Raw genomic sequence first — 115,343 nt, 5'->3', positions numbered from 1 at the left:
TAGAGCTCACGGATGCGCGTACGGCCATCGAACAGCTTTGCCGCCAGATGCCCGCGCCCCTCCGCTCTTTGCGGTCTCGTGCCTGCCGCCGCAATCGTCATATCGTCCCTTTCGGTCGCGCCTTTGATTTTCATTCAAGCGCGCAGATAGCAGAAAGCAAGCAATTCCCATGCCGTCCAGGATGCCCGCAGCAGATGCGGCAGATCTGCGAATTGCTTGGTCCCCCTGCTGCAAAATGCGGCATCTGCCGGTCAGACGGTCAGATGACGGCGGGCCTCCGGCGTATCCAGCGTTTCGGCAAGCCCTTCATGCACGATCTCGCCGCGATCCATGATGTAGACGTAATCGGCGAGCTCCCGGCAGAAATCCAGATATTGTTCGACGAGCAGGATCGCCATGCCTGTGGAGTCACGCAAATAGCGGATCGCCCGGCCGATATCCTTGATGATCGAGGGCTGGATGCCTTCGGTCGGCTCGTCGAGCACGAGGATCTTCGGCCGCGTCACCATGGCGCGCCCGATCGCCAACTGCTGCTGCTGCCCGCCGGAAAGATCGCCGCCGCGACGCGACAACATCGACTTCAGCACCGGGAAGAGGCTGAAGATGTCGTCGGGGATGTTGCGGTCGCGGCGACCAAGCGGAGCGAAGCCGGTTTCGAGATTTTCCTTGACGGTAAGCAGCGGGAAGATTTCGCGGCCCTGCGGCACATAGCCGACGCCCTGCTTGGCGCGGGCAAAGGGCGGCAGACCGTTGAGTCTGGTGTCATTGAAGGTGATGGTACCCGCCGACAGCGGATGCTGGCCGGTAACGGCGCGCAGAAGAGAACTCTTCCCCACGCCGTTACGCCCCAGCACGCAGGTAATCTTTCCCATCTCCGCTTTGATCGAGATGCCGCGCAGCGCCTGTGCGGCGCCATAATGCAGATTTGCGTTTTCGACTGTCAGCATCCGTTCACCCATTCCCCATCAGTTCATTAGGCCACGCCTCAGCGTCTGCAGGGCGTGCTCCTGTTCCGTCGTTCTCTCGCCGCCGACCGCGGCCACGTCCTCGGCAATACCGATCAATTGCTGACGCTCTTGCATGTCGAGCGCCTCTATCCAGAGAGGCCGGAACCGGCGGATCGGATCTTCGGGACTGGTGACGTTCTTGGACGCCCACTCGCCGAAAACCAGCACCTCTTCCATGTCGCCCGGCCGGATGATGCCTTTCATGCGGTTGCGAACGACATCCTTCGCAGCGTCGACATACATCGGCTTTTCCTTGGCAAGGCAGAAGAAAAAGGCCACCGCCGCAATCGCCGGATCGGCGATCGAGGCCAGCGGCGCGACTTCGGCCTGCTTGCGAAACTTTTTGCGCTTATAAGCGCCCCGCATCCGCTCGACCGAATCGATGATCTCGTTTCCCGCTTCACGCGCCATTTTCAAACGCCAATACCAGACGACCGCGCCGCTGAGCGCCACAACCAGAATACCGAGAAAAGCCATGATGAAACCCCACAGTAAAACCCGCCCGTTTTAGAGCGTCTTCTTTTGTCAGGTTCAAGTCTCCAAGTTGCACTGATCACCGCCCCAGATAGTTCTCGATCACCTTCGGATCGGAACTGACAAAATCGATCGACCCTTCCGCCAGCACCGAGCCTTCGGCAAGGCACGTCACCTTGACGCCGAGGTCGCGGATGAAGCCCATGTCGTGCTCGACGACGACGACCGAGCGGGTCCTAGCGATATCCTTGAGCAGGACCGCCGTTTCCGCCGTTTCCGCATCGGTCATGCCGGCCACCGGTTCGTCGACCAGCAGGAGTTTCGGCTCCTGCGCCAGCAGCATGCCGATCTCCAGCCACTGCTTCTGCCCATGCGAGAGGTTGGCGGCGAATTCGTCACGGCGGTGCGTCAGCCGCACCGTTTCCAGGATCTCCTCGATGCGCGCCTTGTCCTCGCCCGAAAGCCGGTAGAACAACGTCGGGAACACACCACGACGCCGGTTCAGCGCAAGCTCCAGATTGTCCCACACCGTATGGCTTTCGAAGACCGTCGGCTTCTGGAATTTCCGGCCGATGCCGAGCTGGGCGATATCGGCTTCATCCTTCTTGGTCAGGTCGATCGTGCCGTTGAAGAACACCTCGCCCTCATCGGGCCTGGTCTTGCCGGTGATGATATCCATCATCGTCGTCTTGCCGGCGCCGTTCGGGCCGATGATGGCGCGAAGCTCACCGGGCTCGATAACGATCGACAGCGAATTCAGCGCCTTGAAGCCGTCGAAGGAAACCGACACGCCGTTGAGATAAAGCACGCTGGTGGGTTTGACGTCGGGAATCACTGTGCTCACTCCGCTGCCTGGATTTTCGGCTCGATGTCGTCTTCTTCAGCCGCCGGCGGGGCAGCCTTGGAGACAAGCTTCTGCTTGCCGAGATATTGCGCAATCGTGCCGACGACGCCCTTCGGCAGGAACAGCGTCACGGCGACGAAAAGGCCGCCCAGCGCAAACAGCCAGATCTCCGGGAAGAGGCCGGTGAAGATCGTCTTGCCGCCGTTGACGAGGATCGCGCCGATGATGGGCCCGATCAGCGTCGCCCGCCCGCCGACCGCCGTCCAGATGACGACTTCGATCGAATTGGCAGGAGCGAATTCGCCCGGATTGATGATGCCGACCTGCGGCACGTAGAGCGCGCCGGCAATGCCTGCCATCATCGCCGAGACGACGAAGGTGAAGAGCTTGAAATGCTCGACGCGGTAGCCGAGGAAGCGCGTGCGGCTTTCGGCATCGCGCACGCCGACCAGCACCTTGCCGAATTTCGAGCGCACGATCGCCGAGGCGATCATCAGCGACAGGGCCAGGAAGATCGCGGTCGCCGCAAAGAGGCTCGCACGCGTGCCGTCCGCCTGGATGTTGAAGCCGAGGATGTCCTTGAAATCGGTCATGCCGTTGTTGCCGCCGAAGCCCATATCGTTGCGGAAGAAGGCCAGCAGCAGCGCATAAGTCATCGCCTGGGTGATGATCGAAAGATAGACGCCGTTGACGCGCGAGCGGAAGGCGAACCACCCGAAGACGAAGGCGAGCAGGCCGGGCACGGCGAGCACCATCAGCGCCGCAAACCAGAACTGGTCGAAACCGTACCAGAACCAGGGCAGCTCCTTCCAATTCAGGAACACCATGAAATCGGGCAGGACAGGATCGCCGTAGACGCCGCGCGAGCCGATCTGGCGCATCAGATACATGCCCATCGCATAACCACCGAGCGCGAAGAAGGCGCCGTGGCCGAGCGAGAGGATGCCGCAGAAGCCCCAGACGAGATCGAGCGCCAGCGCCAGCAGCGCATAGGTCAGATATTTGCCGAACAGCGCCATGATATAGGTCGGGATGTGCAGCGGGTTGGTCGGGCCGGTCGCCAGATTGAGCACCGGTACGAGAATGGCGACCGCCAGCAACAGGGCGATGGCAATCGAGATCCTGCGATCGAGAGACCGGAGAAGGAAGGCCGTAATCACGCTTCCACCGCCCTTCCTTTGAGTGCGAAGAGCCCGCGCGGACGCTTCTGGATGAAGAGAATGATGAGGACGAGCACCAGGATCTTGCCGAGCACGGCGCCGGCGAAAGGCTCGAGGAACTTGTTGACGACGCCGAGCGAAAGCGCGCCGACCAGCGTGCCCCAGAGATTGCCGACACCGCCGAAGACGACGACCATGAAGCTGTCGATGATGTAGCTCTGGCCGAGGTTCGGCGAGACGTTATCGATCTGCGAGAGTGCGACACCCGCCATGCCGGCGATGCCGGAGCCGAGCGCGAAGGTGAAGGCGTCGACCCAGCCGGTCCGGATGCCCATTGAGGAGGCCATGCGCCGGTTCTGCGTCACCGCCCGCATCTGCAGGCCGAAGGCGGAACGCTTCAGCAGCATCAGCAGCGTCAGGAATACCACGACCGAAAAGACGATGATCCAGAGCCGGTTCCAAGTGATGGCAAGCCCGCCGAAATCGAAGGTGCCGGACATCCAGCTCGGATTGCGAACCTCGCGGTTGGTCGGGCCGAAATAGCTGCGCACCGCCTGCTGCAGGATCAGCGATACGCCCCAGGTGGCAAGCAAGGTTTCCAGCGGCCGGCCGTAGAGATAGCGGATGACGACACGCTCGATGATCAGGCCGACGAAGCCGGTGAAGATGAAGGCGGCCGGCACCGCAAAGGCCAGCGAATAATCGGCAAGCTCAGGAAAGGTCGAGGTGATGTATTCCTGCACGACATAAGTGGTGTAAGCGCCGATCATCACCATTTCGCCATGCGCCATGTTGATGACGCCCATGACCCCGAAAGTGATGGCAAGGCCGATTGCCGCTAGCAGCAGCACCGAGCCGAGCGACAGACCGTACCAGACGTTCTGGACGATATCCCAGAGCGCCAAGCTGCGGTTGATCGAGCTGATATGCGCCTGGATGACGGGCTTCAGATCTTCGGGCGCCGTTGTCAACGCCGTGGTCAGAATGGTCAGGGCGTCGCGACCGCCGCGGGCTGCGACCGTATCGATCGCCTCCTTCTTCTCGGCGGCGCTGACATCGCCCTTCAGCACCATCACGGCACGGGCCGCTTCCATGGTGCTCTTGATCTCGGCGTCCTTCTCATCCGCCAGCGCGGAATTAAGCAGATCGAGGTTGGCGGGATCGGCATCCTTCAGCAGGCCTTGAGCCGCAGCAAGGCGAGCGCCGCGATCGGGGCTCAGCAGCGTCAACTGGCTCATGATGGTGCCGATCAGGGTACGAACGGAATTGTTGATCCGGACTTTGGACATCATGTCGGGATCGAGATCGGCGACAGCCTCGCCGGTGATCGGATCGGAAAAGGTCGGCTCGTCTTCGGTGCCGCCTTGGACGAGAACTGGACCGCCCTCCTCGGAATTGACATAGAGCAGGCCGTCGCTCAACTGCTGCAATATCTGGCTGACATGCGCATCCTTCGAGGCGACGAGCGCCTTGATGGCGGCTTCGCGCTCCGGAAACCCGCCGGTGCCGAGCGCATCGACGAGGGCATGGATATCGTCCTGAGCCTTCAGGCCGGCCGTCAGCCCCGAGAGGGTCAGGCAAAGGGTCAAAAGAAAAATCTTGATGGCGCGATACATCGGCTTTCCCGCCTAACCAGAGCATAGTGTGAAATGCTCTATCTCAGTGTTCTCACGCAATTCCGGACACAGAACCGCTGTGCACCTTTGTTGGAATTGCTCCAGCGTTGCCTTCTCGGCAGCGACCGCCGGGGACGGAGCTTCCGCCCGGATTTGCAATCCGGACGGAAGTCTTCAGGCTCGTGTCAGGTCAGCTCGCTCAGGAGCCCTTGCCGCCGCACTTGCCGGTCGCGACATTGAAGTTGCCGCAGGACATAGGCTTGCGCCAATCGGAGATCAGGTCCTTGGAGTCGGGCAGGTAGTCCGACCATTCGTCGCCGACGACGGCAGGCGTCTGTTGGACGATTTCGAACTGGCCGTCGGCCTGGATTTCACCGATCAGCACCGGCTTGGTGATGTGGTGGTTCGGCATGACGGTGGCATAGCCGCCGGAGAGGTTCGGAACGGTGACGCCGATGATGTTGTCGAGAACGGCATCGGTATTGGTGGTGCCGGCAGCCTGGACAGCTTTGACCCAGGCGTTGAAGCCGATATAGGCGGCTTCCATCGGGTCATTCGTCACGCGCTTGTCGTTCTTGGTGAACGCATGCCATTCCTTGATGAACTTCTTGTTGGCCGGGCTTTCGACCGACTCGAAGTAGTTCCAGGCGGCGAGATGGCCAACGAGCGGCTTGGTGTCGAGACCGGCAAGCTCTTCTTCACCGACCGAGAAGGCGACGACGGGAATATCGGTTGCCTTGATGCCCTGGTTGCCGAGTTCCTTGTAGAAGGGAACGTTGGCGTCGCCGTTGATGGTGGAGACGACGGCAGTCTTCTTGCCGGCCGAGCCGAATTCCTTGATCTTGGCGACTTCAGTCTGCCAGTCGGAGAAACCGAACGGCGTGTAGTTGACGAGAATGTCTTCCTTCGGAATGCCCTTGGCTTCGAGATAGGCTTCGAGGATCTTGTTGGTCGTGCGGGGATAAACGTAGTCGGTGCCTTCGAGCACGAAGCGCTTCACGCCTTCGGTGTTCATCAGGTAGTCGACGGCCGGGATCGCCTGCTGGTTCGGAGCCGCACCGGTGTAGAAGATGTTGCGCGAGGATTCTTCGCCTTCATACTGCACCGGGTAGAAGAGCAGCGAGTTCAGCTCTTCGAAGACCGGCAGCACGGATTTGCGCGAAGACGAGGTCCAGCAACCGAAGACGGCAGCGACCTTGTCCTTTTCGATCAGTTCGCGTGCCTTTTCGGCAAACAGCGGCCAGTCGGAAGCCGGATCGACGACGACGGCCTCGAGCTTCTTGCCGAGAAGGCCGCCCTTCTTGTTCTGCTCGTCGATGAGCATCAGCATGGCATCTTTCAGCGTCGTTTCGGAAATCGCCATGGTGCCGGAGAGCGAATGCAATACGCCGACCTTGATCGTGTCGTCGGCGGCAATCGCCCCGCTGAAAGCGGCCGATGCCGCCATGACGGCGCCGAGCGCAGCACCGGTGATAGTGGTTTTGAGATTCATCAGGTTGAGCCCCTCTTCTTGTTCCGCAACAGGCCGGAAACGGAGATTAACTGTTGCTTAAGGGACTATCGGGTGCTGCAGCGCAAAAACACATACGCAAAATGACGTAGGTGCGGGGGTCAAACAGACAGGCCGGGGCAGGAAGGGCATCCCACAGCAGCGATGCCCTGTCCGCTCGATACCGGAAATTATCCGTCGATCGTCAAGGTAACCGTTGTCGGGCTGTAGGAGAGGCTCGCCTTGTGGCCGGAGACCGTGAGCTTGCCGAAGGTGCCGGTCACGGCATTCGCCTTCAAGATCTCGATCTTCGTTCCCGGCGTCGGGGCATAGCCATCGGCAAGCGTCACGTCGAGATCGCCGGCCAGCACCGCCTTGCCTGCGACGACCAGCGCGCCTGCGCCGTTAGCGCCGAGCGTCGGCTTTGCTGTCGCATTGGCGAGCTGCTGATAGTCGCCGCTCACGGTCAACGGCTTATCGGCCGCCAGAACGAGCGAACCGCCATTGACCGTCAGCCCGCCGGTACCGAAGGCCGAGGATGAGCCGGCCACCAGCACGCCATCTTCCAGCACGGTGCCGCCGGCATAGCTGTTGGTGCCCGAAAGCCCGAGAATGCCGCTGCCGCGCTTCACCAGCTTGCCCTTGCCGCCGATACCGTTCCGCCAGGTATCGATCGCATTGAAACCGCCCTTTGCCGCGTCCATCGTCACGGTGACATCCTGCTCGAACGCGCCATAGCCATCGGCGGCGGCAAACAGGTTGAGACGGCCGTAGCCTTCCGCGTCGTCGATGAGCGGATAGCCGAATGCAATCGCCGTTGTGCCAAGCACGTCACGGCGTTGCGCGCCGTCCAGATAGGGCAGACGCGTTTCGAGAAGCGCTTCGGCGCCCTGCGGCACGCGAGCCGGCTGATCGGTCGCATGGATCGTCGGCAGGCCGTAGGTCAGGCGCTGCAGTACGTAAGCGCGGTTGGCGTCATGATCGGCGAAACGGTCTGCCGCGAGCGGCGCTGCATGCGCGGCGACTTCGAGCGCACCCGCATCCGCAACGCCTGATTTGGCGATGAGCCATGCCTGCGCTTGGGCATACGCATCGCTCTTCAGCGCTGAGTTGTCGGCCTTGTTCAGATTGTAGACGACCGTGGCGGTGCCGAGCATGCGGCCGCCCATCACGTCGAGAGGAGAATGCATGCCGGCAAGGATGCGGTCTTCACCCAGTTCGCTGGCGCGCGTGATCATTTCCTGAAAGCGCTGCGGCACGAGATAGGCCATGGCCAGTGCATCCCGCCAGGCTTCCGCCGTATGCCCGCTCGGGAAACCGCCGTCTTCGACCGGCTTGCCGCTTTTGGCGGGCTCCAGCGTCGGGACGACCGACACGTCCTGACTCCAGCGATACGGACGGCCATATTTGAAATAGCGCTTGGCAGGCTCCGTCGAACCGTCGCCGCTTGCGGCGTTGATGAAGTCGATCGCAAGGCCCATGTCCGGGTTGGCATCGGTCTTGTTTTCCGCGTCCGGCTTGCTGCCGGCGCCGCGATTGTTGCCCTTATCGTCGTATTTGACCGTCGTCGCATCAGCCGCCACCTCGGTGATCGTGGTGGTCTGCTTCGAGCCGGCCTTCCAGGCATCCGTCAGCGGACCGAGACCATCGACGATGCTGGCATTCTTGCCGCGCCGATCGTCGAGATAGGCGGCCAACGCCTGATCGGCCGTCCGCGCCCGCGTCGCATTGACGACATAGGCGATGTTGGCGTCATGGACGGCCTGGTTGACGATATGGCCGTCGGTCTTGCTGGCGGGAATACCGTCCCAATCCGTCTTGGCAACCGCCGGACAATTGTCCTTGGCCGGGGCTTCGACACCCGCATCGACGAAAGGCGTGCGCGGGGTCCAGATTTCGAGGAAGCCGGAGAGGAGGTGAACGGCGGCATTGGTGTCCGCCGTCGAGAAGCAGGCGTCACCACGTTTGTTGGTGTTTCCAGCCTCCGCATAAGGAACTTTCGCCGCCGTGGCCTGCTCGGCGCTGGCAAGCGATGGCACGATGGAAAGAAGGCAGACAAGGGCGGTGCTCAGGCGGCAAAGGCTTAAAACAGACATGGTGATACCCGAAATGGTTGAACGAACGCCGGGAGAGTTAGAGCGCTTATGTGACAGATCAATTGCAAAAATATTGCCATTCTGTGAACCAGCCGGCACCCGCCTCTTGCCTTTCCCGCCCATCCCGCCAAAACTGCCGGAGAGACGATGAGCCCCAACCGGAATGCCGAAAGGAAGACATGGCAGCGCGCCAACGCATCATTCCGGTAAGACGCGAATATAATCGCTGGGTCGCCAACCAGACGCTGGAAGATTACGCGCTGCGCTTCACCGCCAAAAGCGCCCGCCATTTCTCCTCGCAGCGCATCTCGCAGACGGCGATCGGCGCGATTTCCTTTCTGGCGCTTGAGGCGATCGGCGGTGCGATCACCCTCTCCTACGGCACCACCAACGCCTTTTATGCCATTATCGTCGCCAGCATCGCCATGTTGGCGATCGGCTTGCCGATCAGCCGCTACGCCATCCGCCACGGCGTCGACATCGATCTGCTGACGCGCGGCGCGGGCTTCGGCTATATCGGCTCGACCATCACCTCGCTGATCTATGCGAGCTTCACCTTCATGCTGTTTGCGATCGAGGCATCGATCATGTCCGGGGCGCTGGAGCTTACCCTCGGCATCCCGCTCTGGATCGGCTACATCATCAGCGCCGTCATGGTGATCCCGCTGGTGACGCACGGCGTGCGGCTGATCAGCAAGTTCCAGCTGATGACCCAGCCCTTCTGGATCGTGCTGAATATTCTGCCCTTCATCTTCATTGCCTTTTTGGACTGGGAAAAATTCGACCTCTGGCGCGCCTTCGCCGGCATTCGTCACGCCTCAGGCCCGCCGGGCACCATCGCCGAATTCGATCTGGTCGAGTTCGGCGCGGCCTCCGCCGTCATCCTGGCGCTGATGTCGCAGATCGGTGAACAGGCCGACTTCCTGCGCTTCCTGCCGCCGGACCCGCAGCGCAAGTGGCGCCATCGCCTGGCGGTCTTTCTGGCCGGCCCCGGCTGGGTCATCATCGGCGCGCCGAAGCTGCTTGCCGGCTCCTTCCTGGTCGTGCTGACCTTCACCTCGGGCGTCCCCCTCGACCGCGCCGCCGACCCGGCGCAAATGTATCTGACCGCCTTCGGCTACATGGTCCCCTGGCACAATGCGGCGCTGCTGTTGATGGCCGCCTTCGTCGTCGTCTCGCAGCTGAAGATCAACGTGATGAACGCCTATGCCGGCTCGCTCGCCTGGTCGAATTTCTTCTCGCGGCTGACCCACAGCCACCCCGGCCGTGTCATCTGGCTGGTCTTCAACGTCGCCATCGCCCTGCTTCTGATGGAACTCGGCATCTACCGGCTGCTGGAGGAGACGCTCGGCATCTTCTCGATCATCGCCATGGCCTGGCTGTGCACGATCTCCGCCGATCTGTTCATCAACAAGCCGCTGGGGCTGGCTCCCCCCGGCATCGAGTTCAAGCGCGCCCACCTCTACGACATCAATCCCGTCGGCCTCGGCGCCATGACGCTGTCGGCGACGGTATCGCTGATTGCCCATTTCGGCGCCTTCGGCGAGATCGCCGCCTCGCTCGCTCCCTATATCACCCTGGTCATCGCGCTGATCGCGTCGCCCGTCATCGCCTGGGCGACCAAAGGCAAATTCTATCTCGCCCGCAAGCCGCGCCAGAGCTGGAAGAACCTGACGAACATCACCTGCTCGGTCTGCGAACACCCGTTCGAGCCGGAGGACATGGCCTGGTGCCCGGCCTATGCCGCACCGATCTGCTCGCTCTGCTGCTCACTCGACAGCCGCTGCCACGACATGTGCAAGCCGGCCGCCCGTTTCAACGCGCAGGTCGGCACCGTCGCTAAGGCGCTGCTGCCGGATACCATTGTCGGAAAGCTGACGACGCGCCTCGGCCGTTACGGCATCGCCGTCGTGCTGGCATTGACCGCCATCGGCGCGATCCTGGCGATGATCGCCCATCAGGTCGCCGCCGCCTCGCCCGAGACGGCCGAGGTCGTCAACCGGACGATCCTCATCGTCTTCTTCGTCTTCTCGGTGATCTCAGGCGTCGTCTGCTGGTTCTATGTGCTCGCCCATGACAGCCGCGTCGTCGCCGAGGAGGAATCCTCGCGCCAGAACACGCTGCTGCTCAAGGAAATCGCCGCCCACAAGAAGACCGACGCCGCCCTGCAGAATGCCAAGGAGACGGCCGAGGCCGCCAACCGCGCCAAGAGCCGCTATGTCGTCGGGCTCAGCCATGAATTGCGCACGCCGCTGAACGCCGTGCTCGGCTATGCCCAGATTCTCGAGCGCGACGAGACCATCCCGGCGCCGCGCCAATCCTCGATCAAGGTCATCCGCCGCAGCGCCGAACACCTTTCCGGGCTGATCGACGGCCTGCTCGATATCTCCAAGATCGAGGCCGGCCGCCTGCAGGTCTATTCCAACGAGATCAACATCCAGGATTTCCTCGACCAGATCGTTGATATGTTCCGCCCGCAAGCGCAGGCAAAAGGGCTCGCCTTCATCCACGATCGCTCAGCCGCTCTGCCGCAATTCGTCCGCACCGACGAAAAGCGCCTGCGCCAGATCCTCGTCAACCTGCTCTCCAATGCCATCAAATTCACCGACGAAGGCAGCGTCACCTTCGATGTCGGCTATCGCAGCCAGGTCGCGACCTTCACCGTCGCCGATACCGGCCGCGGCATTACCGAGAAAGACCTGCCCCGCATTTACGAACCCTTCCAGCGCGGCGAGGCCGAAAGCGTGCGGCCGATGCCGGGGCTCGGCCTGGGACTCACCATCACCCGGCTTCTGACCAACACGCTCGGCGGCGAGATTTCGGTTTCGAGCGTGAAGGACGAAGGCTCGACCTTCCGCGTGCGGCTGATGCTGTCTGCCGTCATGCGCGTTGCGGCCGCGGCACCGCAGGAAAAGCGGATCGCCGGCTACGACGGCCCGCGGCGCACGCTCGTCGTCGTCGACGACAACGAAGACCATCGCGAGATGATGCGCGAAATCCTGGCGCCTCTCGATTTCATCGTGCTGACGGCGGCAGGCGGCGGCGAATGCCTGACGCTGATCGAGGGCATCATGCCGGATCTTTTCCTCGTCGACATCCTGATGCCCGGCATGAACGGCTGGCAGCTCGTCTCGCGTCTGCGCGAGGCCGGTCAGACGGCGCCAGTGCTGATGCTTTCGGCCAATATCGGCGACGCGGCCGCTCTGATCGACAGTGACGACAGCCACAACGACGCGATCGGCAAGCCGGTCGACATCCGCCAACTGCGCGACAAGCTCGCCCTGCATCTTGGGCTGAAATGGATCTATGCCGACGCCGCTCCTGCCATTCCTGTCAAGATCGAAGCGCCGATGGTAAGCCCAGGTGCCGCCCATGTGCAGGAATTGCTGCGGCTTGGCGAAATCGGCTATATCAGAGGCATCGAAGCCAAGCTTTCGGATCTTGCCAAGGTGGAGGCAAATCAGCCATTCACCGAGCAGCTTCGCGTCTATGTCGCCGCCTTCGATCTCGCCGGCTTCATGACCTTCCTGCACGACTTCGACGAAAAGGTGGAATCCATTGGCTGAGCCGGCCCTGCCCCGCGACATAGTTCTGCTCGTCGACGACTCGGCCGAAGCGCTCGGCTTCTTGACCGACGCGCTCGAACAATCCGGCTTCTCCGTGTTGATCGCCACATCTGGCGCGGCGGCGCTCGGTATCGTCGAGCGCATCACCCCCGATCTCATCCTGCTCGACGCGGTGATGCCCAGCATGGACGGCTTCGAGACCTGCCGCCGGCTGAAGGCGAATGCCGCGGTGGCGCAGGTGCCCGTCATCTTCATGACCGGCCTGACCGAAACCGAGCATGTCGTGCACGCGCTGGAATCCGGCGGCGTCGATTATCTCAGCAAGCCGATCAACATCGACGAGCTGCGCGCCCGCATCCGCGTGCATCTGCGCAACGCTCGCTCGGCCCAAAGCGCCCGCATCGCGCTGGATGCAGCCGGCCGCCATCTGCTGGCAGTCAAGGGCGACGGCGCCATCCACTGGTCGACGCCGCAAGCGACACGGCTGGTCAATGCCGCCATGGGCAGCGATGACGGCATGGACATCGTCGTCCGCCATATCGCCGGCTGGATGCGCGACCGCGTCGCCGCAGTGCGTGACGGCATCATCTCGATCGCCCATGCCGGCCAGGCGGCGCTCCAGCTCGCCTTCCTCGGCGCGATCGGTCCCGACGAATATCTCTTCCGCCTCACCGCCGCCAATCAGCGCAGCGACGACGAGGTGCTGCGCCAGCGCTTCTCGCTCACCCAGCGCGAATCCGAAGTGCTGCTCTGGATCGCCAAAGGCAAGGCCAACCGCGACATCGGCGAAATATTGGGACTGTCGGCGCGCACGGTCAACAAGCACCTCGAACAGATCTACGTGAAGCTCGGCGTCGAGAACCGGGCATCAGCCGCCGTAAAGGCAACGCATGTGCTGCACGAGATGTGAGGAAACATCAAAAGTCCCCCTCTGGCCTACCGGCCATCTCCCCACCTGTTGTACGGCCCTGATACATAGCTGACAGGTGTTCGCAGACATGCCTGACACCTGGCCGTCGCAGTCCGCGTCTCTTCCGTGGCGATGCCCCGAGTTCTCCATCCGCCGTAACGCCTCCGGCATATCGGTTCGGCCTCGTGACGCCGAGCAAACCAGGAAAGAGAATGTAAACATTCAAAAAAAGAAGCCCGGTCGGAACCGGGCTTCGATAGTCATGTCCCATATTGGGGAAGCGAAGCTTACTGCGGGAAGTAGCTGTACTTGCCGTCCGGGCCCTTCTTCCACTCATACATGATGTAGCCGGGGATCTTCGGGTCGCCCTTTTCGTCGAACGAGATGTCGCCGAGAACGGTCGGGAACGGACCCTTTTCCTTCATGGCCGTTGCAACGGCTTCTGCGTCTGTCGAACCGGCAGCCTTGGCGGCACCGGCGATCGCCTGCATCGCAGCGTAGGAATAGAGCGTGTAGGCTTCCGGATTGAAACCGGCGGCCTTGAACTTTTCGACGAGTTCCTTGTTGGCCGGGTTCAGCGTCGGATCGGGACCGAAGGTGTTCAGCGTACCGGCGACTGCGTCGCCAGCGATCGAGGCCAGTTCGTTCGAAACGATACCGTCACCCGAAACCAGCGTCGCCTTCAGGCCCTGGTCGGCTGCCTGACGGATGATGAGACCGGCTTCCGTGTGCAGACCACCCCAATAGATGATCGAGACGCCGGCTTCCTTCATCTTGGCGATGAGCGCGGAGAAGTCCTTGTCACCGACATTGATGCCTTCATAGATGACTTCGGTGAGACCGGCGGCATTCATCGCCTTCTTGGTTTCATCGGCAAGGCCCTGACCATAGGGGGTCTTGTCGTGAACGACGGCGATCTTGGCGTCCTTGAAGTGGTCGGCAAGATACTTGCCGGCGATGGCGCCCTGCTGGTCGTCACGGCCGCAGGTGCGGAACGTGTTCCAGAGGCCCCGTTCGGTAAACTTCGGGTTCGTTGCGGCCGGGGTGATTTCGAGGATGCCGTTTTCGGCATAAACTTCCGAAGCCGGGATCGAAACGCCCGAGTTGAAGTGGCCGATGACGAACTTGACGCCGTCAGCAACGAACTTGTTGGCGACCGAAATGCCCTGCTTCGGGTCGGAGACGTCGTCGCCGAGCTCGAGCTTGATCTGCTCGCCGTTGATGCCGCCGGCGGCGTTGATATCGGCAGCCGCCTGCTCGGCACCCTTCTGAAGCTGAGCGCCGAATGCGGCGTTCGGACCAGTCAGCGGACCAGCGACAGCGATGAGGACGTCGGCCCAAGCGTTGCCGCTGAAGGCGACCATCGCCGTCAGAGCCACTGCCGACAGAAGAGACTTCTTCATATTGTTACTCCCAATTTTTGGGCGGGTTTCGGTCCAAGACCCGGCGCATTACCCACCATTGACTGCACCAGGGAAGCTGTTCCACTCGGAAGGCAATTCATGCCTAGTTTCAACGGACTGTCAATGTTTGTCCTTCCACGAGAACGCGGAAGTTTTTTCGTACAGCCAGTAATAGTTGTTGACCATCTGATTGGTGCGACGGTAGCGGAAGCCGGCCGTCGAGAAGACCAGCAGCGTCACGAAATCGATGATGTAGTAGAAAGCGTCGAGCATCGGCCCGTTGAACAGGGCGTGGTGCAGGAACTGCATCGCCCAGGCCAACAGGAAGGTGTAGACGACGGCCAGCGGATAGTTGTTCCAGCTCTCGGCGACCGCTTTGCCGGCACGCCAAGCCGTCCAGAAGCCCAAGAGCACGACGATGACGCGGATCGCCACAAGGGAGCCGGCATCGCCTTCGAAGAAAAGTCCCTGCATATCAAACTCTCCTTTCGACCTAGTGTCTTCCGCCTTCGAGATAGGCAGCGCGGACCTCGGGATTGGCGAGAAGCTCCTTGCCGGAGCCGCTCATCGTCACCTTGCCGTTCACCATCACGTAGGCGCGGTGCGACAGCCTGAGGGCGGCGAAGGCGTTCTGCTCGACGAGGAAAACGGTCAACCCCTCCGCCTCGTTGAGCTTCTTGATCGCCTCGAAAATGCCTTTGACAATCAGCGGCGCAAGACCTAGCGAGGGTTCGTCGAGAAGAAGCAGCTTCGGGCGCGCCATCAGGGCGCGGCCGATCGACAGCATCTGCTGCTCACCGCCCGAAAGCGTTCCGCCGCGCTGGGCATGGCGTTCCTTGAGGCGCGGGAAGAGCGTGAAGATCTTCTCGACGTCCTCGGCGAAGTATTTGAGATTGTCGAGGCCGGCGCCCATCTGGAGGTTTTCCAGAACCGTCATGCGCGGAAAGATACGGCGGCCTTCCGGTGACTGCGCGATGCGCAGGCGGGCGATTTCATGAGTTGGCATGCGAGTGATTTCGCGGCCCTCGAAGACGACCGAACCGGTGCGGGCCTGCGGGCTGCCGCAGATCGTCATCATCAGCGTCGATTTGCCGGCGCCATTGGCGCCGATCAGGCTGACGATCTCGCCTTTGTTGACGTGAACATCGATGCCGGCCAGTGCACGGATATTGCCATAATACGTTTCGACGCCATTCACCTGAAGGAGCGGTTGACCCGTCATTACTTCATCGCCCATCAGTTTGCGCCTCCTTCGAGCTGCTCGACGGTCGCGATCACCTCTTCCACTTCTTCATCCTCGACACCGAGATAGGCCGCGATGACCTTCGGATCGTGCTTCACGTGATCCGGCGTGCCATCGGAAATCTTCTGGCCGTATTCGAGAACGACGACGTGGTCGGAAATTTCCATGACCACCGACATGTCATGCTCGATCAGCAAGATCGACGTTCCGGTTTCAGCACGGATATTCTGCAGCAGCGCGTTGAGCGTTGCCGATTCCCGCGGGTTCAGGCCTGCAGCCGGTTCGTCCAGGCAAAGCAGCTCCGGGTCGGTGCACATGGCGCGAGCGATTTCCAGACGCCGCTGGGCGCCATAAGGCAGATCGCCGGCAGGGTCGTCAGCGCGGTCGATCAGGTCGGCCTTCTCGAGCCAGAAGCGGGCAAGCTCGATCGCTCCGGCCGCTTCCCGCTTATAGGGACCGACGCCGATAAGGCCGAGGATGGTATAACCCGATGCCTTCATCAGCTTGTTGTGCTGGGCAACGAGCAGGTTTTCTAGAACAGTCAGACCGGAGAACAACCGGATGTTCTGGAAAGTACGCGCCACCCTGGCTTCCTTGGTGATGCGAAAGTCCGGCAGACGCTCCAGCAGGTACTGCTTGCCGCTCTTCTGGTTGAGCGTGATCATGCCCATCGTCGGCTTGTAGAAGCCGGTGATGCAGTTGAAGACCGTGGTCTTGCCGGCACCGTTCGGCCCGATCAGCGCAGTAATATCGCCGCGCTTGGCTTCGAAGGAGAAGTCGTTGATGGCCATCAGGCCGCCGAACTTCATCGACAGGTGTTCAACTTTGAGAAGCGTATCGCTCGACATTGTATTGATAACGGGGCTCATCAACCGTGGCCCTCCTTGATGAAGCTTCCGGATATTGCCCTGCGCTCTTTGAGGAAGGCAGTCGGTTCACGTGAGCCGACGAAACCGCGCGGCTTGAACAGCATGACGACGACCATGGCGAGACCGAAGAGCAGCATGCGGTAAAGTTCCGGCGTGAAGTCGGGCCCGAAGACCGCTTTCAGGAAGTCCATTTCGCGCAGCGCCTCGGTGCCGCCGACCATGACGATCGCGGCGATCGCGATGCCGGTCAACGACCCCATGCCGCCAAGAACGACGATGGCGAGGATGACGGCCGATTCCAGAAAGACGAAGGATTCCGGCGAGACGAAGCCCTGGCGGGCTGCGAAGAACGAGCCGGCGAACCCGCCGAACATGGCGCCCGTCGCAAAGGCGGTGAGCTTGGTCGTCACCGTGTTGATGCCGAGCGAACGGCAGGCGATCTCGTCTTCGCGCAACGCTTCCCAGGCACGCCCGATTGGCATGCGGCGCAGCCGGATGGTGACGTAGGCCGTCAGCATGCAGAGCGCCAGGATAAGATAGAAGAGGAAGATCTTGTAATAGGCAGACGACATCGGCAGGTGGAAGAGCTTGGCAAAGCCGCCGGCCGTCGCATCGAAGGGAATACCAAAGAGTGTCGCCTTCGGAATGCTCGAGATACCGAAAGTGCCCTTGGTCACGTCAGTCCAGTTGATGAGCACGAGGCGGATGATTTCACCGAAGGCAAGCGTCACGATGGCGAGGTAGTCGCCGCGCAGGCGCAGCACCGGGAAGCCGAGGATGACGCCCCAGAGGGCTGCGAAGATGCCGGAAAGCGGCAGCAATACCCAGAAGGAAAAGCCGAAATAGCTCGACAGCAATGCATAGGAATAGGCGCCAACCGCGTAGAAGGCGACATAACCGAGATCGAGCAGGCCGGCCAGGCCAACGACGATGTTGAGTCCCCAGGCAAGCATCACGTAGATCAGGATCTGGATACCGAAATTATCGACCCATTTCAGCGAGCCCTGAGCGCCGACCAACGCCACGATCACCACGGGATAGAGCAGCAGTGCTATCAGCGAGATCTTCAGGAAATGCCGACGGAAGAAGCCCTTCTCGGTCGAGATGTCGAGCTCGCCCTCGCGCGCCTTCGAGAGCTTGCGACGGTCGATATTCGGTTTGATGAAAACGACCATGGCGAAGCGCCCGATCGCGGCAACGGCGACGAAGATTGCAAGCAATCCCCAGCGCTGGACGATGATCAGCTCGTTGTTGATATTCTGGTCGGTCTTGAGGCCGACATAGAGAACGAACATGCCGAACGACAGGACAGCGGCGAAAAGGGCTTCGGTAAGGCCTTTGCGGACAAGTCCGGCATCGGGCTTGCCTGCAGAATTCTCAATGTTTGCCATGACGTTATACCTTCTCGACTTCCGGCCGCCCCAGGATACCCGTCGGCTTGAAGATCAGTACGAAAGCGAGGATGGCGAAGGTCGCGACATCCTTGTACGCGATGGTGAAGTAGGCCGACCACAGCGATTCGATGAGGCCGATCATCAGCCCGCCGAGAACGGCGCCCGGCAGCGACCCGATGCCGCCGAGAACGGCTGCGGTAAATGCCTTCACACCCGGCGTGAAGCCGTCGGCGAACGAAGCGACGCCATAATACATCAGATACATCGTGCCGGCGACAGCAGCCAGCGCCGCCCCCATCACAAAGGTGATCGAGATCGTCTGATCGACATTGACGCCGAGCAATGCGGCCATCTTGCGATCCTGTTCGGTGGCGCGCTGGGCGCGGCCGAGTGAAGTATGATTGACGATATACCAGAAGATCGTCAGCAACACCGCCGTGATCGCGATGATGATGATCTGCTTCAGCGATATCGAGATGTTGCCGAACTGGTAGACCGAGCTCACCATCGGCGGGATCGGCTTGTTACGCGGACCCTGCGTCACCTGGATGAAGTTGGACAGCGTGATCGACATGCCGATTGCCGTGATCAGCGGCGCCAGGCGGAAAGACCCGCGCAAGGGACGGTATGCGACGCGCTCGATCGTCCAATTCCATAAACTCGTCATCAACATCGCGACGACAAGCATCGCCAGCAGCAGAATTGCCACCGGGAGACCTGCGAAGATGGATGTGAGGACGAGAAAGACGATAAGAGCGGCGAAACCACCGAGCATGAAGATGTCGCCATGGGCGAAATTGATCATGCCGATAATGCCATAAACCATCGTATAGCCGATAGCCACAAGGCCATAGATGGATCCGAGCGTCAGCCCATTGAAGAGCTGCTGGACGAAATACTCCATATGTCGTTTTCCCCTGGATGCGAGCGGAAGACACTGCATCTCTTTTTGGTTCTTTGGTTCCCCGTTTCAGGGAACCTCATAGGCCGAATGCATACCGGTTTCGTTGGAAATGTGAAGACAAAAAGGATTTATTCCGACAGATTCTTGTCAGAACAGGGCTAAATGGTTCGTTTTGAACCAAAATCCACATAAAAACGGCATGGAGCGGCGGATTTTTAGCCAGAAATCGCCGCGCGGTTAAAAGTTCGGCAATGTTGCCACCGATTTCTTGCGCCGTCTGCTGTGCAAGCTATTCCACAAAATTGGAAGATGACGCAAATTCAGACCTCAGGCCGGGCGCTTTTCCGAATGCCATTTCATGAGCGACCGCCCACCATCTCCTCTGACAGGACTGGGAACTTATGGTAGCATCACTGCCTTACGTGTAAGGGTGCGAAGCGCAACGGGAAACACCATATCAATCTTTGATAGGTATATGGTGTGACAGGGATGGTTTGCGGACGAGCGACAGTGGGGTGCTCGGCCCGCATGGCGAACGGCAAAAGGACAATGCTGAGGACATTTGAAAAGGCGGCGCTCGAAGCCGGCAAGGCCATCATGACGGTCCTGCGCGAAGGTTTCCCCGTCGCCATGAAGGCGGATGCAAGTCCGGTCACGGTCGCCGACGAGGAGGCCGAACGTATCATCCTTACTCATCTCGCCAGAGATTATCCCGAGATACCCGTGGTGGCGGAAGAATCAGTCGCTGCCGGCAAGGTGCCCGACATCAGCGGCCGAGGCTTCTTCCTGGTCGACCCTCTCGACGGCACGCGTGAATTCGTCGAAGGACGGCAGGAATTCACCGTCAACATCGCCTATATCGAGAACGGCGCCCCGGTGGCCGGCATCGTCTATGCGCCGGCGCTCGGGCTAGCCTTCTCCGGAGAGTGCGGTCACGCCGAAAGGCTCGTCGTCGCCGACGATTTCACCGTTAGCGCACGCAGTGCAATCACGGTGCGCGAACAGCCGGACGATAGGCTGGCGCTTGCAAGCCTTCGCCACAACAGCCCGGAGACCGGAAGCTTCCTCGCCGACCAAGCGATCTTTAAATGTACCAATATCGGCTCCTCGCTGAAGTTCTGCCTGCTGGCCGAAGGGAAGGCCGACGTCTATCCGCGCTTCACCCGCACGATGGAGTGGGACACCGCGGCCGGCGATGCGGTGCTGCGTGCTGCCGGCGGCTCGACGGTGACACTGGACGGAACATTGCTGACCTACGGCAAGACGGGAAAGGCCGCCGATTTCGACTTCGCCAACCCGAACTTCATCTCCTGGGGCGGCAGGAAACGCGTCCTCGAACCGGCGTGACCATCGTTAGAAATCGCTGAATACCGGCAGGCGGCGCGATTCTTCTGCATCGTAACCATGAGTTCAGACCTGTCGCGACAATCCGCGGCCGGCCTCTGGCGCGCGCCAACTGAGCAAGCCGTCCCTCCTGGAAGCGTGGCCGCGATCCCGTTTCCAGCCGTGAAGTGATTCGCGTTATCGGGCCTTCTCAAGCGATTCTGGGGACGAATTCGTTGCTTTGCATCGTTTCAAGACGCTGCCCGCCATCAATCCCGCCTTGATTTTGTCACATTTCGACACGGCTTCGGCAGTGATCGATATCCTCATCACAAAAATTTCGCCTCGTGTTCCGTTAACAAATACGCTTAAGAGACCTGGGTCACGTGTCGAAACGACGCGCCGCCGGCCCCCTGCGAACCCCTGCCAAGGGCCTAGAAACTTTGACAAAATTCCAATTATTAACGAAATATCATGAGCTTGCCTCAACTTAACGCAATTGCGAAAGATTTGCTGCGATGCGATATTTCTCTGGACACCATTACACAATTGTCGCATTTTTCCGTTTTAGTAGGGTTACCAAGACCTGAGTGCAGCCCTGGTGACAGGGTTAACCATTGATCGCCTATTGCCGCCGCGCCCCTCGAAGACAACAGAGTACGATCCTTGAGCATCACGGAACTAAACAACAGCATTTCGACAGAGTCCTTCCGGCCGAGCCGCCACCAGCAGCCGAGCCTGAAGATCCAGACCCCTGTTATCCATAGCGATGCGCCGCAAGCGCCGCTGGTGGATCTGGTCCTGAAGCGGGCGTTCGACATTGTTTCGTCGTTGAGCGCCCTCCTCGTCCTCGCGCCTTTCCTCCTGTTCGTCGCCCTGCTGATCAAGCTCGACAGCCCGGGACCGGTGCTCTTCAAGCAGACCCGCTGGGGCAAGAACTGCAAGGCCATCAAGGTCTACAAGTTCCGCTCCATGCGCACCGATCTCTGCGATGTCTCCGGCATTGCCCAGACGGTGAAGAACGATCCGCGCATCACCCGTATCGGCGCCATTCTGCGCCGCACGAATATCGATGAGTTGCCGCAGCTGCTGAACGTGCTGCTGGGCGATATGTCGGTCGTCGGTCCGCGTTGCCATGCAATCGGCATGCGCGCCGGCGGCATGCTCTACGAAGAGCTCGTACCGGAATACCATCAGCGCCACGCGATGCGTCCTGGGATGACCGGCCTTGCCCAGATGCGCGGCCTGCGCGGCCCGACCGACCGTCCGGCCAAAGCACGCGCCCGCATCGTCAGCGATCTCTATTACGTCGGAAATTTTTCGATCTGGATGGATATGCGCATCATTGCTGGAACCGTCGTGTCGGAGCTGACCGGCGGAAAGGGCTTCTAAGCTTCGCCGCTTTTAAGCTTTTCAGCCCAGACATCTGCTGCCTTACACAGATCGCCCAAAACTGCGTAGCGGTTTTGGGCGATCTGCATAGGACAAAGACCCAAAGCGCGGTGCAACGCGCTTTATGAGCACCCGGTACTGGAATGCCGTGGCAACCGCCTGTCTGCAGCTGACCGACCCGAGCTTGCGCATCGCGCTCTTCAGATAACCCCGCCACCGTATACGACGAGAGATCGAGAACGACCGCGATCTCGTCGTTGCTCGGGCGGCTGCGTATGACAGCGCCGCGGGCCTAGAAGCTCCATGCGCCCATACAGCAGCGCCATCGCCCATTCCTGTGTGAGGATTGGGACAGCCACCTGAAAAGGCGAAGATGTACCGTTTCAGGTCAGCGACGGGTGGCGGAAAGGCGACGGTGTTCTTCAGCTCTAGCATCGGAAAGAGCGTGTTGAAACGGCGGTTTTCCCGATTGGCGGCACCGCCCGCAAACGCCCCCTCCCCGCAGAAGATCGGCATGATCGTCGTTTCATCTCGTTCACCAGTTTGCTGCAATGGAAGAGATCGGCAACCTCGTAAAAGCCGATAAGGCTTTGCGGCAAGGTGCTGATCAACCGGTTTCCGGTGAAGGCGGTACGGTCTCTCCGCCGGAAAGCCGAGAACAGATGGAAGTCGAAGCCCGCAAGCTTCGCCACCCCGCCAAGCCGTTCCTTGCCGTCGTTGAGCGAAACCCGCCGCCATCGGCCTCAGAAGGCGAAAATGCCGCATCCACAGCGCAGTCGTCGGCTGCGCGCTCACGTCTTGTCATCTTCATATCCTCGTATGGCCGGCTTCGGATCGGCCCCGCTGCACTGCGGCAGGAAGCTCACGCCGGAGGATCGGCAAAGACGGCTTCTGCCCCCGCATCCAAAGGATCGAAGTTCAAAAAGCACGAACAGGACCGATACAGCGGAAAGAAGGGAGACGACGGGTCTCGCCCTCATTCCTATGTTGCCGCGCTGATAAGATCATCCAGGGAAATTGGGGTGATATTTATCCGGCATGCCTCCCATGCAGGCGCTGCAAATTGACGTAACGGCAGGCGGCCGCCGCCAATCACCGACCAGGGCGGGGCGTCTAAATTTGTTATCAAAGTCTTACGATGGGTTTAGGCAATTTTTAAATGTGGCAGGCTAGAGTGGGCTTCGTGGTCTTGCGTTGTGTAGAGAGTCCAATGACCGAAATGATACGTCCCCGAGTAAAATATGTCATCGGCCCCGATGGCAGCCCCCTGACGATCGCGGATCTCCCGCCGCCCAATACGCGGCGCTGGGTGATTCGCCGTAAGGCAGAGGTTGTCGCGGCTGTCCGCGGTGGCTTGTTGAGCTTGGAAGAGGCCTGCGAGCGTTACACGCTCACAGTCGAAGAATTCCTCTCCTGGCAATCGTCGATCAACAGTCACGGTCTCGCCGGCCTGCGCACCACGCGCATCCAGCAATATCGTCACTGATCAATCCCCAGCATCGACGACATTTATTTCGGGCCGGACGCATCTCCCATGAGGGAATGAAGAAGGCCCGAAATCATTGACGAGGCCGCGTAGCACCAGAGACCGGGCTGCGTGAAAGCATCCGCCAGCCCCGTCGTCTTCGCCGCCGCAATGACGATCGCAACCAGCAGCACGTCCATCATCGACCACTTGGACAGATGCGGTACGACTCGACGATAGAACAGACTGCCGGCCCCGCCGCCGGCGGCCGTTGCCTCTGCAGCGATCCCGATCATCTTCAGAAGCGGCAGCAGAATCGAAACCAGTGCGACGATCGCCGCCAGCAGCCCATCCCCGCCTTGCCACAACGACACGACGACTTCGATGAGCGACGGCGTCCTGTCGAAAAAATACAGCGTCTCGAAACGGACCAGCGGCAAAACCAGGCCGAGCGCCAGGAAGAACGGCGCCGCCACGAGAAGGACCGGACGGATCATCGAAAGTGCACTCATTGCCCTGAGCCTCGTATCGATCCGATATTTTGCATGAACACTCCGTCTCCTGTCCCTATTCCTTCCACGGCTTGGCACGACCGCGCCGCCGTGTCACGGTCCGCTACGACAATATTCGCTGCGAGGAAAGACAATGGACATTCGAAATGAGGAAGGCGCCTCCGGCGGCCGTTATGCGGCCGAGGTCGAAGGGCATGAGGCGGAGATGACCTATTCACGCACATCGCCGACGCTCGTCATCATCGATCACACCGCCGTTCCCGATGCGCTGCGCGGCAAGGGTGTCGGCCAGGCCTTGGCGCTCCATGCTGTGGAAGCAGCCCGTACCGGCGGCTGGAAGATCATTCCGCTTTGCCCCTTCTTCAAGGCGCAGGCGCAACGCCATCCGGAATGGAAGGATGTCGTGAATTGAAGCGTGCTCCCAAAACCGTGCAACGGTTTTGGGAGCACGACATCCATAAGGCAAATCCTCGCCGCCGGTGACCAATCTCGTCGCCGGTGGCAGTGACACCGTCAGGCAAACACCAAAAGCCATGTATGACGGACAGCGTGCCCATCATACATGGCTTCTCAGTGGCGATCCCAGGGCGCCGAAGCCGGCGCCCGCCGTTTTCTTACGCCCTTGCGCGGGCGCCGCCGTCACGCTCTTCCAGCGCCGTCGCCCTTGCATATTCCGCCTGCATCTCCTCGAGCGCCATTTCCAGCGTCTCTTCCTGCATCTTCAGTTCCTTGATCGAAACCTGCAGGTTATCGGCCCGCTGACGCGCGGCCTTGGCGAAGGTCGGATAAGCAAAGTGATTCGGGTCGGAAATACCGGACTTCTTTTCCTCGACGACGATCTGGCTCTCCAGATCCTTCGTCATCCGTTCGAATTCGGACATCATCATCTGCAACTGCTGCAATTGACGTCGTTTTTCGTTCACCTGAAATTCCTTCAGGCGAACGAGACTCTCTCGCGACTTCATACGCATTACTCCCGTGATGCGAGACCCCGGCTCAACTTGAAACCGCCCTGCGCGCCGCTTTGACACGGTTTGCTAAAAAATTTCCTGCGATATTAACAAATACCTACCGCTGGTAACCTTTCGTTTACGGGCATCGTTAATGATAGGCCCGATGATTTAAGGGTCGGTAAATGCCGAGGCATGAAGTTCGAACCTTTTCATTGGCGAGTCGGATGAATCACTTAGCGCTTTTTCCTAATGTAAAAGTTGAGGAGAGCCTTTTTGAGATTCCTATTGGAAAACAGAGAAATGGAAAAATTATTTAATAAATTCGATACTCCTTGCCAGAGTGAATTAGAATTTGTTAACCATTTCGTGGCAGCTTCCAAATCACGTAGCGTGTTCGGTATCGTGTAGGGGGCCAGACCACCTTTCGGCGGCGGTAAAGGGGATAATTATGCGGGTACTTCTCATCGAGGATGACAGCGCTACGGCGCAGAGCATCGAGTTGATGCTGAAATCAGAAAGTTTTAATGTTTATACCACCGATCTCGGTGAAGAAGGCGTCGATCTGGGCAAGCTGTATGATTATGACATCATCCTTCTCGATCTGAACCTGCCCGACATGTCCGGATATGAAGTGCTCCGCACGCTCCGGCTGTCCAAGGTCAAGACACCGATCCTCATTCTGTCGGGCATGGCCGGCATCGAAGACAAGGTTCGCGGCCTCGGCTTCGGCGCCGACGACTACATGACCAAGCCGTTCCACAAGGACGAGCTCGTCGCCCGCATCCACGCTATCGTCCGCCGCTCCAAGGGTCACGCCCAGTCGGTCATCATGACCGGCGAGTTGATCGTGAACCTCGACGCCAAAACTGTCGAAGTCGGTGGCCAGCGCGTCCACCTGACCGGCAAGGAATACCAGATGCTGGAGCTGCTTTCGCTCCGCAAGGGCACCACCCTCACCAAGGAAATGTTCCTGAACCACCTTTACGGCGGCATGGACGAACCGGAACTGAAGATCATCGACGTCTTCATCTGCAAGCTGCGCAAGAAGCTCGCCAACGCTGCCGGCGGCGCCAACTACATCGAGACCGTCTGGGGCCGTGGTTACGTTCTTCGCGAGCCGGATGGGGCCGAATACGCCGAAACCGCCTGATTTTCCGATCCCCCCTTATCGGATAAACGAAGATCCCGCCTTTCCGGCGGGATTTTTCGTTTCTGCCGGCAACAACAAGCCGCCGTGACGGAGAGGATTTCAGGCTGGATCGGCCTGAAATTCCCTGTCTTTCGGTCAAAAAAATAGAGCGTGGCGGCGGCCGAACGCGCTTGCACTTTCGGCATTATGCTCCAAGGTCGCCGATTGGGCGGGATGAGATCTGCCGTCAGGCGGCGATCGCGCGGTTTCCGAAGACGGCGGTCAGGATCTTGCGATCGAACGGTTTCAGCAGGAAGTCGGTGGCGCCGGCCCGTTTGCCAGCCATCAGCTTCTTCAGATCCGCCTCGACGACGCAGTAATAGATCTTGACCTCTTTGCCGCCGTCCATGGCGCGGATGGCAGCGATGAGGTCGAGAGCGCCTTCCATGCCGGAATCGACGATCAGATATTCCGGCAGCTCCGCCTGGCAGCGCTGCAGCGCCTCGCCGGCATTGGAGGCCTCGCTGACGAGAAAGTCGAGTTCGGAGAGAATGCGCTTGCCGACCTTGCGGACGATGTCCGAATTATCGGTGATCATGAATCTCTGCATGGCGACTCCTTTACCCCTGCATCTGTCCTTGCAAAGGCCTCTAAACAGCAGCCAAGCATAGGTCGATCAGGCTAAGGAATCGTTACCGCGCGAACACCGATACTCGTTTTACGCGCAAAAATCAGGCGGCCGCAGCCACCGCGGTGAACACCAGTTCTTCGGCGCTGGCGCTGTGATCGAGCGTCATTCCGCACTCCTGCGCCAGAAGAACGGTATAATAGGGCTGGATCGAATGGGCGTCGATCGCCTCCTCGATCGTGCCGGTCGATATCTCGACGAATTTCGGCGGCAAGCGCATCAGCTTGCCTTTGGCCGTGAGCGTGAACCTGGCATCGAATTCGGGATTTTCGAGCGTTACCTCAAGCACGCCGCCGCGCGGAATGGCCGAATAGGCAACGAGGAAGAGGTTGAGCAGCAGCTTGACGCGATTCTTGGCGACGATGGCGCGCGGTCCGTTCCAGATCACCTCGGTCTTCTTCTCGGCGATGGCGAAATCCTTGGCGGCGCGCTCGGCCTCGCCAGTGTCGATCGAGGCGCCGACAGAGCCCGACGCGCCGAAGGCGAGGCGTGCGAATTTCAGGCGGACGGAAGCGTTGAGCGCACTGGTGCGGATCAGGTCCATCGCATCGGAATCGGCGCCACCCTCATCCAGGAGTTCCAGCCCGTTATTGATCGCGCCGACGGGCGAGATGACATCGTGGCAAACGCGGCTGCAGAGAAGCGCGGCCAGATCCGGGCCGGACAGGGTGAGATTGGGGTTCTTGGACATCATCGTCTCCTGAGGGGCGGCAATTTCATCGCGCCCGGAATATGCTTCATCAAAATTGCGCGAAGTTTGCGATCGTACTCGATGCCATAATGACACCATATTTGGTAAACCGATTGTTAAGATCATCGGCGCAAAATGCACCAATCGCCGCGAGCGGTTGCCCGCTCTCAGCCAAACGACGAACGGATGACACCATGCGCCCTCAAATTCCGCACCGATTCATCGGCTTCTGCAGGTTGCTTTCGGCCCTCGTCTTCTCCTCGCTGATGGTTGCCGGGCCGGCCGCCGCCCAGGACAACGGCCAATACACGATGCAGGAAATCGTCGATGCCGGCCACTCCTTCTTCGGCTCCGCCAGCGGCGGGCTTGCCAAAGTGGTCGAGAGCGCCTTCCAGAAATACGGCCTGCCGAACGGCTATATCCTCGGACAGGAAGGCGGCGGCGCCTTCATCGCCGGTCTGACCTACGGCGAAGGCCAGCTGAATACCAAGAATGCCGGCGAACATAATCTCTACTGGCAAGGCCCCTCGCTCGGCCTCGATTACGGCGGCCAAGGCTCGCGGGTGATGATGCTGGTCTACGACCTGCCCTCCATCAACGGCATCTATGCCCGCTTCGGCGGCGTCAGCGGCTCGGCCTATGTGATCGCCGGCTTCGGCATGACGCTGCTCAAGAACAACGACGTGCTGGTCGTGCCGATCCGCACCGGTGTCGGCGCCCGCCTGGGTGTCAATGTCGGCTATCTCAAGATCACCCAGGCGCCAACCTGGAACCCCTTCTGAGGCCGCCAAGCCGCTGGAATCCGCGGCCGCCCGCACCGGCGGCCTTGCCATGCGCATCATGCGCGCTTAATCATCGCGGCTGACCCCGTATCAACCTTCTTACCGATGGCCGCGCCGTGATCGAATATGCTCTCTTGTTCGGATTGGGCTTCCTGACCGCGGCGTTCCTCGTCTTTCTGGTCTCGCCCGCCGTTCATCGCCGCATCGTCTGGTATACCGAGAACCGGCTGAAGGCGACCATGCCGCTGAGCCCGCAGGAAGTTCGCGCCCAGAAGGATATGGTCCGCGCGCTCTATGCCGCCGAGAACGCCCGCACCACCCAGGAACTTCTGCGTGAGCGCGAGAAATCCCTGTCGCTCCAGCTTCGCCATGATGCACTCGCCGTCGACGCCGGCAGGCTTGCCGCCGAGATCGGCGAATTGCAGGCCCAGATCGGCGAGATGCATGTCGAAGCGGCCGAGCAACGCTCGCATCTGCGCAAGGACGAGAACTATATCAGCCAGTTGAAGACCAATTTGCATATTGCCGAGCAGTCCGCTGCCAATAAGGAAAGCGAACTGGCGACGATGAGGACGCGACTGAGCAAGCTCGGTGAACAGGCCGATGGGCTGAGGATCGACCTGGCCGCGCGCGACACCGAGGCGGAGAGCCTGAAATTCCGCGCCAACGCGCTGCGTGACGAACGAGATACCTTACGCCAGGACGTGACTCTTTTGCAGAAGCGCGCCAGGGACGCCGAACAGAAACTGACGCAGCAGCAGCATATGGTGATCCGCCTGGAAGACAAGGCCGCGCGCGAGAGCGCTTCCGCCGCCGAAAAGGAAACCCTGGTCGCCCGCCGCTTGCAGGAGATTGCCAAGTTGAAGGAACAGTTGAAGGCCGCCAATGCCGAGATCCGCAAGGTCAACCGGGTGCTGCGCGACGCCGGCCTTGCCGGGATGGCCGCCGAGCTGCCGGCGGAAGTGACGGCCGAAGACACGACAGTATCCGCGCTCGACACCGCCGACGTCATCGCCGAGATCGGCGAGGATGTCCGCACGCGCAGCGCCGCCCTTGCCGAGCGCCTGCAGAAGGCAAAGGCGGTATCCGGGCGCGATGGCGCGATCCGCGAGGAGATCGCCTCGATCGCCGCCAACATGGTGGCGCTGACCGCCCTCAACGAAGGTCCCTCCTCGCCGATCCGCACCTTGCTGGCGGATACCGCGGAAAAGAACCCAAACGATCGCATCAGCCTTGCCGACAGGGCGGCCGCAATCATCGCCGATCCCGAGCGTGTTCGATAGGATGCGCGGCGGCGCGCCAACATGCCGATCTGGCAGATAACCCCGGTTAGATCCGCGCCATTGCGGAAGCCATGGAAAACAGCGCGATCCCCGTCGCCGTCGCGGCGTTGAGGCTGTCGAGGTCCTCCGACTGTGGAATGCGGGCGCTCTGGAAGCGCGCAAGCAGCGCCTCGGGCAAGCCCTCCCCTTCCGTGCCGACGACCAGCGCCATGCGCGCTGAAGCCGGAATGGCGCGTATATCGGTCTTGCCGTGCGGCGAAAGCGTCCAGATGGCAAAGCCCCGTTCGGCAAGCGCCAGGAGCACATCCAGCGCCTTGCCGCCGCGCCGATGCGGAACGCTCAGCACCGAACCGACCGAAACACGCAACGCCTTGCGGTAAAGCGGATCACAGGAAGTTTCGTCGAGCAGCACCGCATCCGCCCGGAAGGCGGCCGCATTGCGGAACATCGAGCCGGCATTGTCGTGATTGGAAATGCCGCAGCCGACCAGCACCAGCGCCCGTTCCGGCAGCGCCGCGAGAAGGGCACCCTCTCCGCCATCCTCCCGCCGGCCGAGCGCGAGAACGCCGCGATGCAGATGGAAGCCAACGACGCCGTTAAGCACATCGGCCTCGGCGACATAGACTGGCACATCGGCCGGAAACCGCTCCAGGATGGGCAGCACGCCCTCGACGCGATTGCGCAGCAGCAGAATCTTTTCGGCGAAAAAGCCGCGGTCTCCCGCATGCGCCTCGGCAAGCATGCGCAGCACGACGGTGCCCTCGGCGATGAAGCGGTTCTCGCGACCCGTCAGGTCGCGCTCTCTTATGTCGCGGAATTCGGCGAGGCGCGGATCGTCGGCGCTGTCGATGGCGATCGGGACGGCGGCCATGCCGACCTCAATTGCCCGCGACGGTGACGTCGGCGACGGTACGGCCGGTCCTGAGGTCGAAGACCAGGGCCTTGTTCTTGCCCTCGACGGTTTCGCCGTAAAACAGGATCTGCCCGGCAGACAACGAGGTCGACTGCACCTTGAAGCCGAGCGGCAGAGAAACGGTCGCGGCAAGCGGCGCATCCGAGGGCACGCCGGAGGCGGCAACGGTTGCTGCCGTCTCCTTCGGATCGTCGCGCATCGTCTTGTAGACAACGGCACCGAAGACCGCCATAAGGCTCACGAACATGATGGCGCCGGAAACGATCTGCAGGCGGACCATCTTGCGCCGGACACTTTCCATCGCCGGATCAAGGGGCTTCTCTTCCTGGTCGTCTGGCTCGATTGCTGTCATCTGTGCGTCCCGTTCTAAAAAAATACGTCGGAGAAGAAGCGTCTTGAGCGACCCCTTTAAACAAGCAGCCGGCAATAGAAAAGTCCTGACTGCCGATGAAACCGCCCAAGGCCGGCTCGACGCCTGGCTGACGGCGCAGGTTGGCGAGGAATTTTCACGCAGCCGCATCAAGGCGCTGATCAAGGACGGCCAGGTTTTTCTGCGCGGAGAACCCGTCACCGACCCGCAGCGCAAGGTGCGCACCGGCGATAGTTTCGAGATCACGCTGCCCGAGCCGGAAGACCCGACGCCGCAGGGCGAGGACATCCCGCTCGTTATCCTCCATGAGGACGACGACGTCATCGTCATCTCCAAGCCTTCCGGTCTCGTCGTCCATCCCGGTCCCGGCAATTGGACAGGAACGCTGGTCAACGCACTGATCCACCATTGCGGCGATACGCTCTCCGGCATCGGCGGCGTGCGCCGCCCCGGCATCGTCCACCGTCTCGACAAGGACACGACAGGGGTCATGGTCGTCGCCAAGAACGACATCGCCCATCGCCACCTCTCGCTTCAATTTGCCGACCACGGCCGCACCATGCCGCTGGAGCGGGCCTACCAGGCAGTCGTCTGGGGCCGGCCGCGCTCGCTGACGGGCACCGTCGACGCGCCGCTCGGCCGCGCCACCGGCGATCGCACGCGCCGCGCCGTCAAGCGCCCCGACAGTCATGACGCCGACGAGGCGATCACGCACTACACGGTGGTCGAACGCTTCCACGAAAAGCCGGACGCCACCGCGTTCGCCTCGCTGGTCGAGTGCCACCTCGAAACCGGGCGCACCCACCAGATCCGTGTCCACATGGCCCATATCGGCCATCCGCTGCTCGGCGACACGGTTTACGGCGCAGGCTTCAAGACCAAGGTCAATCTTCTGCCCGAAGAGATCCGTAAGGTCGTCAACGGTTTCGACCGCCAGGCGCTGCATGCCTTCATGCTGCAGTTCGAGCATCCCCGCACCGGCGAAATCATGCATTTCGAAGTGCCGCTGCCGGATGATATGGTGGAATTGGTCGAGGCACTGCGGCGATAGAGACCCCTCTTCCAACTCACACCTGCGTGAGCGGCACCCTTGAACCGCCGTTTCGCCACACTTATCTGTATATGGATTTAGTGCGGGCTCACAGTAGAGCCGCACGTCCCGGTTTGCCTTTTTTAACGCGAGAACGCGTTTCCATCGGGAGCCGGAATTCACTTTAGGAGGGTGCACTATGGCCCGAAATACCTTGCCGTCCATTACCGCCGGCGAAGCCGGTCTCAATCGTTACCTCGACGAAATCCGCAAATTCCCGATGCTCGAGCCGCAGCAGGAATACATGCTCGCCAAGCGTTATGCCGAGCATGGCGATCGCGACGCCGCCCACAAGCTGGTCACCAGCCATCTTCGCCTCGTCGCGAAGATCGCGATGGGTTATCGCGGCTACGGCCTGCCGATCGGCGAAGTCGTCTCCGAGGGCAATGTCGGCCTGATGCAGGCCGTCAAGAAGTTCGATGCCGAGCGCGGCTTCCGCCTCGCCACCTACGCCATGTGGTGGATCAAGGCCTCGATCCAGGAATATATCCTGCGCTCGTGGTCGCTGGTAAAGATGGGCACGACCGCCAACCAGAAGCGCCTGTTTTTCAACCTGCGTCGGCTGAAAGGCCGCATCCAGGCGATCGACGACGGCGACCTGAAGCCGGAGCACGTCTCGGAAATCGCCACCAAGCTGAACGTCTCGGAGGAGGAGGTCATTTCGATGAACCGCCGCCTTTCCGGCGACGCTTCGCTGAACGCGCCGATCAAGGCAGCCGAAGGTGATAGCGGCCAATGGCAGGATTGGCTGGTGGACGACCATGACAGCCAGGAAGACGTGCTGATCGAACAGGATGAGCTCGACACCCGCCGGCGCATGCTGGCGAAAGCGATGAGCGTGCTGAACGAGCGCGAACGCCGCATCTTCGAGGCTCGCCGCCTCGCTGAGGATCCCGTGACCCTGGAGGACCTTTCGACCGAATTCGACATCAGCCGCGAACGCGTCCGCCAGATCGAGGTCCGCGCCTTCGAAAAGGTGCAGGATGCGGTCCGCAAGGAAGCGCTGGAACGCGCCAAGGCCGTCCGCGTCGTCGAAGCCACGGCATAAACCTGCCGCGTGATAGAATTGAAAAAGGCGGGTCCTTGCGGCCCGCCTTTTCTGTTTCATTCGCTTTTCGCAGCCTCGTCAGCCGCCAAAGTCCGATAAAGTTGGCATTGCGGAAAAAACCATCACTGGCTCGTCGACACATCCCCGAGGGCGGTCCATTCCTTGATCGCGGTGTTGAAGGCGTTCGTTCCGGTGTCGCCCTTTTCCATCGTCAGCAGCGCGCGGCGGCCGTTGCGATAGGTGATCGGCATATCGATCCAACTACGGGTCGCCATCAGGTCGAGATTGGCCTTGCGCGCATCGGGATAGTCGTTGAGCGCGATCATGTGGAAATCGTCGGTGATTTTGGCCGGAACCGCAATCAGCGCGTCACCACGGTCCTGCTCAGTGCGCTTCATCGAGATGCGCTGGACGCTGTCGATGCTGCCGCCTTCGAAATTCGGCGGCACCGAGAAGACCACCTCGACGAGATGGCTTGCCGGCAGCGACGGATCGGAATTGCGCTTGAAGGTGATGAGAGCCGAGAGATTGCGCTCGGGCACGCTGACATTGCCCTGCACCGTCGCCTCCTGCCGTCCGCCCTGACCGGCCTCGTGCTGCACACTCCAGACGACCGATCCCTCGATTGCCGTCGGCGAGCTCTGGCCGATGCGCTCCTCATAGAGGAACATCTTTTGCGACGAACCAACGGGCGCGGTCTGCTGCGGCGATGCCGCCGGACCGTTCGGCGTCAGCGTTTCGGCGGGTGCCGCATCGCCCTGTGCGCTGGCAGCCGGCGTATCGGCTGCCGCGACGTTCTGCTCGGCGACCGATTTTCCTTCTGCCGTCGGCGTTCCCGGCACCGTGGCCGGTCCGCTGTCGACCTCTGTCCCATCGGTCAGCAGCCGCTGAGTGAATTTCGAATTGGCCGCGGCGCCGTCATTGTTCATTGACGCCACCTGCGGGTTCGGGTTCGGCTGCGCCGGTGCCACTGGCGTATTCTGCGCTCCTGGCGTGGTCGGCTGAGCAGGCGTCGCTGGCTCAGGCTGGGCAGGCGTCGCGGAGCCAGCCGGCGGTGTTGCCGCCTCGTTCCGGGTCGCCTGCGACGGTGCCGAACTGACAAGCCCGTCGACCATCGCCACCAGCGCCTCTCTGTTCATCCAGCCGGCATAGGCGCCGCCACCGATCAGGATGAGGGCGAAGAGGAGCGTGATCACGGTGCCGAGGCCGAAGCGACGGCGCTTCGGCTCCATCCGGAAATTCTTGCCCTGCAGCTTGGACGCAACAATCTGATCGATATCCATGGCCGGATTGGAGTCATCGTCGTCAGCGGCGACCGAACCGCGACGGTCGTAGCCGCGCAGCGCCTTCGCCTCGCGCCAGTCCTCGCTCGGCGCGGCGCTGGCAGGCGCCGGCTTGCCGTTGTGCACTTCTGCGAAGATATCGACATCGTCGAAATGCGAAGCGACCGGCGTCTTCTTATTGCTGCCGGCCTCGATCGGCGGCAGATCGTCGAAAGCGGCCGTCTCCCAGGAGAAACTTTCCTTGGCAGCCGGCATGACGGCGGCGGGGGCCGCATTTTCGAGGCTCGATATCACCTCCTCGAAGGCGCGCGCCGAAGCATCCGCGGTGATCGGCGCCGTCTGCGAATATTGCCTGAGTTCCTCTTCCGCCCATTCGGTCTCCGCATCCTTGGGCGCCGGAGCCGGCGTCTCGGCGGCGGGCTCGGCCCAGACGGGATCGAAATGCGCCACGGCGTCGGCCTGCAGTGGCTCCTCGCGGCTGTGCTCGACGAACTCCTGCGGGCGATCGAAATCGGCGACCGGCTCAACCAGCCGGTTCGATGCGTGATCTATGCCGCGCGTGACCGGCTGAAGCGGCTCGGCGGGCTCGTAAGCCTCCTCGACTTCCGGCTCGTCGGCTTCCACCGCCACCGGTTCCGCCGCAACCTCTTCGGCTTCCGCAGGATGCTGCTCGTCCGCATGATAGTCGCCGGCCTGTTCGTCGTGATCCCCGACGGGCGGCTCCCAGCCGTCATATTCGGCCGGCACATCCTCGGCAGCGACGTCGCGCGCCTCGCTGGCATGCCATTCCTCGGCCGGCGCTTCCTCCTCATGCGAGGGATGCCAGTATGTCTCGGCGGAAGCAGGAGCTTCCGCGGGAACAGGAGTTTCCGCGGGAACGGATGCTTCCGCGGAAAGGGGTTCCTCGGCAGCGACCTCTTCCTCAGCTTCCTCGGGCGAGGCAGCAGCTTCCACGTGACCGGGCTCGTCGGCGGCCTCGGCCGCTTGCGGCTCGGCATAGGCTTCGTCAACCGGCTCCTCGACATCAGTCTCCGGCACAGGCGCCGGTTCGCTTTCGTCGTGAAGCGCTTGTTCTTCTGCGGAGTCCAGCGCGGTGGCGGCGGCAACAGGCTCGTCGAGCGGCAGCGCCTCGGAGTGTTCGCCTTCCACTTCGCGGATGGCGGCCTCGAGCTTTTCGAGCTGGCGTTGCAGCATGGCTTCCGGCGGACGCGGCTTCATGTTCTCGAGCTGCCGCTGCACTGCGCCGCGGGCACGTTCGTAGACCTTCACCCGCATTTCGGGGGTATTTTCAGCCAAGCCGTCGACGGCCCGCCGAATAACTGCAATAAAATCCGCCATCAGTACTTTCTCAAGAAGTCCGGTACCCTACCGAACCATCCTCCACAGTGACCCGTGAGCTTAATCCTCAAACGGATCGGTCACAAGTATCGTGTCATCCCGCTCCGGGCTGGTGGAAAGGAGCGCGACAGGCGCCCCGATCAGCTCTTCGACCTGGCGAACATACTTGATCGCCTGTGCCGGCAGGTCCGCCCAACTGCGGGCGCCGACGGTCGATTCCTTCCACCCTTCCAGCGTGATGTAGATCGGTTCGACCCTAGCTTGCGCTCCCTGGCTTGCGGGAAGATGATCAATCTGTTCGCCGTCGAGCATATAGCCGACGCAGATCTTCAATTCCTCGAGGCCATCGAGCACGTCGAGCTTGGTGAGCGCGATGCCGGTGATGCCGTTGGTGGCGATCGATTGGCGCACCAGCGCGGCGTCGAACCAGCCGCAGCGCCGCTTGCGTCCGGTCACCACGCCGAACTCATGACCTTTTTCGCCCAGGAACTCGCCGATCGCGTCCTTCAGCTCGGTCGGGAACGGGCCTTCGCCGACGCGTGTCGTATAGGCCTTGGTGATGCCGAGGATATAGCCGAGCGAGCCGGGACCCATGCCGGAACCGGCCGCGGCCTGACCGGCCACGGTGTTCGACGACGTCACGAAGGGATAGGTGCCGTGGTCGATATCGAGCAGGCTGCCCTGTGCACCTTCGAAGAGGATGCGGGAGCCCTTGCGGCGCTCCTTGTCGAGGAAGAGCCAGACGGTGTCACGGAACGGCAGCACCCGATCGGCGATCGAAGTCAGCTCTTCCATGATCGCTTCATGGCTGACTTCGGCGACGCCGAGGCCGCGGCGAAGCGCATTGTGGTGCGTCAGAATACGGTCGACCTTGCCGGAAAGGCTTTCGAGATCTGCAAGATCCATGACGCGGATGGCGCGGCGGCCGACCTTGTCTTCATAGGCCGGACCGATGCCGCGGCGTGTCGTGCCGATCTTGGTGCCGCTGTTCGACGCAGCATCCTCGCGCATCGCGTCGAGCTCGCGGTGCAGGGAAAGAATGAGTGTCGCATTGTCTGCGATGCGCAGGTTGTCAGGCGTAACCGTCACGCCCTGCGCCTCCAGCCGGCCGATCTCGGCGATCAGCGCATGCGGATCGACGACGACGCCGTTGCCGATTACCGCCATCTTGCCCGGGCGCACGACGCCGGACGGCAAGAGCGAAAGCTTATAGCTCGTGCCGTCGATGACGAGCGTATGGCCGGCATTGTGTCCGCCCTGATAGCGCACAACGATATCCGCACGCTCCGAAAGCCAGTCGACAATCTTGCCCTTGCCTTCGTCACCCCATTGCGAACCGACCACGACTACGTTCGTCATCCAACTCTTCCTGTTACCGGCGCTGAACCGCGCACCTGCTCAAACCCGCGCATCTATAAAGCTTTGTTTTTTGGAAAGCGACCCTGTTGTCACAGTAGATTGGGCTTTTTACGTGACAAATCAGCAGCCGGCAGGCTATTGCCCGTCACAAAACGCCGGACGACGACCGCAGAAAGACGGGAAGAACGCTCTTGCAAGCCACGGCCTATATCTGCCTCGTTATCGCCACCCTCTGCTGGGGCGGCAATTCCGTCGCCGGCAAACTCGCGCTCGGGCATGTCAGCCCGATGATGCTGACCTTCCTGCGCTGGTTCCTCGCCGTGGCGGTGATCGTCGCCATTTCGGTGCCGCAACTGCGCAAGGACTGGCCGGTGGTCAGGAAGAACCTACCGCTGCTGCTGTTCTACGGCGTCATCGGCTACACGCTTTTCAACGCGATGCTTTATTCGGCCGTGCAATATACGACGGCGATCAACGTCGCCATCGAGCAGGCCGGCATCCCGATGCTGATCTTCCTGCTGAATTTCATGTTCTTCCGCACCGGCATCTCGCTGGCGCAATGTCTCGGCTTCGGCATGACGCTGATCGGCGTTGCTCTGACCGCCGCCCATGGCGACCTCACAACGCTGCTGCAATTGAGCCTTAACCGCGGCGACGGACTGATGCTGATCGCCATTGCCGCCTATTCGGTCTACACGATCTTTCTGCGCTGGAAGCCGCCACTCGACTGGCGAACGCTGATGGCGGTCCCGGCGCTTGGCGCCATGCTGACCTCGCTGCCGCTGCTCATCTGGGAGGCCGAACGCGGCGCCGCACAGTGGCCGGACCAGGCCGGTTGGGTCATCACGCTCTATACGGCGATCTTCCCCTCGCTGGTGGCGCAGATCCTCTATATCAAGGGTGTCGTAGCCATCGGCGCCAACCGGGCCGGGCTGTTCATCAATCTCGTGCCGGTATTCGGGACGCTGCTCTCCGTAGCTCTGATCGGCGAGACGCTGCAGTCCTTCCATGTCATCGCGCTGGTACTGACTTTGGGCGGCATCGCAATCGCCGAAAAGGGCCGGCCGAAAGCCTCGGCTCCGACCGTAACCGCCTCACCTCTGGATTAGGCCCTAACCAAGCTCCAGCGTCGTCACACCGAAGACGTGTTTCAGCGGGATGGCCGGCGCCGGCCCGCGATACATGCGCGTCGTCTCGAACACCGGTTGAAGGCCGAGGCCTTCGGCAAGCGCGACCGCCTCGTGGTTCTCCGCCGGAATGTCGATGAAGATCGCAGCCCCCTTCGCCTCGGGGATCAATTCGGCAAGCAGCGCCGCGGCGCTGTCGGCATCGTTGGCAAAGAGCGGGCCGATCTTGTAGCCCTCGTAGCAGCGGCGGATCGTGCCGTAACCGCGGATCTTGCCGCTCTTACGCACCACCGCCGAGCGACGGCCCTTGCGGCCGGTGCACCAGGCGGCAAGAAAGGCATCGCGCGGCTGCGGAAAGATCGCCGAATCATACCGCTGCAGGCCTTCGAGACGCGAATCGAGCACCGGCTGCGCGACCAGCGTCGAAACCGGCAAGGAGGTGGCGACACCGCCGTAGCGAATGGTGGAGGAGGCAGGCTCGAAGCCCGCCTTGCGGTAATTGTCCTGTTGTGCGGCAACGCCGTCGAGACCGATCGTCCGGTCTCCCGCGCTGGCGATGCCCGCCTCCCAGATCGCCTTGCCGTAACCCTTGCCGCGGAAATCGGGATGGACGATGTAGAGGCCCAGGAAGGCAAAACTCTCGCCATACTTGACGACCGAGATCGATCCGACGGGGACTTCACCGATGGAGCCGACGAAAAATCCCGACGGATCGGCCTCGAGAAATGCAAGCGAATCATCGAGGCCCGGGTTCCAGCCCTCCTGACGCGCCCATTCGAGTACGAGTTCCAGTTCGCCGGGCCGCATCGAACGAACGGCAAATTCCGAATTCATGCGACCTTCCCAGATTGAATGTCCCGCAAGTCCATCCCGGCAACGGCAAAGCAATTGTCAGGCCCCAGGCGCCCCGATTGCATCTGTCAATGATGGAGAACCGCGCTCATGGTGTTGACGACGCGTATAATCATTTTTCGATGCAATGCAGAAAGCTTCGTTTCCGCCTTACCATGAAACAATGCGGTTGCAAGCTCAAGCAAATTACTTGTGTCCCATTTATCTTCCTGCCGCGGCAAATAAAACGCCGCGCCGACAGGATATCGCCTGCCTGATCCGAAAGGCGAGGAGAGCATTCCGGCCGAAATCATTTTCGCCAGCCGGCAAAAAGGATCACCGGCCGTTCAACCGCCCGTCGCGGTCTTCTGCTTTTCGATGCCGCTCGCCGTCGATGCGAAAAGACGGTCTGTCTCTGCGGCTGGGGCGGGATAACCGAAGGCATAACCCTGCAGGCCGTCGCAGCCGAGCTGCGCCAGCACGACGGCATGCGCTTCGGTCTCGATGCCCTCGGCGATCACCTCGACATCGAGCGCCTTGGCGATTTCCACGATCGACCCCACCACCCGCCGCTGCTCGGCGGAGCTGACGACCTCGGTGACGAGCTGCCGGTCGATCTTCAGCCGCTTCGGCCGCAGCTTGACGAGACCGATGAGCGAGGCATGGCCCGATCCGAAATCATCGATCTCGATGTCGATGCCCATCTGTTTGATATCGCCGATATGCTCGAGCAGTTTTTCGTCGCTGTCGTCGAGGAAAATCGTTTCGACCAGTTCGAAAACGATCACACCGGGCGGGATGTCGAGTTTCCTCAGCTTGTTGAGCAATGCCGGATCGGCAAGGCGCGACGCCGAGATATTGACGGCGATGCGCGGAACCGCAAAGCCGCGCAACAGCCAGAACAGCCGGTCTTGGAGAACGTTTTTGAGGATCGCCGCGTCGATCTCCGCCGCAAGTCCGTGCTCATCGGCAATCTTCAGGAATATCCCCGGGGCGAGCACACCCTTTTCCGGATGTTTCCAGCGCGCCAGCGCCTCGAAGCCGATGACCTCCCGTGTCCTGGCGTCGAGCTGCACCTGATAATAGGGAACGATCTCGCCGCGCTCCAGCCCGAGCTTCAGCTCTTCGGCTAGCCGGCGCTTGGCGCGCAGATCCTCCTGCAGTTGCCGCGTGAAGAATTCGACGCGATTGCGCCCGAGCTTCTTGGCCTGGTAGAGCGCCAGGTCGGATTCGGCCAGCAGGTTGCGCGCTCGCCGATCGCCGCTCCAGGAAACGCCGATCGAGGCGCCGGATTGCAGCATCTCCTGACCGAAGCGGATCTTCTTGCGCAATCGGCGCTGGAGGTCCTCGGTGATCAGCTTCAGTTCCGTGAGATCGGTGAAATTCACCAGCACGATGACGAATTCATCGCCGCCGACGCGGGCGACCATGCCATTCGCGGGAATGGCAGCGGTAATGCGAAGGGCTGCCGTCCTGAGCACGGCGTCGCCGGCCGCATGACCGTGGCTGTCGTTGATCTGCTTGAATTGGTCGAGGTCGAGATGCAGGACCGCGAGCGTCGTGATGCTCTTGTCGGCCGGCAGCTCCGCGAGCCGCTTGTCGAGAAGGCGCCGGTTCGACAAGCCGGTGAGATAATCGTGATCGGCGACATGCTCGATGCGCGCATTGCTTTCCTCGAGCGCCAGCGCTCTCGCCTCGGCCACCAGCTTCTGCCGCGCCAGCTCCGCGTTGAGCTGTACGTCGGCAGTCACATCCCATTCGGCGCCGATGAAGGAAGGCGACCCCTCCGCATCCACGTAGAAATGCGCGCGCGAGCGCAGATGGCGGATTTCGCCGCTCGGCAGCACGATCCGGAATTGCGAATTATAGGCGCCCCGTGTCGCAATCGCGTGGTCGAAGTCGCGTTCGGCGTGCTCGCGATCGTCGGGATGGATGGCATTCGACCAGAGCCATGCCGGCACCTCCCGGAACGACTCGCCGGTCTCGTAGAGCCGGTGCATCTGCGCGTCCCATAAGATCCCGTTCTTCGCGATACTGTGCTCCCAGACACCGATCCGCGATGCATCGAGAGCGAGTTCGAGCCGGCGCAGAAGATCCTGAAACTCTTGTTCGGATCGTGTGGGTTTATTTTCTGGCAACGCGGTCTAGCCTTAGAAGCTTGCATAACTGCAATATGGTCTCAGGCCGGCATTAATGAAGCCTTGTCTTGATGATCGAACTCGTGACTAGGTGAACTGTTCGTTACGACTTTCCCCTTTTGGATCAAGGAACTTGCAGTCTACCGTATCTCGAGATCAATGGTTGTGCCGCGGCGGGTTTTTCGCGATCCGGCGGAATTCCGTCGCCCCCTCCAGCACCGCGCCGTCCGACAATTGCGTGACCGTTCGACGGTAGATCTGCTGCCACGGCGTCGCATCCGCCGGTACCGGCGGAATACCCTCACCCTTGCGCCGTTCGATCTCGGCGTCATCGACCAGCATGTCGCAGCGCCCCTCGTTGAAGTCGATGCGGATGATGTCGCCGCTACGAAGCCAGGCGAGGCCGCCGCCGGCCGCACTTTCCGGCGAGGCGTTGAGGATCGAGGGACTGTCCGCCGTGCCCGATTGGCGACCGTCGCCGATCGTCGGCAGGCTGCGGATACCACGCTTTAGGAGGTGATCCGGTGGCTGCATGTTGACGACCTCAGCCGAACCCGGCCAGCCGATCGGCCCGGCGCCGCGGATGACGAGGATGGTATTCTCGTCGATGCCGAGTTCGAGTTCATTGATGCGCTTGTGATAGTCCTCGGAACCGTCGAAGACCACCGCCCTGCCCTCAAAGACGCCTTCGTGCCCGGGTTCCTGAAGATAGCGCCGGCGGAAATCCTCTGAGACGACGCTCATCTTCATGATGGCGAAATCGAAGAGATTGCCCTTGAGAACGAGGAAGCCCGCCCGCTCCTTCAGCGGCTCGGCGAATGGCTTGATGACTTCGCGGTCGCGCGCTTGCCTGCCCTCCAGGTTCTCGGCCATCGTCCTGCCGGTCACCGTGCGACAGTTACCATCGAGTTTCCCCACTTGCAGCAGTTCCCACATGATCGCCGGCGTGCCGCCGGCGCGATGATAGCGCTCGCCAAGATAGACGCCGGCCGGCTGGACATTGGCCAGCAGCGGGATATCGAAGCCGTGCACCTGCCAGTCGTCCGGATGGAGTTCGACGCCGGCGTGCTTGGCCATCGCAGCCAGATGCGGCTGCGCGTTGGTCGAGCCGCCGATCGCCGAATTGGTGCGGATCGCATTGAGGAAAGCCTCGCGCGTCAGGATGTCCGACGGCTTCAGATCCTCGAACACGATCTCGACGGCGCGCCGCCCGGTGCGGTAGGCCATCTGGCCGCGCTCACGGTAGGCGGCCGGAATGGCGCCGCAGCCTGTCAGCGAAAGACCGAGCGCCTCGGCCAATGCATTCATCGTCGAAGCGGTGCCCATCGTATTGCAATGGCCAACGGAGGGAGCCGAATCGAGTGCGGCCTGCAGGAATTCTTCCCGGTCGATCTCGCCTGCCGCATATTTTCGCCGCATCCGCCAGATCACCGTGCCGGAGCCGGCCAGTTCCCCTTCATGCCAACCGTCGAGCATCGGGCCGCCGGAGAGCACGATCGCCGGAATATCGACCGTCGAAGCCGCCATGATCGCCGAAGGCGTGGTCTTGTCGCAGCCGGTGGTCAGCACAACGCCGTCGAGCGGATAGCCGTAGAGGATCTCGACGAGACCGAGATAGGCGAGGTTGCGGTCGAGTGCGGCCGTCGGGCGCTTGCAATTCTCGAAGATCGGATGCGTCGGAAACTCGATTGGAATGCCACCGGCATCGCGGATGCCGTCGCGCACGCGTTTGGCAAGTTCGACATGCACCCTGTTGCAAGGCGTGAGGTCGCTGCCGCTCTGGGCAATCCCGATGATCGGCTTGCCGGAGCGCAGCTCTTCCGGCGTGATGCCGTAATTCATGAAACGCTCGAGATAGAGCGCCGCCATGTCGATATGATCGGGATTGTCGAACCAATCCTGCGAGCGCAGGCGTCGCTGCGGCGAATGGCTGTCCGTCACTGCTTTCCTCCCGGCCGGCCATTCTTCTCTTCGAGATGGAGAAGCAGGCCGCTGTGATCCTTTTCGCCATTGCCGTTGGCGACGAATTCGCTGAATTCGGCATGCACCGCCGCCGTCAGCGGCAGCGTCAGCGACAGGGTCTTGGCCGTCTCCATGGCGGCGTTCAGGTCCTTCAGCTGGTTGCTGGACGAACCGCCTGGAGTAAACTGCCGCTCGACCATGCGCTTGCCATGGAGTTCCAGGATTCGGCTCTCGGCAAAGCCGCCGCGAATGGCGTCTCGGAAGGCCGCCGGCGAGCCGCCGCCCGCCTCGATCAGCAACATCGCTTCGGCGACGGCGCCGATCGTCACGGCAACGATCTGCTGGTTGGCGAGCTTGGCGAGCTGGCCCGCCCCGCTCGGACCGACGCGGGTTACCCGCCCCATCGGCGCAAAGACATCCGCAAGCCCATCGATCACATCCTTGTCGCCGCCCGCCATGATCGCGAGCGTACCGGCTTCCGCCCCGACGACACCGCCGGATACCGGCGCATCGACATGCTGGATGCCGAGTTCGGCAAGCCTCGCCGAATGATCGCGGGCGAAATGCGGGGCAATCGAACTCATGTCGATGACGGCGGTGCCCGGCGCCATCGCATCGGCCGCGCCCCGGTCGAACAACACGTCCTCCACCGCCCCGGCATTGGTCAGCATGGTGATGACGACGTCGGCGCCGGAAACGGCATCCGCAGGTGTTTTCACGCAAACCGCGCCGTCTTCCGCAAGCGCCTCGGCCTTGCTGGAATCGCGATTCCAGACGATGACGGCAAAGCCTCCGGCAAGCAGCCGACGAGCCATGGGCGCCCCCATCAGGCCGGTGCCGAGAAAGGCGATCCGCCTGCCGTCATGACCTTTTCTCGAACTCGTCATTCAGTCCTCCCAAACCGTTGTCCACCTTTGATAGTCCCCTCGTTCCGCGATGCAAACCGTTTTGACGGACGTAGCGCATTTTTATCGAACGCCCCAAACGATACGGGCGAGAACCGAAGTTCCCGCCCGATTTACTCGACAAAGGAAGGTTGAATTCCGTTTATTCCGCCGCGAGCCGGATAACCTCCGCCTCTTCTTCCTTGTGTTCGTCCGGCTTGTGCTGGACGAGCGGACGGTTGCCCGTCAGCCGCCGCAGCAGCACGTAGAAAACAGGCGTCATGAAGATGCCGAAGAAGGTCACGCCGATCATACCCGAGAAGACCGCGACCCCCATGGCGGCGCGCATTTCCGAGCCGGCGCCTGTGGAGACGACGAGCGGCACGACGCCCATGATGAAGGCGAGCGAGGTCATCAGGATCGGGCGAAGGCGAAGGCGGCTGGCCTCGATCGCGGCCTCCCGCGGTGTCCTTCCCTCGAACTCCAGTTCGCGGGCGAATTCCACGATCAGGATCGCGTTCTTCGCCGATAGGCCGACAAGGACGACAAGACCGATCTGAGTGAAGATGTTGTTGTCTCCACCCGTGAGCCAGACGCCCGTCAGTGCGGCCAGAACGCCCATCGGCACGATCATGATGATCGCAAGCGGCAGCGTCAGGCTTTCATACTGGGCGGCCAGCACGAGGAAGACGAGCAGCAGAGCCAGGGGGAAAACGACAATGCTCGAATTGCCGGCAAGGATCTGCTGATAGGTCAGATCCGTCCATTCGAAGTCGATGCCCGCCGGCAGGGTCTCGTGAAGGATCTTCTCGATTGCCGCCTGCGCCTGGCCGGACGAGAAGCCCGGTGCCGGACCGCCGTTGATATCGGCAGCGAGGAAGCCGTTGTAGCGGTTCGCACGCTCCGGACCAGTGCTTGGCTCCACCTTCAGCAGCGCCGAAAGCGGGATCATCTCGCCCGATGCCGAACGGACCTTCAACTGGCCGATGTCTTCCGGCTGGGCGCGGAATTTCGCATCGGCCTGCACACGGACGCTGTAGGTGCGGCCGAAGGCGTTGAAATCGTTCACATAAAGCGAACCGAGATAAATCTGCAGCGTCTGGAAGACGTCGGTGACGGAAACCCCGAGCTGCTCGGCCTTGGCGCGGTCGAGATCGGCATAGAGCTGCGGCACGTTGATCTGGAAGCTGGAGAACAGCCCCGCAAGCTCAGGCGTCTGGTAGGCCTTTGCGAGCACTGCCTTCGTGGCCTCGTCGAGCGCCTGGTTGCCGAGGCCGGCACGATCCTCGATCTGCAGCTTGAAGCCGCCTGTCGTGCCGAGACCATTGACCGGCGGCGGCGGGAACATGGCGATGAAGGCATCCTGGATGGCGCCGAATTTCTGGTTCAGCGCCATAGCGATTGCGCCGCCCGAGAGATCCGGCGTCTTGCGCTCTTCGAAGTCCTTCAGCGTCACGAAGACGATGCCGGCATTCGAGGAGTTGGTGAAGCCGTTGATCGACAGCCCCGGGAAGGCGATCGCATTGGCAACGCCCGGCTGCGCCAGCGCGATATCGGTCATGCGCTTGATGACGTCTTCCGTGCGGTCGAGGCTTGCAGCATCCGGCAACTGGGCGAAGCCGATCAGATACTGCTTGTCCTGAGACGGCACGAAGCCGCCGGGGACCGTGCTGAACATGCTGTAGGTCGCACCAACCAGCGCCAGATAGATCACCATGACGATGCTTTTGCGCGACAGGAGCCCACCCACGCCCTTGCCGTAGGCATTCGAGCCCGCGCCGAAGACACGGTTGAAGCCCCGGAAGAACCAGCCGAAGATGGCGTCCATGAACCGCGTCAGCCAGTCCTTCGGCTGATCATGGCCCTTCAGGAGAAGAGCGGCCAGCGCCGGAGAGAGCGTCAGCGAGTTGAAGGCCGAGATGACGGTCGAGATTGCGATCGTCAGCGCGAACTGGCGATAGAACTGTCCCGACAGGCCGGAGATGAAGGCGAGCGGGACGAAAACGGCGACGAGGACCAGCGCGATCGCAACGATCGGACCGGAGACTTCCTTCATCGCCTTGTAGGTCGCAGCCCGTGGCGACAGGCCATGTTCGATATTGCGCTCGACGTTTTCCACCACCACGATCGCGTCGTCGACAACGATACCGATCGCAAGCACCAGCCCGAACAGACTGAGCGCGTTGATCGAGAAGCCGAAGACATACATGACCGCGAAGGTACCGATGATCGATACCGGAACCGCGATCAGCGGAATGATCGAGGCGCGCCACGTCTGCAGGAACAGGATGACGACGAGGACGACGAGCGCAATGGCTTCGAGCAGCGTGTCGATGACCTTCTCGATCGAGGCGCGTACGAACTTCGTCGTATCGTAGACAATCTCGTATTTGACGCCCTGGGGCATGGCGAGCTGCAGCTGGTCCATGGTGGCGCGCACATTGTCCGCGATCTCGATCGCGTTCGAACCAGGCGCCTGAAGGACGGCAACGGCAACGGCCGGCTTGCCGTCAAGCAGCGAACGCAACGTATAGTCCGCAGCACCGAGCTCGATGCGGGCGACATCGCGAAGGCGGGTGATCTCGCCATTGGCGCCCGTCTTGACGATGATGCTGCCGAACTCCTCGGGCGTGCGCAGACGGCCCTGGGCATTCACATTAAGCTGCAGGTCCACACCCGGCTGGCTCGGCGAAGCGCCGATGATGCCAGCGGCGGCCTGAACGTTCTGGGAGCTGATGGCGTTGCTGATGTCGCTGGCGGCGAGATCATGCTCGGCCGCCTTCTGCGGATCGATCCAGACACGCATGGAATAGTCGCCGGCGCCGAAGACCTGCACCTGGCCGACGCCTGCGATGCGGGCGAGCCGATCCTTGATATTCAGCGTCGCGTAATTGCGGAGATAGGTAATGTCGTGATTGTCGCCGTCAGAGACGAGGTTGACGACCATGATGAAGTCGGGCGAGCTCTTGACCGTGGTGATACCGAGGGCCCGGACTTCCGACGGCAGCCGCGGTTCGGCTTGGCTGACGCGGTTCTGCACGAGCTGCTGCGCCTTGTCCGCGTCGGTGCCGAGCTTGAAGGTGACGGTCACGTTGAGCACACCGTCCGATGTCGCCTGGCTGGACATGTAGAGCATGCCCTCGACGCCGTTGATCTGCTCTTCGAGCGGCGTTGCCACCGTTTCCGCGATGACGGACGGATTGGCGCCGGGGTAGGTGGCGCGCACGACGATCGACGGCGGCACGACCTCCGGATATTCGGAAATCGGCAGCGCGCGCAGGCCGATCAGGCCGGCAACCAGGATGAGGACCGAAAGAACGCCGGCAAAGACCGGGCGGTCGACAAAGAATCTGGAGATGTTCATATCAAAGCCCTCTCCGGGGTGAACATGGATGCAACGTCCCTCTCCGGCGGTTTGGGAGCCGCCGGCGGGTCATATCATTTCGGGTGTTGGCCTTCCCCCGGAGGGGAAGGCAAAGTCTTTACTGCGCGGTCGCGACCTTCTCTTCCATCTGAGGTGCGACGACGGCGCCGGGACGGATGCGCTGCAGACCGTTGACGACGATCTTTTCGCCGACGTTCAGGCCGCTTTCGACGACCCGCTGGCCGTCAGCCAGCGTGCCGAGCTGGACCTGCCGATAGGCGACCTTGTTCTCGCCATCGACGACGAAGACGAACTTCTTGTCCTGGTCCGTGCCGACGGCACGGTCGCTGATGACGATCTTGTTCTCGGCCTTCGGCTGGCCCATGCGCACCCGCACGAACTGGCCGGGGATGAGGCGTCCGCCCGGATTGTCGAAGACGGCCCGCACGCCGATCGTGCCGCTTGATGCATCCACCTCGTTGTCGATCAGCTGCAGCTTGCCCTTGATCGGGGTACCGCTGTCGGTCAGCGTGCCGACCTCGACCGGGATCTCTTCGACGGCAGGCAGGGCGCTGTCCGTCTGCGGAAGCTGGGCAAGCGCGCGCGTCACCATCTCTTCGCTGGCATTGAAGCTCGCATAGATCGGATCGACGGAAACGAGCGTCGTCAACGCCGGCGAGGTCGAACCGGCCGCGACGAGGTTACCGGCGGTCACCTCGATCTTGCCGATGCGGCCGGAAACCGGAGCCCGCACCTCGGTGTAATCGAGATCGAGCTGGGCCGACTGCAGGGCGGCCTGCGCCGAACGCAGCCCCGCCTGGGCCTCGGCCAGTGAACTCTGGCGCTGATCGAGATCGCTCTGGGAGATGGTGCGATTGTCGGAAAGCCTGCGGCCGCGGTCGAGTTCGGTCTGTGCCAGGCTGACCTTGGCTTCGGCCGAAGCGACCTGACCTTGCGCCTGCGCCACGCTCGCTTGGTAGGGGGCCGGGTCGATGGTGAAGAGCAGGTCGCCCTGCTTGACCAGCGCCCCTTCACGGAAAGCCACCGACAGGATGGCGCCGGCAACACGGGAGCGCACCTGCACCCGGTCGACCGCTTCGAGACGGCCGGAGAAATTCTCCCAGGCCGTCACGTCGCGCGCCGCAACGACGGCAACCGTCACCGGCACAGCGGGAGCCTGCGCGGGGGCGGAAGCAGCCGTGGCGGTCGTGCTCATCGGCAATTCGAAAAACAATGCGGCCCCGGAAACGGACGCAACAAGGCCTATGCCGGCGCCCAACAGGGCCCAGCGCTTACTTCTGGACGTCATGAGTACTCTCCTTGCGGCCCCAGGCCGCCGAAATATCAGGTCTTCTTCAATGCAATTGCGGTTGGACGCTTACGTCCCGAAGGAAGCTTCCGAAATGGCGGCTGACGTTTTCCTGCCAGTCGGGCGCTCCGTCGGATTTCCCACCATAAATCGAGGGCCAGCCCGTCCCGGCGGGAAGAACATGCTGGCGCACACCGACGCCGGCCTGTTTCAGGCGGGCACCGTAACCAATTGTTTCGTCGTGCAGAGGATCATCCTCCGCGGTGAATATCAGCGCCGGCGCGACGCCAGAAATACGCGAACAGAGGCACGGCGCCGCATAAGGGTGGCAACCGCCGCCGCTCAAATAATGGCTCCAGCCCTCCGTCCAGCGCTGGCGCATGCCGATGGCCTCGGCCTTGCGGATCGACGACGTACCCATAAAGGGATCGAGCAGCGGCGAAATCAGCACCTGGCCGTCGAGCGCATCCGGCATCTGGTCGCGCGCCTTCAGCGCCACACCGGCAGCGACATTGCCGCCTGCCTCTTCGCCGGCAACGAAGAGCAGCGACTTGCGGTCGCCAAGACCGGCGCGTTTGTTGGCGAGATAAGTGAAAACCGAGAAAGAGACTTCGAGCGCCTGCGGAAACAGATTGCCGGACAGGCTGCTGTAGTCGGCGGCGACGATGATGGCGCCGGCCTTGGCCAGACTCATCGCCACCGGCCGGTCGACGTTCTTCTCGCTGTCGAGAAAGGCGCCGCCATGCAGGTAAAGCACGATCGGCGGCCCCTTGCCGTAATCGGCGCCCTGGTAGATGCGTGCGGAAACGGGGCCGATGGCCACCTTATCCAGCAACATATCTTTCCATTCCACCGTCATGCTTCCGGTCTCTTTGCGTCGGCCGCAGGCAGACAACAGCTGCCGCTTGCATTTTCCATAAAAAAGATATTGTTATTCCAACCAAGGAATAAGAAGCTATATCGCGATAACACTGTTCCAGATCTCGAACAATGGTGCAACGCAAACTGCGGATTTGAAACCGATGGATCAACTCTCGGCAATGCGCGTCTTCATTCGCGTCGTGGAGACGGGCAATTTCACCCGCGCCGCCGACATGCTCGCCATGCCCAAGGCAACAGTGACCAATCTCATCCAGGGCCTGGAGGCGCATTTGCGCACCAAGCTTCTGAATCGTACGACGCGCCGGGTCATGGTCACCACGGATGGCGCGCTTTATTACGAACGCGCCGCCCAGATTATTTCGGAGCTGGAGGAACTCGACGGCAGCCTCTCCAATTCGCAGAGCTTGCCGAGCGGGCGGCTGCGCGTCGAGATGGCCGGCGCTTTCGCCGATTGGATCGTCGTTCCCGCACTCTGCGATTTTTATCAGCGTTATCCCGATATCCGTATCGACCTCGGTGTCGGCGATCGCACGGTCGATTATCTCGCGGAAAATGTCGACTGCGCGCTGCGCGCCGGCACGCCGGCCGACCAGTCGCTGATTGCCCGGCGCGTTTCCGAAGTCGAGATGATCACCTGTGCTTCGCCGAGCTATATCCAGAAATTCGGCATGCCCGAGCGGCCGGAGGATCTGGAGTCTGACCACTACTCCGTCAACTATTTCCGCGCCCAAAACAACCGAACGCTGCCCTTCGAATTTCGCCGGCGCGAGGAGGTGATCGAGACCAGTCCGCGTTACATCGCCTCGGTCAACGATAGCCGCACCTATCTGACAGCTGCATTGACGGGTCTCGGCATCGCGCAGGTGCCGATCTTCATGGCGCGCGAGCCGATTGCGAAGGGCGAGCTCGTGCGCGTGCTGCCGGATTGGCGCCGCGATGCGCTGCCGCTCTACGTCGTCTATCCCCCGAACCGCCATCTCAGCAACAAGGTGCGGGTCTTCGTCGACTGGCTGGTGAAGCTTCTGGGAGAGGCGAGACTGAACGACGTCTAAGCGCCAGTACAAATACGGCCCGGAAGGCAGGGGAAAACCTTCGACGGGCCGCAATTTACAACTTTGAACATCAAGCCTGTCGCACCGCAGATGGGCGCGGCAGGCTCCGGAGGTTCGGAAGAGAGCGGCAGGGAATTCCACTCTCTCGCGATAAAACAGATATACGCACTCTCCGCAGGATTGTAAGGAAAAATTCCGCAATCACGTTCACATAATTGCGATGACGGCGGTCTGGAAGCGGCCGCCGGTCTGTCGTCAGATCATCCCGCCATTGGCGCGCAGCGTCTGGCCGTTGATCCAGCCGCCGTCCGGGCCGGCGAGAAAGGCAACCGCAGATGCAATGTCTTCGGGTGTGCCGAGACGTTCGAGCGGGTTCATCTTCGCCATGCGGGCGATGAGTTCGTCCGACTTGCCGCTGAGGAAAAGATCCGTGGCCACAGGGCCGGGCGCGATGGCGTTGACGGTGATGTTGCGGCCGCGCATCTCCTTGGCCATGATCGCCGTCAGTGTTTCGACGGCGGCCTTGGTGGCGGCGTAGACACCGTAGGTTTCGAGCTTCAGACCGACCACCGAGGTCGAGAAGTTGATGACCCGGCCGCCGTCACGCAGGCGCTTGGCCGCTTCCCTGAGCGTATTGAAGGTACCCTTGAGATTGACGGCGATCTGGCGGTCGAAATTGGCATCGTCAGCCTCGGCAAGCGACGCGAGCATCATGATGCCGGCATTGTTGACGAGCACGTCGACCCCGCCGAAGGCGGTTTCCGCAGCATCGAACATGCGGCGGACGGCCTGCGCCTCGCTGACATCGGCTTTCGCCGTCAGCGCTTTGCCGCCGGCCTGCTCGATCTCCCGGGCCAGTTCCTCGGCCGGAGCCGCATTGCCGGAATAATTGATGACGACGGTGAAACCGTCCCTGGCGAGGCGTCGAGCGACTGCTGCGCCGATGCCGCGGGAAGCACCGGTGATGAGTGCAACCTTGCCGTTTTCGTTGGAAGCCATTGTCCTTCTCCTTCATCCTGCGCCGCAGCGCGTTTTCGATGAGGACAAGATGCGCCTTTCCCAAAAGCGGATAATCGTGCATTCTTCGCCATAACTATCCGGGAATAACGAACAAATAGATGGACAGATTCGATGCCATGCGCGTGTTTTGCCGTGTCGTGGAACGTCGCAGCTTCACGCTTGCCGCCGAAGACACCGGCCTGCCGCGCTCGACCGTTACCGATGCGGTAAAGCAGCTCGAAGCCCGCCTCGGCGTGCGCCTGCTCCAGCGCACGACACGTCATGTCAGTGCGACGCTCGATGGCGAAGCCTATTACCAGCGCTGCCTGTCGATTCTTGCCGATATCGAGGATGCCGAAGGCGCTTTTGCCGGCGCCAAACCGAAGGGCCTGCTGCGCGTCGATGTGCACGGCACGCTTGCCCGCCATTTCCTGCTGCCGAGCCTGCCGTCCTTTCTCGAGACTTATCCAGAGATCGAATTCTACATGAGCGAGGGCGACCGGCTGGTCGATCTGGTGCGCGAAGGCATCGATTGCGTGCTGCGCGTCGGCACGTTGGGCGATAGCGACATGGTCGCCCGGCGCGTCGCCATGCTGGATGAGATCACGCTCGCCTCTCCCCATTATATCGCCACCCATGGCCTGCCGCAGCACCCGGATCGGCTTGCCGGCCACCGCATGGTCGGCTTCCGGTCCAGCAGCACCGGCAGCCTGTTGCCGCTCGAATTCATCGTCGACGGCACGGTGCGTGAGATCACCATTCCCGCCACCGTCGCCGTCAACGCCGCTGAAAGCTATATTTCAGCGGCGAGGATGGGCCTCGGCATGATCCAGATCCCGCGCTATCACGCCGAAAAGGACCTTGCCGAGGGAGCGCTGATCCACGTGCTCAAGGATTTTCCACTGACCCCGACGCCGGTTTCCCTGCTCTACCCTCGCAACCGCCAGCTTTCACCGCGCGTGCGCGTCTTCATCGACTGGCTGGTGAAGGTCTTCGCTCGACAAAATTCCGAAAACGCGCTTCACTAAAATGCGCCCTGCTAATATGCGCGCCCTCGGAGAACGGCCATGGCACTCTACGATATCACCGTCTACCAGACGGAAGACGGTTTCGTCGTCGAATTCGGCGGCGAAGGCGAAGACAGCATTGCCGTGACGCTGCGGAGCACGCCTGAGCTGACCTCGGAAAACGCCGCCATGCGCGCCAAGACCCTGCTCGCAGCAGCCATCGAACCGGCCCATAGCGACGGCGCGCGCAGCAAGGATCCCGCCTTGCTCGAAGAAGAGCTGGAGGAGGGTCTGGAAGATTCCTTCCCGGCGAGTGACCCGGTCTCGGTCACATCGTCGTCGATCCCGATGCGCGATCCGAATGCCGGCCACTGATGCCTTTTGGGATGACGGCAGCCACACTGGATGTTATCTGCGTCTGATATGACCGATGGTGGAACGATATCAGGCGCGATCGGCGCCGGCACGCTCGCCGGCGAAAGCCTCAGGGCATTTTTCGAGCGCGATGCGATCGCCGTCTCCCGCGACCTGCTCGGCTGCCATCTGACCGTGAATGGCGTCGGCGGACGCATCACCGAGACCGAAGCCTATTTCCCCGATGACGAGGCCTCGCACAGCTTCCGCGGCCCGACCAAGCGCAACGGCGCCATGTACGGCAAGCCGGGCAATGTCTATATCTACCGCATCTACGGCATGTACTGGTGCCTGAACTTCGTCTGCCATCCGGGCTCGGCAGCCCTCATCCGCGCCCTGGAGCCGGAAACCGGAATCCCCGTGATGATGGAGCGACGCGGCACCGATGCGCTGACGTCGCTCTGCAGCGGCCCCGGCAAGCTCTGTCAGGCGCTCGGCATCGATATCGAGATCAATGACAGACTGCTCGACCGCCCACCCTACACACTCACGCCCTCCGCGCCGGTGCCCATAGTCTCGGGAAAACGCATCGGCATTACGAAGAATGCCGAAGTTCCGTGGCGCTTCGGCATTCAGGGATCGCGTTATCTCAGCAAGCCGTTTCGCTGACTATTCCATGACTGCGCTGTGGTCGACGGCGGGCGCCGCCTTCGGCTTGCGTAGCAAGAGCACCAGCGGGATGACCGCAAGCGACATCAGCATCAGTAGCTTGAAATCGTCCATATAGGCGATGATCGTCGACTGCAGCGTGATGATCTCGTTGAGCGAAGCACGCCCCGCCGCCGTTACCGGGCTGAGGCCCTGCGCCGCCACAGCGTTGAAGGCATGGTTGAACGGCGTCACATAGGCCGCGATCGATTCATGGTTGCTCTGCGTGTTCTCGACGATCAGGGCCGAGACGATCGAGATGCCGACCGCCGAACCAATGTTGCGCGACAGGTTGTAGAGGCCGGTGCCGTCGCCGCGCATATGGGCCGGCAGCGTCGCGAAAGCGATGGTCGTCAGCGGCACGAAGAGAAAGCCCAGGCCGGCGCCCTGGATGAAGCCGACCGAGACGATCGTCCATTGCGAAACATCGGGCGTCCAGCCGGTCATGTCGTACATCGCCCAGGCGGTTAGGCCGAGACCGAGCACCAGCAGCAAGCGCGTATCGACCTTGCCGATCAGCCGCCCGACAATGAACATGCACAGCATGGTGCCGAGCCCGCGCGGCCCCATGACGATGCCGGCGGTGATGACGGGATAACCCATCAGCGTCTGCAGATAGGGGGTCATCAGCGCCAGCGATGCGAGGTAGGTGACGCCAACCACGAAGATGAAGATCATGCTGACCGTGAAGTTCTGGTCGAGAAACAGCTTCGGATTGACGAAGGATTTTTCTGCGGTCAGCGTGTGCACCAGAAGCAGATAGAATGCGGCGGCGCAGACGATCGCTTCGAGCATGATCTCGCCCGAGGAGAACCAGTCGAGCTGCTCGCCGCGGTCGAGGAAGAGCTGCAGCGCGGCGATGAACAGGCTCATCATCCCGAAGCCGAACCAATCGAGTTTGGCGAGCGCATCCCTCTTCGTTTCCGAAACGAAGATGACGATACCGGCGAAAGCAAGCGCGCCGATCGGCACGTTGATGTAGAACACCCAGCGCCAGCTGATATTGTCGGTCAGCCAGCCGCCGATGACTGGGCCGAGGACCGGTCCGACCATGACCGAGACGCCGAAAAGCGCCATGGCCGAGCCGCGCTCCTCCACGGTATAGATATCGAGAAGGATGCCCTGGGAAAGCGGCACCAGCGATGCGCCGAACAGGCCCTGCAGCAGGCGGAAGGCAACGATCTGGTTCAGCGATTGCGCCAGGCCGCAGAGCACCGAAGCAACCACGAAGCCGGCGATGGCGACGAGCAGCACGCGCTTGCGGCCGAACTTGGCGGCGAGAAAGCCCGATGGCGGCGTCATGATCGCCGCCGCGACGATATAGGAGGTCAAGACCCAGTTGATCTGGTCGGCGGAGGCCGACACGCTTCCCTGGATATAGGGCAGCGCCACGTTGGCGATCGTCGTGTCCAGCGCCTGCATGATGACGGCGAGAATGACGCAGGCCGTGATCGCACCGCGATTGGCAACCGGCGTCGCCGCAGATGCAGAAGCGCTACTCATGATCCCCGCCCTGAGGCCGGCCCAGAAGCTTGTTGACGAAATCAGGCAGGCCGCGGACATGGCCGGTCTCGACATCGACCACCGTGCTCATGCCGACGCGGAGCGGCGGCTTGCCTTCGGTTTCCTGGATGCTGACGCGCATCGGAATGCGCTGCACGACCTTCACCCAGTTGCCCGTGGTATTCTGCGCCGGCAGCAGCGAAAAGCTGGAGCCGGAGGCCGGGCTGATGCTCTCGACCTTGCCCTTCCATCTCACGCCGGGATAGGTGTCGACGTAGATCTCGGCCGTCTGGCCGGGCTTGACGTAAGTGAGCTCGGTTTCCTTCGGGCTGGCGGCGATCCAAAGGTGATCGGTGGCAACAAGCGAGAAGGCCTGCTGCGACGCCTGCAGATAGGAGCCGACCTGCAGCGCGTTGACATTGGTGACGATGCCGTCGAACGGCGCCTTGACGACGCTGTGGTCGAGTTCGCGCTGGGCGTTGTCGACATTCGACTTGGCTTGCAGGTAGAGCGGATTCTCCTCGATCGGCTGATCGGCGGAGCCGCCGAGCTGGGCGAGCGTCGTTGCGGCTTCCGCCTTGGCGACGGTAACCTTCTGCTCAGCGGCTTCCAGATTATGCTTGGCTTCGTCATAGGCCGACTGCGTCGCGCTGCCGTTGTTGACGAGGTTTTGCTGCCGATCGAACTGATCCCGATAATAGGGCAGATCGGCTTGCGCCTGCGTGATCTCGGCAAGCGACTGCTGATAGCTGGCCTTGAGATTCATGATCTGGTTGCGCTGCGCGCCGAGCTGCGCCTTGGCGCCATCGAGCGCAATCTTGAAGGAATCCGGCCGCAGGCTGAAGAGCACCTGCCCCGCCTTGACCGCCTCGTTCTCATGCACGTCGATCTGCTCGACGATACCCGAGACATCGGTGGTAAGCCCGACCATGTCGGCCTGAATATAGGCGTTGTCGGTCGACATCACCTGGCCGCCATTGACGTAATAGTAACCGCCGACGACGAGCGCCACCGGCAGCAGGGCGAACAGGATCGGCCGCGTGAGACTGCGCCGGCGGCAGACCTTGTTGCCGCCAGGCGCAGCCACGGCGGCAGCCGGCGCTGAATTGGATGAAGGCGCTTCGGCTACCGTTTCCTGCTGTTTCGCTTCCGTTTCTTCGACAGGAGTCTTGGCATTGGCGTCGGCAACGACGCGGAGGGGGAATTTATCAGCCATCGTTCGTCTCGTTCTCGTCAACCGGGTTCCGGCATGCCTGAACCAGGTTCGTCTTCATTACGGATAGGATGTGGAAAAGCTGCTCGCGCTGCTCGACGGAGACGCCGTCCAACGCTTCTGCGCGGGTGGTGTCGCCGAGCTCACGCATTTCGGCGAGCAGCGGGTGCGCCTCGTCGCGCATGTAGAGCAGCCAGATGCGACGGTCGGTCGGGTGCTGGCGGCGCTCGATCAGCCCGCGTTCGGCGAGCTTGTCGAGAATGCGCACCAGTGTGATCGGTTCGACTTCGAGGATTTCGGCAAGGCCGCCTTGATGAATGCCTTCATTGTTCGAGAGATAGGCAAGCGTCTGCCATTGCGACCGGGTCAGCCCGAGACACTTCGCGCGCTGCTCGAACCGCTTGCGCAGCAGCCGTGCGACGTCGTGGAGAAGGAAGCCAAGGGTCGGAGTGGCGCTCATGAAAACCTGCGATCATTATTTATAAGCATACTTATAATATCGGTAGATATATTGAGCATGTACGCCACACAAGAGCTGGGATGCCAGATTCGGAAGCAGCGGCGAAAATGCCGCAGGCCGGCTCAGGCTTGTCCTGCAGTTCTTCCTTTCGCCGGTTGCAGACGCCAGACGGTAGCCGCGGCCTAGCTCCGCCCCAATTCTGCCTGTAGTCGTCGCCTCCGCCGGAGGCGCCGCATTGGGGAGCTCGATGGCGTTCTTCGAAAGCATGCTGACGCTGCTGCTGGTGGCGATCGTCTTTCTGCAATTCTCCAGGAAGTTCCGGATCCCTTATCCGACAATGCTGGCGATCGCCGGCGTCATCGTCGCCACCGTGCCTTGGGCGCCTGAGGTCGCAATCGATCCCGAGCTTGCGCTGGCGCTGCTGATCGCGCCCGTGCTCTTCGACGCCGCCTATGATCTGCCGCCGAGGACGTTGAGGCACAACTGGCTGCCACTCCTCTCGCTCGCCGCCATCGCCGTGATATTGACGGCCGCCGCCGTCGCCACCGTCAGCGTGACGATCGCCGGCCTGCCGCTTGCCGCGGCCGTCGCACTCGGCGCCATCGTCGCGCCGCCGGATGCGGCGGCGGCGACCGCCATGCTCGACCGCTTCACCCTGCCGCGCCAGACCTATGTGATCCTGAAGGGCGAAAGCCTCCTGAACGACGCCGTCGCGCTCCTGATCTTCAGCGCCGCGGTGGCAGCCGCCGCGAGCCCCGCCTTCTTCGCCGGTGCCCTGGCGGAATTGGCGCTCGCCGTGCCGGGCGGCCTCATCCTCGGTTACCTCATGGGCCGTCTCTACATGGTCGGCCTGAGGCTCGCCGGCACGCTCGGCGGCACCCTGCTTGAATTCGTCGCCACTTTCGGCACGTGGATCATCGCCGAGCGGCTACACTTTTCGGCAATACTGGCGATCGTCGTCTACGCGATGGTCATCGCCCGCTACACGCCCGAGCGGCAGACGGCCCGCCACCGCATCCATTCCTATTCGGTCTGGGAGGCCGCGGTCTTTCTGCTCAATGTGCTGGCCTTCCTGCTGATGGGCCTGCAGGCCCGTCAGATCGTCCTCGACCTCGATCCCGGCCGCCTGGATTTCGCAATCACCTTCGCCACCATGGTTTTCGTCACGGTCATTCTCGTCCGGCTGGCCTGGGTGCTGTTTTATAACCGCGTCATCAACTTTCTTGCCGCGCGCGGGCGCACGAAACAGGCCGTTCCCACCTTCGCGACGAGCCTGCTTGCCGGTTGGTGCGGCATGCGCGGCCTCGTCACGCTGGCCACCGCGCTCGCCCTGCCGATCGACTTCCCCGATCGCGACATCATCCTGCTCAGCGCGCTCGCCGTCGTTCTCGGCACGCTCATCGTCCAGGGCCTGACGCTCGGCCGCTGATCCGTTTCCTGAAATTCGAACCGGACACCTCCGTGGACCGCGACCTCGCCAGAGCCCGTGTCACGTTGATCGATGCAGCACTTGCCGAACTCGCCGGCGGCGAAGACAAATCCACCCGCATCCTGCGCGACGTGTACACCTCCGAGCGCGAGATCGCCGTGGACGGGAAACATCCGCGCGAGGTCAGCCGGCTCGACAAGCAGCGCCGCAATGTCATCGTTGCGAAGCGCCGCAGACTGGCGGCAATGCGCCGCGCCGGCGAGATCGACGACGATGTCTTTCACATGCTGGAACAGGAACTCGACTGGGCCGAACTCGGCGCCCTGCCGCCGGGCAGAGACGAGATTGTGGAGAGCTGACGCGCTCTGTGAAGTTTTGATGGATTCGAAAATCGTAACCAATTGGCATTTGCAATTTTTCGCCGCTGCCGTTTATAGTCCAATTCCATAGGGTTACGATTTTTCTGATCGACATTGCCTGCCGGCCTTCCTTTCCAAGGGATCGGACGCCGGAGAAATCCCCGGGGGCAGAGGCCTTCGTTCAAAGCAGCAAGACCTGAACAGCATCACTTCATCTTGAGGTTGGCGGCTAGTTAATCGGCTGCCAAGATTGGAGGACTGGTATGACCTACGCGCTTCGACAGATGCTGGTGTTTGGCTCTATCGCCGCATTCATGCCTTTGGCCGCGCTGGCTCAGAGCGCCCCGCCGCCCCCGCCCGTCACCGTCGCCAAGCCTGTTGTGCGCGATGTCGTCGACAGCGACGAATTCATCGGCCGCTTCGAGCCGGTCGACGAAGTCTCCGTTCGCTCGCGCGTCGGTGGATACCTGCAGGAAATCCATTTCCAGGACGGCGCCTTGGTCAAGCAGGGCGACCTGCTCTTCGTCATCGACCAGAGGCCGTTCGTCACCGCGCTCAATCAGGCAAAGGCCGCACTCGAATCGGCGCAATCCGCCTTGGTCTTTGCCGATGCGCAATATAAGCGCACGCAATCGCTTGCTTCGAGCGGCAGCCAGTCGGCGCAGACGCTGGATGATCGCCGCCGCGAATTCGATTCGGCCGAGGCCAATGTCCGCGGCGCGCAGGCCGCAGCCGATCGCGCTTCTCTCGACATGGAATATACCGAGATCAAGGCGCCGCTCAGCGGCCGCATCGATCGCCGGCTGATTTCGGCCGGCAACCTCGTGCAGACCGACCAGACCGTGCTGACAACAATCGTTTCGCTCGATCCGATCGATTTCTATTTCGACGTCGACGAGCGCCGCCTGTTGAATTTCGCCGACACGGCGCGCAAGCTCGGCAAGGATCTCCAACAGGGCGGCGGCGGTCTGGATGTCTCCGTCACGATCTCGGATCCCAATGCAAAACCATTCAAGGGAAAGCTCGATTTCGCCGAAAACCGGGTCGACAACGAGAGTGGCACCATTCGTCTGCGGGCCCGCTTCCCCAACCCCGATCTCGTCCTTCAGCCCGGCCTCTTCGGCCGCATACAGGTCGAAGCCTCCAACACCTACCAGGCCATTCTCGTTCCCGACGAGGCAATCGGCTCCGACCAGAATGAGCGCGTCGTCTATGTCGTCGCCGAGGACGGCACGGTTTCGACCAAGCCGGTGAGACCCGGACCCCGGCTCTATGGCTACCGCGTCATACGCGAAGGCCTTGACGGGACCGAGACGATCATCGTCAACGGCCTGATCCGCGCCCGGCCGGGTACCAAGATCACGCCTCAGATGACCGAACTGCCCAAGGAGCGGCAGGACACTGCGCCCGAAACCGCCGGCGCGGAGAACGGACAATGAGATTTGCTCATTTTTTCGTGGACCGGCCGATCTTTGCGGCCGTCATCTCGATCGTTCTTCTGGTCGTCGGCGGCATTGCCTATACGCAATTGCCGGTCTCTCAGTATCCGGAGATAGCGCCGCCGACCATCGTCGTGCGCACGTCTTATCCGGGTGCCGATCCGCAGACGATCGCCGATACCGTGTCGACCCCGCTCGAACAGCAGATCAATGGCGTCGAAGACATGCTTTACATGTCCTCGTATTCCAGCGCCGACGGCGCCATGTCGCTGACGATCACCTTCAAGCTCGGCACCGATCTCGACAAGGTGCAGGTGCTCGTTCAGAACCGCGTTTCCATCGCCCTGCCCCGTCTTCCCGAGGAAGTCCAGCGGCTTGGGGTGACCACTGACAAAAGCTCGCCCGATCTGATGATGGTGGTGCATCTGCTGTCGCCGTCGCACCGCTATGACCAGCTTTATGTCTCGAACTACGCCCGCAACCGAATCCGTGACGTTCTCGTTCGCCTTGACGGCGTCGGCGACGTGCAGCTCTTCGGCGAACGCCAGTATTCGATGCGAATCTGGCTGGATCCGGAAAAACTCTCCGCCTACGGGATGACATCCGATGACGTCGTCGCCGCGCTGAGAGACCAGAACGTCCAGGTGTCCGGAGGCAAGATCGGTGCCCCGCCGGTGACCGGCAAGAATGCGTTCGAATATACGGTGCGAACGGATGGACGCTTCTCCGATGTGCGCGAGTTCCGATATGTCATCGTGAAATCGACGACATCGGGCCGGCTCGTGCAGTTGCAGGATGTCGCCCGTATCGAACTCGGCGCGCAGGATTACGTCACCAACAGCTATCTCAACAATGACCCGGCCGTTGCTCTTGGCATCTTCGCCCGGCCGGGAACCAATGCCCTGGACACCGCCCATCAGGTCCAGTCGATCATGAAGGACCTCTCGCAGAATTTCCCGCAGGGCCTGGAATATCGCATCGTCTACGACACGACCGAATTCATCTCGGATTCGATCACCGAGGTCTATAGAACCATCGCCGAGGCGGCCATCCTGGTGGCGATTGTCGTTCTCGTCTTCCTGCAATCCTGGCGAACGGCGATCATTCCGATCATTGCCATCCCTGTATCGCTGATCGGCACCTTCGCCGTCCTGCTGGCCTTCGGCTTCTCGCTCAACATGCTCACCCTGTTCGGCCTCGTGCTGGCGATCGGGATCGTCGTCGACGACGCGATCGTGGTGGTGGAAAATGTCGAGCGCAATCTCGCCCGCGGCATGACGCCAAAGCAGGCATCCCACGTCACGATGGACGAAGTCGGAACTGCCGTCGTCGCCATCTCGCTGGTGCTGATTGCCGTATTCGTGCCGACCGCCTTCATTCCCGGCATCTCAGGCCAGTTCTACCGGCAGTTCGCGGTGACGATCGCTGTCACCACGGCAATTTCCGCATTGAATTCGCTGACGCTGTCGCCCGCCCTTGCAGGCATATTGCTGAAAACCCATGACCACGAAACCAGGCGCACGAACGTCGCCACGCGCCTGGGAAGAGGACTTGCAAACGGCTTCAATCGTGGATTCGATCGGCTGAGCTCGGGCTATTCATGGACCGTTCGGCATCTGGTCAGCAGTTGGGTGGGATTGACAGCCGCGATGGCCGCCTTCGTCTGCCTGCTCGGGGCCACCTGGTACATGGGAACGAAAGTTCCCGCCGGCTTCATCCCGACCATGGACCAGGGTTACGCGATCATCGTCATCCAGCTTCCGGACGGCGCCTCGCTTGCGCGTACCGATGCCGTCGTCAGACAGGTGGGCGATATCGCCCGCACCGTGCCCGGCGTCGGCAACGCCGTGCAATTTGCCGGCTTCAGCGGGGCGACATTCACCAATGCTTCGAATGCCGGCGTCGTCTTCGTTCCGTTCAAATCCTTTGCCGAACGTGAAGAAGGCGGAGAGAACGCCAATAAGATCATCGGCGAGCTTTACGGCAAGCTGCAAAGCATCCAGGAAGCCTTCATCATTGCCATCCCGCCGCCATCCGTGCGTGGCGTCGGCAATTCCGGCGGCTTCAAGATGCAGATATCAGATCTCGAAAACGCTGACATGACGCGCGTGCTCGGCCTCGCCCGCCAGATGATGGGTGCGGCGGCGACGACCGAAGGGCTGACGGGCGTCTTTACGACATTCTCCGATGCAAGCCCGCAATACTTCCTGGCGCTCGACCGCGACAAAGCACGCTTCCTGAACGTGCCGATCCCCAATATCTTCAACGCGCTTTCCATCAATCTCGGCGTCGCCTACGTCAACGATTTCAATGCGTTCGGCCGCGTCTACCAGGTCCGCGCCCAGGCCGACCGGCAATATCGCATGGACAGGGAAGACATTCTCGCCCTGAAGGTTCGATCGGCAACCGGCGCGCTGGTTCCGCTTGGAACCTTGATGGACATTCAGGATGCCAGCGGCCCGGCGCTTGTCCAGCGCTACAACATGTACGTCTCGGTGCCGCTTCAGGGCAATCCGACGCCGGGCACGTCGACCGGCGATGCCATCGCCAAGATGGAAGCGCTGGCTGCGAAGATCCTGCCGCAGGGCACGACCTTCGAATGGACGGAACTCGCCTATCAGGAGACCCACACCGGCAACACGGCCATCTACATCTTCGCCCTCTCCGTCGTCTTCGTCTTCCTGGCGCTGGCGGCCCAATATGAAAGCTGGGTTCTGCCGCTCGCGATCATTCTCATCGTCCCGCTTGCGGTGCTCGCGGCGCTGATCGGGGTCTCCCTGCGGGGCATGGACAACAATGTCCTGACGCAGATCGGCCTGATCGTCCTGATCGGTCTTGCGGCCAAAAACGCCATTCTGATCGTCGAGTTCGCCAGGCAGGCGGAAGAGGAAGGCAAGTCGCCGGTGGAAGCGGCCATCGAGGCCAGCCATCTTCGCCTGCGCCCGATCCTGATGACGGCATTCGCCTTCATCTTCGGAGTTCTGCCGCTTGCCATCGCCACCGGCCCCGGCGCCGAAATGCGCCAGTCGCTCGGCACCGCCGTCTTCTCGGGCATGCTCGGTGTGACGATCTTCGGTCTGTTCCTGACGCCGGTCTTCTACGTCGTGCTGCGCGGCTGGCGCCGCAACCGGCCGGCTACGGTAGAACCGGCAAAGACGGAGCCGGTCGATGAAGGGGTCGTCTGAGACGACCCACCCGGCTCTGAAGAAACACGCGCGCAAGTCAGGTCGAAAACAGATGCACCTGGCCCTGCCACAGGCGCGCGACGGTGAGCTTGCCACTGCGATAGGCGCGCGTATCGATATTGAGCCGCCTCGGCCGTATATCGGGTTTGTCGTTCGGCGTATGGCCGTGAACGATGAGTTTCGGTAACGGCACCCGGCTTTCGAGAAATCGCTGGCGGATGAGGACCAGATCCTCGTCCGTCTGCCTGTCGAGCGGCAGTTTCGGATTGATGCCGGCGTGCACGAAAATCACGCTTGGGGTTTCCAGCAGGACAGGCATCGCCCGCATGAAATCGATATGCGTACGCGGCAACGACTGGCGGATGAAGGCATCGAGTTTTGCGCCGGTGGGGAAGACCAGGGGCAGGTGGTCCGGATCGAGCCCATAGGATTTGAGCAGCTCCGCCGACCCCATCTGCATCCAATCATCATAGGAGATCCAGCCGTCGATATAGTCGAGCATGGCGATTTCGTGATTGCCGGCAAGGCAGATGCGGTCGAATCCATCAGGTGGTGGCTCCATGAGATGGCCGATAACCTGTGCCGATTCCGGGCCGCGGTCGATATAGTCGCCGAGCGTGACGATCAGCTTGCGCCCGGGCAGCCGCGCGCCATCACGCAGGATCGCTTCCTCGGCTTTCACAAGCAGATCGTACCGGCCGTGAATGTCGCCGATCGCATAGGTTGGGATAGCGGCAATATCCAGCGTCAGACGCGGTCTCGGCTGGCGCGCCATTTTCGAAACCTCGCTGTTGCGAGCACGAGAGTCGCTCATCATGTTTCTCAATCAAGGAAGCCCCACTTCACCGTAAGTAGCGTGGAGAACAGGGCAATCAAGCTGGTAAGAAAATTCAAACCATTCGGGTTTTGTAGAAAAACCGGTCTTATCATTCGAGGGCTAATCCCTCACTCCTGTATCCGTCGAGGAAAGAGTGACCGATGGGAACGGTATCGCAGTTTCATGAGAGCTTGAGGCCTCCCGCGCATCGCATCGAAAGCGAAGAGGAGGCGATATCCGCCGCCCGCGACCTCGCTGCCGCATTCCGGCACCAGGCGAGCGAACGCGATATCAACCGCATCCTGCCCTTTGCCGAGCTCGATGCGCTGTCGGTATCGGGGCTGACGGCAATCGCCGTACCGCCTGACCATGAAGGACTCGACGTGTCGAACGCCCTGCTCGCCGAAATCGTTGCTATCATCGCCGAGGGCGACGCCTCGATCGGCGAGGCGTTGGAAAATCATTTTTGCGCACTGGAAACGCTCCGTACCCAGGCCGGCGAGGATTTGAAGGCATCGCTGTTTGCCCGTGTGCTGCTCGGCGACCGCTTCGCCGGCGCCGCCTTTACTGACGAGGCCGAGCTTACGGCCGAAGGCCCGGGCTATCGCCTCAGCGGGCGCACGCGCCAAGTGCCCGGTATTCTGTTCGCCGACTGGATCGCCGCAGCCGCCACCGCTCCGCCCAGCCGCCCGGTGACGCTCTACCTCGCACGCGATGACGAAGGCGTGCAGGTGGTCGACGATTGGGACGGCTTCGGCCAACGCACCAATGGATCGGCGACGGCGATCGTCGGCACGCTTCATGTCAATGCCGATGCGGTTGCGCCTGCCCCCTCGTCCGGACATTCGACCGGCATCTCGCTCGGCCTGCTGCTCAAGGCCGGCGTCGGCCTCGGCATCGCGCGAGCCGCATGGAGCGACCTGATGACCGCGATCGGCGATCGCAGCACGACGGTTCTTCCCCGGATCGGCGAACGCGCCATCCGCATCGAAGCGACAGCGGCGGCCTTGGAACGGGCTGGCCGCAAGCTCGACATCGCCCAGGTCAATCCTGTCGAGGCAGCGATGGCGGACGCGCATTTCTCCGCCTCGGCGGCCGCGGTCCTTGCCGGGGAAACGGCGCTCGACACCGCAAACGCGCTGTTCGAACTTGCAGGGGGAACATCAGCAGGCATCGGGCTCAATCTCGACCGCCATTGGCGGAATGCCCGCATTCACGCGCTATCACTGCTGCGGGATAGATTGGTGCATACCGCAGGCGAATACATGTCGAAGGTCGGCGGCGCCTGATCAGCTGGCGGCGGAGATCGGGAACTGTTCCTTGGCGCCTTCGATGCGGCCGCCGTCGGCGACGAACTGCTCGAGGGTCATATTGTCGAGAATGGCGGCGATCGCGTCCCGAACATCGGTCATCGAGCGCCGCACCTGACAGGTCTCAGGATCGGCACAGTCGTCGCAGGCCTCGTAAGCCGTCCGGCTGGCGCAGCGAATCGGTGCTAGGGGCCCGTCGAGCGTGCGGATGACATGGCCGATGCGGATTTCCGAGGCCGGCCGCGAGAGCGAATAGCCGCCGCCCGGCCCCTTCTTCGAGCGCAGGATGCCGACATTGCGCAGTTCCAGCAGGATCGTATCGAGGAACTTCTTCGGGATATTGTTGCGGGCCGCGATATCGTTGATGAAGGCAGTCTCGCCGGGCGCCAGCCGCGCCAGATCGACCAGCGCCTTCAGCCCGTATTTTCCCTTTTTCGTCAGCATCGTCGTCGCCTTGTAGAATCGCAGTATTTATCCTGCCAATAGCAGGCAAATAGCGTCAAAAGCGTGAACATACAACAAAATAGCTATTATTTATAGCTTGTATCGGCAACGTCCACAGGCCGGCCCGGCAGTCTTGCGAAAGATCGACTTGCCGAGCCCTGCCGGCGGCCGCCGTCAAATCGTCTTCAGCATGCCGCCATCGACGAAATAGGTCGAGCCGATGCAATAGCTCGCGCGCTCCGAACTCAGGAAGACGAAGACATTCGCCAGTTCCTCCGGCGTGCCGAAGCGTTTGGAGGCGGCGTGTTCGTTGGCGACGCTCTGCAGGTAGCCTTCCCAGTTGCCGCCGGTTTCGGCCGTCAACTGCTTGGCGGTCTTGATCCAGTCGGGCGTCAGGATAAGGCCGGCATTGACGCAGTTGACACGGATATTGTCCTTGATGAGCTCGGTCGACAGTGTCTTCGAAAACATCATCAGCGCCGACTTGCTGACATTGTAGATCGGCTCGTACCACAGCGGCTGAACGGCGCAGATCGAGGCGTTGTGCAGGATCACACCACCGCCGCGTTCCTTCATCTGCGGCGCGATGCCGCGCGCCAGCCGCACGGCGGCCATCACATGCAGGTCCCAATAGGCCTGCCACTTCTCGTCCGGTGCCTCCATCACCGTCTCATTCGATCCGGTGCCGGCATTGTTGATGAGGATATCGGCGCCGCCTTTTTCGGCCGCCGCCGCAATGATCGCCTCGGTTCCCCCAGCCGTCGCCACATCGGCGGCAACAGCGATGGCGTCAACACCGTACTTCTCGGCGATACGGGCGGCTTCCGCCTTGAGCCGATCGCCGCCGCGGGCCGCCAGCACGAGATTGGCGCCCTCAGCCGCCAGCCCCTCGGCGATCGCCAGTCCGATACCGACCGACGCGCCTGTTATGACGGCAGTCTTTCCCTTCAATCCGAGATCCATGTCTTCCTCCGCAACGGCCGGAGATCCCGGCCTGATATGCTGAGTGTTCCGCCAATGAACCCGGGCGTCAAGCGCCCGAACGCCTCTTGCGAGAGGCTGCGATCTATCGCATGCCTACATCAACAGGATGGGAGGAGTTTTCATGCGACGTTATTCAGCCTGCATAGAGTGGCTGTTTGCCGAAGAGGGCGACCGCTTTCCCGACCGCATCCGCCGCGCCCATGCTGCCGGCCTGACGGCAATCGAATTCTGGCGCTGGAGCGACAAGGATCTGGACGCGATCGAGGCGACACTGAAGGAAACCGGCCTTGCCGTCACCAGCCTCGTCGCCGAACCGATGATCGCGTTGACTGACGCCGCCAACCGGCAGGCTTGGCTGAAAGGTCTTGCCGAATCCGTCACTGTCGCCAGGCGTCTCGGCGCGCCGGTGCTGATTGCCCAGGCGGGCGACGATCTCCAGGCCCTGAGCCGGGAAGAACAGCGCCGGGCGCTGACTGAAACACTGAAGGCCGGCGCCGATATTCTTGCAGGCAGCGGTGTGCGCCTCGGCGTCGAGCCGCTCAACATCCGCATCGACCATGTCGGCTATTTTCTCGATTCGACCCGCGAAGGCCTCGACATCATCGATGACGTCGCCCGCCCCGAGATCGGCATCGTCTACGACATCTACCACTCCGCCGTGATGGACGAGCGCACCGAGGATGTGCTCGAGGGCCGCCTCGATCGCATCATCCACGTCCATGTCGCCGATCACCCCGGCCGCAACGAACCGGGCTCTGGCGAAATCGACCTTGCCCATCGCCTCGACTGGATCTTCGCCAACGGCTACGACGGCGCCGTCGGTCTGGAATACCGGCCGACCAGACCCGGCGCGGACGCCGTCAGGGGCGCGATCGCCGCACTCGGTTAGGCGGAATTGGCTCCTTCGGCGAAAGCTTCAAGCTCGGGGTCGAAATCGACGTCGACGACATTGTTGAAGACGGCGGTCGCCAGCATGATGCCGGCGAAGGCGACGAGATCGACGAGCACCTTGATCTCGTAACGCTGTTTCAGCTTCGCCCAGAGTTCGGCGGGTACGGCGTTGGAATCGGCAACGATCGCCTTGCCGAAAGCGTCGAGCAGCGCTTCCTCCTCGGAAAGCTCCAGTGCGTCCGGATTGAAGCCATTGTTGATCAGCGCCCGGCGAAAGAAGGTGATGGCGATTTTCGATTGCGCCGCCTTCGAGATTGCATGCGAGAAGATCCAGATCGCCCGGTCATTGACAGCAGGATCGAGTTCGGCCCGCAGCGTGAACCATTCGGCGTAGATGCGATGGGCGGCGGGCGAATGCAGCAGCGTCCGCTTCATATTGGTCATCCGTCCGCGCAGCCTGATTTCTTCGTCATGCGCCGCACGAATCTCTTCCGAAGCCGTGTCGTAGTCGATCTGCGGGAGGTGGCTCATCGGGTCCGTTCTTTCCTATGTGCACAGAAGCTATCGGGGCGCCAAGATATTGTGCGGGCAAATCCGCTTGGCTGCCGCCCGGCGCCGGCCTAGACTGACCAAATCGAAGCAGGAGGCAAGGCATGAGCGACGACCACGAGCACCATCATGTCGACTGGCGCGAACATGGCGTCAAGGTCATTCCCGGCAATTCGCTCGATCCGAATACCGCGCAGACGCCGGGCATGAACCGCGCGACTGCGATCAACAATGCGCGTGCCGGCGCCGAAAAGATCTGGGCCGGCACGGTAACGATCCATGCCAACGCCAAGACCGGCGCCCATCACCACGGCGATCTCGAAAGCATCATCTACGTGGTCAAGGGCAAGGCCCGCATGCGCTGGGGCGAACATCTGGAATATACCGCCGAGGCCGGCCCCGGCGATTTCATCTATGTTCCGCCCTATGTGCCGCACCAGGAGATCAACGCCAGCCGCGACGAGACGCTGGAATGCGTGCTCGTCCGCTCGGGCCAGGAACCGGTCGTCGTCAATCTCGACATCGAGCCGGTCGAAAAGCCGGAAGACGTCCCGTGGATCGACCCGATCCATCGCTGATATCGGGCGCTCACACGGGACCGGAAACGGTTGCGGCGCGCTCAGGCGTGGACGACGCCGGCGCCGCTCATGGCAGTGTTCTCGATGATTCGGCCGGTATCGGCGGCATAGAGGTGGATCTGGTCGTAATCGATCGCGATGCCGATCGGATCTCCCGACTTCACCTTCACCGCCTCGGTCAGCGCCACGGCAAAGGGCAGCCCGTCGAAATCGGCGTGGACGACACGGCTTGCGCCAAGCTCTTCGATGAAATCGGCCGTTGCGGTGAGGGCACCCGGCGCATCCGGGGCCACCAGCCGGGCGGCTTCGGCGCGCATGCCGAGCACGACGCGTTTGCCTTTAAGCGGTGCGGCGCGCTCGCGCGGCAGCACGACCTTGCGGCTCTGGTCGTAGACGAAGACGCCCTCGTCATTGATCGTGCCTTCGAGCAGGTTCATCGCCGGCGTGCCGACGAAACCAGCGACGAAGCGCGAGACCGGATGATGATAGACCTCTTCCGGCGTGCCGACCTGCTCCACCCTGCCGCCATTCATCACCACCAGCCGGTCGGCCAGCGTCATCGCCTCCGTCTGGTCATGGGTAACGAAGATCGAGGTAGCTCCGAGGCGACGATGCAGGCGGCGGATTTCGGCGCGCATGGCGATGCGCAGCTTGGCGTCGAGGTTCGATAGCGGCTCGTCGAAGAGGAACACTTTCGGCTCGCGGATCATCGCGCGGCCCATGGCGACGCGCTGCCGCTGGCCGCCGGAAAGGGCGGCCGGCCGACGGTCGAGGAAGGGTTCGAGGCTGAGCGCCTTGGCGACTTCGCCGATGCGCCGCGTACGCTCCGCCGTCGAAACGCCGGCCACCTTCAAGGCATAGCCGATATTCTCGGCGACGCTCATATGCGGGTAAAGCGCGTAGTTCTGGAACACCATGGCGCAGCCGCGCTCGCGCGGCTCCATCTGGTTGACGACACGGCCATCGATGGCGATTTCGCCGCCGCTGATTTCCTCGAGGCCGGCGATCATACGCAGCAGCGTGGACTTGCCGCAGCCGGACGGGCCGAGGATGACGATGAACTCACCCGACTGGATGTCGAGATCGACGCCGTGGACGACGGGGGTCTTGCCGTAGTTCTTCTTCACACCACGAATGGAGATCGGTGCCAAGGGAGTACTCCTTCACTTCTCGGTGGAGATAAGGCCGCGCACGAACCAGCGCTGCATCAGGATGACGAGCACCAGCGGCGGCGACATGATGATCAGGGTTCCAGCCATGGCGACGTTCCAGTCGGGCAGGCCGAATTCGGACGGGATCAGGGTCTTCAACTGCGTCACCGCAATGCCGAAATTCGGATCGGTGGTGATCAGCAACGGCCAGAGATACTGGTTCCAGGCCCAGACGAACATGATGGTGAACAGCGCGATCATATTCGGCCGCGAAAGCGGCAGCAGAATATCCCAGAAGAACCGGACCGGGCCCGAACCGTCCATCTTCGAGGCTTCGGCCAGCTCGTCCGGAACCGTCAGGTAGAACTGCCGGTAAAGGAAGGTGCCGGTCGCCGTGGCGACCAGCGGCAGAACGAGACCGGGATAGGAATTCAGCAGACCCCATTCGAGCTTGATCTGAATGCCGGTGATCTGCGAGACGAGCCAGCTTATCCCGGTGACGTCGAGGATCGTCTGGAAAGGCTGCAGCGCGTTGGCCGCAATCGAATAGGTCGGCACGATGCGGACTTCCAGCGGCAGCATCAGCGTGATGAAGATGATCCAGAAAATCACATAGCGGCCACGGAAGCGGAAATAGACGATCGAGAAAGCCGCCATGGAAGAAAGCATGACTTTGCCGGCACCGACCGTCGTGGCGAAGATGATGCTGTGGAACAGCTTGTTGCCGAGGTCGGCGCGAACCCAGGCGGCCTCGGCGTTTTCCCAGAAATGCGAGCCCGGCGTGAGCGGCAGCGGCACGCGATTGACCGTTTCCAGATCCAGCGTCGACGCGATGATGACGATGGCGAAAGGCAGGAGCGCGATCACCATGCCGAGCGCAAGAAGCGTATAGCAGATGAAGTTGAATATCGGCGTGCGTTCGATCATGTCCGCGACCTCACTTGTAGTGCACGCGCCGCTCGATGAAGCGGAACTGGAAGATGGTGAGAAGGACGACGAGCACCATCAGGATGATCGACTGCGCCGCAGCGCCGGAATAATCGAGACCTCTGAAGCCGTCGAAATAGATCTTGTAGACCATGAGTTCGGTGGCGCGCGCCGGCCCGCCCTGGGTCATGACGTCGACGATACCGAAGGAATCCTGGAAGCTCTCTGTGATGTTGATGACGAGCAGGAAAAACAGCGTCGGCGTCAGCAAGGGCAGCTGGATATCCCAGATCCGGCGCATCGGCCCCGAACCGTCCATGGCCGCCGCCTCGATCAGCGAGCGCGGAATGCCTTGCAGCGCCGAGAGGAAGAAGATGAAGTTGTAGCCGATATATTTCCAGGAGAAGGCGACGATGACGGCGATCATCGCATCCTTGCCGTCGAGCGCCGGGTTCCAGAGACCGGGCCAGACGTGATTGATGACCGACAGCAGGCCGGCCTCCGGCGCCAGGATGAAGCGGAAGGCGAGCCCGAGAGCGGGAGCTGCAATTGCGTAAGGCCAGATGAACACCGACCGGTAGACCTTGTGGCCGCGCAGTTCACGATCGGTCAAAAGCGCCAGGATGAGCGCCAGTCCCATGGCAATCGCCGTCGAGCTGAAGCCGAAGATCATGCTACGGGTGATCGAGTCCCAATAGATCGGATCGGTGAGCAACTGTTTGAAATTGTCGAAACCGACCCAGGCATTGCCGCCGCCCCATGGCTGCTCGAGCGTGAACGCCCAATAGAGCGCCTGCGCGCTCGGCCAATAGAAGAAGACGAAGATCAGCAGCAGCATCGGAAATGCGAAGAGCAGTCCGATCGTCGTCGAGGAGAAAGTGACGCGCTTTTCCATGAGTGGTCGTTTTCGTCCTGGTTTGGTTTAAAGCATGTCGCGCAAAAGTGTGCAGCGGTTTTGCGGTAACGACATGCGCCGAAATAAAGATCTAAAGCGCGAGCGGCGCGCTTTAGACGCGGGCGGCGAGTACGCATCCGCGGCCGATAAGGGAACTTACAAGGACGCACCCGGCGCGCGCCGCGGGCCGGGTGCGGCATATATCGGGCGATCAGGGGAGCTGAACGTTCTTATAGGTCTGCTGGAAGCGGCGCAGGAGCGTATTGCCGCGTTCGGCAGCGCCGTCGAGCGAAGCCTGGACATCGGCATTGTTGACGAAGATGGCCTGCAGACCATTGGCGATTTCGGTGCGGACCTGCAGCAGGCCACCGAGGCGGATGCCGTGCGGAGCCGCGTCACCGGCAGGCGATGCGGTCAGGCTCTGAATGGCGAGTTCGCGGCCGGCATAAGGCGCCTTGTCGTAGAAGCCCTGCTTCTTGAGATATTCGAAGCCGGAGTTACGAACCGGGATGTAGCCGGTAACGGTCGACCAGGTCAGAGCCTCTTCCGGCTTTGCGATGAAGTTGAAGAAGGCAGCGGCAGCCTTGTATTCAGCGTCCGAATGGCCCTTCAGAACCCAAAGCGAAGCGCCGCCGACGTAAGAGCTGTGACGGGTTGCGTCGCCGTAGGTCGGGAGCATGGAAACGCCCCAGTTCATGCCTTGCTTGGCGGTGCGGCCAACATTGCCATGGTCGCCGACCGAGGTCAGGATGACCTGGCAATCGCCGGCGGCAAAGGCTTCGACGAAGGTCTGGCCGACGGCCTTGTTTTTGATCACGGCAAGCTTGTTGTCATACCAGGACTTGAGGTCCTTGATATAGCTGACCAGAAGCGGGTTCTTGTTGAACACCAGCTCGGCGTCGAGACCTTCAAAGCCGTTCTTCTTCGTGGCGATGGCTTCGCCGTTGACGGCTTCGAACTGCTCGATGTACTGCCAGACTTCGTTGTTGGAGATGTCGAAGCCGAGCGGACAAGCATAGCCTGCGTCCTTCAGAGCCTTGAGGTCTTCGCCTGCTTCCTTCCAGGTTGCCGGAGCATGATCCTTGCCGATCTTGGCGAAGGCGTCCTTGTTCCAGTAGAGCAGAGCGGTCGAGGAGTTGAAGGGGAAGGAGTACATCTCACCCTTCGAGGTCGCGTAATAGCCCGATATACCTGAGAAATAATCGTTCCAGTCGACGGTGTAACCCATGTCGGCCATCAGCTTGTTGGCCGGATAATAGGCGCCGGAGAGCATGATATCGAGCGTGCCGGCATCGGAGACCTGGGCGATGGTCGGCTGCTTGCCGGCGCGGAAGGCAGCGATGGTGTTCTGCAAGGACGCATCGTAGCTGCCCTGGCTGGTGCAGACGACTTCGTAATCGGCCTGCGACTGGTTGAAGCGATCGCACTGTTCCTGGACACGCTTGGCAATGTCACCGGAGTTGCCGAACCAGAAGTCGATCTTGGTCTTATCGGCGGCGGCAGCGGGACCAGCAAGAAACGCTGTAGCGAGAAGGGCGCCAACGGCGCCGAGAAGCTTGGCTTGCATGAGAACCTCGAACGTAAAAGGGATGCGCACTTTCAGCGCACGCCCTATTAGCGGGTTCAAATTGCCGCGGCCAATGAATATTCCATGACATGAAATGATCGAAATCCAGTTGTCATAAAAAATTCACACAATTGTTATTCGCTGATATCGGAGAAATATTTATAGATATTTCGAAGAGTTCTTTAGCATATTGCGAGGAAATTTCTATTATATTCAAAACAATGGAATTTTAGGGGGAGTTTAATATTTATTTATATTTCGGCCGGACGGATTTATTCGCCCGCACCCTCCTAACGAAACTTGCCAACAGCCGGCATTTTTTGCGTTGCACTGGTGTGCAACACTGGCTCCAGCCTCAGGATTGAAGGGAATCCTTCAGGATCGCCGCAAAACGTGGATCGAATGCACGGCTGATCGGCCCGGCGGCGGCACCCAGCGCCACCGACCAGGGATCGGCTATGCCCGGCTGCAGGCGCGGCAGTGTCCGGCCGCGGCGCTCGGCGATCGACGGCAGCAGCGGGCCGATCGCCGCAAACAGCCTGCTTACCAGCGCTTCCGGCGCACTGCCGCAGAGGATCACCGTCTGCGGATCGAACAGCGTCTCGAGGAGATGGATGCTCCAGCGCAGGTCCGCTGCGGCCGCCTCGACCCAGGCGTGGATGCTGTGATCGCCCCTTAAGGCAAGCTCGTTGATCCGCGCATAAAGGTCAGGATCGGCGGGATCGATCGACAGACGCTGGTAGAGCGAGGCGAGCGAGGCGCGATGTTCGAGCGGCGTCGATTTGCCGTCGGCAAACAGCAATGCCATGCCGATCTCGCCGGCATTGCCGTTGGTGCCGCGGTAAAGCTCGCCGTTCAGAATGAGGCCGGCACCGATGCCATAGCCGACGAAGAGGCAGACGGCATGGTCGAGGCCATGGGCGGCTCCCACCATACGCTCGGCGGTCGCCGCCGCGGCCGCATCGTTCTGCAGGCCGACATCGAGCCCGGTGCCGGCGGCCAGCGTTTCCAGCAATGGAAACTTCTGCCAAGCCTCCATCATCCACGGATCGTCGCCGCTGCCGGCGACCCCGAAGGGTCCGGGCATGGCGGCGCCGAGGCCGACCAGCCGCTTTTCCGACTGCTGGACGATCCCGGCGAGTTTCGACCGCACGCCGGCGACGAGATCGAGGATGACCTTCGTCCCGTTAAACGGACCGCCTGGCGGCAGGCCGGCCTCGTCACGCACAAGAACGCTGCCGACCAGATCGACGGCGACCGCCCGCGTCACATGCCGGTCGATCTGCAGGCCGATCGCAAAGGCGCCCTCGGGCACCAGGCCGTAGGGGGTCGAGGGCTGGCCCCTGCCCTTCCGCACCGCCTCCTGCGAACTGACGAGACCATCGCGTTCGAGTTCCTCGATGATATTAGACACCGTCTGCTTGGTCAGCCGCGTCGCCCGCGCCAGATCGGCGCGTGAAAGCGCACCGTTGATCCTTAGGGCATCGATCATCACCCGCCGGTTGTGGGCGCTGGTGCCTTCGTGATTGGTGCCGCTCTTGGCCCGGATCGGTCGACTGTCATTCATCTGCAATTGCCTCTTGACTCCATTAGAATGTTGAAGAAGTATTAAGTCAATACATTTGACTTAATGAGGGACCGGAGAGTCCCAGGGAACGCAGGAAGCCCAGCGAGGCCTCCGACGACGCTCCGAGATGATGGACTGGCACGTTTTCAACACGCGCCTTCTCGAACACCGAAGGCGGCGAAGTCCGCCCTCGGCAATGCGTAAATGTCAAAAACTGGAGGCTGCAATGCTGAAATCCCTTAACAAGACGCTTCTCGGTGCGGCCTTGATCGGCGCATCCTTTGCGCCGCACGCTTTCGCCGAAACGACGCTGAACGCGCTCTTCATGGCACAGGCCGCCTATAGCGAGGCCGATGTGCGCGCCATGACCGACGCCTTCGCCAAGGCGAACCCCGACATCAAGGTCAATCTCGAATTCGTTCCCTATGAAGGCCTGCACGACAAGACCGTGCTGGCGCAAGGGTCCGGCGGCGGTTACGACGTCGTCCTCTTCGACGTCATCTGGCCGGCCGAATACGCCACCAACAAGGTTCTGGTCGACGTCTCTTCTCGTGTCACCGACGAGATGAAGAAGGGCGTGCTGCCGGGCGCCTGGACCACCGTGCAGTACGACGGCAAATATTACGGCATGCCGTGGATCCTCGACACCAAATACCTGTTCTACAACAAGGAAATCCTTGAAAAGGCCGGCATCAAGGCGCCGCCGAAAACCTGGGACGAGTTGACCGAGCAGGCAAAGACGATCAAGGACAAGGGCCTGCTCGCCACGCCGATCGCCTGGAGCTGGTCGCAGGCCGAGGCCGCGATCTGCGACTACACCACGCTCGTCAGCGCCTACGGCGGCGATTTCCTCAAGGACGGCAAGCCGGCCTTCCAGACCGGCGGCGGCCTCGATGCGTTGAAATACATGGTCTCCAGCTATTCCTCGGGCCTGACCAATCCGAACTCCAAGGAATTCCTGGAAGAGGACGTCCGCAAGGTCTTCGAAAACGGCGATGCCGCCTTCGCTTTGAACTGGACCTACATGTACAACATGGCCAACAATCCGAAGGACAGCAAGGTCGCGGGCAAGGTCGGCGTCGTGCCGGCGCCGGGTGTTGCCGGCAAGAGCGAGGCTTCGGCCGTCAACGGCTCGATGGGCCTCGGCATCACCTCGGCCAGCCAGCATCCTGATGAGGCCTGGAAGTACATCACCTTCATGACATCGCAGGCGACGCAGAATGCCTATGCCAAGCTCAGCCTGCCGATCTGGGCGTCCTCGTATGAAGACCCTGCTGTCACCAAGGGCCAGGAGGAGCTGATCTCCGCCGCCAAGATCGGCCTTGCCGCCATGTATCCGCGTCCGACGACACCGAAATATCAGGAGCTTTCGACCGCGCTGCAGCAGGCGATCCAGGAATCGCTGCTCGGCCAGTCCTCGCCCGAAGACGCGCTGAAGTCGGCGGCCGACAATAGCGGCCTCTGAGCAAAGCATGAAACCCGGGCGGCGCCCGCCGTCGCCCGGTTCGCTTTCGATAACCTATGAATGAAGAAGGGTCGCCTCGATGTCGGGCACTTGGCTGACAACCCGCGCGTGGCTTTTGATGCTGCCGCTTCTCGTGGTGATGATATCAGTCATCGGCTGGCCTCTGATCGATACTATCGGCCTCTCCTTCACCGATGCCAAGCTCGTCGGCACGCAAGGAAACTTCGTCGGCATCGACAATTATGCCAAGATGATCTCCGGCTCGAATTTCCAGCGCACGCTGATCACCACCGCATGGTTCGCGATCATCTCGGTCGCCGCCGAGATGGTGATCGGGGTTCTGGCGGCGCTGTTGCTGAACCAGCAGTTTCGCGGCCGCACCGCGCTTCGCGCCCTGATGATCCTGCCCTGGGCACTGCCGACCGTCGTCAACGCCACGCTCTGGCGGCTGATCTACAATCCGGAGTACGGCGCGCTGAATGCCGCACTGACCCAACTCGGTCTGCTGGAGGCCTACCGCTCCTGGCTCGGCGAGCCGGGCACGGCGCTGGCAGCCCTCATCGTCGCCGACTGCTGGAAGAATTTCCCGCTGGTGGCGCTGATCGCACTGGCCGCACTTCAGGCCGTGCCGCGCGACATCACCGCCGCCTCGCTGGTCGACGGCGCCGGTGCTTTCGCCCGCTTCCGCTTCGTCATCCTCCCCTATCTCGCCGGCCCGCTGATGGTCGGCTTGGTGCTGCGCACGATCGAAGCCTTCAAGGTCTTCGACATCATCTGGGTCATGACCCGCGGCGGCCCGGCCAACAGCACGCGTACACTGTCGATCCTCGTCTATCAGGAAGCATTCTCCTTCCAGCGGGCAGGCTCCGGCGCCTCGCTGGCATTGATCGTCACGCTGCTGGTGACGCTGCTTGCCGCCGGCTACGCCGCCCTGGTGCGCAAGACCGCCGGGAGTGCCGCTTGATGGAACGCCAGAGCCCGCTCTTTTCCGCCTTCATCCATCTCTGCGCGCTGCTGCTCGCCGCCGTCATCCTGGCGCCGATCCTGTGGCTGTTCATCATGAGCATCTCGCCGGCCGCCGATCTTGCCGCAAAACCCCTGCGCTGGTGGCCGCAGACGGCGGATTTCTCGCGCTACGCCGTGCTGCTTTCGACGCTCGAAAACAGCGCCGGCGCCGCCTTCACCTCATCGCTGCGCAACAGCATCGAGGTGGCGGGCATGGCGACGATCGCCGCCATCGCGCTTGCGATTCCGGCCGGCTGGGCGGTGTCGCGCACGCCTTCCGTCGGCTGGTCGCTGTCGATGGTGATCGCCACCTACATGTTGCCGCCGGTGGCGCTCGCCGTGCCGCTCTATATGAGCCTCTCCCATCTCGGCATGCTGAACAACGTCTTCGGCCTCGCCCTCGTCTATCTGACAATTCTCGCGCCCTTCACCACCTGGCTGATGAAATCGGGCTTCGATTCCATCCCGCGTGAGATTGAATCCGCCGCGATGATCGACGGCGCCGGCCTGTTCCAGACATTGCGGATCATCACGCTGCCGCTCGCCGCCCCCGTGGTCGCGACGTCCAGCCTCTTTGCATTCCTGCTTGCCTGGGATGAATTCTTCTATGCGCTGCTCTTCACCTCGGACCAGCGCGCCAAGACGCTGACCGTCGCCATCGCCGATCTCGCCGGCGGCCGCGTTTCCGATTACGGACTGATCGCGACGGCAGGCGTGCTCGCCGCCCTGCCTCCCGTGCTGATCGGCCTCGTCATGCAACGCGCCCTGATTTCCGGGCTTACCAGCGGCGGCGTCAAGGGATGAACATGACAGAAGAAACAATCCGGCCGGCCGGACTTGCCGCGATCGATCGCGAAATGGCGCGCCAGCATGTCGATGCGATCGCCTCCTACGAAGCTGCCCGGCCGATGGCGGCCAGGGCCGCCGCCTCGCTGAAGAAAACCGGCCGGCTGCTGCTGATCGGCATGGGCGGCTCGCACGCCGTCAACCGTGCCGTCGAGCCGCTCTACCGCGCGCTCGGCATCGATGCCCTCGCCTTGCCGCTGTCCGAGCAGCTCGGCCAGCCGCTGCCGATCAGCGGCAGGACGATCTTCGTCACCTCGCAATCCGGCGAAAGTGCCGAGGTCGTGCGCTGGTTCGACGAGACCGGCGGCACGGCGGAGACCTTCGGCCTGACGCTCGAAGGCAGTTCCTTCCTTGCAAGAACGACCCCGTCGCTGGTGGGTAGCGGCGGCACCGAGCTTGCCTTCGCCGCCACCCGCAGCCTGACGGTAACCTTCGCCCTGCATCTGGCAATCCTTGCCGCCCTCGGAGAAGATCCGGGCGCCGCGCTTGCCGTCCTCAGGGCGCCTGAAGACCAGGACATCGCCGACGCCCTCGCCGCCCTCGAAAACGTCGCGACCGTCGTCACCTCAGGCCGGCGGCTGCAGGGTGTCGCCGAGGCGCTGGCGCTCGGATTGACGGAACTGTCGCGTCGTCCCTGCTTCTCGCTGGAGGGTGGCCAGTTGCGTCACGGACCGATGGAGATGCTGGGGCCGGAGATCGGCGTCGTGCTCTTCCGCGGCTCGGACGAGACGGCCGGCCTGGTCACCGCAATGGCGGCGTCCGCCGTCGAGACCGGCGCCCCCGTCATCCTGTTCGACGCATCCGGGCAAGCGCCGGTCGCCGGCGCAGTGACGATCCGCTTTGCCCCTGCAACCGGCCTTGTCGCGATCTTCGCCATGCTGCCGGTTGCCCAGCGACTGATGATCGCCTTTGCCGATACCCGCGTGGAGAATGCCGGAACGCCTGTTCGATCCACCAAAATCACCCGGAGCGAATGAATGCGGCCACTTGCAGTCATCGGCAACGTCAATGTCGACCTGATCCTTGGACCGGCCGCCCCCTGGCCGAAGGCCGGGACGGAAATCATCGTCGACCATGACGAATTGCGGGTCGGCGGAGCAGCCGGCAACAGCGCGCTCGCCTGGCAGGCGCTTGGCGTCGAATTCGAGATCGCAGCCAATATCGGCAGTGACCAGTTCGGCCGCTGGCTGAGCGAAGCCTTCGGTCATCGTTCAGAGAAATGGCCGGTACGTCCTGAGAAAACGACACTCTCCGTCGGCATCACCCATCCGGACGGCGAACGCACCTTCTTCACCACGAGGGGCCATCTGCCGCGCTTCAGCATGGCAGACGTCTTCGCGGTCATCGAGGGCGAGAGGCTTCAGGGCGGTTATGCCCTTCTCTGTGGCTCGTTCCTGACCGACGATCTGACGAGAGAATATGACGCCGTGTTCGACTGGGCCGACAGCCATGGCATCACCATCGCCCTCGATACCGGCTGGCCGCTCGACGGCTGGACAGACGAGAATTGCGCGGCGACACGCGCCTGGCTCTCCCGCAGCGGCATCGCGCTGCTGAACGAGGTTGAATCGACGACGCTTGCCGGCATCGCCGATCCGATCGAGGCCGCCCGTCACATCAGATCGCATATGCCGGAGGGTGCGATCGTCGTCGTCAAACGCGGCCCGGATGGTGCCATCGCAATCGGGCCGGACGGCCTCTTGGTTTCGGTGGCCGCACCCGTCGTTGAGGTCGTCGATACGATCGGCGCCGGCGATGTCTTCAACGCCGCCTTCCTCGCCGCGCTCGCAAGCGATGCGCCGCTGGTTTCCTGCCTCATGGCGGGAACCGAGGTTGCCTCGCGCGCCATTTCCACCCTTCCCCGCAACTATGGCGGCCCGATACACCTGCAGGAGCCAGTGCGATGAGCGCACTCGAAATTCAGAACATCCGCAAGACCTATGGCGACGTCGAAACGCTGAAAGGTATCGACATCTCACTGGAAAGCGGCGAATTCCTGGTGCTGCTCGGTTCCTCCGGCTGCGGCAAATCCACCCTGCTGAACATCATTGCCGGCCTTGCCGAGGCGACGAGCGGCGATGTCAGGATTGGCGACCGCTCGGTGCTCGGCGTGCATCCCAAGGACCGCGATATCGCCATGGTCTTTCAATCCTACGCGCTCTATCCCAACCTGACGGTGCACCGGAACATCGGTTTCGGCCTGGAAATGCGCAAGGTGCCGGCGCCGGAACGCGACAAGGCCGTGCGTGATGCTGCAAAGCTGCTGCAGATCGAAAACCTGCTCGACCGCAAGCCGAGCCAGCTTTCCGGCGGCCAGCGCCAGCGCGTCGCGATCGGCCGCGCGCTGGTGCGCAAGCCTGAGGTATTCCTCTTCGACGAACCGCTCTCCAACCTCGACGCCAAGCTGCGCATGGAGATGCGCACCGAGATCAAGCGGCTGCATCAGATGCTGAAGACGACGGTCGTCTATGTCACCCATGACCAGATCGAGGCGATGACGCTGGCCAGCCGCATTGCCGTCATGCGCGACGGCCGCATCGAGCAACTCGGCACGCCGGAGGAGATCTACAACCACCCGGCGACACTCTATGTCGCGACCTTCGTCGGCGCGCCGCCGATGAACCTGCTGAAGGCAACAGTGCGTGACGATCGCCTGGCGCTTTCAGGCTCCGATGCCAGCCTGCCCCTGCCCGCCCGTTTCCGCGAGACGGCCGGCAATGGCCGCGACCTCATCCTCGGCATCCGTCCCGAGGCGCTTCGCACAGGCGGCACCGGCCCGTCGATCAAGGCAAACCTGGAGGTCGCAGAGCTGACCGGCCCGGAACTCGTCGTTACCGTCCTTGCCGGAAATCAGCGCCTGATGGCCTGCCTGCCGCCGCGCACGCCGATCCGCGACAACGAAAAGCTCACCCTCTTTTTCGACGAGGAGGCAATGCATCTCTTCGATCCGGAAACCGGCCTCAGCTGCGGCCGTTAGCGACGGAACGACTATCCCCGTCCCCTGCTCAATTCGCCGCGTCGGTGGGCTTCCGCTGGTAGACGTGGATATAGTCGACGAGCAGGATGGAAGGATTCGACGTTTCATCGATCGGCCAACCTGAGCCGAGTGCCAGGTTCACCAGCGGATAGAACGGCATATGGAACTCCTTCGGCGTATCGAAGCTCCAGATGAACTGGCGGTCGAGGTAGAAGCTCGTCTTGTCAGCTTGGATATCGACGCCGTAAGTGTGATATTCGCTGTTCAAAATTCCATCCTGGACGGTTTGCCAATGACCACCGGTGGTGTTCTGGCCACCCTGGCTCTGACGCCAGATATGAAAGCCCATGCTGAATTCGTAGGGCGCGCGTCCATAATATTCCAAGACGTCGATCTCTGCGGTGTATTTCGACCGGTCGAGCCCGATGAGCCAGAAGGCCGGCCAGACGCCCTTGCCCGGCGGCAGCTTCATCCGTGCTTCGAAATAGCCGAACTGCTGCGAGAATCCTTGGCCTTTCGGGTTCACCGACGACAACAGGCCCGACCGCCAGGTTCCATCGGCCTCCTTGCGCGCTTCGATCTTCAGAATTCCCTGATCGGTGGTAAACGGAAAGCCGGGGGCCGGATCGGTGAAACGGGCGTCACCGAAATCGCCGTTCCAGGGCGTATGGGCGATCCAGCGAGAGCTTTTCTCTCCCCAGGCCGAAACGTCGAGGCTGTCGAAACTCTCCTCGAACGTCAGTTGGTAGGCATTGATATTGAGCGGCTCCTGGGCGACGCTCGGTTGGCCGGGTAACGCCCCCAGTCCGAGGATGATGAGCAAACCAAAAGCCTTAGAAGATACCTTGTAACGCATTCTGCTCCTCCGAAAACGCCAAACCAATCGTTGGACTGCACTTGTTTCGATCATGAAGTGAGAACCCCGCTTCGTCGCGGCATGAGCCTTTGGACGACGATGGTCTCGATGCCGTCGGGTCTACCGACAACCTGCCACACGAGCAGCGCGAAGGCCCAGAAGATCGCTACTGCCGCCCCGCCGCAAAGCGCCAGGCTGACGACAAGGTTGAGGCCGACAGGCATGGCGGAGAGCATCGGCTCGATCCACAGCAGGAAAGCGATCATCGGCAAGCTCGCGGCCAGAGGCCGTAAAAAGGCATACAACTGAGCGGCAAACGTCGCTCCGATCAGCCGCCGCGTGATGATGAGCGATGCGGCATAGGCGACAAGCACCGCCACGATCCGCGCGCCCAATGCTCCTGCTACCTGAAAATAGACAACGCCCAGGATGGTGACCGGAACCCTGACGGCGAACTCGGCAAACATCCGGAGAGCGAGATAGCGGGTTTTGTTCAGGACCATAGCCAATGGCGGCATCATGTTCGTGGGAAGACCGAGCAGACTGACGATGCACAGCCATTGTAGAATCGGCGCCGCGGATGCCCATTTCTCGCCGACGATAATGCGCACGGACGGCTCGGCAAGAAAAGCGAGCGCGAGGAGGATGGGCGCGGCAACGAAGGTGATCGCGTTCGTCGCCTTCAGATAGGCCGCGATCAGATTCCGACGGTCATCGACGGTCGAGAATGCCGCCATCAGCGGACGCAGTAATGGCCCGACGAAGGTCTGGTATGGAATACCGGCGATGTTGTCGGCGACGCTGAAGGCGCCGAACGTCGACAAGCCGGTAAAGCGCGGCAAAAGCAGCCGGTCCAGTTGCCAGTTGATCGAACTCAGCACCTGCGAGACGGTGTTCCAGCTGATCATGTCCTGAAAGTGCTTCCACTCGGAAAGGCTGAACCTCGGCCGCATCGGCGCAAAGACATAGGAGGTGATCGCCGCGGCGGTCGGGCCTGCAACCGCGCCGATCGCCAGTCCCCAATAGCTGCCGGTCGCGACCGCCACCCCGACACCGAATAGTAGTGTCGACCCCTTGGTGATGAGATCGAGTGCGAACTCGCGTTTGAAATCGAACCGCTGCATGAACAACACCATGCGCGGGCTGATCACACTGCGCATGGCAGGCGCGATGGAGAGCACGGCGACAAGAGAGAAAATCCGGGAATCGTCATAGATCAGCGCCATCGGCCAGGAGATGATCATCATCAGCGTGCTAATGGCCACGCCTCGAAGCAGGCTGAGGGTAAGGGCCGTGGCAAACATATCGTCCGAAGGCGACGGCTGACGCATCAGGGCCTGCGTCAGCGGCAGGTCCAAAATTGTCTCGACGATGACCAGCACCGAGGTCGCGATGGCGACCAGGCCGAAATCCGCGGGGCTCAAAAGCCTTGCCAGGACAAGGAGGCTAACGAAATCGAGCATCCGCGCCAGGAATTTTCCGCTGATGGTCCAGATGCTCGCCGTCGCCGTCCTCTGAGATACGCTTGACATGGTCTGTTTATTTATTCCTCGTCGAGGGTTTGAGAGACGGTTTCGGTCGCGGCGGCAACGCAGGCGGCTCCGCTTCTTCCCGTCAGCCCGGCCGTCTTCTGAAGACGTCGGCGGGTCGGTCGCCATGGGTGGATAGTTGTTGCTCGATCAGGCCGGACAGACGGTCGCGGAACACGGCGGAAGAGAATTTCAGCGAGTGCGCGCGGATCGCATGCGGATCGATATCGTCCTCCACCTCTTCGAACGCCGCCATCGTTTCCAGCAGAGCTTCTGTGGTCTGCTCCGCGAAGCGAAAGCCGACCTGCGGCGAGGAAACGGTCTCCCTGGCGCCGCCGGCGTCGAACGCCAGGACCGGCCGCCCCGATGCCATGGCTTCCACCGGCAGGATGCCGAAATCTTCGGTACCCGGAAACAACAGGGCGCGGCATCGCGACAGGTGATCGCGCAGAACGTTGAAGGGCTGATGGCCGAGAAACTCGACGGTCGGTCCGGCAATCGACTTCAGATAAGCCAATTGTTCGCCCTCGCCGATCACCACCAGTTTTCGGCCGGCCTCGGTGCAGGCGCGAACGGCGATATCCGGCCGCTTGTAGGTGGTCAGCTGTCCCGCATAGAGATAGAACTCGCCTTTCCCCTTCCCCACCGCAAAATCATCGGTCGCAACGGGAGGATGGATGACGATGGATTCCCGGTCGTAGAAGCGGCGGATGCGGCTTGCGACATAATCGGAGTTGGCGACGAACAGATCGACCCGCGAGGACGTCGTCACATCCCAGGCGCGCAGCATGGGCGCGGTGATCGACATCAACGCGCGGCCCACCCAGGGAAGGCCATGGCGATAGACATGGAACTGATCCCAGATATAGCGCATCGGCGAATGGCAGTAGCAGACGTGGAGGGCGTCGGCGCGTGTGATGATGCCCTTGGCGGGTCCGGATTCGCTCGACAGCACGAGATCGTAATCCTGCAGGTCGAACTGCTCGAGCGCGAAGGGCATCAGCGGCAGCATCTTGGTATAATGACGCTGCGCGCCGGGGATCTTCTGCAGGAAGGACGTGCGGATGTTCCGCGTCTTCAGAAAATCGCTGATGCGATCCCGGTTGCAGACGAGGGTGAAGATGTCGGCCTGCGGAAACATGCGGCACAGTTCTTCGACGACCTTCTCGCCGCCGCGCATCGAAACGAGCCAGTAATGCACGATGGCAACCCGCAGCTGCTTGGTTTCGCTTGCGCTTCCGGCCTCCGCGACGCGTCTTTTCGCCATCACAGGCGCATCACCAAGAAATGCTCTCGCGTCAGGAAGAGAGGTTGTTGCTTTAAGGGTCAACTGAATACTCCTTGTATCGCCACGCCGTCTGTCAGTTCGGGAACCACATTCGTTGAAATCAGGCTGTGATATTCGGCAAGAAGCGCGTCGCGCCATTCTTCGTGTGTCGAGGCGAGATCCGGCGACAGCCGGAAAGCCCGCTCGCTCATGGCGCGGACCTCATGCCCCGGCATCTGGCTAAATCGCGCCAAAGTCTCGGCAAAGGCGCTTTCGTCAGCCGTATCACAGGCAAGCGCCATGCCGGCTCTTTCCATTTCCTCGGCGAGAAAGGCGCTGCGCGACATGATGACCGGCAGACCGCTCCTGGCTGCTTCGATAGCGACGAGGCCGAACGGCTCGGGATAGCGCGAAGGCATCAACAGGGCACGCGCCTTGCGGATGGTCGGGCCAATCTCCGCATGCGACTGCCAGCCCAAGGCCCTGACGTGATTTCCTGACGCTGCGACCAACGGCATCAGCGGCCCGTCCCCGATCACGCAGAGCCTGACGCCGGCTCTGCGCGTGGCGGCCACAGCATCTTCTATGCCCTTCTCCTCGTCCAGCCGCCCGATGAAGACGAACTCGTCGTTGGCCTCCGCCTCGATGCGTTTGATGGACAGGGGAGCGACGGGATTGCGGATCGTCGTCAGCCGCTCCGGCCGATAGCCGGCGCCGACGAGAAAGCTCGCCATCTTCTCGTGCAGCAGAATTATCCGACCGAAATCGGCCTGATCCTTCAGGCGCCGGAGGATATTGGAGCCGCGGGCGACCCGCCACAATTTATGCGAATAACTTCTCTTGTCGCAGGCCGTTGCGATGCAGCTTCCCCCGAGCGGACGTCGAAGGCAGATTTCCTGCGCCTGATAGTCGAAGAACGCGCCGTTGGGGCAGGCCGTGAAGAAATCGTGTGCGTGAACCACGCATCGCCTGGCGACCGGCATCAGCGCCCTGAAAATTGCCGGAGACAGGATCTGGTGCCAGCCATGCACATGATAGACGGTGTTGGCGGTGTCCTGTGCGGCAATCCAGTTGGCGACCATACGGACGGCGGCGCCATTGTGAATGCCGGTCACGAAAGCCTTGGCACGTTCGGCGCTGAGCAGGTCGCGGCTGTTCAGCCCGACCATCGAGACCCCAAGTGCGGCAAGCTCCGCATTGGCGGCGTCATCCCCGCAAATATAGGTTACAGGGATGCTGAGCCCCCGAAAAAGCTTGGCAGACAACACCGCAAGCGCTGTTGCACCGCCTCTGGCCACCGAGTAGTCGTCGATGATGACGACGCGATCGATTTTTATGGTGCCGGGGCGGGGAAAGCGGCCGAAGCTAGCAGCGGATCGAGGGGCCTCGGGGAGCGATGAGCCCATCACTTCACCGAAACCGCGTTGGCACAGGCCTCCAGCGCCTTGCGGTTGAGAATGCGGATCTTGCCCTGCCCGCCGTCGATGATCTTGCTTTCCCGCAGGCGCCTCAGGCATTGATTGACCTTCTCGCGGGACGCCGGCAGCGTCGCCGCCAGGTCATTTTGCGAGATGATCAGCTCGTCCCCGCTGTTTGCCGCATCTTTTCCATATACGGCGGAGAGCCGCAGCAGCGTACTGGCCAGCCTCGACTGCAGGCTCGACGCCGCATTTGCAATGATCCGGAGTTCAAGCTCTGAAATACGCGCCAGCGCCCTGGAGAAGACTTTTTCGCGAAAGCTGGGGTCGCTGGCGTACATGTCGCGCAGCAGCCGGCCTTCGAAGAAATGCAGTTCGCAGTTGGAACCGGCTCGGTATTCGAGGCTCAAGGCCTGCCTGCGCAGAACCTCGAGCTCGCCGATAAGGCCCGATTTCGGAATGATCTCGACGATGAATTCCCTGCCGTCGGGTAGCATCGTGCTTGCGCTGACCACCCCCGACTGTACGCGCGCAAACGTATCGACGAGAACGCCGGCCCCGGCGATGACCTCGCCGCGCCGGAAACGTCGGACGCTCGATCGGCAGGAAAGAAATTCGTCGTCAATGACGATGCGACTGTTGAGATGAATGCCGCCGTTAGCCGGTACCGCCGCCTTGCCGATGCCGGCTCTGCGATCTGATGCGTGTGTCAACCCGTCCATGCGCACAACTCCCAGTACTCGAATAACCATAGGCAATGCTGCACTGCATCATTTATATTGTCTTAATATGAGAGTCAAATAACATCGGCAAGAGATAACGCAAAGATAAAGTCTACATTTGGTTGAGAAGCAAAAGATACATTATCAATTGCAATCAAAATTTCGGCGAAACCACAAAACCATCGTTCAATCAATGACACATGCTTATTAAACAGTCTTGGTGAATTAAAAATCAGCAACAACCGAAATGATCATATCAAAACTGTAAATGAATCTGCGCCTATTAATCACCATGAAGTAGGTTAGATTGTCATTAGATATGAAAATAAGGCTATTGGGTGTAGTTGGAATTCACTAATGCCGGTTAGTAGCATAAAGAATTTGTTAAGGATTATGACCTTGGTAACAGACAACCAGGGTGCGGCGCAGCAAACTTTCAACGGTTCTTAATCGGAATGTTTGGAGACCACCGATGACATGGGAAGCACATAGTTTCGAGGCTTGGTCGCGTGTTGGGCGGCCGCCCGCGAAAGGCGGCGATCTCCATTCGTCCCGGCCCCGTGCAGCGGGCAGATCGTCGAAGCGCGCGATAGACCTTTTCATCGCCGTTATCGCCTTGATCCTGCTTTCCCCGCTTCTGTTGCTCGTCGCACTGATCGTGAAGATGAGCGACCGCGGCCCGGTCTTCTATTCCCATACGCGCATCGGGGTCGGCGGAGCGCCATTCGGATGCCTCAAATTTCGGACGATGAAGACCGACGCGAGTGCTCAGCTTGCCGAATTGCTGGAAAACAACCCGGCTGCGCGAAGCGAATGGGAAGCGACGCGCAAGCTGAAGGACGATCCGAGAATCACGGCCGTCGGCGAGATTCTGAGGCGGTCGAGCATCGACGAGCTTCCGCAACTGATCAATATCATGCGCGGCGAAATGAGCCTTGTCGGCCCCCGGCCGATCACCGCCGAGGAACTGCCGCGCTACGGCGAGCATATATGGGCCTACATGGCCGTCCGCCCGGGCCTGACCGGTCACTGGCAGACCAGCGGGCGCAATGATGTCAGCTACGAGTACCGGGTTTCCCTCGACGTCCAGTATCTCAACAACTGGTCGCTCGGCCGGGACTTCGTCATCATTGCCAAGACAATTCCCGCCCTGTTTTCGCAGCGTGGCTCGTACTGAGCCTTCAGGGGGAGGGCTGCCGATCATGCCTGAAATCGGAAGACACGCTACTCCCCCCGTCCCCTCCAAGCTGCCAGCACCCGGTCACCCGGTGCCTGGTGACTCCGTGATATCGCCATTTTGGAATAGGACGACATGACCTCGAGCACGATCTTCAGCGGTGTTTCTCCGATATCTCTGCCTCCCGCAGCCACTGGCGGGAATTCGCCGCTGACCTTGCGGGATATGCTGTTCTTTCTCAGAATGCGCTGGTTGTGGATTGTGACGACGACGATCGCCTTCCTCGCAATCGCAGGGAGCTACCTGCTGACCGTCGAGCCGACTTTCGTTGCCAACACGCAGCTTGTGATCTTCCCCCAGGTGAGCGGCTCCGAAGCCCAGAGGGCTTTCGCGGAAGACGCATTTATAGAGGGTCAACTGGAGATTGCCAAATCCAGCGATGTCGTCAGCGGAACGGTAAGAGTCCTTGGTCTCGACACCGATCCTGACTTTGTCGATCAGACGCCTTCGCTGCAGGACAGGGCAAAGAACTGGTTGATGGGAATCTCTTCAGAACCGGACGCATCTCAGGAAACGGCAGACGCAGCCACGAGTGAGAGACGACCGCAGACGGAAGAGGAGCGGACCCACGATCGGGCGATCGCCACGCTGCAGAGTATGATGGGAGTACGCCGGATCGGCAGTTCGACGATCATCGAGATATCGGCGGCAGCGTCCACCCCTCAGAAGGCAGTCGACATCGCCGACACGCTCGCCAGGCAGTATATCCAGAAGAATATCGCGATGAAGGCCAATGCTTCCCGGCAATATAGCGACTGGCTGGCAAAATTCGTAATCGAGCAGCAGCGGGGACTGGCCGAAGCTGCCAGCGCCCTGGCCAGCTTCACCAGCAATCCGCGCGATCAATTCAAGCTTGCGGAACTGCAGAGCGCGACGGACGCTCGCCGCACCCTCTATGAAAATACCTTGAACCAGCTGACCGAAGCCAAGCAGCGCATCACCTACCCGGTGTCCGATGCGACGATCGTCTCACGAGCCACGCTGCCTCTTTCGAAGGAGAGACCACGCAGCACGCTCATCATCGCCTTTGCGGCGGCGGTTGGTCTTGGCGCCGGCCTGGCACTTGCCATGATCAGGCATGCCGGCGATCGCCGGATCGTCCGCCCCCATCAGATCGCGGAAGCCGGTGGGTTGCCCTTCGTCACTTTGCTGTCGACATCGAGGAAGAGCCGGAATGGAGACCCCGCACGTTTCCTCGCCGCCGACACCGGCAGTAGCGACACAGCCGCCTATCCTGTTATTCCGGGCATGGCGGAATTGAGCGCGACGGTCGTCGGTCTTCGGCGCAAACGCCGGGTCGTCATCGGTATAGTCGCCGTCAATCCCGGCAGTGGCGCATCGACCATAGCATGCGAACTTGCGGTGCTGTCGTCGATATCAGGGGCGCACACGCTGCTGATCGATGCGGCCGCGCAGAAATCCTCGCTCAGCAAATCTATCGCGCCCGATAGTTCCACAGGCCTAGTCGATGTTCTCGACAATGGTGAGCTGATTCAGACGGCGGCATTACCGCTCACCCCGACGCTGAAATTCCTTCCCCTCGGCAAGGTCGAAGCGGTGACGCCGGCCATTCGCCTGAGTTCCCGCCGCACGCAGTTGAGCTTTGCCGACCTGAAAAAGGAATTCGACGCCATATTCGTCGATATCTCCTCATTCTCCGCGTCGCCGGATGCCAATGCGATCGCGTCGGAGCTGGACGGTGTCCTCGTGGTGACCTCGCACGGGCACACTTCGATCGACGATACCATGCGCGTCATCGACACGCTGCGGAATGTCGGCGCGGAGATCCTCGGGGCGATCATCAACCATGCGCCGAAGAGAATGCAGTCATGACCTCCCCCTCGGCAGAAGCAACCAGGCAGGACGGGTCGATCGGGCCGGCGCCTGTCCCTTGCGGACCTGAAGCCATGGCGGAGCGCGCAAGCCATCCACTGCGAATGGCCGTGGGGATCGCCTCGGCGGGCCGCCCCTCGATACTGCGGGAGACGGTCGACTATCTGACCACCCTGCCGAACCAGGCTGAGCGGCTGATCGTCTGCGTGCCCGCGATCGACGATGCCGCCGGGCTCGCCGACCGCTGCGATGTGGAAGTCATCGTCGGCAGCCGCGGCCTGACCTCCCAGCGCAACCGGATCATCCAGGCTGCCGCCTTCGATATCGATGTTCTGATCTTCCTGGACGATGACTTCATTCCCGCCGCGACCTTCCTGCCCCGGATGGCGGCCGTCTTTGCGGCTAACCCCAACGTGGCGATCGCCACCGGCGAAGTCCTGGCCGACGGTGTCCTCGATGGTGGCCTCAGCATGTCAAAGGCCCTGCAGGTCCTTGATACTGCGGGCGAAGCAACCGAGCAGGTGACGGAGGTCTACAACGCCTACGGATGCAACATGGCAGTTCGCCTTTCACCCGTTCTCGAGCACGCGCTGGCCTTTGACGAACAGCTGCCGCTCTATGGCTGGCTCGAGGATGTCGATTTCAGCCGGTCCATCGCCCGCTATGGCAGGTCCGTGCATGTCGAAGGCGCCCGCGGGGTGCATCTCGGTGTCAGATCCGGGCGCCAGCCCGGGCGAAGGCTCGGCTATTCGCAGGTTGCCAATCCCGTCTATCTGATCCGGAAGGGCACGATGTCGAGGGGTCGTGCCGTCGTCCAGATCGGCCGCAACATCCTGGCGAATACGCGGGGCCTCTTGTTCAATGACCGCTTGATCGACCGCTGGGGACGTCTGAACGGAAATTTTCTGGCGCTGTCCGATCTTGTTGTCGGCCGTACCTCTCCGTCCCGCATTCTCGAGTTCGGCAATCCTTCGCCGCGCGAGATGCCGTCGCCATCGATCGCAACGAAACGGAGATAGCAGACAATGCAGCACACATCCTTGTCCGATCGCCTCGTCTCCGTCGCCCTTGCCTTGCTGGTATTCTCCTGCATGACCGGCTGGAGCGTCGCCCATGCGGAAAACTACACTCTTGTGCCGGAAGACCAGGTGAGACTGCGTGTCGTTGAATGGCGATCGTCGGATTCCCGATATGCCAGCTGGGAGGCGCTCGACGGGACCTATGCCGTCGACGATGCCGGCAATCTGTCGATCCCGATCGCCGGCCAGGTGCAGGCGATCGGGAAAACAACGCAGCAGGTCGCCGATGCGATCGCCGGCGCACTGTCCGAAAAGGCCGAACTGCCGGGAAAACCGTTCATCGCCCTGGAGATCGCCCAGCATGCGCCGATCTTCTTAACCGGAACCGTGCAGACCCCCGGGCGCTATGCTTTTGAGGCAGATATGACGGTCATGAAGGCCGTCAGCATTGCCGGCGGCTTCCTTCGGGATCGCGAGGAAAATACCGTCTTCGAGCGCGACCGGATCCAGGCTGCAGGCGCCTATCGAACGGCCATTCTCAACAGGCGCGATCTTCTGATGCGCCAGGCGCGGCTGCGTGCCGAAATTGCCGGCGAACAGAGTTTCGAGATCCCTGCCGAGCTCGTCGGAACGCCCGATGTGGACAAGCTGAAGGCGCAGGAATTGAACCTGATGCGGCTGCGCCGCGTCGATATCCAGAGCCAGATCGACGCGGCGAGCGACCTCGCGCGTCTCTACGGCCAGCAGGTCGAGTCGCTCGAAGCCAAGATCAATTCGCAGAAGCGGCAGATCGATCTTGCGCAGAAGGAACTGGATAATGTCAACAGTCTGGTGAGCAAGGGCCTGGTCAGCAATTCCCGTCAGGTCTCGGTCGACCGCTGGGCGGCGGATGCACAAGGTACGCTGATCGATCTCGAGGTCGCCCTGACCACGGCTCGCCAGGGGCTCAGCGAAGCCGATCGCTCGAAGATCAACATCGCCAACAGGCAGAACAGCGAAAACCAGGAACTGCTGAATCAGGTCAATCTCGCGATCGGCAGGGCGGCAATCGACATCCAGGTGGCGCAGCTCCTCGGCGAACAGGCCGGATACAGCGCTCAACTCGCCCAGATGAATACCGACATGCCGGGTCTTGGCAGAGCACAGAAAAACTACCGGATCGTGCGTCGCAACGACGATGGGACTTATCGCAACATAGAGGCGGACGAGACGACCACCTTGCGGCCACATGATGTCGTCGAAATCGGCATCGACACGGACCTTCAGACGCCACCGCCTCCACTGCAACTGCAGTCCGCGCCGCAGCAGCAAAGCTCGGCAGTCCCGCTGTCTGATGTCGCCGGAGACAATCAGGCGGCTCCCGGCTGGATATCCCAGACGGGATCGAATTAGGGGGCGGCTGTGATCATCGATGACAACAGGCGGCTTTCGCCTCAAGCATCGCGCCGAAAGCCGGATACCGGTTTTCGGCAAACCCGATGCCTTGGCTGTTCGTCCTCCGGATCGGGATCTGAAGCATGTCGATAGAACCGATCGGCTTCCTCATTCTGCTGCTTGGCCTGCTCACCATGGTCAACGGTGCGCGTTTTTCTATAGCGACCCTCTGCCTGTCGACGCTCTTGGGCGCCGCAGCGGCGCTCCAATTGCCGGCGCTCGGCGGCAGCAGCATCCAGCCGAGCCATCTTCTGGTGCTCTTTCTCGTTGCGGCCGCCCTGCTGCGCCCGGCTCAAACGCAGGCCATACTGACCAGCCTCGCCTATCCAGGCCCCGGCTTCTGGTTTGCCACCTACATCCTGTTTTCCGTGGCATCGTCTTTCTTCTTGCCCCGCATTTTTGCCGGCGCAACCCTCGTCTATTCCTCGGCACGAGACGCATCGGGCATGATGTCGACGGTAGCCGCGCCGCTGGCGCCGGGTTCGTCCAATCTCAGCCAGTCTGTCTATCTGCTCGGCGACCTCGCCTGCTTTGCCGCCGTTTCGGGGCTTGCGAGACTTGGATATGCCCGTTTCATCGCACAGCAGTTGATCGTGGCGTCAATCGTCTGTTTTGCCCTGGCGTTGATTGATATCGGAACCTTCCTGACCGGCCAGTCCTACCTGCTCGATGTCATCAGGAACGCAAATTATACGATGCATACGGCCGAGACGATCAGCGGCTTCAAGCGCATTGTCGGACCCTTTCCCGAAGCAAGCATGTATGGCGCGGTCGCACTGGCCTATTTTTCCTTCACGCTCATGCTCTGGCTGGAGCGTGTTCAAAGCCGAATGGCGGGACTTGCAACGCTTTTCATCGGCCCGACGATCGTCCTCTGCACGTCGACGACCGCCTATATCGCGGGCATCTTCGTCGTCTGCATGTTCGTGCTGTTCTGCCTGAAACGGCTGATCGGGGGCCCGGCTACGACTGCGCATGTCACACTCCTGGTGATCACGCTGTTCTTGATCCCCTGCGCCATCGTCGCACTCAGCCTTGTCCCCGACGCGTGGGATTCCATCGCCGGCCTTGTGAACACCACCTTATCGGACAAGCTCCAATCGCAATCCGGCGAAGAGCGGACCGCCTGGAATACGCTGGCATTGATCGCATTCGTCGACACCGCTACCTTCGGCGCCGGGCTCGGCACGGTTCGAGCTTCGAGTTTTATCGCAGCCCTGCTCTCTAATGTCGGTTTGACCGGCACTCTGCTCTTCGCCACCTTCCTGTACAGCCTTGTGAGGGCGTCCGGCCGGCACATATCAGGCGATCGGGAAACGCACGCGATCGGAAACGCCGCAATTATGGCATCGATAGCCCAGGTCGCCTCGGCATCGATATCAGGAAGCGGTACCGATCTCGGCTTGCTGTTCAGCACCACGGCGGGCCTGGCGGCCGGCTGCCTGGCGACAACCAATATCTCGCCACGACAGGCGACCCGATCGCTTGCCAACCGGACCCCACTGGAGACATCGACATCTCAGATGAGAGCGCCGATGTTTTCAACGCGATGACGCCCGCCTTGCAGTTTCGCCATGGCGCGAGATGGTCTCGTCGAGCCATCGGCATGCCCGCGCCGGTTCGGAATCGGCCGGCCGCGCCGCATCTTTCAAACATTGCCGGTAATAGCAATTCGTCGGCCGAACGCGATCGCGCAAAACCGTCCCCAGAAGGCTATTCTGCGGATTCTATGTCAAAATCAGCTCTGCTGGCGCTCTCTGGTGGCCGCGACGTTATCTGCGACGGAATTGTTTTGCCGCTGCCTGGCACTACGCCGCACAAACCCCGAAACGAACACGCCTGCCAAGTAGCCGACTTCCATGAGTGCGAGGATGGCAATAGCGGAGAGGATGGCGGCGATCATGGAGGAGCCGTCGGTGAAAACCACGCTGCCGAAGCCGATTGCCACGAGGAAGGCGAAAATTGCGAAAGCCCAGGCACGGATGGAAGCTCCGGCAGCTATCGATATCACCGCTGCCACGACTGCGGTGATCAGCATGACAATTCCCCTTCCCTCTGCTTTCCGACAACGGTCCCGGTACCGACCGTCGTACCGCGAAACACGATGTCGAAACACAGCCTTTTTACAGGCAAGGCACTCTTCATGGCGAATATCTCAACAATGAAACACATAAAAACCGCCGGCGGCCAGACACCCGTTCAGCTCCGCGGCGCTGAACACCGGCTATATATACCGAACAGGGCCTTCATATGACAGACCCGTCGGCTCAATTCTCAATCGTTCCCTCGACGGGCAACTCAATGCCGATTCATTCGTATTGCGCACAATCGGAAGGGTGATGACATGAACAATCAGTGCGTCGTCTACGTCACGGATGTCGAGTATTCATTTCCAACCATTCTCTCCGCACTTCAGGCTCGCAAATTTGCAAGCCCCGCGACAGATGTCTGCGTCCTCATGTCGGAACATCTCAATAATTTCGAGGAGCTGAAAGCCCTGCTGGCAACGAGCCGGGTCGACTTGATCGATGCGACCGACGCGCTGCGGGATTCGCTCGGCAGGCTCGACAGTTCGCATTTCCAGGGACGCATCAGCGTCAGCACCATGGCCAAGCTGGTCCTTTGCGAGATCCTGCCTACCAACTATACCCAGATCATCTATCTCGATGGAGATACCCAGATCGTCAGCGATCTCAGTCGGCTCGAAAATGCCACTGTGCCCGAGGGCAGGTTTTTCGCGGCGCGCGACTATACCGCGATCCATGACTTCCTCGACACTGGAAAGAGCAGCTACTATTTCAATGCAGGGGTGCTGAAATTCCACCGCAACGGTTGGATCGGGCAGGAGGCGCTTGAGCTTTTTGCTAAAAACCCCGAGGCCTGCGAGGGTAAACATGATCAAGGCGCATTGAATTATGTCTGCGGTTCATCGCTTATCCTCGTATCGAACCGCTGGAACTTCCCCAAACAGTTCCTTCATCTGGTAAACATGTCCTCCCTGTCGATCGTCCATTACATGGCGCATCCGAAGCCGTGGCATGGCACCTTCTTTCCATGGACCGACAAGGAAAGCCAAGTCTACGTCGACCTGCGCAAAGCACATCCGATTTACAACGCGCTGTATCGCGGAATAAGCTTCGACCGTAAGATGCTGTATAAATACCGGTCGATACGAGCGCGCATCGAACACGCAATCGAGAAAAACGGACCCCATCCGCGCGTCCAGAGCCTGCTGGTCGGCGGCGACTACGCCGTATGATGATGTGTTGTTGGTCAGACCTGAGGATTGTCCGCGTGACGGATGTCGGGATTGCCGGTCGAGCCGTGGATTGCAGGCGGATGCGCAAGTATTCATCCATTCACCCAGAATGGATAGTGTTCAGGACAGAATATGAGTTATAGGGCTTCCGCCGCCAGTATCTCGCATTACCTAAAAGCTCGCCTGCGCCGGACGCTCAAGGCTCGGCAGGTTCGTTACGACCTGCTGCGCGACGGGCTCAAGCAGGCGCGTCATGTCGTCATCTGCGTCATCCGCGACGAGGGACACCGGCTGGCATTCTTCCTGCAGTATTATCGCGATCTCGGCTTCGAGCACTTCATCTGCATCGACAACGGCTCGTCCGACGGTACGGCCGAGTTGCTGTCCAGCTTCGACGATGTGTCCCTTCTTTCGGCTCATGGCTCCTACAAGGCGGCGAGATTCGGAAACGACTGGATCAACGAAGTAATCAACCGCCACTGCCGGGAGAAATGGGTCCTCTATGTCGATGCGGACGAGTTTCTGGTCTATCCGCATTGCGACACACGACCGATCGATCAATTGACCACCTATATCGAATCCATGGGCGGCCACTCGCTCCGCTCGGTCATGATCGACATGTACAGCCCGCATCCCGTTCTCGAAAACATATGCGAACCCGGTCGCAATCCGCTCGAGGTCTGCAATCTCTTCGACCGATCCGGCTATGTCGCACATTTCGACAAACGCAACGGGACGATATGGATCAAGGGCGGCGTCCGCGGGCGCGTCTATTTCCACGACCGGCTCTGGGACGGCCCCGCGCTCAATAAGATACCACTCGTCTATATCAAGGGTGAACGTCTGTTTCTGAAATCATCGCACCAGGTCTGGCCGCTCTCCCTAAATCTGGGCGACATGCGCGGAGCGCTCGGCGTGTCCGGCGCTCTTCTGCATTTCAAGTTCCTGTCGACCTTCGTGCACAAGGTTGCCGATGCGGCGCACCTGTCCCAACATACGGAAGAATATACCGTATACTCTTCGAGCAAGGACATGGATGACTTCGTCTGTGAGGATACGGGCACCTACAGAAGCTGGAAGGACCTGTCCGATCACGGGCTGATCCAGGGTGAAGGTTGGCAATACTGGAGACATGCTTGCGAGAGCGAAGTCTAGAGCAATTCCAGCAAAAGTGCGTAGCGGTTTTGCGTCCGGAATTGCGTGAAAACAAAGAGATAGAGCATTTCCGTGATTCGGAGAAAAACGGAAATGCTCTAAAGCAGGCCGCGCAAAATCCGCAGTGGTTTGCGACGATGTGCATGAAGGCAAACCGCCAGGCCGATCTTTCGGCCCTGCTTGCTCCGATTTATCAACGCCCACCGCATCAAACACAGAACCCGCCGGTGGCGGGTTCTGTCGAGGCTTTCTGCTGCTCCGTTTTTTGTTTATCGCGGCGGTGCCTCAAGCGAGAGACACTGCCCCCTCGGCATAAGCCTCAAGCGCCTTCCGATTGAGAATGCGGATTTTGCCCTGTGTCCCGTCAACCACCTTGCTCTCGCGCAAACGGCGCAGACATTGGTTGACCTTCTCACGCGACGCCGGCAGCGTCGCGGCCAGGTCGTGTTGGGAGATAATGAGCTCATTGCCGCTATTCTGCGTATCGACGTTGTACAAGGCAGAAAGACGCAGCAGCGTCCGGGCCAGTCTCTGCCTTAAACTCGACCCGGCGTTGGAAATAATCCGCAGTTCGAGTTCTGAAACACGCGCCAGTGCCTTCGACAGGATCTTCACCTGAAATTGCGGATCATTCGCACACCAGTCCCGCAGCAAGCGGCCGTCGAAGTAATGCAGTTCGCAGTCCGCCGTGGCCCGATATTCCAGGCTGAGAGACTGTTTGCGCAACACCTCCAATTCGCCGATCAAGCCGCCTTTCGGAATGATTTCCACGATGAACTCGCGTCCATCGGCAAGCGGGGTGCTTGCACTCACCATTCCGCGCTGCACGCGGGCAAACATGTCGATGACGACACCGGCGCCGGCAATAACCTCACCGCGACGAAATTTTCGAACACTTGAGCGGCAAAACGGAAACTCGTGATCCAAATCCGGCCGGCCGCCGTAAACAATACCTACAGGACCGCAAGTAACCGTTTCGCTTATTCGCGCCGCGCCTCCTTCAATCCTGCTGTCTTTGATGCTAATCGCACCGTCCATACGCGCAACTCCAAGCAGACTAATTGATTTATTGTCGTCAACGACATTCGTAATGCGTTAAGTTAGAAAGTCAAATAATAATAATATAAAATTTACGTTCTAAAACTATACATAATTCTGACGAATCCTCACATTTATATATCATAAAATCCATATTTAATTCTGTCAAAAGCACACTTTTGAAGCTGTTGGATAATTTTTATACAATTCGAAACAATTGCGCGCCGTTAGAATAGGCCAACAATATAATAATAATATTTTTACCTGGAATAAATATTTACAACATCACAGATGTATATTTTTCCAAAAAAATACTTCTTTAACTATTCACAAGAAATTCTTCACATGATAAAGAATTTATCCACGGTTATGACTTCGGTCACAGACACCAAACTTGCACTCAAACAAGCTTTTGACTGTGATTTCTGGGATTCGCCTAACGGAGACACGGATGGCGGGAAAAAATCATGGGCGCAACCCAACCGAACCTTGGCGGGATTTCGCCAGGGCGCGGCAGGAAAGGCGTCCATTCAATTCGTCACAATCCCATACGATCAGCAGACTTCTGAAACGCGCATTGGACATCATCATTGCGACAGGTCTCTTATTCCTTTTGTCACCGTTTCTTCTGTCCGTAGCAGCCATCATAACGCTAAGTGATTGGGGACCCATTTTCAATTCCCATCCGCGGATCGGTTATAAGGGAAAAGAGTTTGGCTGCCTCGAGTTTCGCACGACACGCGCCGACGCAACGGCCAAGGCACATGTCACTGTCGTCGGCGCTATCGTCAGACGATCGAGCCTCGACAAGCTCCCGCAATTGATCAACGTGTTGCTGGGTCAAATGAGCCTCGTCGGGCCCCACGCCATTACCAAGGAAGAGCTGCCGCGTTACGGCGAACATGCCTCTGCCTATATGGCCGTCCGTCCCGGCTTGATCGGCCACTGGCAGATCAACGGACGCAACGACGCCAGCCATCAGAACAGAGTTTCCCTCGACGTCGAGTATTTGTCCAAATGGACGCTCGCGCTGGATTTCGTGATCATCGCAAAAACACTCTCGGCCCTGCTTTCCCGGCACGCCTTACTGCCCAGGGTGGACTCCTAAGCAATTCCAGCAAAAGTGCTCAGCGGGTTTGCGTCCATAGCACAGCCGAGCTTCCTGCCGCCTCGGTCATGTCACCATCCATGAGGACGCTTGCCGGTCGCATGGGAGCGGTCGGCGATGGAGGTCTTTTTCCGGCGCTTCTGAATGTGCCCCCCCAACGAGAAAGCGAAGAGACCCGCAAGATAGCATATCTCCATCAATACAAGCACTTGGAGGCCGGAAGCGATTGCCTCCGTCAAGGAGGAACCTTTTAGCAGGATCACGACGCTCAAAGCCGCGACCAGCAGAAATGCAAAGAATGCGAAGGCCCAGGCGCGAATGGTCGCTCCGGCGGCGAAGGAGACGGCAATCACGATGAGCGTGCTCTTCAGCATTATTCTGCTCCTCTCTTCACCTTCTTCAAGCCACCGTCAGCCCCTCAATGACATGACAAAACCCAAAGTCGAAACGAAGTTCGATCAAAGTATTTTATCTATTACCGTTAAAATATTGCTAATAGCCGCCCAACAGATCGATTGAACAACGCTGGAGAATATTCAACTATTCATCCAGAAGGGCCGATCACTCCCCAAAAAACCAAGAAACCATCGGATACGATAGCTGGAAAAGTTGGGCAGCTGGATGATTAATACAGTCATAGATCTAACCACGACGTTACCTCGTCCAACCGAAAAGATCAGTCTGAACATAGGCTTACGCATGAGCGGATATGCGCGCCAAATCCGGGCCGCGTTTATCGGTGTAGGTACGTCGACATGGCAGTGATCGTGCAGCAAGCCTGCTGCAAACCAGGCCCTTGCAAACGGCCCGGATTTTCGTCTGTGGCGCTCAGCCAGCATCAAAGAAACAAGGCTCGCGGTGATGGCGAGCCCTATTGAGTTGTTTTCTGGATTGAGCCTGTTCCGGAATTGCCCGCCTCCAAGCCGGCATCCAGAACTCTATTTCGAGACCGCCCCGGCCAATTGTCGTTTCGTGCCGCGCTGGAGCCTGAGATTTTCAAGCCAGGTGACTTGTTTCCTCAATTTCAACGCCGGCTTTTCGATGAATCTCCACGAGAAAGCGGCAAAGCAGGTGGCAATGATGCTGCAGACGATGCCGTTCAGCCACCAGTTATGCGCCCAGGGCCCGAGCGCGACGAAGGCCTGCTGGATCGGGTAGCCGTAGAGGAAGACGCCATAGGAATAGTCGGCCCCGCGCAGAACACCAAGCTTTCGGGGCGAGGTCAGACCGAGGAAAACCGTGACATATCCGATTGCCGGGATGGCAATGAAGTCTCCGAAAGAGGTGAACCAGTAGGCCCACAGGATGACTGCCACGGAGGCGAGGAAAATCCGGATATCCCAGCGAACCCTGTCCTTGTAGAGATAGAAGGTCACCCCCACCAGAAATGCACAAATAAGCAGATTGCCCGATGCGGTCGTGGGCATGGTGGCCCAGTCGCTTTCATGCTTCCAATATCTTGCGATACCAAAGGCTATGATCAAGGCCGGCGTTGCGATCAGGGCGATCACGCGCCGCCTGACCACGCCGAGCAGAAACAGGGCGGCGATCGCAGCATAACACTCAAGCTCGAAGGGCACCGTCCAGAGTTGCCCGTTCACCATCGCAGCATCAGGATTGTCCAGGAATACGCCGGGAAGATTGAAGTGAATGTGCCCGGTGACATTCAGCAGATAAGTAAAGAACTGAGGATCGGTGAAATAGTCACGCAGGTCATACTCCGTATAGATCGCTCCGAGTATAAAGGCAGCCAGCAACACCTCTACCGCAAGAGCAGGGTAGATCCGGATAAACCGATTCCCGAGAAAGGAGATCAATGTCTTCGATCGTTCAAGACTGCCAGCCACCAGGAACCCGCTCAGGACAAAGAACATGGGCAGCACTGACTTGATGACGGGACGGAAGGGTGACTCCCAAAGAAAGAGGTCATCGCCGTACGTGACGCGGGCCGTATGTATCCAAAGCACTGAAAAGGCTAACAGTAATCGCATATAATCGAATCCTGTCGGTCGCCCGTTCGCTAGATCAAGCTTTTCGCCGAGAAACATCTGTGCCCCTTTCAGAAGTATTGACTCGATTTGGAATGGCAAGCCGTTGCCGCAGGAGCGGCGGCGGCATCATTGCCGGATCGGGGCGGCGTGTCAGTGACCACAGCTACATCAAGTAAAAATTGAACGAGAGAGCACCGCTCTCCCGAAGATACGTATCCGACCGCCAATCCAATGGCCCCGCGCTTCCCGGGGCGCCATGCGACGGTCGGAGTGGGGATCCAGGCGATCGGGCAGCAGATTGGATGAGGAGACTATGAAATTTCTAGCCACCCTGTTCTGTATTGTTCTCGCCCTGATCGGATTGGGGCTGATAGGAGGCGGCGCCTTGCTGCTCAGCCTCGGCGGCTCGCCCTATTATGCGATCGTAGGGCTTGCCTATCTGGTTGCCGCGTTTCTGCTCTGGCGCCGCAAGACGTCCGGCGGCCTCATCGTCCTGCTTGTTGCCATCTTCAGTCTTCCCTGGGCGCTATGGGAATCGGGTCTCAATTTTTGGGCACTTTTTGCGCGCTTGATGTCTCCGATCGCGCTGGCGGGTTTTGCGCTTCTCTTTGCGCCATCGCTCTCGCCGACCGCCAACCGGAAGCTCTACCATGGCGGCGCCCTGGTCACGGCGATCCTGTTCGTTGCCGGTTTTAGCCTTGCTTTCACGCCGCATGGCGTCATCCGCCCTTCCGCCGACATCACCGCCTACAAGGCGACCAAGGGCGACAATTCTCCCTCCGATTGGACCTCCTATGGCCGCACCACGGCGGGAGATCGTTACTCGCCCTTCGATCAGATCAACCGCGGCAATGTCTCCAAGCTCGATCTTGCCTGGACATATCGCACCGGAAAAAGCGACGGCGCCGATCAGAACACGCCTCTGCAGATCGGCGACACGGTCTACACCTGCACGCCGACGGATGTGATCGCAGCGCTCGATGCCGATACCGGCAAACCGCGCTGGACCTTCGATCCCAAGGCGACCGCGCCTTACTGGCAGCGCTGCCGTGGTCTCGGTTACTATAAGATGCCGCAGGACGCGCAATCCGCCGACGGTCTTTGCAACGAGCGCCTGGTGCAGACAACGATTGATGCCCGTCTGCTGGAGATCGACAGCAAGACCGGCGCCCCCTGCACGGGCTTCGGAGACAATGGCACCGTGCAGCTCTCCCAGGGCATGGGCGAAGTCAAGACAGGCTATTACTTCCAGACATCGGCGCCGCTGATTGCCCGCAATCTGATCGTCGTCGGGGGCTGGGTCACCGACAATCAGGAGGTCGGCGAACCCTCGGGCGTCATCCGCGCATTCAACGTTGTCACCGGCGAGCTCGAATGGGCATGGGATCTCGGCAATCCTGAGATCACCAAACTCCCACCGGAGGGCCAGACCTATACGCGGGCCACACCCAATATGTGGACGACGGCCGCATTCGACGACAAGCTCGGTCTCATCTATGCGCCGCTCGGCAATACCACCCCGGATTATTACGGCGTCAATCGTCCGGCCTTCGCCGACCAATACAACGCGACATTGGTGGCGCTCGATGTGACGACCGGGCGGGAGAAATGGAAGTTTCAGACTGTGCATCACGACATCTGGGACTATGACCTGCCGGCCCAACCGGTCCTGATCGACTTGCCTGACGGCAACGGCGCCACCGTGCCCGCTCTCCTGCAGACCACCAAACGTGGGCAGCTTTTCCTGCTCAACCGTCAGACCGGCCTGCCCCTTGCCGAAGTCCAGGAGAAGCCGGTGCCGCAGCAAGGCGGCGCGCCGGAAGAGAAACTGTCTCCGACGCAGCCCTATTCTGTCGGCATGCCGACCATTGGCGCGGAACGCGTGAGCGAGCAGACGGCCTGGGGCCTGACGATGTTCGATCAGCTGGCATGCCGCATCGCCTTCCGAAAGATGCGCTACGATGGCGATTTCACCCCGATCGGTACCCAATATGCGATCCAGCAGCCGGGAAATCTGGGTGGCCTCAATTGGGGAAGCGTATCGGTCGATCTGCCCAACAACCGCGCCTTCATGAACGATATCCGCGTGCCGAGCCTCTTCGCGCTCATCCCGCGCGCGGAGTATGTCGATTTTGCCCTCACCACGACCGCGCACGGCCCCTCCGCCCCGCAGCGCGGTACGCCCTATGGCATGGCCACCGAAATGTGGACCTCGAGGCTCCGCGTTCCCTGCACGCAGCCGCCCTTCGGCACCGTCACGGCGGTGGATCTGAGTACCCGCAAGATCGCCTGGCAGGTTCCGGCGGGGACCGCCGAGGAACTCGGGCCGTTCAAGATCAAAACCCGTTTGCCTATGCCGATGGGCTTGCCGAGCTATGCCGGCACTTCGGTGACCGCCGGCGGTGTCGTTTTCTTCGCCGGCTTCCAGGACTATTATATCCGCGCCTATGATGCCGAGAACGGTACCGAGCTTTGGAAATATCCCCTGCCGGTCGGCTCGAGCGCGACGCCCATGACCTATGTTTCGCCGAAAACAGGCAAGCAATATGTCCTGATATCGGTCGGCGGTGCACCATATTCGAAGGACGCCGGCGACTACGTCCTTGCCTTCTCTCTGAAAAACGGAGACTAGCCGGGCCGCCTCTCAGCGAAAGCAATCGGGATTTGGCGACGTCGCCGGTCACACTGTGTTATTTTGGTCCGACGAGGAACTGAGGCTACGAGCGTGACGCGAAAACTGGCGGCGATCCTGGTCGCGGATGTGGTCGGCTACAGCCGTCTCGCCGGTGCGGACGAGGATCGCATTCTGGCGCGGCTGAGAACTCTGCGCAGCGATCTGGTCGATCCAACCATCGCCGTGCACAATGGCCGTGTGGTCAAGCGTACCGGGGATGGAAGCCTGATTGAGTTTCGCAGCGTCGTGGACGCCGTGCGCTGCGCGATCGAAGTGCAGACCGCCATGGTCGAGCGCAATATCGGCGTGTCGCCCGAGCATCGCATCGAGTTCCGGGTCGGGATCCACCTGGGGGATGTGGTCGAGGAAAGCGATGGCGACTTGATGGGCGACGGCGTCAATATCGCCGCGCGGCTGGAGGGAATTGCCAAGCCCGGCGCCATCTGTCTTTCCGAGGATGCCTACCGCCAGGTGAAAGCGCGGCTTGATCTTGCCGTGACCGATCTCGGTCAGATCCAGCTGAAGAATATCGCTGAGCCGATGCAGGTCTATTCTCTCCAAGTCGGACCGCTGTCGAACACGGCACGACAAGTCCAGCCGGCAATGAAAATGCCTCCGGCTACGGCCGTTTCCGATAAGCCCTCCATCGCCGTATTGGCGTTCAACAACATGAGCGGCGACGCCGAGCAGGAATATTTCTCCGACGGCATCAGCGAGGACATCATTACCGACCTTTCGAAGCTGTCAGAATTGCACGTGATCGCCCGCAACTCTTCCTTCGTCTACAAGAACGTCACAGCCTCCGTGCCTGAGATGGCCAGGGCGCTCGGCGTCCGCTATGTCCTGGAAGGCAGCGTGCGCAAGGCTGGCAACCGCGTGCGTGTCACTGCCCAATTGATCGACGCCAGCAATGGCGGGCATATCTGGGCCAGCCGTTTCGACCGCGAGCTTACGGATATTTTTGCGGTTCAGGATGAGCTCACCCAGGAGATCGTGGCGGCGCTGAAGCTGAACCTCACGCATGGCGACCAGGATCGGTTAGTCCAAGGACGCGCAGTCGATATCGGCGCATATGAGCTCCTATTGCGCGGCCGCGAGCAGGCGTCGGCCCACACCCGAACCGGAAATATAGCCGCCCGCAGCCTGGCGGCCGACGCCCTCGCTATCGATCCGGATTATGCGGCCGCCCAGGCACTGATTTCCTTCACGCATGTGCTCGACTACATCAACGCGTGGAGCAACGATCCGGAGGCTTCGCTGCGGATCGGACTGGATCTCGCGCAGCAGGCAGTCGAGATGGCCGAGGAACAGCCGAATGGCCACTTCGCGCTGGGCATGGCTTGCATGTGGAACCGGGAACTGGACCGGGCGCGCGCAGAAGTGTTGCAGGGCCTCACGCTTTCTCCCAACTCCGCCGACCTCCTGATGCTGATGGCCCATATCCAGATATTTTCCGGCGATCCCACAGGCGCTCTCGAGACACTGAATGAATCGATGCGGCTCGACCCGCACCATCCGGAAGTTCTTTTCCAATTTCTCGCCGATGCGCACTTTTCTCTCGGCGAATATGAGCAGGCGATTGCCGCGATCGAGCAGCGGCTCCAGCAAAACGCCCAATCTGAAACGGCCTATGCCCTGCTCGCGTCATGTTACGGCCACCTCGGCCGGCCGGAAGAGAGCAGACAGGCCTGGGAAAAAGCGCTCCAGATCAATCCCAATTTCTCCGTCGAGCGCCGCCGCCGCGTCCTTCCATTCCGAAACCCCGAGGACTTTAGCCGCCGTGTTGAAGGCCTCCGCAAGGCGGGCCTGGTGGTCCCGGATACTGGCCAAAGCTGACAGGAACTGCGGCTCGGACCGATGTCCCGGCAACTCATTTCACGCAGATGGTTTCGCGAGGCATGTCGCCGGCAAGCTTGATGCACTTTGGGCGACTGTCATGGCAACGGCTCGGCACCTGCTGTAAGATATCGGTCGGGGATCTGACACCCAGGAAGAGCTGGTATGGAGCGCCGTCTTGCAGCAGTCCTGATTGCAGATGTGGTCGGTTACAGCCGTCTGAGCGAAATCGACGAAGAGGGAACGCGTATCCGCTTCCACTCCGACCTCCACGAACTCTTCGAACCGAAGATCGCCACGCATCACGGCCGCCTGATCAAGACCATGGGCGACGGAATCCTGGTTGAGTTCCAAAGCGTGGTGGATGCCTTGCGCTGCGCCGTCAAGATCCAGCAACAAAAGGCGGAACGCAATGCAGCCCTGCGGCCCGAGCAGCGGATGCTTTTCCGCATCGGCGTCAATCTCGGCGATGTCATCGTCGAAGGAGAGGACATTCACGGAGACGGCGTCAACATAGCCGCACGGCTGGAGAGTCTTGCTCAGCCCGGCGGAATTTGCATATCCGGCACCGCATTCGATCACACCGTACACAAGGCTGATGTCGGCTTCTCCGCTCTCGGAGAGCAGCAACTGAAGAACATAGCCGATCCGGTTCGCGTCTATCGTGTCCTGTTAGATCCCGCTGAGGCAGGCAAGGTCGTCGCCTCCCCTCGGCCGCGCCGCCGTGCGATTATCCTGGCGACGCTTGCAGCGCTGCTGATCGCGACCGCTGCGATTGTCGTCGTATGGCAATGGCCGTTCGTGCAGCAACGTCCATCCGTCGCGGTGCTTCCTTTCGCAAATCTGAGCAAAGATCCCGGCCAGGATTATTTCACCGATGGCATGACCGACAGCCTGATTGCCGATCTGGCCATGCTTTCGGACCTTGACGTCATCGGTCATAATTCGGTGTTTGCATACAAAGGCAAGCCCTTGGTCTTGGCCGACATCGAACGCGATCTCGGCGTGCGCTTTGTCGTCGAGGGCAGCGTGCAGCGGATAGGCGACCAAATCCGCGTCAATGCGCAACTGATCGATACCGCAAGCGGCGATCACCTGTGGGCCAACCGGTTTAACCGCGGCGCGGCGGATGTGATGGCTGTGCAAAACGAGCTCAGTCGGCAGATCGCCGGCGCGCTTGGCCTGAAGCTCACCCGATCCGAGGCGGAGCGGATTACCCGTCCGCCGACCGCCAATCTGGAAGCATACGACTACTACCTTCGTGCCGAACAGGCGACGCGGACCGGCCGCCGTTCCCGGCTGCTGGAGGCACTGGCCCTCTTTGACAAAGCAGAAGCGCTCGACCCCGGTTTTGCAGAGGCCTTCGCGGCCGATGCGCGCGCGACAGCTTATGTCTGGCGAAGCGCCTACGACGATGTTCTCCAGAGCGCGCTGGCCCGAAAAAGGGTCTACGAGAAAGCAAGTCGCGCGCTGGCTCTCGACCCGGTTCTTTCATCGCCCTACGCCGTTCTTGCCGTCATGCAGGTCGTGGACCGCCGCTATGAGCAGGCTGTCACCTCGGCGCAGCAGGCAGTGTCGCTCGGGTCTACCGATGCCGAGGCGCATATGGCGTTGGCATATGTTCAATTGTTCTCCGGCAATCATGCCGAAGCCGGCGCGGCCGTCGAGACGGCGCTCAGGCACGATCCGAACCTCTCCGCCATCAACCGATACACGGCCGGCCTGGTCTTTTATTTGCAGCGCGACTACGCAAAGGCCATCGACAATTTCCAACGCGCGCGAGACGGTTCTCCGGGAAATGGCGATTTCGTTACCCCGCTCGCGATGGCCTATGCCCGTGCCGGTCGCCTCGATGACGCCCGTGCGACAGTCACCGAAGGACTTCGCTTTGTGGCAGGGCGCGATTCCCTGGCGGGCTGGCGTATCAGCAACGCCCACTTCCGCAACGAGCAGGATTTGGCCTTTATCCTCGATGCTCTGCGCGAGGCCGGTCTGCCGGAATGGCCGTTTGCTTTCAAGGGCGACGAGCAGGACCGGCTGCACGACGACGAAATCACAAGCGCCGTCATGGGCAAACTCCTGCGGGGCAAGACTGAGCCCTCAGGAAGCCCTGCACTCATGCAAATCGAACGCGATGGAAAGGCTGCATTCCGCTCGGCGACGCAGATGATCACCGAGACGGTTTTCGTCCATGGCGACATGCTCTGCGAGCAGAGCGAAAATGCATTCGGACGAGCCGATTGCGGCCCGGTCTACAGATCTGCAAACTCGCCTGCTGAAACCGGCTATGCTTACGTGAACTCCACCAAGGTCTTCTATTTTTCGCCCGTCAAATAGCCGCACTCCACCCGCGGTCAGTGATACTGATCCCGTTCGAGATCGGCTGCGACCTTCGGCCAGTTGCTGTCGGCTTTCGGGACTGCTTCAGCCACATGCGCGGCAAACCCCTCCGCCGATCCTTTGTCGTAGATCAGGTAAAGCTTGCCGTCGATGATCTTGAACGCCTCTGGATCGACATTTACCGTGACCGACCCGAGAGCCACCTCGCCCGCGCAGTAACCGCCATACTGAGGCGCATATTTGATCGGCTCGCTGATGAACATTTCGCGGTGTTTGGCATTGGCGAAAAGCCAAGGCGTCCCCAGCCATTCGTGGGAGAATTCCTCGGAGCCTTTCACGGCTTTGCCTTCGGTGAAATAGGCGACAGGATCGTATCCCATGATTGCCACGCCGCCGAAGTACCCCGTATTGACCGAGTCGTCGGCAAAAGCCTGCGATCCACCGGCGGCTGCCAAAGCCAGAAGGAACACCGCCACAGAGCGACCAATTCCTCGCGCACCGCTTCTGGTCCCTGCACACATCTGCGCCTCCTATTCAATCGTGGATTTCAATGCACTTGGCGTAACCTTCTTCGCCGAGGCGGCTGGCCGGTGGGCACGACGCGCCGTGCCGTTTGAACAATCGCACGATGTCCATGTTGCCCTTCCAGACCGCACGCGTGATCGGCGTGTAGCCGTGAACCTCTGCATGACCGACGTCAGCCCCCTCAGCGAGAAGAAACGCGGCGAGAGCGACGTGGTTTTCCTCACCGGCGACCATCAGCGGCGTTACACCCGCTTTGTTGGCCGCATCGTCGAGCGTCGCCCCGTGGTGAAGCAGCAGCTTGCTGATCGGCAAGCTGCCGGAAAAGGCCGCGGCATGAAGCGGCGTAAAGCCGCCCGAATTCCGAGCCATGACGTCAGCACCTTTGCCGATGAGCAATTCGGCGATGGCGAGCTGGTCTCCGAGCGCGGCGTTGATGAGAGGCGTCGCCAGATCGCGTGCCCGGCTGTTGACATCCGTACCCGCAGCCAAAACCTGTTCGACGGCGGCGGTGTTTCCGGTTGCGACTGCATCGAACAAGGGGCTCCCCGCAGCGGCCATTGTCGCTGTGAAAATCAACCCCACCGATGCAAGCAACCCGCGCATGGTTCAGCCCCCGAAGGTAGCCTGAGAAAATAGCACAAGCCGCAGGTTTTGGGTAGGCACCAAGCACCGTAGGAGCTTGAACGGCTCTGCATCAGGTTGCCGGCAAGGCGTCAGCCGGGCAGGATGCACACCTCTATCGCGACCAACGTGCTATGATCTGGTCGGTATTTGCCAGCGCCTTGCGAACGGCGTTGCGCGCCATGTTCGGTCGCTGCAATCGGATGTTTTTTTCAATATTTTCATGAAGCTTCAGTGCATAGCGCAAATTGTCTTCCTCTCGCGTGACGTGGGCGAAGAGGTGGTTCAACGCCGATTCGATCAGTACGCCGAGCGGCACCAGCAGATCATTTCCGGAGGCGCGTAGGATCGCGATATGAAATCGCGCATCGGATTCCGTTCGCTGCTGAAGCGATGTCGCCTGATCCATGTCATGCAAGGCCTGACTGATCGCATTCATTTGCTCCTCGGTTCGCCGCTCCGCAGCCAGTGCCGTCGCTTCCGGCTCGATCATATGCCTGAGTTCCTGCACAGCCCTCAGAAAGGCTTCACGATCGGGAGACGCGGCATACCAGCCCAAGACATCTCGATCCAGTAGGTTCCAACGCTCCTTGGGTTCGACCCAGCTGCCGATTTTCGGGCGAGAAGAAAGCAGGCCCTTGGCCATCAACATCTTGATCGCTTCGCGCACCGCCGATCGGCTGACTTCAAAGACTTCAGACCATTTTGCCTCATTTGGCAGGATCGTGCCCGGCGGATAGTCGCCGCGTACGATTCGCAGCCCAATCTCTCCCGCCAAAGACACATGAACGCTCGCCCCCGTCATGCGGGGAGCATTTGGGCGCCTTGTGGCCGAACGGTCAACCGTCACCACTTCGACCGGAGCCGCCGGCTTTCCCGATTTCTTGTCAGGCATTTATTTCTACTGCCTCAGCATCTTTCGATTGTCTGCATGTACTCTCAAAACAATCGTAATAACGAGGAAGTCGCCTGCGATTGACGCCGCCAAAAAGCGCGGAATCCGGGGCGCGTCAAGCCCTGCGGGCCTTTCGATCCGTCTCTCGTGGGGCAGTCGGCGGCACCCTTGAACCGAGTGCCGCCAAACCGCGGACCTACTTTTGAATGCAGGTATCGACTGTATCCTTGGTGCACTCGTCGAGCCCGGTGAAGACCGGATCTTCGACCGGCTTGCCGGCAATCAGATCCATCATCACCGAAGGCGCCTTGTAGCCCATCTCGAACGGCCGCTGGCCGACGAGCGCCGTCACCAGGCCTTCCCTCGCAATGGCAACCTCGTCGCCGATCGTGTCAGCCGCACCAATGACGAAATCGTTGCTGGCGATCTTGTCGGCCATCGGTTTGAACAGGTCGCGATAGGGCTGCGGCGCGCCGAACAATGGCCAGCCACCCATAATGCCGAATGCGTCCAGGTCGGGATTGGCCGCGAGGATATCGGTCATTGCCTGAACACCCTGGGCACCATTGTCATTGGTGAACACCGGGCAGCCGGCGACCTCCGTCCACCCGCCCTCGCCCTTCAGCGCGGTCAAGCCCTTCTCGCCAGTGAGCGTGTCGCGCATACCTTGCGCCCGGCGTAGAATATTGTCTGCTCCCGGATTGCCTTCGATCGTGCAGATCTTGCCGCCCTTCGGCTTAGCCTTCTTGATGTACTCGCCGATGCGTGCGCCCATCAGATAGTTGTCCGTGCCGAGATAGGTCTTGCGCAACGCTGCATCCTCGGCGGCAAGATCGGCATCGAGCGTCATCACCGGAACCGTTGGATTGGCGGTTTTCAGGGTCTGGGCGATGAGCTTTGCATTGGACGGCGAAATTGCGATTGCAGCCGTGTCTGCCTTGCCCAACATATCCTGAACGATCTGCGCTTCGCCGGCCTCATCGGATGTCGATGCCGGACCGGTGTAGAAGCATTCGTATTCCGCAGTCGGGTTCTCCTTGTTCCATTTCTGGCAACCCTGGTTGATTGCTTCGAAGAACGGATTGTCGAGGCCCTTGACGACGATGACCAGTTGCTTCTTCGCCAGGGCCTGCCCGGCGGTCAGTGCTAGAACTGCGGCTGTCAGTAGTAATGCCTTCCTCATAGTTTCCTCCCTTGAAACAGACGGGCACGACATGCCCGCCATACGAAATCAACCCGGATACCAGACGATGCGAGGCTCCTCCTTCGAACGCTCGTATTGCCATGCCGAGTCGATAAGCATTTCGAGATCGTAGTCCGACCGCCAGTCCAGCAGGTATTTCGCCTTGCTGTTGTCCATCCAATTGGAATGGAAGCGGCTTGGTATCTCGACAGAGCCGAGATTGCGCGTGCGCTGGAGGTAGGCGGCGACGTCCGCATAGTCGACAGGGCGATCCATGCAGATATTGAAGAGTTGCCGCTCCGCCCGCGGGTTGTCGATCGCTGCCAATATGGCCGATACGAGGTCATCGACATGCACGAAATTGCGTTTCAGCGGTCGTCCGTCAGCATCAAGGAGCAGTGGCACCGTCCCCAGAGCAGCGTAGCGCCGTGCCGCGTCTTCCGGAACCAGCGTCTTCCAGTCCGGGCCACCAAAGACATCGTCGCCAAAAGACAGCGAATATTTGAAATCGTCCTTTTCCATGATCCAGGGCGCCCGCAGACAACAGCCATTGAGGCCGTACTGAATGCCGAACTGCTCCAGCATCACCTCTTCCAGAACCTTGGAAAGCGCATAGCTTCCCGGATAAGCACGGTGGGGAGTATTCTCGGTGATCGGGCCATTGTGGCGATAGTGGAAATGTCCCACGCCCGCATCACCCCCGATCAGGATGAACTGGCGTGCAGTGACGCTCGTGCGGAACTCTTCGAGCAGCCAAAACAGACCTTTGACCGTGACATCCATGATGTCTTCAGGCGTTTCCTTGCAGGTGGCGAGATGCACGACATGGGTAACGTCGTCGAGCGCCGCTGCCACGATGTCGCGATCGGCGATCGAGCCGCGGATGACTTCGACACGGTCGGACTCATCGCACAGCCGATTATGGCAAAGCGCGCGAATACGGGCCTTGGAAAATCTCGGATCGTCAAGCAGCCCAGCAATGAAGCGCCGCCCGACCTTGCCCGTCGCACCGGTCACAAGGATCAGCATGCTCTCTCTCCCACCGATAGCTAATATTCACGTGCCGCTCTCGTCAAACGATATTTGTCTGACAAAACAGATTTTTGCGATAATAAGGCCAATACACCGGACAATAGTTGACGCTGCGGCAAGGTTTTGCGTAAATGTTTCTGATCGCTTTTCTGGGAGGACATTGGAAAAGCGAAGTCGCTGGAGCCTCGCGCCGAAGACACGCGACGGATAGCCTGCAAGTCTTGGGAGGCCAGAAGGCTGGTGGCGGTTCTTGAGCTCACCAATATTTCCAAACATTTCGGCGCCATCCAGGCTGTCAACGATATTTCGTTTTCGCTTGAAGCGGGGCAGGTTGTCGGCCTGATGGGCGACAACGGCGCCGGCAAGTCGACATTGGTGAAGATGATCGCCGGCAACTTTCGCCCGAGCCACGGAACCATGCGCCTCGACGGCGCCGATCTGGTGCTTCATCGGCCGAAGGAAGCACGCCAGCATGGCATCGAGATCGTTCACCAGGATCTGGCGCTCTGCAACAATCTGACGGCGGCAGCAAACGTGTTTCTCGGACGAGAATTGCGCCGCGGCGTGGGGCCTTTTCGCATCCTCGACTACAAGAGCATGTACAAACGCTCCGGCGAGATATTTCGCGAGCTCAAATCCGAGACGCGGGCGCGCGATCTCGTCAAGCAAATGTCGGGTGGCCAGCGACAGGCGGTGGCGATCGCCCGAACGATGTTGTCGGAAGCGAAAATCGTGTTGATGGACGAGCCGACGGCAGCCATTTCCGTGCGCCAGGTGGCTGAGGTTTTGAACCTGATCCGCCAATTGCGTGACCGGGGCATTGTCGTTGTCCTGATCAGCCACCGCATGCCCGACGTCTTTTCGGTCGCCGACCGCGTGATCGTGATGCGGCGGGGCAGAAAAGTGGCCGACAAGCAGATTGCCGCAAGTTCGCCGGAGGAAGTGACGGGATTGATCACCGGCGCCATCGAACAGGTGTGATCGATGCTATCCGCTGCAATAGGAAAAAAGAAGGTCGACGATGGCGATTACACTTGACCAGACGATCGGACAGAAGCAACGGAGTTGGCTGGCATCGGTCTTCAGCGGCCAGACCTTCTGGGTGCTCATTGCAGTCATTCTCGCCTGCATTTTTCTGTCGATGGCGACGGACTCCTTTGCGACCGCGAAGAACATCTACAACATCACCCGCAACGTCACTTTCGTTGCAATTATCGCGCTTGGTATGACGCTGGTCATCATCACCGGCGGCATCGATTTGTCCGTCGGCTCCGTGCTTTGCCTGTGCAGCATGGTGCTGGCGGTCGTCATGCACGCGGGATACAGCATTGAAGTCGGCATCGCCGCCTCGATCGGTACAGCTCTTTTGGTCGGAGCTTTCAACGGCGTATTGATTGCCTATCTCGGCTTCCCACCTTTCGTCGTCACGCTCGGCATGTTGTCTATTGCACGCAGCCTTGCAATGGTCGCATCCAACAACACCGTCGTTTTCCAGTTCGGGCCTGATCACGACAAGCTGCTGGCGCTGGGTGGCGGCGCTTGGCTTTTCGGCATCGCCAATCCGGTGCTTTACATGGTCGTGCTGGCCCTCATCACCGGTTTCGTGCTGCGCTGGACCAAGTTCGGCCGCTATGTCTTTGCCATCGGCGGCAATGAGCACGCGGCGACACTGACGGGCGTTCCAGTGCCGAGGATCAAGGTTATCGTCTATATGATTTCCGCCCTGTCGGCAGGCGTTGCCGGCATCATTCAAACCGGCTGGCTCGGCGCCGTCACCACAAACATCGGCGCCGGAATGGAACTTCAAGTCATCGCGGCCGCGGTTATCGGCGGCGCCAATCTCGCCGGCGGTGTCGGCACCGCCTTCGGAGCCTTGGTCGGCGCCGCCCTCATCGAGATCATCCGCAACAGTCTCGGCTTGCTCGGCATCAACGCCTTCTGGCAGGGAAGCTTCATCGGCGGAGCAATCGTGCTCGCCGTCCTTTTCGACCGACTTCGCAACTTACGACAGGGCGAGTAGGCAAATTCGGTCTCCGCCCCGCTGGATATGACGCCCTAGAGCGCTTCAGCTTTTCACGGAAACGCAGAACCGCCCTAACTTTTTGTTTTTACACAATTCCCGGCAAAAGCGCCTCGCGCTTTGCCTGGAATTGCATCGAGTGATGCCGTGCATCGTCAATCATTGCTGCCTGTCGGTGGCCGCTATGTTCATTTTTTTCCCATCCGCCAGTGCCTCTTTCCGCCGGCGGCGCGGCAGGAGCGATTTGAGGTACCGCCATAGTGGCGAGATGGCGTAGCCTGCGACCGGAATTGTAATCAGGCCCGCGACAATACCGACGATGCCAGCTCCTGTAGCCTCGACGACCCAGCGCAGCACCGACGCCAGAACGGGAATGGCATGCGCGGTCGCCTCCCCGACATCATGGATGAGATGCGCAAGGCCGCCGAAACCATAGGTTTCGAGGCCGTGAACGATGATGCCGCCGCCGACCCAGATCATGGCCGCCGTTCCGATAATGCCGAGCACTTTCAGAAAATAGGGCATGCCGGTGACAAGCCCTTTTCCGATCGCGCGCAAGAAGGAACCCATCGGAGACGGCGTCTGTACACGCGCCAGCATCAGCCCCAGATCATCAGCCTTCACGATCAACGCCACGCCACCATAGACCATGACCGTTATACCCAGTCCGACGACCGCAAGGATGAAGGCCTGCGTGACTATGCTGCCTGACGGCAACGCACCGAGCGTAATCGCCATGATTTCGGCCGACAGGATGAAATCCGTCTTGATCGCACCCGCAACCTTCTCGTCTTCGAGCGATTGTGCATCGAGGCTCGTAGCCTCGAGTGCCGATTCATGGGTGTGCGCTGCATGCGGTAGCACGAGTGCGTAAACCTTTTCCACGCCCTCATAGCAGAGAAAAAGCCCGCCGATCATGAGCAGCGGTGTGATCGCCTGCGGTGCGACAAGGCTCAGGATAAGCGCCGCGGGAAGCAGGATCAGAAGCTTGTTCTTCAGCGAGCCGAGAGCGATCTTGCCGATGATCGGCAATTCGCGTGCTGCGGAAAATCCGGTGACGTAACGGGGTGTCACAGCCGCATCATCGATGACGACACCTGCCGCTTTCGTGCCGGCCTTGGCTGCCTGGCCGGCAATATCGTCAAGCGAGGCCGCAGCCACCTTGGCCAGTGCAGCGATATCATCAAAAAGGGCAATCAGGCCGACACTCATTCGAGCCTCCGTTGAGAAGACAGACTTAACACAGCGAAAAATGGAAAACCCGTCATCCAACGACTCGAAGCGAGACGTGGCATCCTCCACGCTGGGAAGATGCCACGCACAAATCGTGACGGCAACGGCCGTTATTCGGCCCGCATCGGGTTCGGCCCACTCTGATCCCGCGGAGGACGTGCCTTCCGGTCCCAGTGTCTGTTCCGGCAGTTCGACAACGCACCGGTTCGACGAAGGAGGACTTGCAGATACGCCAAAAGCCCGCACGAGGCGGGCTTTTTGTATCAGCGTGTATGGCGGTCTATGTGGGATTTGGTTGCGGGGGCAGGATTTGAACCTGCGGCCTTCAGGTTATGAGCCTGACGAG

97 protein-coding genes and 2 pseudogenes (1 of these 99 running past the window's edge) are annotated in these 115,343 nt (G+C 60.9%); 42 read left to right on the top strand and 57 right to left on the bottom strand.

Annotation, left to right across the window (positions count from 1 at the left end; genetic code table 11):
• From ACMUVN_RS25725 to ACMUVN_RS25690, 8 genes are all read right to left on the bottom strand, one after another.
• A protein-coding gene (locus ACMUVN_RS25725; protein WP_025570358.1) for an urease accessory protein UreD crosses the window boundary here: on the bottom strand, positions 1-101 show its 5' portion. 721 nt of this gene lie to the left of the window's left edge; the window shows 101 of its 822 coding nt (coding positions 1-101); it begins with the start codon at positions 99-101; its stop codon lies off the left edge, out of view.
• 150 nt (positions 102-251) lie between these two features.
• Positions 252-947: an urea ABC transporter ATP-binding subunit UrtE gene (gene urtE, locus ACMUVN_RS25720; protein WP_025570357.1), complete on the bottom strand. Its 696-nt coding sequence runs from the start codon at positions 945-947 to the stop codon at positions 252-254.
• An 18-nt stretch (positions 948-965) separates the two neighbouring features.
• Positions 966-1,484, bottom strand: coding sequence for a hypothetical protein (locus ACMUVN_RS25715; RefSeq protein ID WP_025570355.1), 519 nt, complete (start codon positions 1,482-1,484; stop codon positions 966-968).
• A gap of 76 nt (positions 1,485-1,560) precedes the next feature.
• A complete protein-coding gene (urtD, locus tag ACMUVN_RS25710) occupies positions 1,561-2,316 on the bottom strand; it encodes an urea ABC transporter ATP-binding protein UrtD (protein ID WP_025570354.1) in 756 nt (251 codons plus the stop codon).
• A gap of 5 nt (positions 2,317-2,321) precedes the next feature.
• A complete protein-coding gene (gene urtC / locus ACMUVN_RS25705) occupies positions 2,322-3,485 on the bottom strand; it encodes an urea ABC transporter permease subunit UrtC (RefSeq protein ID WP_025570352.1) in 1,164 nt (387 codons plus the stop codon).
• Positions 3,482-5,101, bottom strand: a complete 1,620-nt coding sequence (gene urtB, locus ACMUVN_RS25700; protein ID WP_047618677.1) for an urea ABC transporter permease subunit UrtB — start codon at positions 5,099-5,101, stop codon at positions 3,482-3,484. The genes urtC and urtB overlap by 4 nt, the downstream gene beginning before the upstream one ends.
• A gap of 199 nt (positions 5,102-5,300) precedes the next feature.
• Positions 5,301-6,593, bottom strand: coding sequence for an urea ABC transporter substrate-binding protein (urtA, locus tag ACMUVN_RS25695; RefSeq protein ID WP_025570349.1), 1,293 nt, complete (start codon positions 6,591-6,593; stop codon positions 5,301-5,303).
• A 188-nt stretch (positions 6,594-6,781) separates the two neighbouring features.
• On the bottom strand, positions 6,782-8,686 hold the full coding sequence (locus tag ACMUVN_RS25690) for a phosphatase PAP2 family protein (RefSeq protein ID WP_414815624.1): 1,905 nt from the start codon (positions 8,684-8,686) through the stop codon (positions 6,782-6,784).
• A gap of 179 nt (positions 8,687-8,865) precedes the next feature.
• Here ACMUVN_RS25690 and ACMUVN_RS25685 point away from each other — a divergent pair, with 179 nt between their 5' ends.
• Positions 8,866-12,252 carry an ATP-binding protein gene (locus ACMUVN_RS25685; protein ID WP_414815623.1) on the top strand — a complete coding sequence of 1,129 codons (3,387 nt, stop codon included), beginning with the start codon at positions 8,866-8,868 and terminating at the stop codon, positions 12,250-12,252.
• The gene (locus tag ACMUVN_RS25680; RefSeq protein ID WP_025570343.1) at positions 12,245-13,162 is read left to right on the top strand and encodes a DNA-binding response regulator; all 918 of its coding nucleotides are present in this window, start codon (positions 12,245-12,247) and stop codon (positions 13,160-13,162) included. Before ACMUVN_RS25685 ends, ACMUVN_RS25680 begins: the two co-directional genes overlap by 8 nt.
• 287 nt (positions 13,163-13,449) lie before the next feature.
• Here the strand turns inward: ACMUVN_RS25680 and ACMUVN_RS25675 are convergent, their stop codons facing one another.
• From ACMUVN_RS25675 to ACMUVN_RS25650, 6 genes are all read right to left on the bottom strand, one after another.
• On the bottom strand, positions 13,450-14,565 hold the full coding sequence (locus ACMUVN_RS25675) for a branched-chain amino acid ABC transporter substrate-binding protein (protein ID WP_025570341.1): 1,116 nt from the start codon (positions 14,563-14,565) through the stop codon (positions 13,450-13,452).
• 120 nt (positions 14,566-14,685) lie between these two features.
• Positions 14,686-15,039: a DUF6867 family protein gene (locus ACMUVN_RS25670; protein WP_025570339.1), complete on the bottom strand. Its 354-nt coding sequence runs from the start codon at positions 15,037-15,039 to the stop codon at positions 14,686-14,688.
• Between the two features lie 19 nt (positions 15,040-15,058).
• Positions 15,059-15,802, bottom strand: coding sequence for an ABC transporter ATP-binding protein (locus ACMUVN_RS25665; RefSeq protein ID WP_025554932.1), 744 nt, complete (start codon positions 15,800-15,802; stop codon positions 15,059-15,061).
• Positions 15,802-16,677, bottom strand: coding sequence for an ABC transporter ATP-binding protein (locus ACMUVN_RS25660; protein WP_025554934.1), 876 nt, complete (start codon positions 16,675-16,677; stop codon positions 15,802-15,804). The genes ACMUVN_RS25665 and ACMUVN_RS25660 overlap by 1 nt, the downstream gene beginning before the upstream one ends.
• Positions 16,677-18,068 carry a high-affinity branched-chain amino acid ABC transporter permease LivM gene (livM, locus tag ACMUVN_RS25655; RefSeq protein WP_025570336.1) on the bottom strand — a complete coding sequence of 464 codons (1,392 nt, stop codon included), beginning with the start codon at positions 18,066-18,068 and terminating at the stop codon, positions 16,677-16,679. The genes ACMUVN_RS25660 and livM overlap by 1 nt, the downstream gene beginning before the upstream one ends.
• 4 nt (positions 18,069-18,072) lie before the next feature.
• On the bottom strand, positions 18,073-18,975 hold the full coding sequence (locus tag ACMUVN_RS25650; RefSeq protein ID WP_025554735.1) for a branched-chain amino acid ABC transporter permease: 903 nt from the start codon (positions 18,973-18,975) through the stop codon (positions 18,073-18,075).
• 549 nt (positions 18,976-19,524) lie between these two features.
• Between ACMUVN_RS25650 and cysQ the strand changes: the two genes are divergently transcribed.
• From cysQ to ACMUVN_RS25630, 4 genes are all read left to right on the top strand, one after another.
• Complete coding sequence (gene cysQ / locus ACMUVN_RS25645) at positions 19,525-20,322, top strand: 3'(2'),5'-bisphosphate nucleotidase CysQ (RefSeq protein WP_414815622.1); 798 nt, start codon at positions 19,525-19,527, stop codon at positions 20,320-20,322.
• 642 nt (positions 20,323-20,964) lie between these two features.
• Complete coding sequence (locus ACMUVN_RS25640) at positions 20,965-21,690, top strand: sugar transferase (RefSeq protein WP_025554731.1); 726 nt, start codon at positions 20,965-20,967, stop codon at positions 21,688-21,690.
• 551 nt (positions 21,691-22,241) lie between these two features.
• Positions 22,242-22,757 carry a hypothetical protein gene (locus ACMUVN_RS25635; protein ID WP_414815621.1) on the top strand — a complete coding sequence of 172 codons (516 nt, stop codon included), beginning with the start codon at positions 22,242-22,244 and terminating at the stop codon, positions 22,755-22,757.
• Between the two features lie 143 nt (positions 22,758-22,900).
• Positions 22,901-23,176 carry a DUF1153 domain-containing protein gene (locus ACMUVN_RS25630; protein WP_007533628.1) on the top strand — a complete coding sequence of 92 codons (276 nt, stop codon included), beginning with the start codon at positions 22,901-22,903 and terminating at the stop codon, positions 23,174-23,176.
• 23 nt (positions 23,177-23,199) lie between these two features.
• On the opposite strand, the gene ACMUVN_RS25625 is transcribed toward ACMUVN_RS25630, so the two are convergent.
• Positions 23,200-23,745 (bottom strand): paraquat-inducible protein A, encoded by a 546-nt coding sequence (locus ACMUVN_RS25625; protein ID WP_174824507.1) that lies wholly within the window; start codon positions 23,743-23,745, stop codon positions 23,200-23,202.
• 55 nt (positions 23,746-23,800) lie between these two features.
• On the opposite strand from ACMUVN_RS25625, the gene ACMUVN_RS25620 reads away from it, so the two are divergent.
• The gene (locus ACMUVN_RS25620; protein ID WP_025602725.1) at positions 23,801-24,079 is read left to right on the top strand and encodes a GNAT family N-acetyltransferase; all 279 of its coding nucleotides are present in this window, start codon (positions 23,801-23,803) and stop codon (positions 24,077-24,079) included.
• 202 nt (positions 24,080-24,281) lie between these two features.
• Here ACMUVN_RS25620 and ACMUVN_RS25615 read toward each other — a convergent pair whose 3' ends face one another.
• Positions 24,282-24,632 (bottom strand): hypothetical protein, encoded by a 351-nt coding sequence (locus ACMUVN_RS25615; protein WP_003542353.1) that lies wholly within the window; start codon positions 24,630-24,632, stop codon positions 24,282-24,284.
• Between the two features lie 436 nt (positions 24,633-25,068).
• Here ACMUVN_RS25615 and ctrA point away from each other — a divergent pair, with 436 nt between their 5' ends.
• On the top strand, positions 25,069-25,770 hold the full coding sequence (gene ctrA / locus ACMUVN_RS25610) for a response regulator transcription factor CtrA (protein WP_003542362.1): 702 nt from the start codon (positions 25,069-25,071) through the stop codon (positions 25,768-25,770).
• A gap of 226 nt (positions 25,771-25,996) precedes the next feature.
• On the opposite strand, the gene ACMUVN_RS25605 is transcribed toward ctrA, so the two are convergent.
• Together ACMUVN_RS25605 and chpT are read right to left on the bottom strand one after the other, a co-directional pair.
• Positions 25,997-26,359 (bottom strand): response regulator, encoded by a 363-nt coding sequence (locus ACMUVN_RS25605; RefSeq protein ID WP_010069020.1) that lies wholly within the window; start codon positions 26,357-26,359, stop codon positions 25,997-25,999.
• A gap of 121 nt (positions 26,360-26,480) precedes the next feature.
• Positions 26,481-27,128 carry a histidine phosphotransferase ChpT gene (gene chpT, locus ACMUVN_RS25600; protein ID WP_097544908.1) on the bottom strand — a complete coding sequence of 216 codons (648 nt, stop codon included), beginning with the start codon at positions 27,126-27,128 and terminating at the stop codon, positions 26,481-26,483.
• A gap of 194 nt (positions 27,129-27,322) precedes the next feature.
• Between chpT and ACMUVN_RS25595 the strand changes: the two genes are divergently transcribed.
• Positions 27,323-27,910 (top strand): DUF1134 domain-containing protein, encoded by a 588-nt coding sequence (locus tag ACMUVN_RS25595; RefSeq protein WP_025554577.1) that lies wholly within the window; start codon positions 27,323-27,325, stop codon positions 27,908-27,910.
• Between the two features lie 116 nt (positions 27,911-28,026).
• Complete coding sequence (locus tag ACMUVN_RS25590; protein WP_414815620.1) at positions 28,027-29,193, top strand: hypothetical protein; 1,167 nt, start codon at positions 28,027-28,029, stop codon at positions 29,191-29,193.
• 46 nt (positions 29,194-29,239) lie between these two features.
• On the opposite strand, the gene ACMUVN_RS25585 is transcribed toward ACMUVN_RS25590, so the two are convergent.
• Both ACMUVN_RS25585 and ACMUVN_RS25580 read right to left on the bottom strand, forming a co-directional pair.
• A complete protein-coding gene (locus tag ACMUVN_RS25585) occupies positions 29,240-30,064 on the bottom strand; it encodes a TrmH family RNA methyltransferase (RefSeq protein ID WP_025554580.1) in 825 nt (274 codons plus the stop codon).
• A gap of 7 nt (positions 30,065-30,071) precedes the next feature.
• Positions 30,072-30,458, bottom strand: coding sequence for a hypothetical protein (locus ACMUVN_RS25580; protein WP_025554582.1), 387 nt, complete (start codon positions 30,456-30,458; stop codon positions 30,072-30,074).
• A gap of 43 nt (positions 30,459-30,501) precedes the next feature.
• Here ACMUVN_RS25580 and ACMUVN_RS25575 point away from each other — a divergent pair, with 43 nt between their 5' ends.
• A complete protein-coding gene (locus ACMUVN_RS25575; RefSeq protein WP_097544912.1) occupies positions 30,502-31,527 on the top strand; it encodes an RluA family pseudouridine synthase in 1,026 nt (341 codons plus the stop codon).
• 178 nt (positions 31,528-31,705) lie between these two features.
• Positions 31,706-32,614: an RNA polymerase sigma factor RpoH gene (rpoH, locus tag ACMUVN_RS25570; RefSeq protein ID WP_018243318.1), complete on the top strand. Its 909-nt coding sequence runs from the start codon at positions 31,706-31,708 to the stop codon at positions 32,612-32,614.
• A gap of 122 nt (positions 32,615-32,736) precedes the next feature.
• On the opposite strand, the gene ACMUVN_RS25565 is transcribed toward rpoH, so the two are convergent.
• On the bottom strand, positions 32,737-35,235 hold the full coding sequence (locus tag ACMUVN_RS25565; RefSeq protein ID WP_414815619.1) for a hypothetical protein: 2,499 nt from the start codon (positions 35,233-35,235) through the stop codon (positions 32,737-32,739).
• Positions 35,236-35,295: 60 nt separating this feature from the next.
• Positions 35,296-36,594 (bottom strand): adenylosuccinate synthase, encoded by a 1,299-nt coding sequence (locus ACMUVN_RS25560; protein WP_047618643.1) that lies wholly within the window; start codon positions 36,592-36,594, stop codon positions 35,296-35,298.
• A gap of 191 nt (positions 36,595-36,785) precedes the next feature.
• On the opposite strand from ACMUVN_RS25560, the gene ACMUVN_RS25555 reads away from it, so the two are divergent.
• Positions 36,786-37,703: a DMT family transporter gene (locus tag ACMUVN_RS25555; protein ID WP_063474385.1), complete on the top strand. Its 918-nt coding sequence runs from the start codon at positions 36,786-36,788 to the stop codon at positions 37,701-37,703.
• Between the two features lie 3 nt (positions 37,704-37,706).
• Here the strand turns inward: ACMUVN_RS25555 and ACMUVN_RS25550 are convergent, their stop codons facing one another.
• From ACMUVN_RS25550 to ACMUVN_RS25520, 7 genes and pseudogenes are all read right to left on the bottom strand, one after another.
• Positions 37,707-38,555 carry a GNAT family N-acetyltransferase gene (locus tag ACMUVN_RS25550; RefSeq protein ID WP_063474384.1) on the bottom strand — a complete coding sequence of 283 codons (849 nt, stop codon included), beginning with the start codon at positions 38,553-38,555 and terminating at the stop codon, positions 37,707-37,709.
• Positions 38,556-38,899: 344 nt separating this feature from the next.
• A pseudogene (locus ACMUVN_RS25545) lies at positions 38,900-40,716 on the bottom strand (putative bifunctional diguanylate cyclase/phosphodiesterase).
• Positions 40,717-40,846: 130 nt separating this feature from the next.
• Complete coding sequence (locus ACMUVN_RS25540; protein ID WP_414815618.1) at positions 40,847-42,631, bottom strand: IlvD/Edd family dehydratase; 1,785 nt, start codon at positions 42,629-42,631, stop codon at positions 40,847-40,849.
• Positions 42,628-43,539 (bottom strand): NAD(P)-dependent oxidoreductase, encoded by a 912-nt coding sequence (locus ACMUVN_RS25535; protein ID WP_414815617.1) that lies wholly within the window; start codon positions 43,537-43,539, stop codon positions 42,628-42,630. The genes ACMUVN_RS25540 and ACMUVN_RS25535 overlap by 4 nt, the downstream gene beginning before the upstream one ends.
• Positions 43,540-43,699: 160 nt before the next feature.
• Complete coding sequence (locus ACMUVN_RS25530; protein ID WP_063474381.1) at positions 43,700-46,900, bottom strand: efflux RND transporter permease subunit; 3,201 nt, start codon at positions 46,898-46,900, stop codon at positions 43,700-43,702.
• Between the two features lie 118 nt (positions 46,901-47,018).
• Complete coding sequence (locus ACMUVN_RS25525) at positions 47,019-48,209, bottom strand: efflux RND transporter periplasmic adaptor subunit (protein ID WP_047618627.1); 1,191 nt, start codon at positions 48,207-48,209, stop codon at positions 47,019-47,021.
• 46 nt (positions 48,210-48,255) lie between these two features.
• Positions 48,256-49,068: an alpha/beta hydrolase fold domain-containing protein gene (locus tag ACMUVN_RS25520; RefSeq protein ID WP_047618759.1), complete on the bottom strand. Its 813-nt coding sequence runs from the start codon at positions 49,066-49,068 to the stop codon at positions 48,256-48,258.
• A gap of 163 nt (positions 49,069-49,231) precedes the next feature.
• Here ACMUVN_RS25520 and ACMUVN_RS25515 point away from each other — a divergent pair, with 163 nt between their 5' ends.
• Positions 49,232-50,143, top strand: coding sequence for a LysR family transcriptional regulator (locus ACMUVN_RS25515; protein ID WP_047618625.1), 912 nt, complete (start codon positions 49,232-49,234; stop codon positions 50,141-50,143).
• A 255-nt stretch (positions 50,144-50,398) separates the two neighbouring features.
• Here ACMUVN_RS25515 and ACMUVN_RS25510 read toward each other — a convergent pair whose 3' ends face one another.
• Positions 50,399-51,142, bottom strand: a complete 744-nt coding sequence (locus ACMUVN_RS25510) for an SDR family oxidoreductase (protein ID WP_414815616.1) — start codon at positions 51,140-51,142, stop codon at positions 50,399-50,401.
• Between the two features lie 119 nt (positions 51,143-51,261).
• Between ACMUVN_RS25510 and ACMUVN_RS25505 the strand changes: the two genes are divergently transcribed.
• The 3 genes from ACMUVN_RS25505 to ACMUVN_RS25495 are packed head-to-tail and all read left to right on the top strand — an operon-like array spanning position 51,262 to position 53,172.
• Entirely contained in the window at positions 51,262-52,170 is a 909-nt protein-coding gene (locus ACMUVN_RS25505; protein WP_047618621.1) for a LysR family transcriptional regulator, read from the top strand.
• A gap of 39 nt (positions 52,171-52,209) precedes the next feature.
• Positions 52,210-52,524: a hypothetical protein gene (locus ACMUVN_RS25500; protein WP_063474380.1), complete on the top strand. Its 315-nt coding sequence runs from the start codon at positions 52,210-52,212 to the stop codon at positions 52,522-52,524.
• 30 nt (positions 52,525-52,554) lie between these two features.
• Complete coding sequence (locus ACMUVN_RS25495) at positions 52,555-53,172, top strand: DNA-3-methyladenine glycosylase (RefSeq protein WP_047618616.1); 618 nt, start codon at positions 52,555-52,557, stop codon at positions 53,170-53,172.
• On the opposite strand, the gene ACMUVN_RS25490 is transcribed toward ACMUVN_RS25495, so the two are convergent.
• The 3 genes from ACMUVN_RS25490 to ACMUVN_RS25480 are packed head-to-tail and all read right to left on the bottom strand — an operon-like array spanning position 53,173 to position 56,387.
• A complete protein-coding gene (locus ACMUVN_RS25490) occupies positions 53,173-54,714 on the bottom strand; it encodes a DHA2 family efflux MFS transporter permease subunit (protein ID WP_047618614.1) in 1,542 nt (513 codons plus the stop codon). It lies immediately after the preceding gene.
• A complete protein-coding gene (locus ACMUVN_RS25485) occupies positions 54,707-55,930 on the bottom strand; it encodes an HlyD family secretion protein (RefSeq protein WP_414815615.1) in 1,224 nt (407 codons plus the stop codon). Before ACMUVN_RS25485 ends, ACMUVN_RS25490 begins: the two co-directional genes overlap by 8 nt.
• Positions 55,923-56,387: a MarR family winged helix-turn-helix transcriptional regulator gene (locus tag ACMUVN_RS25480; RefSeq protein WP_127431351.1), complete on the bottom strand. Its 465-nt coding sequence runs from the start codon at positions 56,385-56,387 to the stop codon at positions 55,923-55,925. The genes ACMUVN_RS25485 and ACMUVN_RS25480 overlap by 8 nt, the downstream gene beginning before the upstream one ends.
• A gap of 247 nt (positions 56,388-56,634) precedes the next feature.
• Between ACMUVN_RS25480 and ACMUVN_RS25475 the strand changes: the two are divergent.
• The 3 genes and pseudogenes from ACMUVN_RS25475 (at position 56,635) to ACMUVN_RS25465 (ending at position 62,799) form a co-directional block, all read left to right on the top strand.
• Positions 56,635-58,175, top strand: a pseudogene (locus ACMUVN_RS25475) (cation:proton antiporter).
• 263 nt (positions 58,176-58,438) lie between these two features.
• On the top strand, positions 58,439-59,614 hold the full coding sequence (locus ACMUVN_RS25470; protein WP_048338375.1) for an efflux RND transporter periplasmic adaptor subunit: 1,176 nt from the start codon (positions 58,439-58,441) through the stop codon (positions 59,612-59,614).
• Positions 59,611-62,799, top strand: a complete 3,189-nt coding sequence (locus ACMUVN_RS25465) for an efflux RND transporter permease subunit (protein WP_063474375.1) — start codon at positions 59,611-59,613, stop codon at positions 62,797-62,799. The genes ACMUVN_RS25470 and ACMUVN_RS25465 overlap by 4 nt, the downstream gene beginning before the upstream one ends.
• Positions 62,800-62,836: 37 nt before the next feature.
• Here the strand turns inward: ACMUVN_RS25465 and ACMUVN_RS25460 are convergent, their stop codons facing one another.
• A complete protein-coding gene (locus ACMUVN_RS25460) occupies positions 62,837-63,613 on the bottom strand; it encodes a metallophosphoesterase family protein (RefSeq protein WP_174824506.1) in 777 nt (258 codons plus the stop codon).
• 164 nt (positions 63,614-63,777) lie between these two features.
• Between ACMUVN_RS25460 and ACMUVN_RS25455 the strand changes: the two genes are divergently transcribed.
• Positions 63,778-64,905: a monooxygenase gene (locus ACMUVN_RS25455; RefSeq protein WP_097595699.1), complete on the top strand. Its 1,128-nt coding sequence runs from the start codon at positions 63,778-63,780 to the stop codon at positions 64,903-64,905.
• Here the strand turns inward: ACMUVN_RS25455 and ACMUVN_RS25450 are convergent, their stop codons facing one another.
• Entirely contained in the window at positions 64,906-65,370 is a 465-nt protein-coding gene (locus ACMUVN_RS25450; protein WP_026188508.1) for an RrF2 family transcriptional regulator, read from the bottom strand.
• A gap of 174 nt (positions 65,371-65,544) precedes the next feature.
• On the bottom strand, positions 65,545-66,333 hold the full coding sequence (locus tag ACMUVN_RS25445) for an SDR family NAD(P)-dependent oxidoreductase (RefSeq protein WP_047618598.1): 789 nt from the start codon (positions 66,331-66,333) through the stop codon (positions 65,545-65,547).
• 142 nt (positions 66,334-66,475) lie between these two features.
• Here ACMUVN_RS25445 and ACMUVN_RS25440 point away from each other — a divergent pair, with 142 nt between their 5' ends.
• Positions 66,476-67,243: a TIM barrel protein gene (locus ACMUVN_RS25440; RefSeq protein ID WP_097595698.1), complete on the top strand. Its 768-nt coding sequence runs from the start codon at positions 66,476-66,478 to the stop codon at positions 67,241-67,243.
• Here the strand turns inward: ACMUVN_RS25440 and ACMUVN_RS25435 are convergent.
• Positions 67,240-67,776, bottom strand: coding sequence for a hypothetical protein (locus ACMUVN_RS25435; protein WP_047618595.1), 537 nt, complete (start codon positions 67,774-67,776; stop codon positions 67,240-67,242). The genes ACMUVN_RS25440 and ACMUVN_RS25435 overlap by 4 nt on opposite strands.
• Before the next feature lie 122 nt (positions 67,777-67,898).
• Here ACMUVN_RS25435 and ACMUVN_RS25430 point away from each other — a divergent pair, with 122 nt between their 5' ends.
• Positions 67,899-68,372 carry a cupin domain-containing protein gene (locus tag ACMUVN_RS25430; protein WP_047618592.1) on the top strand — a complete coding sequence of 158 codons (474 nt, stop codon included), beginning with the start codon at positions 67,899-67,901 and terminating at the stop codon, positions 68,370-68,372.
• Between the two features lie 41 nt (positions 68,373-68,413).
• Here the strand turns inward: ACMUVN_RS25430 and ACMUVN_RS25425 are convergent, their stop codons facing one another.
• From ACMUVN_RS25425 to ACMUVN_RS25405, 5 genes are all read right to left on the bottom strand, one after another.
• Positions 68,414-69,523 (bottom strand): sn-glycerol-3-phosphate import ATP-binding protein UgpC, encoded by a 1,110-nt coding sequence (locus ACMUVN_RS25425; protein WP_063474371.1) that lies wholly within the window; start codon positions 69,521-69,523, stop codon positions 68,414-68,416.
• Positions 69,524-69,535: 12 nt separating this feature from the next.
• Complete coding sequence (locus ACMUVN_RS25420) at positions 69,536-70,450, bottom strand: ABC transporter permease subunit (protein WP_025570018.1); 915 nt, start codon at positions 70,448-70,450, stop codon at positions 69,536-69,538.
• 10 nt (positions 70,451-70,460) lie between these two features.
• Positions 70,461-71,345 (bottom strand): carbohydrate ABC transporter permease, encoded by an 885-nt coding sequence (locus tag ACMUVN_RS25415; RefSeq protein ID WP_017965892.1) that lies wholly within the window; start codon positions 71,343-71,345, stop codon positions 70,461-70,463.
• 211 nt (positions 71,346-71,556) lie between these two features.
• The gene (locus ACMUVN_RS25410; RefSeq protein WP_025570020.1) at positions 71,557-72,912 is read right to left on the bottom strand and encodes an extracellular solute-binding protein; all 1,356 of its coding nucleotides are present in this window, start codon (positions 72,910-72,912) and stop codon (positions 71,557-71,559) included.
• Between the two features lie 355 nt (positions 72,913-73,267).
• Positions 73,268-74,479, bottom strand: coding sequence for an ROK family transcriptional regulator (locus tag ACMUVN_RS25405; protein ID WP_132573250.1), 1,212 nt, complete (start codon positions 74,477-74,479; stop codon positions 73,268-73,270).
• Between the two features lie 226 nt (positions 74,480-74,705).
• On the opposite strand from ACMUVN_RS25405, the gene ACMUVN_RS25400 reads away from it, so the two are divergent.
• From ACMUVN_RS25400 to ACMUVN_RS25375, 6 genes are all read left to right on the top strand, one after another.
• A complete protein-coding gene (locus ACMUVN_RS25400; RefSeq protein WP_025570022.1) occupies positions 74,706-75,944 on the top strand; it encodes an extracellular solute-binding protein in 1,239 nt (412 codons plus the stop codon).
• Between the two features lie 79 nt (positions 75,945-76,023).
• Positions 76,024-76,908, top strand: a complete 885-nt coding sequence (locus ACMUVN_RS25395) for a carbohydrate ABC transporter permease (protein WP_025570023.1) — start codon at positions 76,024-76,026, stop codon at positions 76,906-76,908.
• Entirely contained in the window at positions 76,908-77,753 is an 846-nt protein-coding gene (locus tag ACMUVN_RS25390; protein ID WP_025570024.1) for a carbohydrate ABC transporter permease, read from the top strand. Before ACMUVN_RS25395 ends, ACMUVN_RS25390 begins: the two co-directional genes overlap by 1 nt.
• Positions 77,750-78,772 carry an SIS domain-containing protein gene (locus ACMUVN_RS25385; RefSeq protein WP_025570025.1) on the top strand — a complete coding sequence of 341 codons (1,023 nt, stop codon included), beginning with the start codon at positions 77,750-77,752 and terminating at the stop codon, positions 78,770-78,772. Before ACMUVN_RS25390 ends, ACMUVN_RS25385 begins: the two co-directional genes overlap by 4 nt.
• The gene (locus tag ACMUVN_RS25380; RefSeq protein ID WP_025570027.1) at positions 78,773-79,702 is read left to right on the top strand and encodes a PfkB family carbohydrate kinase; all 930 of its coding nucleotides are present in this window, start codon (positions 78,773-78,775) and stop codon (positions 79,700-79,702) included. It abuts the gene before it with no gap.
• The gene (locus tag ACMUVN_RS25375; RefSeq protein ID WP_025570029.1) at positions 79,699-80,772 is read left to right on the top strand and encodes an ABC transporter ATP-binding protein; all 1,074 of its coding nucleotides are present in this window, start codon (positions 79,699-79,701) and stop codon (positions 80,770-80,772) included. Before ACMUVN_RS25380 ends, ACMUVN_RS25375 begins: the two co-directional genes overlap by 4 nt.
• A 28-nt stretch (positions 80,773-80,800) precedes the next feature.
• On the opposite strand, the gene ACMUVN_RS25370 is transcribed toward ACMUVN_RS25375, so the two are convergent.
• The 5 genes from ACMUVN_RS25370 to ACMUVN_RS25350 all read right to left on the bottom strand — a co-directional run bounded on the left by ACMUVN_RS25370 (position 80,801) and on the right by ACMUVN_RS25350 (position 86,564).
• On the bottom strand, positions 80,801-81,628 hold the full coding sequence (locus tag ACMUVN_RS25370; RefSeq protein WP_414815614.1) for a glycoside hydrolase family 16 protein: 828 nt from the start codon (positions 81,626-81,628) through the stop codon (positions 80,801-80,803).
• Positions 81,629-81,678: 50 nt separating this feature from the next.
• On the bottom strand, positions 81,679-83,160 hold the full coding sequence (locus tag ACMUVN_RS25365; protein ID WP_025570032.1) for a lipopolysaccharide biosynthesis protein: 1,482 nt from the start codon (positions 83,158-83,160) through the stop codon (positions 81,679-81,681).
• Between the two features lie 82 nt (positions 83,161-83,242).
• Positions 83,243-84,487, bottom strand: coding sequence for a glycosyltransferase family 4 protein (locus ACMUVN_RS25360; RefSeq protein ID WP_063474362.1), 1,245 nt, complete (start codon positions 84,485-84,487; stop codon positions 83,243-83,245).
• Complete coding sequence (locus tag ACMUVN_RS25355) at positions 84,484-85,833, bottom strand: glycosyltransferase family 4 protein (protein ID WP_414815613.1); 1,350 nt, start codon at positions 85,831-85,833, stop codon at positions 84,484-84,486. The genes ACMUVN_RS25360 and ACMUVN_RS25355 overlap by 4 nt, the downstream gene beginning before the upstream one ends.
• Complete coding sequence (locus tag ACMUVN_RS25350) at positions 85,830-86,564, bottom strand: Crp/Fnr family transcriptional regulator (RefSeq protein ID WP_025570037.1); 735 nt, start codon at positions 86,562-86,564, stop codon at positions 85,830-85,832. The genes ACMUVN_RS25355 and ACMUVN_RS25350 overlap by 4 nt, the downstream gene beginning before the upstream one ends.
• A 472-nt stretch (positions 86,565-87,036) precedes the next feature.
• Here ACMUVN_RS25350 and ACMUVN_RS25345 point away from each other — a divergent pair, with 472 nt between their 5' ends.
• From ACMUVN_RS25345 to ACMUVN_RS25325, 5 genes are all read left to right on the top strand, one after another.
• Positions 87,037-87,741 (top strand): sugar transferase, encoded by a 705-nt coding sequence (locus tag ACMUVN_RS25345; protein ID WP_028756174.1) that lies wholly within the window; start codon positions 87,037-87,039, stop codon positions 87,739-87,741.
• 135 nt (positions 87,742-87,876) lie between these two features.
• The gene (locus ACMUVN_RS25340) at positions 87,877-89,634 is read left to right on the top strand and encodes a GumC family protein (RefSeq protein WP_028756173.1); all 1,758 of its coding nucleotides are present in this window, start codon (positions 87,877-87,879) and stop codon (positions 89,632-89,634) included.
• Complete coding sequence (locus ACMUVN_RS25335; protein WP_174824504.1) at positions 89,631-90,653, top strand: glycosyltransferase family 2 protein; 1,023 nt, start codon at positions 89,631-89,633, stop codon at positions 90,651-90,653. The genes ACMUVN_RS25340 and ACMUVN_RS25335 overlap by 4 nt, the downstream gene beginning before the upstream one ends.
• Before the next feature lie 6 nt (positions 90,654-90,659).
• A complete protein-coding gene (locus ACMUVN_RS25330; protein ID WP_025570044.1) occupies positions 90,660-92,045 on the top strand; it encodes a polysaccharide biosynthesis/export family protein in 1,386 nt (461 codons plus the stop codon).
• 125 nt (positions 92,046-92,170) lie between these two features.
• Complete coding sequence (locus ACMUVN_RS25325) at positions 92,171-93,640, top strand: hypothetical protein (RefSeq protein WP_414815612.1); 1,470 nt, start codon at positions 92,171-92,173, stop codon at positions 93,638-93,640.
• 185 nt (positions 93,641-93,825) lie between these two features.
• Here ACMUVN_RS25325 and ACMUVN_RS25320 read toward each other — a convergent pair whose 3' ends face one another.
• Positions 93,826-94,125 carry a hypothetical protein gene (locus ACMUVN_RS25320; RefSeq protein ID WP_025570048.1) on the bottom strand — a complete coding sequence of 100 codons (300 nt, stop codon included), beginning with the start codon at positions 94,123-94,125 and terminating at the stop codon, positions 93,826-93,828.
• Between the two features lie 306 nt (positions 94,126-94,431).
• Between ACMUVN_RS25320 and ACMUVN_RS25315 the strand changes: the two genes are divergently transcribed.
• Together ACMUVN_RS25315 and ACMUVN_RS25310 are read left to right on the top strand one after the other, a co-directional pair.
• A complete protein-coding gene (locus ACMUVN_RS25315; RefSeq protein WP_025570050.1) occupies positions 94,432-95,346 on the top strand; it encodes a glycosyltransferase family 8 protein in 915 nt (304 codons plus the stop codon).
• A gap of 132 nt (positions 95,347-95,478) precedes the next feature.
• Positions 95,479-96,501 carry a glycosyltransferase family 2 protein gene (locus ACMUVN_RS25310; protein ID WP_025570051.1) on the top strand — a complete coding sequence of 341 codons (1,023 nt, stop codon included), beginning with the start codon at positions 95,479-95,481 and terminating at the stop codon, positions 96,499-96,501.
• A gap of 285 nt (positions 96,502-96,786) precedes the next feature.
• Here the strand turns inward: ACMUVN_RS25310 and ACMUVN_RS25305 are convergent, their stop codons facing one another.
• The gene (locus tag ACMUVN_RS25305; protein ID WP_025570053.1) at positions 96,787-97,539 is read right to left on the bottom strand and encodes a Crp/Fnr family transcriptional regulator; all 753 of its coding nucleotides are present in this window, start codon (positions 97,537-97,539) and stop codon (positions 96,787-96,789) included.
• 451 nt (positions 97,540-97,990) lie between these two features.
• Here ACMUVN_RS25305 and ACMUVN_RS25300 point away from each other — a divergent pair, with 451 nt between their 5' ends.
• A complete protein-coding gene (locus ACMUVN_RS25300; protein WP_097631161.1) occupies positions 97,991-98,647 on the top strand; it encodes a sugar transferase in 657 nt (218 codons plus the stop codon).
• A gap of 71 nt (positions 98,648-98,718) precedes the next feature.
• Here ACMUVN_RS25300 and ACMUVN_RS25295 read toward each other — a convergent pair whose 3' ends face one another.
• Positions 98,719-99,021 carry a hypothetical protein gene (locus ACMUVN_RS25295; protein WP_028756340.1) on the bottom strand — a complete coding sequence of 101 codons (303 nt, stop codon included), beginning with the start codon at positions 99,019-99,021 and terminating at the stop codon, positions 98,719-98,721.
• A gap of 564 nt (positions 99,022-99,585) precedes the next feature.
• On the bottom strand, positions 99,586-100,695 hold the full coding sequence (locus ACMUVN_RS25290; RefSeq protein WP_025570058.1) for an acyltransferase family protein: 1,110 nt from the start codon (positions 100,693-100,695) through the stop codon (positions 99,586-99,588).
• A gap of 256 nt (positions 100,696-100,951) precedes the next feature.
• Here ACMUVN_RS25290 and ACMUVN_RS25285 point away from each other — a divergent pair, with 256 nt between their 5' ends.
• The 3 genes from ACMUVN_RS25285 (at position 100,952) to ACMUVN_RS25275 (ending at position 107,485) form a co-directional block, all read left to right on the top strand.
• Positions 100,952-103,270 (top strand): membrane-bound PQQ-dependent dehydrogenase, glucose/quinate/shikimate family, encoded by a 2,319-nt coding sequence (locus ACMUVN_RS25285; protein WP_414815611.1) that lies wholly within the window; start codon positions 100,952-100,954, stop codon positions 103,268-103,270.
• 93 nt (positions 103,271-103,363) lie between these two features.
• Positions 103,364-105,148: a tetratricopeptide repeat protein gene (locus tag ACMUVN_RS25280; protein ID WP_414815610.1), complete on the top strand. Its 1,785-nt coding sequence runs from the start codon at positions 103,364-103,366 to the stop codon at positions 105,146-105,148.
• Positions 105,149-105,313: 165 nt separating this feature from the next.
• Positions 105,314-107,485 carry an adenylate/guanylate cyclase domain-containing protein gene (locus ACMUVN_RS25275; protein WP_414815609.1) on the top strand — a complete coding sequence of 724 codons (2,172 nt, stop codon included), beginning with the start codon at positions 105,314-105,316 and terminating at the stop codon, positions 107,483-107,485.
• 17 nt (positions 107,486-107,502) lie between these two features.
• Here the strand turns inward: ACMUVN_RS25275 and ACMUVN_RS25270 are convergent, their stop codons facing one another.
• The 5 genes from ACMUVN_RS25270 to ACMUVN_RS25250 form a co-directional block, all read right to left on the bottom strand.
• Complete coding sequence (locus ACMUVN_RS25270) at positions 107,503-108,009, bottom strand: YHS domain-containing (seleno)protein (protein WP_088930330.1); 507 nt, start codon at positions 108,007-108,009, stop codon at positions 107,503-107,505.
• A gap of 13 nt (positions 108,010-108,022) precedes the next feature.
• Entirely contained in the window at positions 108,023-108,616 is a 594-nt protein-coding gene (locus ACMUVN_RS25265) for an ankyrin repeat domain-containing protein (protein ID WP_127431339.1), read from the bottom strand.
• A gap of 133 nt (positions 108,617-108,749) precedes the next feature.
• Positions 108,750-109,529, bottom strand: a complete 780-nt coding sequence (locus tag ACMUVN_RS25260) for a FadR/GntR family transcriptional regulator (protein ID WP_025570473.1) — start codon at positions 109,527-109,529, stop codon at positions 108,750-108,752.
• 196 nt (positions 109,530-109,725) lie between these two features.
• Positions 109,726-110,712 carry a substrate-binding domain-containing protein gene (locus tag ACMUVN_RS25255; RefSeq protein ID WP_063474355.1) on the bottom strand — a complete coding sequence of 329 codons (987 nt, stop codon included), beginning with the start codon at positions 110,710-110,712 and terminating at the stop codon, positions 109,726-109,728.
• A 48-nt stretch (positions 110,713-110,760) separates the two neighbouring features.
• On the bottom strand, positions 110,761-111,741 hold the full coding sequence (locus tag ACMUVN_RS25250) for an NAD-dependent epimerase/dehydratase family protein (RefSeq protein WP_414815608.1): 981 nt from the start codon (positions 111,739-111,741) through the stop codon (positions 110,761-110,763).
• A gap of 243 nt (positions 111,742-111,984) precedes the next feature.
• On the opposite strand from ACMUVN_RS25250, the gene ACMUVN_RS25245 reads away from it, so the two are divergent.
• Positions 111,985-112,725, top strand: a complete 741-nt coding sequence (locus ACMUVN_RS25245; RefSeq protein WP_025570478.1) for an ATP-binding cassette domain-containing protein — start codon at positions 111,985-111,987, stop codon at positions 112,723-112,725.
• 40 nt (positions 112,726-112,765) lie between these two features.
• Positions 112,766-113,764: an ABC transporter permease gene (locus tag ACMUVN_RS25240; RefSeq protein WP_025570480.1), complete on the top strand. Its 999-nt coding sequence runs from the start codon at positions 112,766-112,768 to the stop codon at positions 113,762-113,764.
• Between the two features lie 159 nt (positions 113,765-113,923).
• On the opposite strand, the gene ACMUVN_RS25235 is transcribed toward ACMUVN_RS25240, so the two are convergent.
• Positions 113,924-114,976, bottom strand: coding sequence for a DUF808 domain-containing protein (locus ACMUVN_RS25235; protein ID WP_063474352.1), 1,053 nt, complete (start codon positions 114,974-114,976; stop codon positions 113,924-113,926).
• Positions 114,977-115,343: the final 367 nt, after the last annotated feature.

Source organism: Rhizobium sp. IY2 (genome assembly GCF_047532935.1).
GTDB lineage: Bacteria > Pseudomonadota > Alphaproteobacteria > Rhizobiales > Rhizobiaceae > Rhizobium > Rhizobium anhuiense.
This window is presented reverse-complemented; position numbering and strand designations above follow the sequence as displayed.

Bases quoted from the DNA above. Each gene is read 5' to 3' on its own strand.
- ACMUVN_RS25500 (WP_063474380.1), top strand. From the start codon at position 52,210: ATGGCACTCTACGATATCACCGTCTACCAGACGGAAGACGGTTTCGTC.
- ACMUVN_RS25410 (WP_025570020.1), bottom strand. From the start codon at position 72,912: ATGCAAGCCAAGCTTCTCGGCGCCGTTGGCGCCCTTCTCGCTACAGCG.
- ACMUVN_RS25550 (WP_063474384.1), bottom strand. From the start codon at position 38,555: ATGAATTCGGAATTTGCCGTTCGTTCGATGCGGCCCGGCGAACTGGAA.
- ACMUVN_RS25260 (WP_025570473.1), bottom strand. From the start codon at position 109,529: ATGCCTGACAAGAAATCGGGAAAGCCGGCGGCTCCGGTCGAAGTGGTG.
- ACMUVN_RS25635 (WP_414815621.1), top strand. From the start codon at position 22,242: ATGGAAGAGATCGGCAACCTCGTAAAAGCCGATAAGGCTTTGCGGCAA.
- ACMUVN_RS25520 (WP_047618759.1), bottom strand. From the start codon at position 49,068: ATGACGGTGGAATGGAAAGATATGTTGCTGGATAAGGTGGCCATCGGC.
- ACMUVN_RS25440 (WP_097595698.1), top strand. From the start codon at position 66,476: ATGCGACGTTATTCAGCCTGCATAGAGTGGCTGTTTGCCGAAGAGGGC.
- ctrA (WP_003542362.1), top strand. From the start codon at position 25,069: ATGCGGGTACTTCTCATCGAGGATGACAGCGCTACGGCGCAGAGCATC.
- ACMUVN_RS25400 (WP_025570022.1), top strand. From the start codon at position 74,706: ATGCTGAAATCCCTTAACAAGACGCTTCTCGGTGCGGCCTTGATCGGC.
- ACMUVN_RS25405 (WP_132573250.1), bottom strand. From the start codon at position 74,479: ATGAATGACAGTCGACCGATCCGGGCCAAGAGCGGCACCAATCACGAA.
- ACMUVN_RS25325 (WP_414815612.1), top strand. From the start codon at position 92,171: ATGTCGATAGAACCGATCGGCTTCCTCATTCTGCTGCTTGGCCTGCTC.
- ACMUVN_RS25275 (WP_414815609.1), top strand. From the start codon at position 105,314: ATGGAGCGCCGTCTTGCAGCAGTCCTGATTGCAGATGTGGTCGGTTAC.
- ACMUVN_RS25675 (WP_025570341.1), bottom strand. From the start codon at position 14,565: ATGAAGAAGTCTCTTCTGTCGGCAGTGGCTCTGACGGCGATGGTCGCC.
- ACMUVN_RS25660 (WP_025554934.1), bottom strand. From the start codon at position 16,677: ATGAGCCCCGTTATCAATACAATGTCGAGCGATACGCTTCTCAAAGTT.
- ACMUVN_RS25480 (WP_127431351.1), bottom strand. From the start codon at position 56,387: ATGAGCGCCACTCCGACCCTTGGCTTCCTTCTCCACGACGTCGCACGG.
- ACMUVN_RS25320 (WP_025570048.1), bottom strand. From the start codon at position 94,125: ATGCTGATCACCGCAGTCGTGGCAGCGGTGATATCGATAGCTGCCGGA.
- chpT (WP_097544908.1), bottom strand. From the start codon at position 27,128: ATGTCCAAGAACCCCAATCTCACCCTGTCCGGCCCGGATCTGGCCGCG.
- ACMUVN_RS25270 (WP_088930330.1), bottom strand. From the start codon at position 108,009: ATGTGTGCAGGGACCAGAAGCGGTGCGCGAGGAATTGGTCGCTCTGTG.
- ACMUVN_RS25690 (WP_414815624.1), bottom strand. From the start codon at position 8,686: ATGTCTGTTTTAAGCCTTTGCCGCCTGAGCACCGCCCTTGTCTGCCTT.
- ACMUVN_RS25495 (WP_047618616.1), top strand. From the start codon at position 52,555: ATGTTATCTGCGTCTGATATGACCGATGGTGGAACGATATCAGGCGCG.
- ACMUVN_RS25670 (WP_025570339.1), bottom strand. From the start codon at position 15,039: ATGCAGGGACTTTTCTTCGAAGGCGATGCCGGCTCCCTTGTGGCGATC.
- ACMUVN_RS25385 (WP_025570025.1), top strand. From the start codon at position 77,750: ATGAACATGACAGAAGAAACAATCCGGCCGGCCGGACTTGCCGCGATC.
- ACMUVN_RS25535 (WP_414815617.1), bottom strand. From the start codon at position 43,539: ATGACGAGTTCGAGAAAAGGTCATGACGGCAGGCGGATCGCCTTTCTC.
- ACMUVN_RS25470 (WP_048338375.1), top strand. From the start codon at position 58,439: ATGACCTACGCGCTTCGACAGATGCTGGTGTTTGGCTCTATCGCCGCA.
- ACMUVN_RS25485 (WP_414815615.1), bottom strand. From the start codon at position 55,930: ATGGCTGATAAATTCCCCCTCCGCGTCGTTGCCGACGCCAATGCCAAG.
- ACMUVN_RS25530 (WP_063474381.1), bottom strand. From the start codon at position 46,900: ATGAACATCTCCAGATTCTTTGTCGACCGCCCGGTCTTTGCCGGCGTT.
- ACMUVN_RS25510 (WP_414815616.1), bottom strand. From the start codon at position 51,142: ATGGCTTCCAACGAAAACGGCAAGGTTGCACTCATCACCGGTGCTTCC.
- ACMUVN_RS25505 (WP_047618621.1), top strand. From the start codon at position 51,262: ATGGACAGATTCGATGCCATGCGCGTGTTTTGCCGTGTCGTGGAACGT.
- ACMUVN_RS25455 (WP_097595699.1), top strand. From the start codon at position 63,778: ATGGGAACGGTATCGCAGTTTCATGAGAGCTTGAGGCCTCCCGCGCAT.
- ACMUVN_RS25285 (WP_414815611.1), top strand. From the start codon at position 100,952: ATGAAATTTCTAGCCACCCTGTTCTGTATTGTTCTCGCCCTGATCGGA.
- ACMUVN_RS25415 (WP_017965892.1), bottom strand. From the start codon at position 71,345: ATGGAAAAGCGCGTCACTTTCTCCTCGACGACGATCGGACTGCTCTTC.
- ACMUVN_RS25235 (WP_063474352.1), bottom strand. From the start codon at position 114,976: ATGAGTGTCGGCCTGATTGCCCTTTTTGATGATATCGCTGCACTGGCC.
- ACMUVN_RS25490 (WP_047618614.1), bottom strand. From the start codon at position 54,714: ATGAGTAGCGCTTCTGCATCTGCGGCGACGCCGGTTGCCAATCGCGGT.
- ACMUVN_RS25335 (WP_174824504.1), top strand. From the start codon at position 89,631: ATGACCTCCCCCTCGGCAGAAGCAACCAGGCAGGACGGGTCGATCGGG.
- ACMUVN_RS25290 (WP_025570058.1), bottom strand. From the start codon at position 100,695: ATGTTTCTCGGCGAAAAGCTTGATCTAGCGAACGGGCGACCGACAGGA.
- ACMUVN_RS25515 (WP_047618625.1), top strand. From the start codon at position 49,232: ATGGATCAACTCTCGGCAATGCGCGTCTTCATTCGCGTCGTGGAGACG.
- ACMUVN_RS25560 (WP_047618643.1), bottom strand. From the start codon at position 36,594: ATGACGAACGTAGTCGTGGTCGGTTCGCAATGGGGTGACGAAGGCAAG.
- ACMUVN_RS25380 (WP_025570027.1), top strand. From the start codon at position 78,773: ATGCGGCCACTTGCAGTCATCGGCAACGTCAATGTCGACCTGATCCTT.
- ACMUVN_RS25375 (WP_025570029.1), top strand. From the start codon at position 79,699: ATGAGCGCACTCGAAATTCAGAACATCCGCAAGACCTATGGCGACGTC.
- ACMUVN_RS25620 (WP_025602725.1), top strand. From the start codon at position 23,801: ATGGACATTCGAAATGAGGAAGGCGCCTCCGGCGGCCGTTATGCGGCC.
- urtB (WP_047618677.1), bottom strand. From the start codon at position 5,101: ATGTATCGCGCCATCAAGATTTTTCTTTTGACCCTTTGCCTGACCCTC.
- ACMUVN_RS25305 (WP_025570053.1), bottom strand. From the start codon at position 97,539: ATGGACGGTGCGATTAGCATCAAAGACAGCAGGATTGAAGGAGGCGCG.
- cysQ (WP_414815622.1), top strand. From the start codon at position 19,525: ATGCTGAGGACATTTGAAAAGGCGGCGCTCGAAGCCGGCAAGGCCATC.
- ACMUVN_RS25595 (WP_025554577.1), top strand. From the start codon at position 27,323: ATGCGCCCTCAAATTCCGCACCGATTCATCGGCTTCTGCAGGTTGCTT.
- ACMUVN_RS25445 (WP_047618598.1), bottom strand. From the start codon at position 66,333: ATGGATCTCGGATTGAAGGGAAAGACTGCCGTCATAACAGGCGCGTCG.
- ACMUVN_RS25580 (WP_025554582.1), bottom strand. From the start codon at position 30,458: ATGACAGCAATCGAGCCAGACGACCAGGAAGAGAAGCCCCTTGATCCG.
- ACMUVN_RS25525 (WP_047618627.1), bottom strand. From the start codon at position 48,209: ATGACGTCCAGAAGTAAGCGCTGGGCCCTGTTGGGCGCCGGCATAGGC.
- ACMUVN_RS25605 (WP_010069020.1), bottom strand. From the start codon at position 26,359: ATGCAGAGATTCATGATCACCGATAATTCGGACATCGTCCGCAAGGTC.
- ACMUVN_RS25265 (WP_127431339.1), bottom strand. From the start codon at position 108,616: ATGCGCGGGTTGCTTGCATCGGTGGGGTTGATTTTCACAGCGACAATG.
- ACMUVN_RS25365 (WP_025570032.1), bottom strand. From the start codon at position 83,160: ATGTCAAGCGTATCTCAGAGGACGGCGACGGCGAGCATCTGGACCATC.
- ACMUVN_RS25315 (WP_025570050.1), top strand. From the start codon at position 94,432: ATGAACAATCAGTGCGTCGTCTACGTCACGGATGTCGAGTATTCATTT.
- ACMUVN_RS25585 (WP_025554580.1), bottom strand. From the start codon at position 30,064: ATGGCCGCCGTCCCGATCGCCATCGACAGCGCCGACGATCCGCGCCTC.
- ACMUVN_RS25615 (WP_003542353.1), bottom strand. From the start codon at position 24,632: ATGAAGTCGCGAGAGAGTCTCGTTCGCCTGAAGGAATTTCAGGTGAAC.
- urtE (WP_025570357.1), bottom strand. From the start codon at position 947: ATGCTGACAGTCGAAAACGCAAATCTGCATTATGGCGCCGCACAGGCG.
- ACMUVN_RS25630 (WP_007533628.1), top strand. From the start codon at position 22,901: ATGACCGAAATGATACGTCCCCGAGTAAAATATGTCATCGGCCCCGAT.
- ACMUVN_RS25345 (WP_028756174.1), top strand. From the start codon at position 87,037: ATGACATGGGAAGCACATAGTTTCGAGGCTTGGTCGCGTGTTGGGCGG.
- ACMUVN_RS25330 (WP_025570044.1), top strand. From the start codon at position 90,660: ATGCAGCACACATCCTTGTCCGATCGCCTCGTCTCCGTCGCCCTTGCC.
- ACMUVN_RS25430 (WP_047618592.1), top strand. From the start codon at position 67,899: ATGAGCGACGACCACGAGCACCATCATGTCGACTGGCGCGAACATGGC.
- ACMUVN_RS25390 (WP_025570024.1), top strand. From the start codon at position 76,908: ATGGAACGCCAGAGCCCGCTCTTTTCCGCCTTCATCCATCTCTGCGCG.
- ACMUVN_RS25435 (WP_047618595.1), bottom strand. From the start codon at position 67,776: ATGAGCCACCTCCCGCAGATCGACTACGACACGGCTTCGGAAGAGATT.
- ACMUVN_RS25395 (WP_025570023.1), top strand. From the start codon at position 76,024: ATGTCGGGCACTTGGCTGACAACCCGCGCGTGGCTTTTGATGCTGCCG.
- ACMUVN_RS25340 (WP_028756173.1), top strand. From the start codon at position 87,877: ATGACCTCGAGCACGATCTTCAGCGGTGTTTCTCCGATATCTCTGCCT.
- ACMUVN_RS25255 (WP_063474355.1), bottom strand. From the start codon at position 110,712: ATGAGGAAGGCATTACTACTGACAGCCGCAGTTCTAGCACTGACCGCC.
- ACMUVN_RS25350 (WP_025570037.1), bottom strand. From the start codon at position 86,564: ATGGACGGGTTGACACACGCATCAGATCGCAGAGCCGGCATCGGCAAG.
- ACMUVN_RS25420 (WP_025570018.1), bottom strand. From the start codon at position 70,450: ATGATCGAACGCACGCCGATATTCAACTTCATCTGCTATACGCTTCTT.
- ACMUVN_RS25465 (WP_063474375.1), top strand. From the start codon at position 59,611: ATGAGATTTGCTCATTTTTTCGTGGACCGGCCGATCTTTGCGGCCGTC.
- ACMUVN_RS25240 (WP_025570480.1), top strand. From the start codon at position 112,766: ATGGCGATTACACTTGACCAGACGATCGGACAGAAGCAACGGAGTTGG.
- ACMUVN_RS25370 (WP_414815614.1), bottom strand. From the start codon at position 81,628: ATGCGTTACAAGGTATCTTCTAAGGCTTTTGGTTTGCTCATCATCCTC.
- urtA (WP_025570349.1), bottom strand. From the start codon at position 6,593: ATGAATCTCAAAACCACTATCACCGGTGCTGCGCTCGGCGCCGTCATG.
- ACMUVN_RS25685 (WP_414815623.1), top strand. From the start codon at position 8,866: ATGGCAGCGCGCCAACGCATCATTCCGGTAAGACGCGAATATAATCGC.
- ACMUVN_RS25450 (WP_026188508.1), bottom strand. From the start codon at position 65,370: ATGCTGACGAAAAAGGGAAAATACGGGCTGAAGGCGCTGGTCGATCTG.
- ACMUVN_RS25715 (WP_025570355.1), bottom strand. From the start codon at position 1,484: ATGGCTTTTCTCGGTATTCTGGTTGTGGCGCTCAGCGGCGCGGTCGTC.
- ACMUVN_RS25310 (WP_025570051.1), top strand. From the start codon at position 95,479: ATGAGTTATAGGGCTTCCGCCGCCAGTATCTCGCATTACCTAAAAGCT.
- ACMUVN_RS25295 (WP_028756340.1), bottom strand. From the start codon at position 99,021: ATGCTGAAGAGCACGCTCATCGTGATTGCCGTCTCCTTCGCCGCCGGA.
- ACMUVN_RS25300 (WP_097631161.1), top strand. From the start codon at position 97,991: ATGGCGGGAAAAAATCATGGGCGCAACCCAACCGAACCTTGGCGGGAT.
- ACMUVN_RS25250 (WP_414815608.1), bottom strand. From the start codon at position 111,741: ATGCTGATCCTTGTGACCGGTGCGACGGGCAAGGTCGGGCGGCGCTTC.
- ACMUVN_RS25565 (WP_414815619.1), bottom strand. From the start codon at position 35,235: ATGGCGGATTTTATTGCAGTTATTCGGCGGGCCGTCGACGGCTTGGCT.
- ACMUVN_RS25460 (WP_174824506.1), bottom strand. From the start codon at position 63,613: ATGAGCGACTCTCGTGCTCGCAACAGCGAGGTTTCGAAAATGGCGCGC.
- livM (WP_025570336.1), bottom strand. From the start codon at position 18,068: ATGGCAAACATTGAGAATTCTGCAGGCAAGCCCGATGCCGGACTTGTC.
- ACMUVN_RS25665 (WP_025554932.1), bottom strand. From the start codon at position 15,802: ATGGGCGATGAAGTAATGACGGGTCAACCGCTCCTTCAGGTGAATGGC.
- rpoH (WP_018243318.1), top strand. From the start codon at position 31,706: ATGGCCCGAAATACCTTGCCGTCCATTACCGCCGGCGAAGCCGGTCTC.
- ACMUVN_RS25650 (WP_025554735.1), bottom strand. From the start codon at position 18,975: ATGGAGTATTTCGTCCAGCAGCTCTTCAATGGGCTGACGCTCGGATCC.